115 protein-coding genes, 1 tRNA gene and 1 riboswitch (2 of these 117 cut by a window edge) are annotated in these 113,680 nt (G+C 46.9%); of the genes, 42 read left to right on the top strand and 74 right to left on the bottom strand.

From position 1 onward, the window contains the following. Positions 1–189, top strand: partial view of a FadR/GntR family transcriptional regulator gene (locus tag DYP60_RS03920; RefSeq protein ID WP_117329579.1) — the final stretch only. 540 nt of this gene lie to the left of the window's left edge; 189 of the gene's 729 nt are visible here — the last part of the coding sequence; its start codon lies off the left edge, out of view; it ends in the stop codon at positions 187–189. Between the two features lie 146 nt (positions 190–335). On the opposite strand, the gene DYP60_RS03915 is transcribed toward DYP60_RS03920, so the two are convergent. Next, entirely contained in the window at positions 336–695 is a 360-nt protein-coding gene (locus tag DYP60_RS03915; protein WP_165849489.1) for an iron chaperone, read from the bottom strand. Positions 696–705: 10 nt separating this feature from the next. After that, on the bottom strand, positions 706–1,704 hold the full coding sequence (locus tag DYP60_RS03910) for an aldo/keto reductase (protein ID WP_117329577.1): 999 nt from the start codon (positions 1,702–1,704) through the stop codon (positions 706–708). 66 nt (positions 1,705–1,770) lie between these two features. Between DYP60_RS03910 and DYP60_RS03905 the strand changes: the two genes are divergently transcribed. Beyond that, complete coding sequence (locus tag DYP60_RS03905; RefSeq protein ID WP_117329576.1) at positions 1,771–2,841, top strand: M20/M25/M40 family metallo-hydrolase; 1,071 nt, start codon at positions 1,771–1,773, stop codon at positions 2,839–2,841. After that, positions 2,838–3,761 (top strand): ketopantoate reductase family protein, encoded by a 924-nt coding sequence (locus DYP60_RS03900; RefSeq protein WP_117329575.1) that lies wholly within the window; start codon positions 2,838–2,840, stop codon positions 3,759–3,761. Before DYP60_RS03905 ends, DYP60_RS03900 begins: the two co-directional genes overlap by 4 nt. On the opposite strand, the gene DYP60_RS03895 is transcribed toward DYP60_RS03900, so the two are convergent. Further along, positions 3,739–4,626: a ribonuclease D gene (locus DYP60_RS03895; RefSeq protein WP_117329574.1), complete on the bottom strand. Its 888-nt coding sequence runs from the start codon at positions 4,624–4,626 to the stop codon at positions 3,739–3,741. The genes DYP60_RS03900 and DYP60_RS03895 overlap by 23 nt on opposite strands. A 314-nt stretch (positions 4,627–4,940) precedes the next feature. Between DYP60_RS03895 and DYP60_RS03890 the strand changes: the two genes are divergently transcribed. Beyond that, positions 4,941–6,095 (top strand): iron-containing alcohol dehydrogenase, encoded by a 1,155-nt coding sequence (locus DYP60_RS03890; protein ID WP_117329573.1) that lies wholly within the window; start codon positions 4,941–4,943, stop codon positions 6,093–6,095. Between the two features lie 60 nt (positions 6,096–6,155). On the opposite strand, the gene DYP60_RS03885 is transcribed toward DYP60_RS03890, so the two are convergent. From DYP60_RS03885 to DYP60_RS03865, 5 genes are all read right to left on the bottom strand, one after another. After that, positions 6,156–7,439 (bottom strand): uracil-xanthine permease family protein, encoded by a 1,284-nt coding sequence (locus tag DYP60_RS03885; protein ID WP_117329572.1) that lies wholly within the window; start codon positions 7,437–7,439, stop codon positions 6,156–6,158. Between the two features lie 181 nt (positions 7,440–7,620). Then, positions 7,621–7,776, bottom strand: a complete 156-nt coding sequence (locus DYP60_RS14130) for a hypothetical protein (RefSeq protein ID WP_160525745.1) — start codon at positions 7,774–7,776, stop codon at positions 7,621–7,623. Between the two features lie 59 nt (positions 7,777–7,835). Next, on the bottom strand, positions 7,836–8,789 hold the full coding sequence (locus DYP60_RS03875; protein ID WP_237446251.1) for a helix-turn-helix transcriptional regulator: 954 nt from the start codon (positions 8,787–8,789) through the stop codon (positions 7,836–7,838). Positions 8,790–8,858: 69 nt separating this feature from the next. Continuing rightward, positions 8,859–10,688 carry a phosphoenolpyruvate carboxykinase (GTP) gene (locus DYP60_RS03870; RefSeq protein ID WP_117329569.1) on the bottom strand — a complete coding sequence of 610 codons (1,830 nt, stop codon included), beginning with the start codon at positions 10,686–10,688 and terminating at the stop codon, positions 8,859–8,861. A 127-nt stretch (positions 10,689–10,815) separates the two neighbouring features. Then, the gene (locus DYP60_RS03865; protein WP_117329568.1) at positions 10,816–11,364 is read right to left on the bottom strand and encodes a Crp/Fnr family transcriptional regulator; all 549 of its coding nucleotides are present in this window, start codon (positions 11,362–11,364) and stop codon (positions 10,816–10,818) included. A 95-nt stretch (positions 11,365–11,459) separates the two neighbouring features. Between DYP60_RS03865 and DYP60_RS03860 the strand changes: the two genes are divergently transcribed. Together DYP60_RS03860 and DYP60_RS03855 are read left to right on the top strand one after the other, a co-directional pair. Next, positions 11,460–12,812 (top strand): MFS transporter, encoded by a 1,353-nt coding sequence (locus tag DYP60_RS03860; protein WP_117329567.1) that lies wholly within the window; start codon positions 11,460–11,462, stop codon positions 12,810–12,812. A gap of 32 nt (positions 12,813–12,844) precedes the next feature. Beyond that, positions 12,845–15,064 (top strand): peptidase U32 family protein, encoded by a 2,220-nt coding sequence (locus DYP60_RS03855; protein WP_117329566.1) that lies wholly within the window; start codon positions 12,845–12,847, stop codon positions 15,062–15,064. On the opposite strand, the gene DYP60_RS03850 is transcribed toward DYP60_RS03855, so the two are convergent. From DYP60_RS03850 to DYP60_RS03835, 4 genes are all read right to left on the bottom strand, one after another. Then, a complete protein-coding gene (locus DYP60_RS03850) occupies positions 15,061–15,594 on the bottom strand; it encodes an NUDIX hydrolase (RefSeq protein WP_237446250.1) in 534 nt (177 codons plus the stop codon). The genes DYP60_RS03855 and DYP60_RS03850 overlap by 4 nt on opposite strands. 78 nt (positions 15,595–15,672) lie before the next feature. After that, positions 15,673–16,692, bottom strand: a complete 1,020-nt coding sequence (gene asd, locus DYP60_RS03845; RefSeq protein WP_117329565.1) for an aspartate-semialdehyde dehydrogenase — start codon at positions 16,690–16,692, stop codon at positions 15,673–15,675. Between the two features lie 212 nt (positions 16,693–16,904). Beyond that, positions 16,905–17,501 carry a transcriptional regulator gene (locus DYP60_RS14520; protein ID WP_117329564.1) on the bottom strand — a complete coding sequence of 199 codons (597 nt, stop codon included), beginning with the start codon at positions 17,499–17,501 and terminating at the stop codon, positions 16,905–16,907. After that, positions 17,498–18,958: a DUF1538 domain-containing protein gene (locus DYP60_RS03835; RefSeq protein ID WP_117329563.1), complete on the bottom strand. Its 1,461-nt coding sequence runs from the start codon at positions 18,956–18,958 to the stop codon at positions 17,498–17,500. Before DYP60_RS03835 ends, DYP60_RS14520 begins: the two co-directional genes overlap by 4 nt. 165 nt (positions 18,959–19,123) lie before the next feature. On the opposite strand from DYP60_RS03835, the gene DYP60_RS03830 reads away from it, so the two are divergent. Then, a tRNA-Ala gene (locus DYP60_RS03830) sits at positions 19,124–19,197 on the top strand. Here the strand turns inward: DYP60_RS03830 and DYP60_RS03825 are convergent. The 5 genes from DYP60_RS03825 to DYP60_RS03805 form a co-directional block, all read right to left on the bottom strand. Then, a complete protein-coding gene (locus tag DYP60_RS03825) occupies positions 19,179–19,364 on the bottom strand; it encodes a hypothetical protein (RefSeq protein ID WP_117329562.1) in 186 nt (61 codons plus the stop codon). The genes DYP60_RS03830 and DYP60_RS03825 overlap by 19 nt on opposite strands. Then, positions 19,357–19,950, bottom strand: coding sequence for a type IV toxin-antitoxin system AbiEi family antitoxin domain-containing protein (locus DYP60_RS03820; protein ID WP_117329561.1), 594 nt, complete (start codon positions 19,948–19,950; stop codon positions 19,357–19,359). Before DYP60_RS03820 ends, DYP60_RS03825 begins: the two co-directional genes overlap by 8 nt. A gap of 138 nt (positions 19,951–20,088) precedes the next feature. Further along, positions 20,089–20,274 carry a hypothetical protein gene (locus DYP60_RS03815; protein WP_117329560.1) on the bottom strand — a complete coding sequence of 62 codons (186 nt, stop codon included), beginning with the start codon at positions 20,272–20,274 and terminating at the stop codon, positions 20,089–20,091. 5 nt (positions 20,275–20,279) lie between these two features. Next, on the bottom strand, positions 20,280–21,452 hold the full coding sequence (locus DYP60_RS03810) for a serine hydrolase (RefSeq protein WP_165849488.1): 1,173 nt from the start codon (positions 21,450–21,452) through the stop codon (positions 20,280–20,282). Between the two features lie 83 nt (positions 21,453–21,535). Then, positions 21,536–22,456, bottom strand: coding sequence for a helix-turn-helix domain-containing protein (locus tag DYP60_RS03805; protein WP_165849487.1), 921 nt, complete (start codon positions 22,454–22,456; stop codon positions 21,536–21,538). Positions 22,457–22,591: 135 nt separating this feature from the next. Between DYP60_RS03805 and DYP60_RS03800 the strand changes: the two genes are divergently transcribed. The 5 genes from DYP60_RS03800 to DYP60_RS03780 all read left to right on the top strand — a co-directional run bounded on the left by DYP60_RS03800 (position 22,592) and on the right by DYP60_RS03780 (position 28,884). Next, a complete protein-coding gene (locus tag DYP60_RS03800; RefSeq protein WP_117329557.1) occupies positions 22,592–23,848 on the top strand; it encodes an ABC transporter substrate-binding protein in 1,257 nt (418 codons plus the stop codon). Between the two features lie 66 nt (positions 23,849–23,914). Further along, positions 23,915–24,823, top strand: a complete 909-nt coding sequence (locus tag DYP60_RS03795; protein ID WP_117329556.1) for a carbohydrate ABC transporter permease — start codon at positions 23,915–23,917, stop codon at positions 24,821–24,823. Positions 24,824–24,832: 9 nt separating this feature from the next. Then, complete coding sequence (locus DYP60_RS03790) at positions 24,833–25,693, top strand: carbohydrate ABC transporter permease (protein ID WP_117329555.1); 861 nt, start codon at positions 24,833–24,835, stop codon at positions 25,691–25,693. A gap of 50 nt (positions 25,694–25,743) precedes the next feature. Then, positions 25,744–26,835, top strand: a complete 1,092-nt coding sequence (locus DYP60_RS03785; protein WP_117329554.1) for a phosphotransferase enzyme family protein — start codon at positions 25,744–25,746, stop codon at positions 26,833–26,835. Between the two features lie 3 nt (positions 26,836–26,838). Further along, positions 26,839–28,884: a DUF5107 domain-containing protein gene (locus DYP60_RS03780; RefSeq protein ID WP_117329553.1), complete on the top strand. Its 2,046-nt coding sequence runs from the start codon at positions 26,839–26,841 to the stop codon at positions 28,882–28,884. 50 nt (positions 28,885–28,934) lie between these two features. Here DYP60_RS03780 and DYP60_RS03775 read toward each other — a convergent pair whose 3' ends face one another. The 6 genes from DYP60_RS03775 to DYP60_RS03750 form a co-directional block, all read right to left on the bottom strand. Then, positions 28,935–30,389, bottom strand: a complete 1,455-nt coding sequence (locus DYP60_RS03775; RefSeq protein ID WP_117329552.1) for an EAL domain-containing protein — start codon at positions 30,387–30,389, stop codon at positions 28,935–28,937. Positions 30,390–30,471: 82 nt separating this feature from the next. Next, positions 30,472–31,521, bottom strand: a complete 1,050-nt coding sequence (gene mreB, locus DYP60_RS03770) for a rod shape-determining protein (RefSeq protein WP_117329551.1) — start codon at positions 31,519–31,521, stop codon at positions 30,472–30,474. A 12-nt stretch (positions 31,522–31,533) separates the two neighbouring features. Then, positions 31,534–32,562: a rod shape-determining protein gene (locus DYP60_RS03765; protein ID WP_117329550.1), complete on the bottom strand. Its 1,029-nt coding sequence runs from the start codon at positions 32,560–32,562 to the stop codon at positions 31,534–31,536. 13 nt (positions 32,563–32,575) lie between these two features. Then, entirely contained in the window at positions 32,576–33,601 is a 1,026-nt protein-coding gene (gene mreB / locus DYP60_RS03760) for a rod shape-determining protein (protein WP_117329549.1), read from the bottom strand. 612 nt (positions 33,602–34,213) lie between these two features. Then, complete coding sequence (locus DYP60_RS03755; RefSeq protein WP_117329548.1) at positions 34,214–35,398, bottom strand: permease; 1,185 nt, start codon at positions 35,396–35,398, stop codon at positions 34,214–34,216. 31 nt (positions 35,399–35,429) lie between these two features. Continuing rightward, entirely contained in the window at positions 35,430–35,669 is a 240-nt protein-coding gene (locus tag DYP60_RS03750; RefSeq protein WP_117329547.1) for a thioredoxin family protein, read from the bottom strand. 94 nt (positions 35,670–35,763) lie between these two features. On the opposite strand from DYP60_RS03750, the gene DYP60_RS03745 reads away from it, so the two are divergent. Together DYP60_RS03745 and DYP60_RS03740 are read left to right on the top strand one after the other, a co-directional pair. After that, positions 35,764–36,063: an ArsR/SmtB family transcription factor gene (locus tag DYP60_RS03745; RefSeq protein WP_117329665.1), complete on the top strand. Its 300-nt coding sequence runs from the start codon at positions 35,764–35,766 to the stop codon at positions 36,061–36,063. A 6-nt stretch (positions 36,064–36,069) separates the two neighbouring features. Then, positions 36,070–36,495, top strand: coding sequence for an arsenate reductase ArsC (locus tag DYP60_RS03740; protein ID WP_117329546.1), 426 nt, complete (start codon positions 36,070–36,072; stop codon positions 36,493–36,495). Here the strand turns inward: DYP60_RS03740 and DYP60_RS03735 are convergent. From DYP60_RS03735 to pdxS, 3 genes are read right to left on the bottom strand one after another with little or no spacing between them, the layout of a single operon-like run. Next, complete coding sequence (locus DYP60_RS03735; protein WP_117329545.1) at positions 36,492–38,414, bottom strand: bifunctional diguanylate cyclase/phosphodiesterase; 1,923 nt, start codon at positions 38,412–38,414, stop codon at positions 36,492–36,494. The two genes, DYP60_RS03740 and DYP60_RS03735, sit on opposite strands and share 4 nt — an antisense overlap. A 27-nt stretch (positions 38,415–38,441) precedes the next feature. Beyond that, on the bottom strand, positions 38,442–39,014 hold the full coding sequence (gene pdxT / locus DYP60_RS03730) for a pyridoxal 5'-phosphate synthase glutaminase subunit PdxT (RefSeq protein WP_117329544.1): 573 nt from the start codon (positions 39,012–39,014) through the stop codon (positions 38,442–38,444). After that, positions 39,011–39,883, bottom strand: a complete 873-nt coding sequence (pdxS, locus tag DYP60_RS03725; RefSeq protein ID WP_117329543.1) for a pyridoxal 5'-phosphate synthase lyase subunit PdxS — start codon at positions 39,881–39,883, stop codon at positions 39,011–39,013. The genes pdxT and pdxS overlap by 4 nt, the downstream gene beginning before the upstream one ends. A gap of 113 nt (positions 39,884–39,996) precedes the next feature. On the opposite strand from pdxS, the gene pdxR reads away from it, so the two are divergent. Beyond that, on the top strand, positions 39,997–41,397 hold the full coding sequence (gene pdxR, locus DYP60_RS03720; protein ID WP_117329542.1) for a MocR-like pyridoxine biosynthesis transcription factor PdxR: 1,401 nt from the start codon (positions 39,997–39,999) through the stop codon (positions 41,395–41,397). Between the two features lie 10 nt (positions 41,398–41,407). Here pdxR and DYP60_RS03715 read toward each other — a convergent pair whose 3' ends face one another. The 9 genes from DYP60_RS03715 to DYP60_RS03675 form a co-directional block, all read right to left on the bottom strand. Then, complete coding sequence (locus DYP60_RS03715) at positions 41,408–42,913, bottom strand: beta-N-acetylhexosaminidase (RefSeq protein ID WP_117329541.1); 1,506 nt, start codon at positions 42,911–42,913, stop codon at positions 41,408–41,410. 10 nt (positions 42,914–42,923) lie between these two features. Further along, the gene (locus DYP60_RS03710; protein WP_117329540.1) at positions 42,924–43,754 is read right to left on the bottom strand and encodes a carbohydrate ABC transporter permease; all 831 of its coding nucleotides are present in this window, start codon (positions 43,752–43,754) and stop codon (positions 42,924–42,926) included. Between the two features lie 9 nt (positions 43,755–43,763). Beyond that, positions 43,764–44,651, bottom strand: coding sequence for a carbohydrate ABC transporter permease (locus DYP60_RS03705; protein WP_117329539.1), 888 nt, complete (start codon positions 44,649–44,651; stop codon positions 43,764–43,766). A gap of 61 nt (positions 44,652–44,712) precedes the next feature. Further along, positions 44,713–46,005: an ABC transporter substrate-binding protein gene (locus DYP60_RS03700; RefSeq protein ID WP_117329538.1), complete on the bottom strand. Its 1,293-nt coding sequence runs from the start codon at positions 46,003–46,005 to the stop codon at positions 44,713–44,715. 44 nt (positions 46,006–46,049) lie between these two features. Next, positions 46,050–47,204 (bottom strand): ROK family transcriptional regulator, encoded by a 1,155-nt coding sequence (locus DYP60_RS03695; protein ID WP_117329537.1) that lies wholly within the window; start codon positions 47,202–47,204, stop codon positions 46,050–46,052. A gap of 149 nt (positions 47,205–47,353) precedes the next feature. Beyond that, positions 47,354–49,864, bottom strand: a complete 2,511-nt coding sequence (locus tag DYP60_RS03690; RefSeq protein ID WP_117329536.1) for an EAL domain-containing protein — start codon at positions 49,862–49,864, stop codon at positions 47,354–47,356. A 71-nt stretch (positions 49,865–49,935) separates the two neighbouring features. Next, the gene (locus DYP60_RS03685; protein WP_117329535.1) at positions 49,936–50,277 is read right to left on the bottom strand and encodes a hypothetical protein; all 342 of its coding nucleotides are present in this window, start codon (positions 50,275–50,277) and stop codon (positions 49,936–49,938) included. Positions 50,278–50,286: 9 nt separating this feature from the next. Further along, complete coding sequence (locus DYP60_RS03680; protein ID WP_117329534.1) at positions 50,287–51,498, bottom strand: cation:proton antiporter; 1,212 nt, start codon at positions 51,496–51,498, stop codon at positions 50,287–50,289. Positions 51,499–51,507: 9 nt separating this feature from the next. Further along, positions 51,508–51,954 carry a PTS sugar transporter subunit IIA gene (locus DYP60_RS03675; protein ID WP_117329533.1) on the bottom strand — a complete coding sequence of 149 codons (447 nt, stop codon included), beginning with the start codon at positions 51,952–51,954 and terminating at the stop codon, positions 51,508–51,510. Positions 51,955–52,239: 285 nt separating this feature from the next. On the opposite strand from DYP60_RS03675, the gene DYP60_RS03670 reads away from it, so the two are divergent. Then, complete coding sequence (locus tag DYP60_RS03670) at positions 52,240–53,580, top strand: MATE family efflux transporter (protein ID WP_117329532.1); 1,341 nt, start codon at positions 52,240–52,242, stop codon at positions 53,578–53,580. A 26-nt stretch (positions 53,581–53,606) separates the two neighbouring features. Beyond that, positions 53,607–54,212, top strand: a complete 606-nt coding sequence (locus DYP60_RS03665; protein ID WP_117329531.1) for a beta/alpha barrel domain-containing protein — start codon at positions 53,607–53,609, stop codon at positions 54,210–54,212. On the opposite strand, the gene DYP60_RS03660 is transcribed toward DYP60_RS03665, so the two are convergent. From DYP60_RS03660 to DYP60_RS03650, 4 genes are all read right to left on the bottom strand, one after another. After that, a complete protein-coding gene (locus DYP60_RS03660; RefSeq protein ID WP_117329530.1) occupies positions 54,204–54,431 on the bottom strand; it encodes a hypothetical protein in 228 nt (75 codons plus the stop codon). The two genes, DYP60_RS03665 and DYP60_RS03660, sit on opposite strands and share 9 nt — an antisense overlap. 70 nt (positions 54,432–54,501) lie before the next feature. Next, positions 54,502–54,639 (bottom strand): hypothetical protein, encoded by a 138-nt coding sequence (locus DYP60_RS14125; RefSeq protein ID WP_165849486.1) that lies wholly within the window; start codon positions 54,637–54,639, stop codon positions 54,502–54,504. 7 nt (positions 54,640–54,646) lie between these two features. After that, on the bottom strand, positions 54,647–55,363 hold the full coding sequence (locus DYP60_RS03655) for a creatininase family protein (RefSeq protein ID WP_117329529.1): 717 nt from the start codon (positions 55,361–55,363) through the stop codon (positions 54,647–54,649). A 4-nt stretch (positions 55,364–55,367) separates the two neighbouring features. Continuing rightward, a complete protein-coding gene (locus DYP60_RS03650; RefSeq protein ID WP_117329528.1) occupies positions 55,368–56,465 on the bottom strand; it encodes a GGDEF domain-containing protein in 1,098 nt (365 codons plus the stop codon). Positions 56,466–56,560: 95 nt separating this feature from the next. Here DYP60_RS03650 and DYP60_RS03645 point away from each other — a divergent pair, with 95 nt between their 5' ends. Genes DYP60_RS03645 through DYP60_RS03630 form a run of 4 tightly spaced genes read left to right on the top strand, consistent with a single transcriptional unit; the run spans position 56,561 to position 61,192 of the window. Continuing rightward, positions 56,561–57,865, top strand: coding sequence for an RluA family pseudouridine synthase (locus tag DYP60_RS03645; RefSeq protein WP_117329527.1), 1,305 nt, complete (start codon positions 56,561–56,563; stop codon positions 57,863–57,865). Between the two features lie 48 nt (positions 57,866–57,913). Further along, positions 57,914–58,705, top strand: coding sequence for an NYN domain-containing protein (locus DYP60_RS03640; RefSeq protein ID WP_117329526.1), 792 nt, complete (start codon positions 57,914–57,916; stop codon positions 58,703–58,705). A 22-nt stretch (positions 58,706–58,727) separates the two neighbouring features. Then, on the top strand, positions 58,728–60,401 hold the full coding sequence (locus tag DYP60_RS03635; protein ID WP_117329525.1) for a GGDEF domain-containing protein: 1,674 nt from the start codon (positions 58,728–58,730) through the stop codon (positions 60,399–60,401). A gap of 41 nt (positions 60,402–60,442) precedes the next feature. Next, positions 60,443–61,192: a hypothetical protein gene (locus tag DYP60_RS03630; protein ID WP_117329524.1), complete on the top strand. Its 750-nt coding sequence runs from the start codon at positions 60,443–60,445 to the stop codon at positions 61,190–61,192. Between the two features lie 37 nt (positions 61,193–61,229). On the opposite strand, the gene pyk is transcribed toward DYP60_RS03630, so the two are convergent. After that, positions 61,230–62,663, bottom strand: a complete 1,434-nt coding sequence (gene pyk / locus DYP60_RS03625) for a pyruvate kinase (RefSeq protein WP_117329523.1) — start codon at positions 62,661–62,663, stop codon at positions 61,230–61,232. A 366-nt stretch (positions 62,664–63,029) separates the two neighbouring features. Between pyk and DYP60_RS03620 the strand changes: the two genes are divergently transcribed. After that, entirely contained in the window at positions 63,030–63,248 is a 219-nt protein-coding gene (locus tag DYP60_RS03620) for a hypothetical protein (RefSeq protein WP_133299274.1), read from the top strand. On the opposite strand, the gene DYP60_RS03615 is transcribed toward DYP60_RS03620, so the two are convergent. From DYP60_RS03615 to DYP60_RS03600, 4 genes are read right to left on the bottom strand one after another with little or no spacing between them, the layout of a single operon-like run. Further along, the gene (locus DYP60_RS03615; RefSeq protein WP_117329521.1) at positions 63,234–63,632 is read right to left on the bottom strand and encodes a Fur family transcriptional regulator; all 399 of its coding nucleotides are present in this window, start codon (positions 63,630–63,632) and stop codon (positions 63,234–63,236) included. The two genes, DYP60_RS03620 and DYP60_RS03615, sit on opposite strands and share 15 nt — an antisense overlap. Next, on the bottom strand, positions 63,625–64,491 hold the full coding sequence (locus DYP60_RS03610) for a metal ABC transporter permease (protein WP_117329520.1): 867 nt from the start codon (positions 64,489–64,491) through the stop codon (positions 63,625–63,627). The genes DYP60_RS03615 and DYP60_RS03610 overlap by 8 nt, the downstream gene beginning before the upstream one ends. Beyond that, on the bottom strand, positions 64,488–65,261 hold the full coding sequence (locus DYP60_RS03605) for a metal ABC transporter ATP-binding protein (protein WP_117329519.1): 774 nt from the start codon (positions 65,259–65,261) through the stop codon (positions 64,488–64,490). Before DYP60_RS03605 ends, DYP60_RS03610 begins: the two co-directional genes overlap by 4 nt. Beyond that, positions 65,258–66,148, bottom strand: a complete 891-nt coding sequence (locus DYP60_RS03600; protein ID WP_165849485.1) for a metal ABC transporter solute-binding protein, Zn/Mn family — start codon at positions 66,146–66,148, stop codon at positions 65,258–65,260. The genes DYP60_RS03605 and DYP60_RS03600 overlap by 4 nt, the downstream gene beginning before the upstream one ends. Positions 66,149–66,276: 128 nt before the next feature. Here DYP60_RS03600 and DYP60_RS03595 point away from each other — a divergent pair, with 128 nt between their 5' ends. Next, a complete protein-coding gene (locus tag DYP60_RS03595; RefSeq protein ID WP_117329518.1) occupies positions 66,277–66,798 on the top strand; it encodes a gamma carbonic anhydrase family protein in 522 nt (173 codons plus the stop codon). Here DYP60_RS03595 and DYP60_RS03590 read toward each other — a convergent pair. Then, positions 66,795–67,466 (bottom strand): potassium channel family protein, encoded by a 672-nt coding sequence (locus tag DYP60_RS03590; protein WP_117329517.1) that lies wholly within the window; start codon positions 67,464–67,466, stop codon positions 66,795–66,797. The genes DYP60_RS03595 and DYP60_RS03590 overlap by 4 nt on opposite strands. A gap of 13 nt (positions 67,467–67,479) precedes the next feature. Further along, positions 67,480–68,778, bottom strand: coding sequence for a TrkH family potassium uptake protein (locus DYP60_RS03585; RefSeq protein WP_117329516.1), 1,299 nt, complete (start codon positions 68,776–68,778; stop codon positions 67,480–67,482). Positions 68,779–68,893: 115 nt separating this feature from the next. Here DYP60_RS03585 and DYP60_RS03580 point away from each other — a divergent pair, with 115 nt between their 5' ends. From DYP60_RS03580 to DYP60_RS03535, 10 genes are all read left to right on the top strand, one after another. After that, entirely contained in the window at positions 68,894–69,406 is a 513-nt protein-coding gene (locus DYP60_RS03580; protein WP_117329515.1) for a ferritin, read from the top strand. 72 nt (positions 69,407–69,478) lie between these two features. Continuing rightward, the gene (locus DYP60_RS03575) at positions 69,479–70,315 is read left to right on the top strand and encodes a pirin family protein (RefSeq protein ID WP_117329514.1); all 837 of its coding nucleotides are present in this window, start codon (positions 69,479–69,481) and stop codon (positions 70,313–70,315) included. 64 nt (positions 70,316–70,379) lie between these two features. Then, positions 70,380–70,616: a hypothetical protein gene (locus tag DYP60_RS03570; RefSeq protein WP_117329513.1), complete on the top strand. Its 237-nt coding sequence runs from the start codon at positions 70,380–70,382 to the stop codon at positions 70,614–70,616. Continuing rightward, entirely contained in the window at positions 70,603–71,019 is a 417-nt protein-coding gene (locus DYP60_RS03565) for a GntR family transcriptional regulator (protein ID WP_117329512.1), read from the top strand. Before DYP60_RS03570 ends, DYP60_RS03565 begins: the two co-directional genes overlap by 14 nt. After that, a complete protein-coding gene (locus tag DYP60_RS03560; protein WP_117329511.1) occupies positions 71,016–72,128 on the top strand; it encodes a slipin family protein in 1,113 nt (370 codons plus the stop codon). Before DYP60_RS03565 ends, DYP60_RS03560 begins: the two co-directional genes overlap by 4 nt. Continuing rightward, positions 72,109–72,795, top strand: a complete 687-nt coding sequence (locus DYP60_RS03555; RefSeq protein ID WP_117329510.1) for an ABC transporter ATP-binding protein — start codon at positions 72,109–72,111, stop codon at positions 72,793–72,795. The genes DYP60_RS03560 and DYP60_RS03555 overlap by 20 nt, the downstream gene beginning before the upstream one ends. Next, positions 72,795–74,042, top strand: a complete 1,248-nt coding sequence (locus DYP60_RS03550; RefSeq protein WP_117329509.1) for an ABC transporter permease — start codon at positions 72,795–72,797, stop codon at positions 74,040–74,042. Before DYP60_RS03555 ends, DYP60_RS03550 begins: the two co-directional genes overlap by 1 nt. 9 nt (positions 74,043–74,051) lie before the next feature. Then, positions 74,052–75,287: an ABC transporter permease gene (locus DYP60_RS03545; protein ID WP_117329508.1), complete on the top strand. Its 1,236-nt coding sequence runs from the start codon at positions 74,052–74,054 to the stop codon at positions 75,285–75,287. Next, entirely contained in the window at positions 75,280–76,023 is a 744-nt protein-coding gene (locus DYP60_RS03540) for an outer membrane lipoprotein-sorting protein (RefSeq protein ID WP_117329507.1), read from the top strand. The genes DYP60_RS03545 and DYP60_RS03540 overlap by 8 nt, the downstream gene beginning before the upstream one ends. Further along, the gene (locus tag DYP60_RS03535; RefSeq protein ID WP_117329506.1) at positions 76,017–77,123 is read left to right on the top strand and encodes a hypothetical protein; all 1,107 of its coding nucleotides are present in this window, start codon (positions 76,017–76,019) and stop codon (positions 77,121–77,123) included. Before DYP60_RS03540 ends, DYP60_RS03535 begins: the two co-directional genes overlap by 7 nt. Here the strand turns inward: DYP60_RS03535 and DYP60_RS03530 are convergent. Beyond that, entirely contained in the window at positions 77,120–77,821 is a 702-nt protein-coding gene (locus DYP60_RS03530) for an ATP-binding protein (RefSeq protein WP_117329505.1), read from the bottom strand. The genes DYP60_RS03535 and DYP60_RS03530 overlap by 4 nt on opposite strands. A gap of 89 nt (positions 77,822–77,910) precedes the next feature. On the opposite strand from DYP60_RS03530, the gene DYP60_RS03525 reads away from it, so the two are divergent. Together DYP60_RS03525 and DYP60_RS03520 are read left to right on the top strand one after the other, a co-directional pair. Continuing rightward, positions 77,911–78,576, top strand: coding sequence for a Crp/Fnr family transcriptional regulator (locus DYP60_RS03525; protein WP_117329504.1), 666 nt, complete (start codon positions 77,911–77,913; stop codon positions 78,574–78,576). 2 nt (positions 78,577–78,578) lie between these two features. After that, on the top strand, positions 78,579–78,977 hold the full coding sequence (locus DYP60_RS03520; protein WP_117329503.1) for a hypothetical protein: 399 nt from the start codon (positions 78,579–78,581) through the stop codon (positions 78,975–78,977). A gap of 55 nt (positions 78,978–79,032) precedes the next feature. Here DYP60_RS03520 and ribH read toward each other — a convergent pair whose 3' ends face one another. Genes ribH through ribD form a run of 4 tightly spaced genes read right to left on the bottom strand, consistent with a single transcriptional unit; the run spans position 79,033 to position 82,509 of the window. After that, positions 79,033–79,503 (bottom strand): 6,7-dimethyl-8-ribityllumazine synthase, encoded by a 471-nt coding sequence (gene ribH, locus DYP60_RS03515; RefSeq protein WP_117329502.1) that lies wholly within the window; start codon positions 79,501–79,503, stop codon positions 79,033–79,035. A 34-nt stretch (positions 79,504–79,537) separates the two neighbouring features. Then, a complete protein-coding gene (locus DYP60_RS03510) occupies positions 79,538–80,740 on the bottom strand; it encodes a bifunctional 3,4-dihydroxy-2-butanone-4-phosphate synthase/GTP cyclohydrolase II (protein ID WP_117329501.1) in 1,203 nt (400 codons plus the stop codon). Between the two features lie 22 nt (positions 80,741–80,762). Beyond that, on the bottom strand, positions 80,763–81,404 hold the full coding sequence (locus DYP60_RS03505) for a riboflavin synthase (protein ID WP_117329500.1): 642 nt from the start codon (positions 81,402–81,404) through the stop codon (positions 80,763–80,765). Then, a complete protein-coding gene (ribD, locus tag DYP60_RS03500) occupies positions 81,385–82,509 on the bottom strand; it encodes a bifunctional diaminohydroxyphosphoribosylaminopyrimidine deaminase/5-amino-6-(5-phosphoribosylamino)uracil reductase RibD (protein WP_117329499.1) in 1,125 nt (374 codons plus the stop codon). The genes DYP60_RS03505 and ribD overlap by 20 nt, the downstream gene beginning before the upstream one ends. A gap of 95 nt (positions 82,510–82,604) precedes the next feature. After that, positions 82,605–82,734, bottom strand: a riboswitch (FMN riboswitch). 123 nt (positions 82,735–82,857) lie between these two features. Here ribD and DYP60_RS14120 point away from each other — a divergent pair. Further along, positions 82,858–82,995, top strand: coding sequence for a hypothetical protein (locus tag DYP60_RS14120; protein ID WP_165849484.1), 138 nt, complete (start codon positions 82,858–82,860; stop codon positions 82,993–82,995). Positions 82,996–83,006: 11 nt separating this feature from the next. On the opposite strand, the gene DYP60_RS03495 is transcribed toward DYP60_RS14120, so the two are convergent. Genes DYP60_RS03495 through DYP60_RS03485 form a run of 3 tightly spaced genes read right to left on the bottom strand, consistent with a single transcriptional unit; the run spans position 83,007 to position 85,696 of the window. Then, entirely contained in the window at positions 83,007–83,471 is a 465-nt protein-coding gene (locus DYP60_RS03495) for a hypothetical protein (RefSeq protein WP_117329498.1), read from the bottom strand. 54 nt (positions 83,472–83,525) lie between these two features. Further along, positions 83,526–84,767 carry a YihY/virulence factor BrkB family protein gene (locus tag DYP60_RS03490; protein WP_117329497.1) on the bottom strand — a complete coding sequence of 414 codons (1,242 nt, stop codon included), beginning with the start codon at positions 84,765–84,767 and terminating at the stop codon, positions 83,526–83,528. Positions 84,768–84,769: 2 nt separating this feature from the next. Next, positions 84,770–85,696, bottom strand: coding sequence for an alpha/beta hydrolase (locus tag DYP60_RS03485; RefSeq protein WP_117329496.1), 927 nt, complete (start codon positions 85,694–85,696; stop codon positions 84,770–84,772). A gap of 111 nt (positions 85,697–85,807) precedes the next feature. Between DYP60_RS03485 and DYP60_RS03480 the strand changes: the two genes are divergently transcribed. Then, on the top strand, positions 85,808–86,353 hold the full coding sequence (locus tag DYP60_RS03480; RefSeq protein ID WP_117329495.1) for a YfcE family phosphodiesterase: 546 nt from the start codon (positions 85,808–85,810) through the stop codon (positions 86,351–86,353). On the opposite strand, the gene DYP60_RS03475 is transcribed toward DYP60_RS03480, so the two are convergent. Beyond that, positions 86,326–88,062, bottom strand: coding sequence for an aldehyde ferredoxin oxidoreductase N-terminal domain-containing protein (locus DYP60_RS03475; protein ID WP_165849483.1), 1,737 nt, complete (start codon positions 88,060–88,062; stop codon positions 86,326–86,328). The genes DYP60_RS03480 and DYP60_RS03475 overlap by 28 nt on opposite strands. A gap of 134 nt (positions 88,063–88,196) precedes the next feature. Between DYP60_RS03475 and DYP60_RS03470 the strand changes: the two genes are divergently transcribed. Continuing rightward, complete coding sequence (locus DYP60_RS03470) at positions 88,197–89,882, top strand: nucleoside kinase (RefSeq protein WP_117329493.1); 1,686 nt, start codon at positions 88,197–88,199, stop codon at positions 89,880–89,882. An 18-nt stretch (positions 89,883–89,900) separates the two neighbouring features. Next, complete coding sequence (locus DYP60_RS03465) at positions 89,901–91,394, top strand: tagaturonate epimerase family protein (protein ID WP_117329492.1); 1,494 nt, start codon at positions 89,901–89,903, stop codon at positions 91,392–91,394. A 60-nt stretch (positions 91,395–91,454) separates the two neighbouring features. Here DYP60_RS03465 and DYP60_RS03460 read toward each other — a convergent pair whose 3' ends face one another. From DYP60_RS03460 to DYP60_RS03405, 12 genes are all read right to left on the bottom strand, one after another. Continuing rightward, positions 91,455–92,063 (bottom strand): iron-sulfur cluster assembly scaffold protein, encoded by a 609-nt coding sequence (locus DYP60_RS03460; protein WP_117329491.1) that lies wholly within the window; start codon positions 92,061–92,063, stop codon positions 91,455–91,457. After that, on the bottom strand, positions 92,060–93,220 hold the full coding sequence (locus DYP60_RS03455; RefSeq protein WP_117329490.1) for a cysteine desulfurase family protein: 1,161 nt from the start codon (positions 93,218–93,220) through the stop codon (positions 92,060–92,062). The genes DYP60_RS03460 and DYP60_RS03455 overlap by 4 nt, the downstream gene beginning before the upstream one ends. A 59-nt stretch (positions 93,221–93,279) precedes the next feature. After that, positions 93,280–93,636 carry a CxxCxxCC domain-containing protein gene (locus DYP60_RS03450; RefSeq protein ID WP_117329489.1) on the bottom strand — a complete coding sequence of 119 codons (357 nt, stop codon included), beginning with the start codon at positions 93,634–93,636 and terminating at the stop codon, positions 93,280–93,282. After that, complete coding sequence (gene surE, locus DYP60_RS03445; protein ID WP_117329488.1) at positions 93,629–94,429, bottom strand: 5'/3'-nucleotidase SurE; 801 nt, start codon at positions 94,427–94,429, stop codon at positions 93,629–93,631. Before surE ends, DYP60_RS03450 begins: the two co-directional genes overlap by 8 nt. A 2-nt stretch (positions 94,430–94,431) precedes the next feature. Beyond that, positions 94,432–95,595, bottom strand: a complete 1,164-nt coding sequence (locus DYP60_RS03440) for a galactokinase (RefSeq protein ID WP_117329487.1) — start codon at positions 95,593–95,595, stop codon at positions 94,432–94,434. A 209-nt stretch (positions 95,596–95,804) separates the two neighbouring features. Beyond that, complete coding sequence (gene rpmE / locus DYP60_RS03435; RefSeq protein ID WP_117329486.1) at positions 95,805–96,008, bottom strand: 50S ribosomal protein L31; 204 nt, start codon at positions 96,006–96,008, stop codon at positions 95,805–95,807. 74 nt (positions 96,009–96,082) lie between these two features. Beyond that, a complete protein-coding gene (rho, locus tag DYP60_RS03430; RefSeq protein ID WP_117329485.1) occupies positions 96,083–97,927 on the bottom strand; it encodes a transcription termination factor Rho in 1,845 nt (614 codons plus the stop codon). Positions 97,928–98,079: 152 nt separating this feature from the next. Continuing rightward, entirely contained in the window at positions 98,080–99,345 is a 1,266-nt protein-coding gene (locus DYP60_RS03425) for a nicotinamide-nucleotide amidohydrolase family protein (protein WP_117329484.1), read from the bottom strand. Then, entirely contained in the window at positions 99,345–101,006 is a 1,662-nt protein-coding gene (gene lnt, locus DYP60_RS03420; RefSeq protein ID WP_117329483.1) for an apolipoprotein N-acyltransferase, read from the bottom strand. Before lnt ends, DYP60_RS03425 begins: the two co-directional genes overlap by 1 nt. 34 nt (positions 101,007–101,040) lie before the next feature. Then, positions 101,041–101,361 (bottom strand): HU family DNA-binding protein, encoded by a 321-nt coding sequence (locus DYP60_RS03415; protein ID WP_117329482.1) that lies wholly within the window; start codon positions 101,359–101,361, stop codon positions 101,041–101,043. A 79-nt stretch (positions 101,362–101,440) separates the two neighbouring features. Next, complete coding sequence (gene rpsT / locus DYP60_RS03410) at positions 101,441–101,716, bottom strand: 30S ribosomal protein S20 (protein WP_117329481.1); 276 nt, start codon at positions 101,714–101,716, stop codon at positions 101,441–101,443. Between the two features lie 125 nt (positions 101,717–101,841). After that, positions 101,842–102,936 carry a PSP1 domain-containing protein gene (locus DYP60_RS03405; RefSeq protein ID WP_117329480.1) on the bottom strand — a complete coding sequence of 365 codons (1,095 nt, stop codon included), beginning with the start codon at positions 102,934–102,936 and terminating at the stop codon, positions 101,842–101,844. Positions 102,937–103,123: 187 nt separating this feature from the next. Between DYP60_RS03405 and DYP60_RS03400 the strand changes: the two genes are divergently transcribed. Genes DYP60_RS03400 through purD form a run of 3 tightly spaced genes read left to right on the top strand, consistent with a single transcriptional unit; the run spans position 103,124 to position 106,210 of the window. Next, positions 103,124–103,906 (top strand): TatD family hydrolase, encoded by a 783-nt coding sequence (locus DYP60_RS03400; protein ID WP_117329479.1) that lies wholly within the window; start codon positions 103,124–103,126, stop codon positions 103,904–103,906. Further along, positions 103,903–104,901, top strand: coding sequence for a tRNA dihydrouridine synthase DusB (gene dusB, locus DYP60_RS03395; RefSeq protein WP_117329478.1), 999 nt, complete (start codon positions 103,903–103,905; stop codon positions 104,899–104,901). Before DYP60_RS03400 ends, dusB begins: the two co-directional genes overlap by 4 nt. Positions 104,902–104,953: 52 nt before the next feature. Next, positions 104,954–106,210 carry a phosphoribosylamine--glycine ligase gene (gene purD / locus DYP60_RS03390; protein WP_117329477.1) on the top strand — a complete coding sequence of 419 codons (1,257 nt, stop codon included), beginning with the start codon at positions 104,954–104,956 and terminating at the stop codon, positions 106,208–106,210. Between the two features lie 1,226 nt (positions 106,211–107,436). Here purD and DYP60_RS03375 read toward each other — a convergent pair. The 7 genes from DYP60_RS03375 to rlmB all read right to left on the bottom strand — a co-directional run. Beyond that, entirely contained in the window at positions 107,437–107,670 is a 234-nt protein-coding gene (locus DYP60_RS03375) for a hypothetical protein (protein ID WP_117329474.1), read from the bottom strand. Positions 107,671–107,778: 108 nt separating this feature from the next. Next, a complete protein-coding gene (locus DYP60_RS03370; protein WP_117329473.1) occupies positions 107,779–108,264 on the bottom strand; it encodes a DUF6672 family protein in 486 nt (161 codons plus the stop codon). Further along, complete coding sequence (locus DYP60_RS03365) at positions 108,261–109,376, bottom strand: ABC transporter permease (protein ID WP_202384448.1); 1,116 nt, start codon at positions 109,374–109,376, stop codon at positions 108,261–108,263. The genes DYP60_RS03370 and DYP60_RS03365 overlap by 4 nt, the downstream gene beginning before the upstream one ends. After that, positions 109,373–110,434 (bottom strand): ABC transporter permease subunit, encoded by a 1,062-nt coding sequence (locus tag DYP60_RS03360; RefSeq protein WP_117329472.1) that lies wholly within the window; start codon positions 110,432–110,434, stop codon positions 109,373–109,375. The genes DYP60_RS03365 and DYP60_RS03360 overlap by 4 nt, the downstream gene beginning before the upstream one ends. Continuing rightward, a complete protein-coding gene (locus DYP60_RS03355) occupies positions 110,431–112,065 on the bottom strand; it encodes a sugar ABC transporter ATP-binding protein (protein ID WP_117329662.1) in 1,635 nt (544 codons plus the stop codon). Before DYP60_RS03355 ends, DYP60_RS03360 begins: the two co-directional genes overlap by 4 nt. A 138-nt stretch (positions 112,066–112,203) precedes the next feature. After that, positions 112,204–113,421 carry a DUF3798 domain-containing protein gene (locus tag DYP60_RS03350; protein ID WP_117329471.1) on the bottom strand — a complete coding sequence of 406 codons (1,218 nt, stop codon included), beginning with the start codon at positions 113,419–113,421 and terminating at the stop codon, positions 112,204–112,206. A gap of 174 nt (positions 113,422–113,595) precedes the next feature. Continuing rightward, positions 113,596–113,680, bottom strand: the 3' portion of a protein-coding gene (gene rlmB / locus DYP60_RS03345; protein ID WP_117329470.1) for a 23S rRNA (guanosine(2251)-2'-O)-methyltransferase RlmB. It continues 671 nt past the right edge of the window; the window shows 85 of its 756 coding nt (coding positions 672–756); the start codon falls outside the window, past its right edge; the stop codon is at positions 113,596–113,598.

Raw genomic sequence — 113,680 nt, 5'->3', positions numbered from 1 at the left:
TACATGGGGAAGGGAATCCTTGTAGAAGGAGGTATCGAAGATGCCATTTCCCGTCACCGAGAAATCTACCAAGCCTTCTGCAATAGAGACAGAGAAGCTGTGCACCATGCAATGGCTGAACACCTCAAGGCATCCAGCCTTAATGTGCAGTTCTTTGACAAGAAGGGTGCAACTGCTAAGACGAAGTAGTCAAGAATCCTACAAATATCTCCTGAAGTTATGATATACTTTTTATACTAAGCTTTTTCCCCGCTCACGCGGGGGTGTTTCTCTCGATGGACTAGATATTGCATTATTTGGTCGGTTTTCCCCGCTCACGCGGGGGTGTTTTCGTCCTAAAGCTTCTTCTTGCTGATAAGAGCAAGTCTGAACTGAACAATTCTCTCAATCACTTCAAGGGGCAATGCAGAACCTAAAGGGAACTGGATTGCTCCTTTACTTGTATGATAGGGAGCCAATGCTTCCTGGAAATCATCGATAGCTTCAGGAAGCGGATAGAGCCCAATATGACTCTTGAAAGCTGCCATATGGATGATATCCCCAACTTCAGGCAAGCTGAAGGTAGGCATCCTCCACTTGATGGACTCTACGACCTCAGGAACTACCGCATGGACCAGAGTACGTATCTGGTCCAAGGGTATTCTCTTTTCTTTCTCAAGCTCTGCAATATAGGCGTCTACTTCCTGTGCATACATGCCTTTTCCTCTACTCCCACTGTTGCAAAATAGCATTCAGCTCAGAGAGCTCTTCTGGGGAGAATGCTGCCGGCTTATCCAATGCCCTCAGGTTCTGGAGCAACTGTGCCTTACTGCTGGCACCAATGAGTACACTGGTAACCCGCTTGTCCTTGAGCAACCAACTGACCGCTAGTTCAGAGAGGCTCTGCCCACGGCGCTTGGCTACCTCATTGAGTTCATTGAGTAGGGCGACTCGCTCCTTCGTGATTGAATCAGCTTTCAGGAATCGATTTTCACTTGCTCGTGAGCCCTCTGGAATGTTTCCATCAAGATACCGTGAGGTCAACAACCCTTGGGCAAGGGGAGAAAAGCAGATAGTTCCTGCTTGGTTATCCATGGCATCCAGCAAACCATTCTCTTCCACCCAGCGGTCCAGCATCGAGTACCGTACCTGGTTCAATATACAGGGAGTACCCATCTCTTCCAACAGCTTGATCGCCTTCACAGCATCCTCTGCTCGATAGTTGCTGATTCCCACATACAACGCTTTTCCCTGATGGACCAAATGGGCAAGAGCTCCCATGGTTTCCTCGAGGGGTGTATTGGGGTCAGGGCGGTGGTGGTAGAAAATATCCACGTACTCAAGCCCCATTCTCTTCAGGGATTGGTCACAGCTGCTGATCAAGTACTTGCGACTCCCCCACTCTCCATAAGGACCTGGCCACATATAGTAGCCAGCCTTGCTGGAGATGATCAGCTCATCCCGGTAAGGGGCAAAGTCCCGTTTCAAGATGGAACCAAACCGCTGTTCTGCACTTCCAGCAGGTGGACCGTAATTGTTCGCCAAATCAAAATGGGTAACACCATTGTCAAATGCAGTGGTGAGAATGCTCCTGCATACCTCGTCGTCAGCCTCTGCCCCAAAATTGTGCCAGAGTCCAAGGGAGAGCTCAGGAAGGCGTAGTCCGCTTCTACCTGCATACCGATACCGCATGGAATCATATCGTGTTTCATTCGCTGTATACATCATGGTTCAACTATAACGCACAAGATGGTGTGGTCAAAGCCTTTTTGCCTGTGGTATAGTCAATACATGCAAAATCTTCTTGATACATTTTCTCAACTCGTATCACTCGACTCAGTCTCCTATGAGGAAGACCAGATAGCTCTCTTCTTGGAAACTGCGTTGCTTCAGGCAGGACTCCACACGGAATATGATGATGGAGGAAACCTGTACGGATTCCTGCCAGGGAAAGACAAAACCATATTGCTCAACGCACACATGGATACGGTCGATCTTGCCCGTGGCGCAAGAGTTGTTGAAGATGGTGCCATACTCAGGAGTGACGGAACCACCGCCCTCGGTGCAGATGACAAGGCAGCCCTTGCTGCAATTCTGGTCGCTCTGGATACCATAAAACAGAATGAGGCCGACCATCCGTCCATCGTTGTGCTCTTCACCAGAAGTGAGGAATTGGGATTGGTTGGAGCTAGAAGCATTGATGTGGGTAAGCTTGCTTCTGTTTCCTATGGATTCACGTTCGATGCATCAGGGCCGGTGGGAGGGGCGGTTAGTGCCGCTCCATCACAGGATAAAATTGAAGCAATATTTCACGGAAAGGGAGCACACGCCGGGTTCAAGCCAGAGAATGGCATCAGCGCCATTCAGATGGCAAGCCAAGCTGTGAATGCAATGAAATTGCTTCGTGTTGATGAGGAAACAACAGCAAATGTCGGTTCATTCATTGCCCCAGGGGCAAAGAATATTGTTTGTGATACCGCCACACTGATCTTTGAAGCAAGAAGCCTCGATCCTTCAAAACTGAAAGCACAATCCGCTAGCATGATTGATGCAATGGAGAGCGCGGCCAAGGCTTATGGCGGAAGCGTCGATATTACCCATGAACATCAGTATGAGGCCTACCACCATGGGGAAGATGCAGCAGTATTGAAATACTTTAAACAGGCTTGTGAGAAAGTTGCACTACCCTTTGGATTGGAATCCACCCTTGGGGGCAGTGATGCAAATGTCTTAAACAAGATGGGTATCGAAACCCTCGCCTGCACCTCAGGATATGAGGAACCTCATACGAAGAATGAATACATCCCTAAAAAAGAACTGGAGAACCTGTTCTCCTTGATATTGGAGTTGATAACGTTATGAAGCATATTGCAATTCTTGGCTGTGGAGCTGTTGGAGCTCTCTATGGTTTACGATTACACAATCTGTTAGGAAAGGAACATGTTTGTTTCCTCGTTGATGAAGAAAGGAAGAAACGGTATACACAGGAAGGTATATACCTCAATGACCAGATAGCTCCCTTTCAGTACTGTACAAGCAAAGAAGCTCCAGTAGCCGATCTTATTATCCTTGCCACCAAGAACCATCACCTAACGGATGCTATTTCCATGCTGCAACCGGTGGTCGGCCCTGAAACTGCCATCCTCTCCCTGCTCAATGGAATTGAAAGCGAACGGGAACTCTCCAAGGCTTTTGGAAAAGAGAAAGTACTCTATAGTTTTGCCGTAGGACTGAATTCCACACACATTGGCAATCGCATTACCTATACCAAGGAAGGCAGGATTGTATTCGGTGAAAAGAACAATGAAAAAACAGAACGGGTGAAGGAGATTTCAGCCCTGTTTGACAGAGCAGGTATTTCCTACCTCGTACCGGAGAATATTGAACGTGAGCTGTGGAACAAGTTTATGCTCAACACCGCGTACAACACCTTGAGCGGATTGCTCTCTGCAACCTATGGTGACCTAGACCAAGACCCTGTATGGAATCTCGCACAGAAGGTGTGCAAGGAAGTGCAGTCGGTCGCCAAGGCGGAGGGGGTTCTGCTCCCTGCTTCTCTCATCGAGGAGAATCATCGAATCGTGACCTCTCTTGGATTTGCAGGCAAAACATCCATGTGCCAAGACATGGATGCTGGGAGAAAAACAGAAAACCAGTGGTTCAGCGGGACGGTGATCAAACTGGGAAAGGTTCATGGAATCCCTACCCCCACCTGTGAAGTACTCTCAGCCTTGGTTGAAGCAAGAGAGAATATTAGCCTTAGGCTCGGCCAAGTTCAATAAGCGCATCCTGTTTAGCTTTCTTCAGTGTCTCCACCAACTCATCGAGCTTCCTGGGTGCACACTTTCCACAATAGATATGAAAATCGATGTCTGAGGCAGGTACATTCTTCGCCATCTGTAGCAACAGGGGCTTCTCCAGAATTCGCACTGCAGGAACATTGTACTTTCTTGCAAGACCATCACGAGCAAGAAAGAAGTGCTTAAGAAATACCTTCTCGTCCTTTGACAGGTATTTCCAGGAAGAAAACTTGGCCCAGCCTGGTTTATCAGGACCTTTGCTCTTACCCACTACCTGCATTTGCTCGGCTACTTTTGCTTGCAACCCCTTCTCAGCAATTGCTGCAATGAGAATCTCTTTCAGTGCAAACAGATGTTCCACATCACTCAATGCATATTGGATCTGCTCTGGCCTCAGGGGACGCTTAAGCCAATTGGTCATCTGGTTCTTCTTCTTGTTTGACATCGGCTGTTTTGGAATTTCAGGAAGATAGCGCTCCACCAACCCACTGAGATTCCCTGTATACCCCAGCGCTAATGCTGGAACCCTGATGTCATACACACCTTCCATGATGATCCCATATTGCTTTCTCACCAAGGCGGAATCACTGGCACAGTCAAACATCACTTTTTCGAGTGAAGCATCTTCCAAAAACTCCTTCAAGGATTCCTTGGAAATGGTGAAAGGATCTACCATGTAATATGAATTTCCATCAAAAAGTTGGATAAGACAAAGATGTTCTCCATAGATATGCAGGTTGAACTCCCCTTCAAAATCCATGGCAACCGATACAAGGCCACGGTCTCTCCATGAGGTACGCAGCTCCGCTAAGGCAGAATCAGAATCAACGATGGTATAATTAAGCATAGGGTGAAAGCATACCAAATACTGAGAGAATAGAGAACCTATTCATACCGCTTGCAGCGAAAATGTTTGACAGATGTATAATTACTTTCCTTGTTACTCGTAAAAGTATATTTATATTCTATTAAGTAATATTAATTGTATATATTTTCTTATTTATGCTATTTAATATTCTTTTTGTAATTATATTTTGAACTAATAACGTTATGAAATTGATTTTTTTGAAATTCTTTCACTATTTTTATAAAACCCCTTAACAAGATAAAATAATATCGATATCTTATAGACAAACAGATTCACCTAAGGAGTCAACAATTATGAGCGTTATGAGTTTTTCCATTCCCAGAACCATCTACTATGGAGAAGGTTCCCTTGATAAACTTGCCCAGCTTCAGGGCAAGAAAGCAGCTATCGTGACAGGCGGCAGTTCAATGAAGCGTTTCGGCTTCCTGGACCAGGCTGAATCCCTCCTGAAGAAAGCAGGCATCGATTCCATCCTGATCGACGGTGTTGAACCGAACCCATCCGTGGAAACAGTACAAAAGGGCGCCAAGGCAATGCTTGACTTCTCCCCTGATTGGATTGTCGCGATCGGAGGCGGATCAGCACTTGATGCGGCAAAAGTCATGTGGTGCTTCTATGAACACCCTGAGCTTGCCTTCGAGGATATCATCCAGCCGGGAAGCATGCCCTCCCTTCGAAACAAGGCAAAATTCATTGCAATCCCCTCAACCAGTGGAACTGCAAGTGAGATCACTGCGTTCTCGGTTATCACCGATACAAAGAAGCACATCAAGTATCCGATCGTTGCTGCCGACATGGTCCCAGATATCGCCATCCTCGACCCATCACTGCCCATGACCATGCCGAAGCACATCACAGCCAATACCGGCATGGATGTCATGTGCCATGCAACAGAGGCAGTGGTCTCTACCGCAGCAACCGCATTTACCGATCCTTATGCCATCCAGGCTATCAAGATGGTCCTTGAACATCTTCCAGTCGCTTACCACGAACCGAAGAACCTGAAAGCCAGAGAGGCAATGCACGAGGCATCAGCCTTGGCAGGCATGGCCTTCACCAATGCATCCCTTGGCTTGGTTCACTCCATGGCTCACAAGATTGGCGGGGAATTTGGGGTAACCCACGGATTGGCAAATGCCATTCTTCTCCCCTATGTAATTGCCTACAACAGGAAGTTCACTGACAAGTACGCATATGCTGAGAAGATACTCGGTGTTGCCGACCTTGCACAGGCAATCAAGGAGATGAACCAAAAGATGGATATCCCTTCCTGCTTCAGGGATTGCAGTGAGGTTGACTTCAACGAGGAGAAGTTCAAGGAAGTCTTGCAGAGAATGAGCCAAAATGCGTTTGAAGATCCCTGCACCTTGACCAATCCGGGGACTCCTACTGCAGCTGATGTACAGATGCTGTATGAAGCGGCCTATTATGGAACAGAAGTCAAATAGGACGTTCTTTGTAGGACATACACTGAGAGCCACCGCAAGGTGGCTCTCTCCTTATGCTGCTTATGCAATTTCCTTTGGGAGGAAGATGTTGAGCAGGATGCCGATCAGGGTGGCAAGTGCAACTCCAGCCAGGGTGAACTCCAGGTTCTCTCCCATGGCAAAGGAAAGCATACCGCCACCGATTCCGATTACCAGTATCACACTGCTGATCGTCAGATTGCGCTTGTCTTCATAGTTGACACCAGCATCGACCAGGGTACGCAAACCGCTTGAGGCGATGGTACCGAAGAGCAACATGGAGATACCACCAAGTACTGGGTTGGGGATCGTCTGGATCAATGCGCCAAACTTCGGGAAGAACGAAAGGAAAATTGCCACAACAGCTGCACCACCGGTTACATACACACTGTACACACGAGTGAGCGCAAGCACCCCGATATTCTCACCATAGGTTGTGTTGGGCGGCCCTCCCCACAAGGATGCCCAAAGTGTTGCTATTCCATCACCGGCGATGGTCCTGTGCAAACCTGGATCCTTGTAGAAATCCTTTCCTACCACCTTGCTGATCGTAAGTGTATCGCCAAGGTGTTCACAGATGGTTGCAAGGGAGACCATGATAAAGGTGATGGCTGCAACAATATTGAACTTTGGCAAGGTGAAGGTGGGAAGACCGAACCAAGCAGCTTCCTTGATTGCTGCAAAATCGATCAAGGCATACTGGGGGAAAATCAGGCCGATGGCCAGTGCAAAGAAGTAACCACCAAACAACCCGATCAGAATAGGAATGATACTGAAGAACCCCTTGCCAAATATATTCGCAACAATGGTCAAGGAGAGGGTAACGGTCGCGATCAACAAGAAATAGAGACTGTATTCACCACTTCCGTCATACATTGCCATGCCCATGGCAGTAGGTGCCAAGTTCAAACCAATGACCACGATGACTGATCCGATGACTACAGGAGGGAGAGCCTTGTTCAGCCAGTTGTGTCCACTTCTCTTGATGATGAAAGCCACCAGCATATAAAAGAGGCCGGAGACCACTGCTCCACCCATTGCATAGGGAACCCCATAGGCACTGCTGATTGCAACCAGGGCCGGGATGAATGCAAACGAGGAACCAAGGAACGCTGGGACCTTTGCCCCGGTGATCAGGATGTAGATCAGTGTACCGGTACCTGCGGTAAAGAGGGCAGTACTCGGACTGAGACCGGTAAGGATCGGGACGAGAATGGCCGCACCGAACATTGCGAAGACATGCTGGACACTCAGGGGAATCCATTGTCCCATCGGTGGTTTGTCGGCCGGACCATACTTCATGGCGTTGGATGGTTGATTTGCCATCAGAAAGCTCCTTGGGTCTGCACACAGAAAACGCACTATGGGTGTTGTTTACAGACTGAGGGGATGATGACTTGCAGGAAGTCTCTCCATCCTATCGAGAAAACGGAAAGTTTGGGAAGTGTAAATCTGTATGATTATGCAAAATATCTTGGAAATCAACACCGAAGTACAACATTATGCCTTATCTCCTGAACAAAGGAAGCAATGCACCGTATAGGAACAGCAGTGGGGATGCAAGCAATACAGCAATTATCCCTACCACCAAAAGCAAGGGGTTGGAGAGCATCCGGTCATACCAAACGGGCAATTCAGCACATGTATTTCTTTCTCGTTTCATGGGTCATCCTCTCTTTCTGTGAACAGGATACCCTACACTATGTGACATCTGATGTCACACTACAGTTTTTTTGCGGCTTCCCACATCTGTGCAACAGACTGCTTGTAGCGAAGAACAAACTCCTCGGGAGCGATAGGACGTGCATCAGGTCCATACGAGAGAAGTGTTGAGAGGATCTCCTGAAGGTTGGACACAGGAAGGATGACCTCTAGGGCTTCCTTGTCCTCCTCTTGTACCATTCGTTGCTTCTGCTCTGGATGCCAATTCTGGGTGCTCAGTGTATGGATGGCCCATCCATACACGCGGAAGGTGACATAGGTAACCTCATTACCCATAAATATCCCATACCCAGAGTTAATGAAGTCATCGAGCTCTTCGTCAGAGAACCTACTCTTCATACGGTCTCCCCTTATCTGGGCAAGCTGTTCGATCCTGGAGAGATGAAAAGTCCTGAGTTGTCTGTGCTGCATATCAAAGGCAAGCAAGTACCATCTTCCACTATAGTTGACCAACCGCAGGGGTTCGATATGCCTATGAGAATGCACACCCAAGGCATTCCTGTAGTGCATACTCATCCGCTCTTCACTCTTCATCGCTGAACAGATCTTGTTGAAAACCTCATAGTCAGGCCAGTCCTGTACTGGGGTAATGAAGATGATCTTATCGCTCAGGGAGCGGTAGTGTTTCTCAACTCCGCTATCAATGCCTTCACTGATCATCTCCGTCAGGTCAGACATGATACCTTGGGATTGGGCCAGACTCTTCACGATGGCGTTGAGCACCAACATACGCTCATTCGAGTTGGAGAAAAGGGTATAAGGAGTCTGGTAATGATACCAGTTCCTGGAACGGTCAAATGCAATGGGAGCTCCAAGATGCTCACGCAAGTAGGTGATGTCCCTCAATACTTGCCTCCGTGAGATGGAGAACTCTTGTTCAATGAGGGAGGTCTTCACGCCTCCATTCTCCTCAATACTCCGGTTGATGAATACGATTCGTTCGAGCTGGCTCATGTGGTCAGTATACATCAAAAGGCTCTTCCCGGGGGAAGAGCCAATTTGAAACAATGCTATATCTTCTGCTTACTGGGCAGCTTTCAATTTTGCCTCGAGTTGGTCGAGGAAAGAGGAAAGTTCCTTTGGCAGATGATCACCAAACTTCGGGTAGTGATTGGTACGGACGTCTTCGACTTCCCTGAGCCAACCATCTACATCGACAGAGAGAAGCTCTCTCATATCTTCTTCGCTTACGCCTTCAGGAAGGTCGATTGCATCAGCTGTAGGCATGATACCGATCGGGGTATCAACTGACTTCGCAGTACCGTCACAGGCTTCGAAGACCCACTTCAGGACGCGGCTGTTTTCACCAAAACCGGGCCAGAGCCACTTGCCGTCTTCGGTCTTTCGGAACCAGTTGACGTAGAAGATCTTGGGAAGCTTGCTCTCGTCCGTTGCAGCCTTACCAACGTTGATCCAGTGCTGGAAGTAATCTCCCATGTTGTATCCACAGAAGGGAAGCATTGCAAACGGATCACGGCGGATGGTACCGACCTTGAGGTCGAGGGCCGCTGCAGTGATCTCAGACCCAACGATGGAGCCGAGGAATACGCCGTGGTTCCAGTCGTAGCTCTGGTGAACAAGAGGAACGGTATGGGCTCTTCTTCCACCAAAGAGGATTGCACTGATGGGCACACCCTTCGGGTCTTCCCATTCACTTGCAATACTTGGGCACTGGGCTGCAGGGGCGGTGAAGCGGGCATTGGGATGTGCAGCAGGCTTCTGCTCCTTGTTTCCCTTGTCCTGGACCCACTCATTACCATGCCAGTCGATCAACTTGCCAGGAGCATCATAGCCAATACCTTCCCACCAAACATCATTGTCCTCGGTGAGGGCACAGTTGGTGAAAATGCTGTTCTTGGATGCACTTACCATTGCATTGTAGTTAGAATCATTGGAGGTTCCTGGAGCAACTCCGAAGAATCCAGCTTCTGGATTGATGGCATAAAGCTGTCCGTCAGAACCATACTTCATCCATGCGATGTCATCGCCAACGGTCTCTACCTTCCAACCAGGGATGGTCGGAACAAGCATTGCCAAGTTGGTCTTTCCGCAAGCTGAGGGGAAAGCACCTGCAACAAACTTGCTCTTGCCTTCAGGACTGGTTATCTTGAGGATAAGCATGTGCTCTGCAAGCCAGCCTTCATCATGAGCCAATACTGAGGCGATGCGAAGTGCAAGACACTTTTTACCGAGCAGTGCGTTCCCGCCGTAACCTGAACCATAGGACCAGATTTCGCGGGTCTCTGGGAAGTGGGAGATATACTTCTGCTCGATGGGAGCACAAGGCCACTGACCATTGTCACTCTCACCACCAGCAAGCGGCTTTCCTACAGAGTGGTAGCAAGGGACATATTCACCATCGGTTCCAAGCACCTCTAGGACCTTTGCACCAACACGAGTCATGATCATCATGTTGATGACAACATAGGCACTGTCGGTAAGCTCAACTCCAATCTTAGCGATTGGGGAGCCAACAGGACCCATGGAGAAAGGAATAACATAGAGGGTACGTCCCTTCATGCAACCGCGGTAAAGACCGGTCATGGTCTCTTTCAAGACAACTGGATCAATCCAGTTGTTGGTCGGCCCTGCTGCTTCCTTGTTCTGTGCTGCGATGTAGGTTCTGTTCTCAACGCGTGCGACATCAGAAGGGTCTGAGTTGTAAGCAATACTACCAGGCCTCTTCTCAGGGTTCAGGGGTACGCAATAGCCACCAGCAATCTGCTGTGCGACCAATTCGTCGTACTGGGCGGCACTACCATCGGCAATGACGATTTCTTCAGGGGTTGTGAGTTCTGCAAAATCCAGAATCCACTGCTTGAGCCCAGAATGCGTAAGATCTGCGACGTTCATGGACTACTCCTTAATAATAGGGATACACAATTCACTACAATCAGAGGAAATGTGTTTTTCATATCTTACTGATTTCCCAATCTTTAGCAATATAATGGACTATGTTTTTTGTAAAATTTTCCCTTTTTTAGAACATTGTACCGTGGAAGCGTGAATTGAAGCTTAGATAGAGCTCAGGCGGAACATCCTCAGGGATATCAAGCAAATAATCTGATATTTTTCGAATGCGTTCTTTCAAGCTATCCTTTTTGTTTGCCTGTGCTTCCTTCAGTGCTTCCAGACTCTCCAGGATAATCTGCTGACTGTTTCTCACCTCCTGGATTGCCATCTTGAACCGTTGGCTCAAATCAAGAATGATCTGTTTCGTAGCCTCTGGATGAGAGGCTATGAAGGTAGGAAAATTCTCCTGAGAAATCTCGACTAACTGACAATCACTGAGTGCTACGGCTGTGGCATTGCGTGGCTCCTGCTCGAACAACCCCATCTCACCTAGGCTGGAATTGGGTTTGGATATCTCGAAGAGTTGAAACTGCTGGGGCGTATGGTAGTTCAGATACAACCCAACGGTACCACTTTTCAGCAGGAACATGGAAGAACAGGAAGAACCCTGTTCATAGATGATAGTCCCCTTTTGGACTTCAAATTCCGGATGTTTGTCGTCGTGTGTATCAGTCATAGGCAACCTCCTATCCTAAACAAAGTATACTATCACCTCTGGCAGCAGTACAAGGGAAGCTTGCAACCTTCAACTTCTGTGGTAAACTTCCTGCTATGGAAGCAAGGCGGGTACCAAAAAAGGAAAAGCTTGCCTACGGATTTGGTTGCTTTGGGCAAAACATGCTCTATAATCTCATGGCAAACTTCCTATTGTTCTTCTATACAGATATCTTTGGGCTCCTCCCAGCAACGGCCGGCATGATCTTGCTGTTTGCCCGGATGTGGGATGCAGTCAACGACCCCCTCATGGGGATGGTCGCTGACCGCACGCGTTCTCGCTGGGGAAAATTCCGCCCCTACCTCCTGTTCACTCCGATTCTCTTTGTTCCGTTTGCCGTTGCAGCCTTCAGTGCACCAGATCTCTCCCCCGGAGGAAAAATTGCCTGGGCAGCGTTTACCTATATCAGCTTCGGCATGATCTACACAGCCAGTGATGTCCCCTTCTGGGCTATGAGCAGCACCATAAGCGAGGACACCAAGGAGAGAAGCAGTATTGTGGTGTATCCGCGTTTCATGGCCACCGTTGCCATAGCCTTGGCAACTCTGGCCACCCAGCCGCTTATCCTGCTTTTCTCAGTGGAAGGGAAACCGGATCGTGGATACCAAATGACAAGCCTTATCTATGCACTCCTTACTGTCATCTGCTTCCTTATTGCCTTCTTGTATGTGAAGGAACGGGTACAGACCGACGGGCAGGAAAGGCCCAAGTTCTCCGAGATTCCAAAGGTTTTCTTGGCAAACAAGCCGCTGTTGCTTGTCATCCTCAGCGGACTGTTCACCGGTATTGCCCAGACTGGAAAACTCTCCATGTTGATCTACTATGCAAAATACAACCTACAAAACGAACTACTTTACACCCTGCTCGCAGGAATCAACATCCCCTTCATCCTCATCGGTATCGCAACTGTACCTTATCTGACCAACAAGGTTGGGAAAAAGCGAGCCTGTATTATCTACTATGCAATCTTTGCTGCAGGTAGCCTGGGATTCTTTCTTACCGGATGGAACAACTTCTTTGTATTGTTGTTCTTCAACTGTATCAGCTCAATAGGCATGGCAAGCCCACAGGTCATTCAGACTGCCATGATTGCAGACACCATCGAGTATGGGGAGCTGAAGAGCGGCAAACGCAATGAAGGTACCATTTTCAGCAGCCAGACTTTTCTCGCTAAGCTTACAGCTGCTGTTACCTCGATCATTATCGCCTCCACCCTCTCACTGGTTGGCTATATTCCCAACGTGGCACAAAGCAGTGCAACTCTCTGGGGAATCCACAGCCTCACCACCGGTCTTCCATTCATTGCCAGCATTCTTGGTATCATCCCGATACTCTTCTACCCCCTGAGTGAGGAAAAACATCACCAGATTGTGGAAGAGCTCCACAGACGACGAATGGCTCCAGATTGACAGAGAAGAGGCACACCACTACCCTTAGGACCATGACAGAACTCGCACTTCCTGCAGGATCCCTGCAAGCAGCGTTGACAGCCTTCAAAGAAGGTGCAGATGCTGTATATCTCGGGCTGAAAAGTTTTTCAGCTCGGGCAAATGCTACCAATTTTACCTTCGAGGACTTGGCAAAACTTCGCCAGGTCGCGCTTACTGAAGGAAAAAAAATCTATGTTACCGTAAATACCCTCATTGAAGAATCAGAGTTGGATGAAGCATTCAAGACCCTCAAGCATATTGATTTCATCGGCTGTGATGGTATCATCGTCCAGGACCTTGGCTTGGTGAATCTCATCAAGACATATGCTCCAAAGCTCGCACTGCATGCAAGCACCCAGCTATCTGTCCATACGATAGCCGGGGTACAGGAGCTGGTTCGTCTTGGATTCGAACGAGTCGTGCTTGCCAGAGAACTGACGTTCCAGGAAGTCAAGCGCATCCGTGAGGCATGTAGGGATGTGGAACTTAAGGTATTCATCCATGGAGCACTGTGCTATAGCTTCTCAGGGCTCTGTACTGCCAGCGAACAGCTGTGTGGCAGAAGTGCAAATAGGGGAAGTTGTGCCCAGATTTGTAGGAACTACTTCACTGTGGAGCATGACCCCAACGTATCAAGTACTCTCTCCCCAATCCCACAGGGAGTAAAAGATGGTTGGTTTTTCTCCATGAGCGATATGAAAGCAGGCCCTGTAGCAAAGGAGCTTCAAGAGCTGGGCATAGAAAGCCTCAAGGTGGAAGGGAGGATGAAGAGTCCTGCATATACCGGCTTGGCTGCTCGGTATTACCGGGCAATCCTGGATGGGGATGATAATGTTGAACAACTGGATGAAGCACTCTCGGTTGTCTTTTCACGTCGTCAAACTTCCGGCTGGCTTGCCTCCTATGGTCGAGAGAAGCAAGATTTTACCATCAGGAGGGCGCCTACCCTTGGCAGTACAAGTTACCCAGGCCACCGTGGTATCAAGGCAGCGAAGATTACATTGGTAAAGCGTGATTCCATCATGGTCACCCTGCTCACAGATGTATCGCTCCGTGACGGATTGATGTACTTTATCAGAAGCCAGAAGCAACCAATCGACACGATCAAATTTGGTATTAACTCCCTGATAGACCAACGCGGTAGAAGTATTACTGGAGCCTATGAGGGGGAGTCGGTTGCCATTATGTTACCGGCGAACTCCCCACGTCCCCATACTGGAGAATTTCTCTACTTGATCAGTCGACATGACCAGAATCCTGCTTTGATCAGTGAGGCACTTCCGCTCAGCAAGCATCCGGTAGACATGACCTTCACCCTGCAAGATGAATCTCTGCATATTCAATGTCTGTATGGGGAGGCAACTTATGAGATTCCCACAAGCGAAGCACGAAAACCCCAGGAAACAGAAGCCAATATTGTTTCCATTTTCAGCCAAAGTGATACATCGTTTCTCACGCTTGGTTCCATTCACGTCGTGAACAAGACACAACTCCCTATTGAGCAAATTTTCCTCCCCCTCTCCGCTCTGAAGGCAATCAGACGCGATTGGTATGAGTTGCTTGACCGGACGCTGGCACAGGAATTGACAAAGAATCTTCCAAAGGAACCCATTTCCCAGAAACTGGAAATGAGACAATTGCCCCCTCGCTCCTTGTTGCGGACTGAACAGAACCTCCCTTACATCGACCTCAAGAGCCTAGTGGAGTCAGAGAAGCCACTGTCTTCCTTGCTCTTCACCTATGAAGGGCAGTATTACCTACCCTTGAGTCCGGTTATGTTTGATGAGGATGCATTCTTCTCTGATTTGGACAAGGTCATTGATCGGATGGAAAAAGAGAGTCTTCTGGATTCTGTTTCCTTTGGATTGAACAACTTGGGACAACTTGCATATTTCAGGAATCGCCAACTATCTTGCTTTTTTGACATCTACGTATATCTGGCAAACAGCGAGGCAGCTAACCTTGCACTCACGTTCGGGTTAAAAATGGAGGGAGGCTATCTTTGGATGGAACGAAAACAGACAAATCTAGAGTGCTGGCCATTTATCCCCACCGTGGTTGATGATGCCTTCAGCCCACCACTGTTCATTAGCCGATCATGTTTCCGTCATGACTCCCTGCGTTTAAGCTGCGAGGGATGCCCTCATCGGGGATCGTGGTATGTGAAAGGAGATAATCAACGATTGCGTGTTATGGTGGAGGATTGTATTACCACGGTTGTCCACGCTTAAAATAGTTTCTCTACAGCATCCTGGAAGGGATCGAAAAGAGGGAAGGCAAGCATTCCTTGCCTGTCCAACGTTTTCAGTTCCTCGTAAGAAACCCAACGATAGTCGGTTGTTTCCCCTTCCTGCAAGCGGATGGAATCGGGATCAAGCGTCTTTCTCACCAGAAAGATATCGACAAATGAGGCTACTTTGAGAACGGTCCCCAAGCAGGTAATCTCATCAGGGGAAGCTTCAATGCCTGTCTCTTCACGCAGTTCCCGTATTGCGGCTTCCCTGCTGGTTTCCCCACTCATCACCGATCCTGCAGTATTCTCCCAATGACCAGGGAACAACTCCTTTTCCTCAGAGCGCAAGGTGATGAGGAAATGACCATCCTGGTTCAAAGTCCATACCGACACCACAACATGATACTCACCCTCTTTGAGGGGGAGTCCTCTTTGGTGTGTCTTTCCTAGAAGCTTTCTTTCATGGTCATAGAGATCCCAGAATTCCCTCATGATGACTCCTTCCTCAGCATAGTAGAAATTCTTCATGGTTTCTGCAAGTACAATGAAAACAGGGCTCCCAATCCTCTTCAGAGAATGGGAGCCCTTAGCGTGTATGATGGGCTATTAAATAAGGCCGAACTTCTTTACAAATGCCTCGGCGTTCTGGATGGAACCTCCGGCTGCACCTTTTACGATGTTGTTGACCATCAGAATGAAACCAATCTTTCCATTTTTCTTCTTCAAGCGACCAGTGTACACCACCATTCCACTGGGATCCCCCCAAAAGGCATACTTGGGTTGTGGGAAGGTGGGATCCGCACCATATTCAACCGGCTGTACTGCAGTGGAAGGAAGGTCTGGTACATTCTTGAAATCTGCCCAGTCCTTGATGATGTCCTCAACTTCAACATCCTGCTCGAAATCCAACCAGACTGCTTCAAGATGTCCGAACATGACCGGTACACGAACGGTGAAGCAGTATACCTCAGGGTCGATGGTGAGAATCTTCTTGATCTCTTTCTCAATCTTTTCTTCCTCTCCCCTAATGAAGGGAATGCAGTTGTCGGTGATATCGAAGGAAGAGAGCCCTGGATAGCCAGCTCCACTTACGCTCTGGTAGCTGTGTAACATGATATTCTTGATACCATATTTTCGAAGCGGAGCCAGTGCCATTGCCAACCCTGTGGTGACGCAGTTGGCATTGGTTACCACAAAACCCTTTTCAGGATATCCTTGCGTTTTTACAAGATCAAGCTGTTCAATATTGGTTTCTGGGATAAGAATAGGAACATTCGAGTCATAGCGCATTGACGCAGCGTTTGAGAACACATAGAAACCATTATCCCGAAGCTGTGGTTCAGCTTCACTGGCAACCTCAGCGGGAAGTGCAGAAAAAACAATCTGTACTCCTTCCTCCTGCATTGCTTCCATGTTGAACTCTTTTACTTCCACATCCCTGATTTTCTTGGGCATTTCAAATGGCATGACCCAGTGCACCGTGGAAGCATATTTCAAGCCGACACGAGATGCTGATGCTGTTGCGTACGTGAGCTCAAACCAAGGATGGTCAGCAAGCATCCACATAAAAACCTGTCCAACTGCTCCTGTGGCACCCATTACTGCAACTTTAATTTTCTTCTCCATCGAGGGGTCTCCTAACCGGATTGGTATCCGTTTTCTTCACTAATGTATCAGTACGGTACTGATTTTTCAGAGTTTGCGCAATAGTTTAGTAACAAATAATTGAATTTTTTAACAGAATGTTATTATATTAACACAAAGTTCAAGATAGTGAACCCTTTTTTGTGTTTGCATAGTACTGATACAACCTAGCTATGTATAGCCTCAGACCAACACTATCTGAGTGTAGCAACCTTTTGTACTGGAACACTAAAGGCTATACCGCTTCCCTCTTCCTGCAAGAAAGGAAGCTTGGATACTGCCTCCAGTACCGCATCTCGTTCTGTGTGGGGAAGAAGAATTATGAGCATTTCTTTCTCGGGGACCAAGGATGCTGAGAAAAAGGCGATATCCTCTGAGGTTGCTGTTCCCCTTCCTTCAATAATCGTCCCACCTCCGGCCCCTGCCTTACGGGCTGCGGCCATGATATCATCAGCAAATCCGCTAGCACAGATCATGTATACCAAGTCAAATGCATGCTCTTTCACAACTGGATGATCTTCATTCCTGCTTGCAGGAACAGATGCAAGCAGTCCTCTGGTATGGGGAAATCTTGAAAGCGCATCCCACACCGTTTGTTCAACCCCATCATCAACCAAGGTAAGCAACACTTCCTTGTCTGCATCACCTAGGCCCAGGAGACAGAGCAATGAACTTGAGGCGGTACCACGTCCCCTGAGAATGGTACCCCCACTACTCCCTGACTCTTTTGCAAGTTGCATGAGTGAATCTGCTTTTCCTGCTCCTACAATAGCCAACAACAAGCTACTCATTGTCCTTTTCCTCCTTTTTCCAGCTTGGCTTGTTTTCGTTTGTAGAGCAAGCCTAAGAGTTGGACTATCACCACAGGTGTCATGGAGACAAAAATGATAATCCCGAATGCATCACTGACAGGGTTTCCCCCCACTGAGGTAGAGGCTCCTATGGCAAAACTGAGAATGAACGTAGAAGCCAGAGGGCCTGAGCTTACACTCCCACTATCGAAGGAGAGCCCTACAAAAAGATCCGGAATCCGGAAAGAGAGCAGCACTGCAAGGCCATAGACCGGAACCAGGAAGTACCAGATAGGAAGGCTGTGTATGATACGGAACATGGCCATCAGACCGCTCCCCCCTACTCCGATCGAGAGGGCTGCGAGCATTATTGGCTTTCTCAGATGTCCTTGGGTTATCTCCTGTACCTGATCGATTAAAACGGCTACCGATGGCTCACTGAGCACCGTAACCGCACCGATAACCAGTCCAAATACCAACAAGAGGCTCTCATTAAGCTGTCCAAGCTGATAACCGATCTGGTAGCCGACTGGGATAAACCCTCCATTCACACCTACGAAAAACAGGATAAGGCCAAGACTGGCGTACACCAAACCAAATGCCATACGAATCAACTGCCTGGCTGGCATTCTCACCAGGAATATCTGGTAAAGGATGCATAACACGACCAGTGGAAGCAAGGAGGAAAGCACCTGCTGTGTGCTTGGTGCAAAGAGCGAGAGAAAGGGCTGTATCTGCGGTACTGATGAAGTAGTCTGCACAGCTGTATTGCCATCTCCACTGAATAGGGAAAGCACCAACATGGCCATGGTAGGACCAATAAGGGCCAAGGAGACATAGCCGAAGTTGTCTGCATCCGTTTGGCTTTTCTGTACGTGAGCGATACCAACACCAAGAGCCATAATAAAGGGAACAGCAAGGGGACCTGTTGCAGCTCCACCGCTGTCAAAGGCAATACCCAGGAATTCAGGTTTGCTGAATATTCCCAGTACAAGCAGTAGAAGATAGCTGATTGCATAGACCCACTTCAGCCCTACATGCAGGATCACACGGACCATGGCAATCATCAGGAAAAGGCCAACACCGAGAGCTATGGATAGAAGCATGGAGAGAGGAGAGATGGAGGGAGCTACCAGCGAGACTTGCTCGAGTAAGACACTGATATTCGGCTCAGCAAAGATGATTGCCATACCTACCAATAAAGCGGTAATCAACAACAGGGAGAGCCGCTTCTTTCTCGTTACCGCAGATCCTATTCGCTCTCCGATCGGGATAAGACCAATATCAGTGCCAAGCAAGAATAGGGAAAGGCCGAGAATAATCAGCACCCCACCGATGAGAAATGAAGAGATCATCCCTTCGCTCAATGGAGTTACAAAGAAATGGAGCAATGTTACCAACAAGAGGACAGGGAGGATGGAAAGCCCCACTTCCTTCACCTTTTTAAGCGCCTCCATATGCAAATCCTCTTGTATTCTTCATGTATTTAACTAGTTTTATAATAAGATTTTATACCCTTTTACATAAAAAAGGTCAACGCTTAATCCAGCCTTAGAGAAAATTTGCTGGACATACTTGACTTATTACGGGTCAATTCGTATGATACTTTTTGTTATTGTCTTGGGGGTGTAGCTCAGTTGGCTAGAGCGTTTGAATGGCATTCAAAAGGTCAGGGGTTCAATTCCCCTTACCTCCACTTAAGAAGTCGTTGCGAAAGCAATGGCTTTTTTTAGGCTCAAGGGAAAAATCTGGGCTCAAATCATTTTCTTGGGGCGTGATTGGGATAGCCATTATCGTATTGAAAGGTAATCCCTTTTCTAATTTAATTTTATGGCAAATAGCTGTCAACTTGGTTTTATTCATAGACTAGCTCCATGATTGATTTAACATCCTCCTCAATACCCATCTTCACTGCAATATTATAAAGAGCTTGAATATCCTTTTCTTCATATTTGGCATACGATCTGATAAGAGTGATATAGACCTCAGCATCCATCTTATCTTTGTGTGCAATGAAATCGCAAAGTGTTCGTTCATACGAATAGACCTTAACTTTATTATTAAACATGGTTCGAACTTCCACCATTCCCAAATCATGAAGCCCTTTATGCACATAGTGAATGTTTACTCCTGGAGGAGTTTCATTGAATTTATAACTATAGTGAACGGTAATATCGATGGTCTGAGGAATTTTATCCGTCACTCCTAGCAGGTGCAAGGCTGTCTCATATGAGAATACTACTTTACTAAATCTATGTTGTAGAAAATAATACTCATCATACATTCCATTTTTGGAAATATATAGACCCGCAGAGTCTCTTGTGAGGAGACCCTCTCGAACGAGTCTCGTCAGGTATACGGTGGGAATATCATTAGCTCGGCAGTATGACGCAGTAATTATCCCACCTGTCTTCTCAAGGTGTTGTTCAATTTTTTTTCTGTAATCCATATAAACCTACTACATGTTGCATCTACACGGATATATTAGCATTTTTTCCGTGTTAAAGCAACAATTATAAAAATCTATGGTTGTACACTTTTTCACATTGATATATGAAAAAAGAAGAAAACAACTAGACTCAACACTTCATTTCAAGACAGTGAATTGGAATACTTCATTCCCCAACGGAGCTAGAGGAGAGGAACCATCATGATGGTTCTTCTCCCAAGCGAGTGCCGGGAAAGCAAGGTGAGATACCCCGCCCCTTGGGGCGGAAAAGGAGGCAACGCCTCCTGGATCCAGGGCTTGCCCTGGGGTATTGATACCTTTCATCCCCTCTACAAATAAGTCAGCATTGCCTGGTAGGTCTCCATAATCTTTGCCTCATCCAGAGCTTTCTTTGCGTTATTTACCGTTACCACTACCGTATACTGGTTTCTCTCTTCATCAATAAGGAACGTGGTGAGATTAAGTACTCCTGGCTCACTGCCTCCCTTGTAGGCAACACGCTGCCACTTCTCCTTGGTTGCCAAGCCTGCGTTGATGGTCATCAGATCCAGATGCTGGAGTCGTTCGACCAAATCGGCAAGCTCCGATGCTGTCATGAACCACTCAATATCAAGGGCAACAGGGTCCCCCGAGAAGAGACTTGCTTCAGGAAGATTTCTGTGTGGGAGAACGGTAAGCAATGTTCTTTTGAGTGCTAGGGAAGCTTTCCGATACTGTTTGAGGATGTCCTCGTTCTCTGGGTTCTTAAGCCGAAACATATCCCCGGTAGAAAGAACAGGGATACTATGAGGGAGATACTTCTCTACGCTGGACCTGCCTACAAAAGAAAGCAACATATCAGTGGCTGTGTTGTCACTCTGAGAAATCATGAGTGCAGCAAGCGTCTCAATGGTTACCTGGGTACCCTCCGGCCAATCCTGAAGAATACCGGTAGGGAGACTCTTCAGTGAAGAACGTATTGGTACACTCTGGTCCCACCGTAATTGCCCAGCAGCTATTGCATCCTGGAGGGCTGCCAGGATACCAAGCTTGAAAGAAGAGCCAACTGCAAGAGGAGTATTCCCTTGGTGGTCCACGAGAATCTCTCCATTCTTACGAATCAGTACGGAGCTTTCTCCATCCAATGAGGTTATCTTTTTCACAGCATCAGCGAGGGTGCCACGTGTATCGATGATTTCTGTAAACTGGAGACCGGCAACTTTTCCCTGTCCATCCAAACTGATGTATGCTGTAATTGTTCCATGTTCCAGAACAACAGTATACGGATTCTTAGTTCCATCTACTTCCTTGAAATCACCAAGTTGATCAGTCAGTTGGATGATGAGTTGTTGCATGGAGGAGGGAGGTACTGCTGCCTCGAATTGCCTTGTGTATTTGATACTGGTAGGACCATTTGTAAACAAACGAGTAAGAGCGGCGGGTTCAGTTATAGTACTGGCAATCACTACGGCCTCCAGAAGTACCAACAACACAACAAGAATTGCTAAACGTTTTTTCCACATATCCCTCTCCAACCATATACATAAGGTTTTTATGGAGGCCATTATACAATACAAACCAGCTATAGTCACCTAGAGCAGACCCGTTACAACAACCCAAGGTCCTTGTTCAGAAGGCTGGTGATAGACTTGGCATATTCGGTTGGACTCTTTCCGTCGACCTTGGAAAACTGTTTGGAGAAGTGGTGGATGGAACTATAGCCAAGCTGGTATGCGATAGTGGTCATGTTCCCCTTCCCTTCCCTGATCAGCTGTTTTGCTTTTTCTATCCTTAGGCGGGCATACCACTGCATGACACTATTACCTGTTTCATGCTTGAAAATCTGTTGGGCAAGGGAGTTGCTCATTGAGCAGTGATTGCATATGTCGGATAGACTAAGATTCTCAGCAAGATTATGTTGCATGAAAGAATTTGCCATTTCAAAACGAAAACGCCTGTCCTCCACTTGGGTGGTGTTGAGCAAGGTTCCATCTTTTTCATTCTGGGAGTTCTGGATGATCAACTCCAAAAGGAATGCCTCAAAATAGTTCTTGATCAATTGCTCGCTCCCAAATGGCCGATTGTCACGTAATTCCAGCTTGGTATAGAAAGGGTCTGATAAATTTGTCTGGAAGTTCTTCTTCGCTTCATTGATGATGATGGACATCAGGCTCTTGGTCCGTTGGGTAATACGCAGCACCTTGTTCTCAAAATAATTCATGCTCGGGGAATTGCAGACAAAGGAGATAACCACCAAACAGGGAGAGATGATCCCATTGCACTCCACACTGTGAAACTCATTTGGCTTGTGGAAGATTATCTGCCCTTGCTGCAGCTGATACCTCTCCCTGTCGGTCCCAGCAAATACCACACCCTTATCTACATACAGCAACTCCCAGAAGTTATGCCGCTCACCTTTGAAGATAAACTTGTGGGGGTATTCAAAATAATGAAAGGTCACAAAATGACTCACATTAAGCTCAATCTTCATGGGGGAGAGGGAAAATCCATCGATGTGTTTTGCCATGATTCTAGCATACAAGAGAAAATCATAAACGACAAACATTATGTTTTTTTGGATAAATCAAGTATGAGAAACGGGCTTATACTCGAGTTAGATTGCAATTCAAATATGAATTGTTCACACAAAAAGGAGTCAACTATGAAGAAAAAAGGAATGGTTGTTGCACTGCTGGTATTGGCAGTTATCGCCACCCCGCTGTTTGCCGGGGGATCAGCAGAAGATGCTGCTGGAAAAAAGACTGTCACCTACTGGTCGATGTGGAATGAAGCTGAGCCACAGGGCCTTGTCATGGCTGAAGCTGCTGAAGCATTTGAAGAAGAGACTGGTATCGAGGTTGAAATCGTCTTCAATGGTCGCGAGATCAGAAAGACCCTGCAACCTGCTCTGGACGCTGGAGAGACGATTGATATCTTTGATGAGGATATCTCTCGTGTTAACTCCACGTGGGGTGAATATCTCCTTCCTTTGGAAGAGTATGTATCCAAGAGCTACCCCACCACAGGTGGTGAGAGCTACAGTGATGCAGTAAGTACAGCCTTGATTGACCTTGCTCGTCAGGCCGGTGGTGGCACACTCAAAACAGCTCCTTACCAGCCATTTGCTTTTGTGGTCATGTACAACAAGGATCACTTCAATAAGGCAGGTATCACCGAGACCCCAAAAACATGGACTGAGTTCGAGAATGTATGCGCAAAGCTGGTACAGGCAGGAATTACCCCAATTACGGTTGATGATGCATACATGGCAGCATTCTTCGGGTACAACATGGCTCGTCTTGCTGGTTATGAGAGAACCCTGGAAATGGCCAACAACAATGAATTCAACGACCCAGCGGTTCTTGAGTTTGGCAAAATCTGGTCAGACTTCGCAAAGAAAGGGTACATCAGCAAAAAAGCAGCCTCCAACATCTATCCTGCAGGACAGATTGAGGAAATTGCCGCAGGAAAGGTTGCGATGTACCTCAATGGAACCTGGCTTCCTAATGAGATCAAGGGCAACGCTCCTAACTTCAACTGGGGTGCCTTCGCATGGCCTGAAATGGGACCAAACGGAAATGGCACTGAAGCTAACAACTATGGAGCACAGTGCTTCGGCATCAATGCCAATTCTCAGGTACCAGACGAAGCCTTCCAGTTCATCGTCTACCTTACCACTGGTGAGTGGGACTCCAAACTGGCAAAGGAAAGCCTTGGTGTACCGATGGGCAAGAACAGCACCTGGCCAAAGCAAACAGCTGAAGCCAAGACCATCATCGACAATACCACCACATGGATGACCTGGGCTGCTGGAATGGAAAATCTTGCAGACGTCAATGCAAAGATCAAGGAGAACTTCTCCAAGCTCATCCTTGGTTCCTTGAATGCAGAACAATTCTACGCTGCAATGAATAAATAGGGCTTTAACGCTACGCCCTCTGAAACACCATGTTTTAGGGGGCGTTCATTTCTCAAAGGTACCACTATGAAAAAGAATCGCACGATGATCATCATCTTTCTCACCCCGGCCATGATCTGCTACCTGTTGGTATTCTTGTATCCCTCGATCCGGACAACCATCATGAGCTTTTTTGCCGTCGAGTCTGTATCAGATCCGATTTCAACCTGGAGTTTCAACGGGTTGGAAAACTACCGGACCCTGTTCAACACAGCTATTTTTAGACAATCGATGCGTAATATTGCAAGTATCTGGCTTGTTGGTGGTATAGGGGTAATGGTCACCGCACTGTTCTTCGCTGTTTCCCTTACCAATGGAATGAAATTTTCCAAATTCTTCAGGAGCGTCATATACCTCCCCAATGTAGTATCGGCAATAGCGATGGGAACCATGTGGATCAACTACGTCTACAACTCTTCCTATGGATTACTTCACGATATCTTTGCAACACTGGGGATGACGACACTCTCTGAGACTCTCTGGACAGGGCCGGACAAACTCTTCTGGTCCATGCTGGTCGCCTACTCATTCGGCATGGTTGGGTACCATATGCTGATTTTCATGGCAAGCATTGAACAAATACCCAAGGATTATATGGAAGCTGCACAGATAGAAGGGGCAAATGTCTTCCAGCGGTTCTTCCATATAACCCTGCCGTTCCTACGGGGTTGTTTTAGGACAAACATCGTCATGTGGACCGTTTTTACTGTTGCCTTCTTTGTCTGGGGCCAGTTATTCAGCCCGGTCAACCTCTCCAATGCAACGGTAGCTCCCATGAACTATATGTACGAAATTGTATTCGGGTCCTCGGCCAGCACCACCACCGTCAGGGATAGTGGAGCAGGTGCAGCCGTTGGAGTTATCATGATGATTATTGTCATCATCGCCTTTTCAGCAACCAACCTCATCGTCAAGAACGATGATGTGGAATTATAGGAGGGAGTCATGGCCAAAAAACTTCGTTCACTCGACCATCATACACAAGTTAGACTGATCCCTTCCTACGTCTTGGTAGTTACTTGGGCAATCTTTACCTTTGTACTCATTGGCTGGGTATTTTTCGCTTCTTTTTCGACTAGTCAGGAAATATTCAGTGATTCCATGTTCAAGTTTGAGTCGGGGTTCCATTTCGAGAACTATATTCGTGCCTGGAATACACAAAAAGTATCGGTGTATTTCATGAACTCGTTGATGTACACCGTGGTATCCTGTACCTCAATCATCCTCATTGCTTCCCCTGCAGCCTATGTATTGAGCCGATTCAAGTTCAGGGGAAATCTATCCATCCAGAGCCTTCTTGCCTCTGCATTAGGAATCCCGGCGATCATGATCGTCATGCCACTGTTCAGCCTCGTAAGCCGATTACGCCTGACAAACAACCGTTGGTTGCTCATATTCCTCTATATTGCCATGAATGTTCCTTTCACTACTTTCTTCCTGCTTGCATTCTTCAAGAGCCTGAGTACCACCTATGAAGAAGCAGCCTACATCGATGGCTGTTCCCCTATGGGGACCTTCTGGAGGATTATGTTCCCCTTGGTGCAACCGGGGATTATCACGGTTACTGTGTTCAACTTCATCACCATCTGGAACGAATACTTCATGTCAATGATTTTTGCAAACAAACCAAAGGTGAGACCTGTCTCCGTTGGACTGTTCAATATGATCCAAGCCATGCGATACACAGGAGATTGGGGCGGGATGTTCGCCTCTGTCGTTATCGTTTTCCTCCCGACATTTCTCCTCTATATATTCCTTTCAGAGCGAATCATCCAAGGAGTAACAGCAGGAGCTATCAAAGGATAGAATCACACACTGTTCATTCCATTTTACTCATCCCACCCCAAGAGGCCTGTATGCAGATTTCAGAATATAAGCTCCGCCAAGTTATCAATCATTTCGCTATCGAAGGTTCCCTGGCTTCCATCGAGGTCAACAAGGAAGGACATATCAACTCCACGTTCTTCACCACCTTCACGAATGAAGGAAGTGTCCAGAAATATACCCATCAACGAATAAATACCTTGGTGTTCAAGCAGCCGGTTGCCTTGATGGAGAATGTCAGTCTGGTTACTTCACACATACGATCGAAACTAATCGGTCACTATGACAATGTTGAGCAACGGTGCCTGCGTGTCATACCTACCCGTTCTGGGACCAATGTGTATGTTGATGAGGATGGGGGGTATTGGAGGACCTACCAGTACATCGATCACGTGAAGACCTTCAAGACGATAGCAGATGCAGAACAAGCATATCTCCTGGGTGAGGCCATAGGCAACTTCCAGTTGCAGCTATCGGACTTTGATGGGAACCAGCTACATGAAACCATTCCTCACTTCCATGATATGCGCCTACGCTATGAACAGCTTGAAGAAGCAATACAGGTGAACCATCAGGATCGGATACAGATGGTAGGACCTGAAGTGGAATATCTCATGGATACCAAGGAGCGGGGATTCATTCTCTGGGACAAACTGCAGGAAGGAAGTCTTCCTGTACGGGTGACCCATAATGACACGAAGATCAACAATGTCTTGTTCAGCCTCGATGGAAAAGAAGCGCTCTGTATCATTGACCTTGATACCGTGATGCCTGGAACCATCCTTTTCGATACCGGGGATATGATCAGGACGGCAACCACAACAGCAGAGGAGGATGCCACTGATCTTTCCAAGGTACACTGTGACACCTCACTCCATCATGCTTTACTGGAAGGATACTTCTCAAAAGCTGACTTCCTTACCCCGCTTGAACGATCTCTGGTGGTCGAATCAGGAAGAAACATCACCCAGATCATGGCAGTACGATTCTTGACGGATTTTCTCAATGGGGATCGCTACTATCATATTGATCGGGAGAACCAAAACCTTGATAGAGCGAGGAACCAGATTGCCCTCATGCAGGACATGGACAGCAAGTGGCAGACGCTATCACAAGGAGTGTAGAGTATGACTTCAATTAAGAGTGGCACATTCAAGGCAAACGCGGCCTTACCTATTGGAGCCAATCCACTTCCCTCCTTCAGAGACCCCAAGCACGATGCCCTCGTAAGAGTAAAACCACAAGTTTCTTCTAAGAATACTGCCTTTTTGGGCCTTGATTGCGGCAAGCGTTCCCTACCCTACCAAATCCAAGACCGATACGATAGAAACCGAGAAGAGCAAGATATACCTGCAATCATCATGGAGAACGACTATCTCAAGGCGACCTTTCTCCCAACGCTTGGGGGAAGACTCATCAGTCTTATCGACAAAGAAAATGACAGAGAACTGCTGTATTGCAATGCAAGTCTCCAAGCTTGCAACCTTTCCAATCTTGATGCATGGTTCGCTGGAGGCATTGAGTGGAATATAGGCCAATATGGGCATGCCTTCACCACCTGTAGTGATGTATTTGCCTCGATTCAGAAAGATGAGGAGGGTGTGCAGTTCTTGCGGCTCTCTGAATATGAGCGATGCAAGGGTCTCTGGTGGCATATCGACTTCCACTTGGGAGATACATCCAGGCTATTGTATGCCCATGTCCATATCCACAACCTTTCTAGTGAGCGAAAATCCTTGTACTACTGGACAAATACTGCAGTACCAGTCACAGATAAGACACGCGTTCTTGCAAGTAGCAATGAAGCACTCTATCTGGATCCCTATGCAAAGAACAACACCCGACTCTTCGGACATATGCATATGCCCCGAATGGAAATCTACGAAGACATTGATGCCTCGTACCCGAACCAATTCAAGGCATCAAACGAGTGTTTCTTTCTTTGCGAGAAGAGCCCAATGCCATGGGAGTGCGCCATTGAAGGGGACGGCAGCGGCTTCTTTGAAGTCTCTACACCACCCTTGTCCTACAGAAAAATGTTCTGTTGGGGGAGCCATGCAGGGGGAAAGAGGTGGCAACGCTACCTTTCTCCAGACAGTGAAGATGAATACATCGAGGTTCAAAGTGGATTGGCTCCAAGTCAATTGCACGGCTCGTACCTGGAGGCACAGAGTTCAATCTGCTGGACGCAGGCCTTCGGTTCTTTGGAGATATCCCCACAAGAAGCCCACAGACCACAATACGAAGTTGCCATGCAGGCAGCAGAGGATACTATTCATTTGATCATAGACGAACAGAGACTCAGAGCTATGCATCAAACATGCCTCAAGGCAAGTGAACGCAGCCCTGAAATAATAATGCACCAAGGAAGCGGCTGGGCTTTCCTTGAACAAAAGGCCCAAAATCTCTCACTACCGGTAGCGTTCCGCTTTGAAAGGGACAGCGTCAAGGATCAGGAACTTCCGTATCTTGGGCTGTTAACAGAAGGGAAACTGCCGGTCATGGACCCCGATAGCCGACCTCTCAGTGCCCCTCCCTGTTCCGATACGTGGAAAGCAATATTCATGGCTGCATTGAGAAACCCTTGCTTGACTATCCATGAATCGGCCACTCTCAATCACTACCTTGGAATCATCCACTTGGAACAAGAAGAAGTATCATATGCCCAAACGTGTTGGCTTAAGGCAATGGAGAATCTCCCAAACGCCTGGACCGCAAGAAACCTTGCACAATTGGAAATCAGAAGAGGTGAAGTGGAGGAACCTCTTCGATGGTACTCAATCGCAAGCAGACTCTCTGGTTTTAAGGCTGACCCTGCTATCGCAGAAGAGTATTGTGCACTCTTGGTTGCTGAACAGAAAACCGTCGAAGCCCAGAAGCTCTTCGAGGATATTCCCTCCACTTGGATGGATTCAAGTGAAGCTTTAAGAATTACCCGTGCAAAGCTGGCTGTTCAGGAGAAGAATGCCCCGCTTATCAAGAGCTTGGTCTTTGACCGGGAGATAGGGCATATCCGAGAAGGGGATACTCCCCTAAACAGCCTATGGTTCTCCTACCAATCCATCCTCTACAGTGAAGCACATCCTGAGGTAGGCGAGGACGAAGTGGCCAAGATTGTCAAGGAACGTTATCCTATTCCCCAAAACTTCAACTTCATGATGTTCAGGGAATAGCATGGACAATAGGGTCTTAGCAGTATCGCGAATAGGAAAGAAGATCCCTTCTACCCTAGCGAAGAGCCCAGATCAAGGCCCTGCTGATATTTCTTCATGAACACTTCAAATGTTGATTCAGGAATGGGCTGCGTAAAATAATTACCCTGCACATACTTGCATCCAAGTGCCATGGCAGCATCGAGAACAACCTTGTTTTCAATTCCCTTTGCAAGAATTTCAACATCACCCTTCTCTGCTGCCTCTTTCAATGCCGCATATACCTGTTGCAGCTGAGGCGAGAATGCCCTGAAATCCAGCTTGATGATATCGAAGTCTGCTCTCACCAATGCTTGGAGATCAAACGCCGTCTCAGTAAAGACGTCAAGGGAAACCCTGAATCCAGTTTCTCTTAGTTCCTTGATTACCAACAGGGATTCAGGAAATGCCAAGGCAGAGTCCTTGATATCAAACTCTATCTGGGAGGGATGCAATCCATGCTGCTCCGCTAGAAAGAACATACGTTTTGCAAACCCCTTCTTCAGACTCTCATCACTCACATTGATTACCGTCTTGAAGGTATAAGGGACAATCCTCGCCATCATCATGCGACGAATGATTGAAAACGTCTTTGATATAATGGTCAAATCAATGGTGGTGATGTGGTGCAATTCACAAGCTACATCCTTGAACACCTGTGCCGACAACACTCGAAATCCTCCGAGTTGCCATCTTGCCAAGCTTTCCACACCCACTACAGAAAACGATACAGAATCAATGATCGGCTGGAAAAACGGGTTAAACTCCTCTTCCCATCCATCAGTTAAGAATCCCTGCTTGCACTCATCAATATCAAGCTTTCTCGCCCGTATCATTTCATCAGCCACGAGAAACTTCTTGCGACTCTTCTTCGCTGCCTCTTCTGTAGCATAGGCCAAATCTACAAGTTGTTCGAGCGTATTCATACGATAACGCAAACCGGACGAAGCACACCCAACTGTTACGGCAAACGGGGGCAACCTGCTGGTATCCATGGAGCCAAGCATCCCATTGATTCGGTCTGTGATGGTCTGGCATACGATGGTTTGGTACTCGACCTTCTCTTTTTCATCAACAACAGTTGAAGTCGGAAAATCTCGTAGAACAGCAAATTCATCATACGTCATCCTTTGGACATTCGCTACTCCAAAATACCCCATAAGTTCTTTGGCACACCGATTATACACCTCTTCAAGCTCCTGACGGTCGACACACGATTGGAAGATTCCTCTTGCATGGATGGACACGTAGAGGCAGAATGAAGAGTCCAAATTAGCTTGGTTATTTCTTAGCCATCTTGTAAGCGACCTGCCAGTATATTCCCAAGGCTCAGTTTTACCTGAAACCAAGAATCCAATACTCATGCTAATGAGAAGAAGCAGAGTGAAGAAAATGCTGACCACAAACTTTGCATAGAAGAGGCTGACCAGTAAAGCGAGGAAGAAGCTACTTCCAAAGGCAATACAATGACGTTGCATGATTCTCATAAGGTGTTCCTTTTCTGTAGTGACTGGGAATCAGACCTTTCCTTCCCCTCCAGGAAAGAAAGGTCTGTATATATCACCTCACTTAATCTGTTGGCTTTACGAAATAACTTCCACGGTTTTTCAGAAGTAACTTGGTTCCATCAACCACTGCCGTCATTGGACGCTTGGAAATATAGAAATCCATGCCAACCTTGCGGTGGAGGAATTCATCCACGCCATCAATCATCGCACCGCCTCCACTGATATAGATACCATTCACAATAATATCGGATGAAAGCTCAGGAGGAGTATTTTGCAACACTTTCAACACCATGGTAGCAATCGACTCAAAGGGTTTGACCAGGACGTCACGAATTTCGTTCTCATGTATCGTGATCTTCTTGGGAAGTCCGGTTACTACGTCCCTTCCACTTACCCAGGTTTCCTTTGGATTTTCAATCTTTTGTCGCAAAGAGCCAATTTCTATTTTGATTCGCTCAGCAGTTTTCTTTCCGATAAGCAGGCCGTGCTTATACTGCATGTGGTCCATAATCTCACTATCAAAGTAGTTTCCAGCAATACGATTGGATTCAGAAACCACAATATCACCCAAGGAGAGTACGCCAATATCAGTTGATCCTCCCCCAATATCAATGATCATCGATCCATTGCTACTGAAGATATCAAGACCTGACCCGATTGCTCCGGCTTTTACTTCCTGTTCGATGAACACATCCTTGACCCCGAGCTTATTGCCCAGGTCCATGAATGAATCACGTTCCAACTGAGTTACCTCAGAAGGACAACAGAGCAAAAGCGTTGATTGCGTGATGTCGATATTGATGTTCTCAATCTTATGCAATGAAATCTCAATGAGTTTCTTGGTAGCATCAATATCAGAAATGACACCTTGGTGCAACGGACTCACAATCTTGATACCATGATGACCCTTTCCGATCATATTGGCTGCCATATTGCCTGTGGCAAGCACTTCATTGGTCTCATAGTCAAATGCGATTACCGAAGGCTCATTGGTAATGATCCCTTCTCCCTCGACATAGACAAGGATGTTCGCAGTGCCCAAGTCTATTCCAATATTTTTCCCAACAACGCTTTTTGTCTCTTTCTCTTGTTTTCGGATGGTGATTGCCATGATGAAAATCTCCTACAGTTGAAGCGGATTAACGAGATAGTCTCCGCGGTTTTTCAGTAAATACTTAGTACCTTCTGCAACGCAAGTAAGTGGGTTCTGGACCACTTTTACAGGAACTTGAATCCGTTCCTGAATGTACTCTTCAATCCCTCGAATCAAGGAACATCCACCAGTGAGAAGAATGCCATGCTTGTAGATATCTGCAGATAATTCAGGCGGTGTATCCTTCAGCACTCCAGTGATGAGTTTGACGATTTCATCGAATACAGGTGTCAAAACCGTCTGGACTTCCTGGGTGGAAAGCATGACCCACTTGGGAATTCCTTTCACCATATCTCTTCCTGCATACCGATTCACAACATTTTTCGCCCCAACATGCAGGTCGCCCAGTTCAATCTTCATTTTCTCGGAGGTTAGTTCACCAATTTCTACACTCTGTGTTTTCTTCACATATTTGGAGATTTCATCATCCATGAAACTTCCTGCTTTCCGTATGGTACGGGAAAGTACGATATCACCAAATGAAATAATTCCGACATCCGTAGTACCGCCTCCGATATCAACAACCATCACCCCTTTGGATTTAAAGATGTCAACACCAGCTCCCAGTGCTCCTGATTTGATTTCTTCTTCGATGAACACATCCGTGATCTTCATTTTTGCTGCAAGATCAGTCATGATGTCCCGTTCAATCTTTGTCACTTCTGACGGGCAACAAATAACACAGGTAGTCTTGGATAGATCTTTTTCTGTAAGATTCTCAATTTTCCCAAGTACATACGTCAACAACGCCTTTGCTGCGCGCATATCTGAGATAACACCATTTTTCAATGGTTTTATCACTGCAATTTTGGAGTGGACCTTTCCCAGCATTCGGTGGGCATCCTCTCCAGCCGCCACAATTTTCCCGGATTCTCTATCAAACGCAATTACTGCAGGTTCATTGAATATAATTCCTTTCTTTTCAAGGAACACCAATAAATTTGCGGTTCCGAGATCTATTCCCAACCCCAGTTTGTCATGTACCATTGTTGCACTCATGCTTATACCCTTCCTATAGTTCACTATAAAAATGCCGATTTGTCATTTTGAGCATCTTCTTACATCCATCAATTACCGCAGAGAGAGGTACCTCAGAGAGATACACCGGAATCTGGGCAATATCGATGAAATATTCCTTGATTCCAGGAATCTGCGAGCAACCACCTGTCAATAGAATCCCAGAATCAACTAAATCCCCAGCCAGCTCTGGAGGCGTTTCTTCCAGAGTAGCCAACAAGATGGACTTAATAGGATCAAAGCAATTAAGAAGAACCTCTCTGATTTCCTCAGGATGCAGGAGAATCTGCCGGGGAAGACCCGTGACTAGATCACGGCCCATAGCCTCAGTCACGACAGGGGCTCCGTCTTCATCTACCGGGAAGGGGCCTGTAAGAGAAGCAAGTGCAATCTTGATTCTTTCCGCTGTTTGATTTCCGATTTCCAGCTTATGTGTTGTTTTTACATAGTCGATTATCTGTTTATCGAAATAATCTCCAGCAATCTTGATTGATTTGGAAAGGACCACTTCCCCGAGTGACAGGATTCCGAAATCGGTTGTACCACCACCAATATCAATCACCATGTGCCCTCTTGGTGCAAAGATATCTACACCCGATCCAAGAGCACCTGCCTTTATCTCTTGTTCAATTTCAGTATTCTGGATTCCAAGTCCATGGCCGAGCTCAATAATGGCCTCTTTCTCTGTATTGGTTATTTCTGAAGGAATACAGATCAGGAGTCGACTGATTGAATCCAGGTTAGAAAGAAAAATCTTGTCCAATGTGAATAGGAGAATTTCGCGTATCAACTGAATATCAGAAATCACTCCTCCCTGCAAAGGCCTCGCAACCTCAACTTTGCTATGGGTCTTCCCATCCAGTTTTGCTGCTTCATACCCAACTGAGACTACATTACCAGTTGCCTTGTCAATTGCAATAATCGAAGGCTCATTGAAAAGTGTACCTTGCCCTTCAACATAAATGAGAAGGTTCGAGGTACCTAAATCGACACCCACTGATAAATTTGTTTTTTCCTTCATGTTTTCCCTCCAGCGGAATTACCAAAATATCAAAAGCAGAAATGCTTCTAATTCAAAACTTCAACGTCTCAGATGTTTTTTTTTGTAACCTTATCCAATGCATATCTGTTTTAAAACTCCGCTTCAGTAAATCACACACAAATTTAGCTGTCAACAAAAATATTTTTATTTTTCTTTACTACACAAAGACTTATAACATATGTCAGTGACATATATTGTGCCAAATGATGCACTGTTTGGACACTTGTCAAGACGTATATGTATACGATTTGTATTCAAATTATTATGTATTAATAGATTACCTTAATTTAATACAATGAGACATGTACAGGTAAATACGACAAATGACAAATGTCTGATTATAAAAGGAATTACAATACTTTTTGTACCATTAGCATGAAAAAAAATTCTAGGTTGTCCTTGGAGACCTTGAACACACAGAAAAATTCCGGGCATTTATAATGATGCGCGCACTAGCAGAGATGGATGAGATGTGTATTTTGATTCTTTTTACTAGTAAAGGTTGCCTGATCCATGGAATCCAGGCATTTACAAGGCAACGGGAGTAGTCGTAGATATACAACAACTCCCGTATAGAAAATAGTGGGTATACTACGCTACCATTCCAAAGACATATCCAGCCAAGGTGGAAAAGAACACCACCAAAGCAATATAGACAGCAGTCTTCTTGAATCCCAGTTCCCCGCCTATTACCAGCATGGAGGGAAGAGAGAGACTCGGACCGGCTAGCAATAATGCCAAGGCCGGGCCTTGCCCCATTCCAGCTCCCAACAGTCCTTGTACGATGGGGATTTCAGTGAGCGTCGCAAAGTACATGAATGCCCCCGAGATCGATGCAAAGAAGTTTGCAAAGAGAGAATTTCCTCCTACCAAGGAGGCAACCCATACCGTAGGAATGAGTGCTTCTTGTCCAGGTCTTCCCAGCAGGAATCCTGCAACCAATACTCCAGCGAAGAGCAAGGGAAGAATCTGGAGTGCAAAGTCCCTGGTTGCTCCACCCCACTCTTTCAGCTCATCCTTGGTGAACCATCTGATCAGGGAGTATGCCAACATCAAGGCGAACACCCCGGTAATCCAATACTTGGATTGATAGATGAAATCCCAAACGGTACTTGATCCCTGGCTTGGCGCCCAGTTCAGGAAGACCAGGATACCAATCATCGAAACCATATAGAAAGCCATTTGAGGAAGGGAACGGGCATCAGGCCCCCCCATGTTCTTGAAAAGGCGTTCATCAGCAAGCCGTTTCTCATCCTCTTTTCGGAAGATCATATGCATGAGCAAACCGATTACAAAGGCAAATACGATAGCGACAATCATTCTGGTCAAACCCATCTTCCACCCAAACACCTTGAATGAGAGGATAATTGCCAGAATGTTTATCGAGGGGCCACTGTAGAGAAAGGAAACAGCAGGACCAAGTCCGGCACCCTTCTTGTAAATGCCCTTGAAAAGAGGCAATACAGTGCAGGAACAAACAGCCAGGATAGCACCTGAAACGGAAGCAACTGAGTATGCCACCAGCTTATTCGCTTTCGGACCCAGGTATTTCATCACCGCCTGTTGGTTGAGAAAGACCACCACCGCCCCAGCAATGAACATTGCAGGAACCACACAGAGCAAGACATGCTCATGTGCATAGTCGGCAAGCATGAGGAACGCTTCCTGGATTGCCCCCACCACGCGTGGATGCGTAAAGGGAGTAAAAAAGATTGCCAGGAAAATCCCGGCTATCACCAAAAGTTTCTTGTTGGGAGTAAGTTGTTTCATCGCCATCGGAGTACCTCCTTGCAGGCAAGAAACCGCATTACAGGCTCTCCTTGATCAGTGCGAGTACTTGATTCTTATTCAACACTTTTCCCATGCTCTTCACGTCCCCGTCTATTGCGAGTGCAGGGGTCATCATGACACCCATGTTCATGATTTCGTCGAGGTCAGTCACCTTTTCAATCGTTGCTGCAATGTTTCCTTCTTCAACTGCTTTGAACGCATTTGCTTCCAATGCCTTGCATTTGGGACATCCTGTCCCGAGTATCTGAATAACCATATGTATATCTCCTATGTTTCCATTATTGGAAACTATCTTCGCAATGTCAACTAGATTCATTGACAAAGTTTCCACTTTTTGCAACATTGTAGCTATGAACCAATATGATGCTGAACAGTTTGAGGATACTGCCAAACGTTTTAAGGCACTCGGGCACCCAATGAGGCTTGCCATAGTCGAGGCTCTTTTCGCACGTTCCTATTGTGTCTGTGAACTTGCAGAACTGCTTGGAATGCACAAATCAGTCACCTCAAAACACCTCTCGGCACTAAAACAAGTGGGAATCATCGACATGCAGAGAGAGGGAGCCAGGGTCAATTGCATATTGACCATGCCCTGTGTATTGGAGATGATGCACTGCACAATGAAGACACCAGATACCGTAAAGGAATAATGCAACATGGGGAAAAAACGAATTATGTTTGTCTGTATCCATAACTCAGCAAGAAGCCAGATGTGTGAGGCTTTCGTTAAACACTATGCAAGCGACCGGTTTGAAGCACACAGCAGCGGGATTGAAGCAGGTAAGTTGAACCCTCTGGTCGTACAGGCCATGGAAGAGATCGGCATCTCCATGGAAGGTCACTATGCAAAACCTGCCCAGGAATACATTGAAAGGAACGAAACTTTTGACTATGTGGTGACTGTCTGTGATGAGAGCAATGCAGAGCGTTGTCCCATGTTCCCTGGAAAGAGTGAACGCATGCATTGGGGCTTCCCCGACCCAAGCGCCATCACTGGCAGTGATGAAGAAAAAATGGAAGGGATCAGGCTCATCCGCGATGCAATCCATACCCGAATTGTTGACTGGCTGGGTTCCTACTAGACTTTCATCGTTTCGGGTGATTCTTCCAGCCATGAGAGGAACTCCTCTGGAGGAAGAGGTTTGGAGTAGTAAAACCCTTGTACGAATGAAATCTTGGTGGATTTGACAACTTCCAACTGTTCGCTGGTCTCAATTCCTTCAGCAATAACCTCTTTCCCAAGGCGTTGCAACATCCCTGCAATAAGGGAAAGCAACTCATGGTTGTTCGTTGTGTTTGTTACCACACTTCGGTCAATCTTCACCGTATCGAAGGGAAGGTTGACCAGTGACTCCAAATTGGCATAGCCAGTTCCAAAATCGTCCAAGAAAAAGCGAACCCCCACCTCTCGCAAGGCTTCCCATGACTTTGCTACAATGGGATTGCTTGAGAGGACCATTGATTCTGTCACTTCAAACCCTATTTTTTTGGCATCGACTCCCCTCTGGCTCAAAATGTCCAACAATCTGCATGTGACATCCCAAACGGCAAGATCCTCAGCTACGATATTAATTGAAACATGGCTCAAACGTTCCTGTATTGTTGGGTGTGCCTTTAGGAACGTGCACACTTTTTGCAGCATAATCTCACTGAACATACTGATCAGGCCTGCTTGTTCTGCAAGCGGAATGAACTCCTCAGGTGAGATGATCCCCATCCGCTCATCTTGTAGTCGCATCAAGGCTTCAGCAGCAACTGGTTTGTTGCCATCTACATCCATGATCGGCTGGAAGTAGACCTGTATCATGTCTTGCTCCAACAACGCCTTTCGGAGGATTGAAAGGATATCAAGTCTTCTCTGACGCACCCCGATGAGCTTCTGGTTGAAGATGATGACCGGCTGCCTTCGCTTCTCCTTGATCTCCGTCATGGTAAAGGAGAGAGACTCAACAACCTCATCAACCGTATTTTTCTGCAAGGGAATTTCAACGATGGCAATATTCACATGAAAGGAGACCTGAGTCTCCCCAATGGTACACCCCTTTGCAGTCTTTTCTTTGATTATGTTCACTTCCCTGACCAGCTCATTGTGTGTCAACCAGGGAAACATCAGAATAAAGCGGTTGCCCCCAATACGGAACACCCCGGCTTGCTCATAGGTGGTTTTCAGGAAATCAGCAAAGGAGGACAGGATTGCATCGCCACCATCCTCTCCATATCGTTCATTGAGCAGGCGAAAGTTCTCGATATCTAGAAGCAGGATGGTCCTTCGTTGATGAGAGGCAATACCTTTTTTAAGTACTTCCATAAATGCCTGATTGTTTGGGATCCTGGTCAACCAATCCAACAACAACTCCTTCCTCTGCCAAGAAAGAAAGCTGAGCAGCAGCATGAAGGCACTGCTGAGGGAGAGCATATATGGTTGTCGGAACACCTCAAATAAAACCAAGGAGAACAACAAGAACAATGCAGTGAGTACCATGATGGCCCGTTCATGCCATTCGATATGCTTCCATCGCACCAAGGCGGCATAGAACTCTACCAGAACAAAGAGCGTACTGAGACCAAGCATGAGTGGTATCCCAGAACCTCCGATTATCAGCAGATCTGGGGAGAAAACAAACAATCGATTCAGGAATAGATCAATAAAGGAAGCGATACAGAACAACTCAAGCAAGGATCTCTGTACATGGAAGAGTACTGTATAGCTCGTTTTTGAAAGAATCCGTTTTTCAATACTGTTCATCCAAACGAATATCAACAGTGGAATAGAAACAATATGGAGAATTGTTACCAAACGAGCAATGGCTGGAGAAAATGGGAAAAGACCACGTATATGGACATGGCTGAGCAGGGCAAGGACAAGGTATCCAATATAGGCACCTGCCACCCCTGCGGCATCTACATCATGGTAATTGATCACTGAAGAGGATCCCTTCTGATTTACTACGATGGAAACGACTACTATCAGTAAGAACAACTCCATCACCACAAGTTCCATGCACCCTGCCCCCTAGAAGATCAACCATTAGTGTCTGCAGCCTGTCATCCCCAGAAAATACTGGAGGACCCGAGTATCATTCGTCAATTCCGGATGAAACGCAGTCACCAGCATCGTATCATATCTTGCTGCAACGCTGAAGCCATCATACTCTGCTAACATGTGTACATTTTTGTCCGCTCCATGAATGATTGGAGCACGGATAAACGTCATGGGAATTTCGCCAATGCCCTCGAACATGCCAATGGAGGAAAAACTCCCAAGCTGCCGTCCGAATGCATTCCTTCGGACAGTGATAGGCATGAGCGCAAAATGGGTATTGACCTCTCCCTCCAATTCACTCGCGAGCAGTATCATGCCGGCACAGGTCCCCCATACCGGCATTCCCTGAGCGATCAAATCCATGAGGGGGTAGTAGAGATCAAGCTCCCTGAGAAGCCTACCCATGACGGTACTCTCCCCACCGGGGAGGATCAAGGCATCAAACGGAGTCTGTAGATCTTGCGTGCTACGAATCTCAAGGGAAGAGACCCCCAGCTTGTTCAATGCATGAACATGCTCTACAAACCCTCCTTGCAGTGCTAATACACCAACTCTCATACGCCACGCTCAGCCATAAGAAGGGCGATTTCCTGTTCATTGATACCAATCATGGCTTCTCCCAGATTCTTTGAGAGCTCAGCCAATATCTTGGGATCCTGATAATTCGTAACGGCCTTCACAATGGCATTTGCCCGTTTCTTTGGATCTCCAGACTTGAAGATGCCCGAACCCACAAACACTCCTTCTGCTCCAAGCTGCATCATCAGTGCGGCATCAGCAGGGGTAGCTACCCCACCGGCAGCAAAGTTGACTACTGGAAGCTTTCCGCTCTCAAACACAATACGCAATAGATTGTAGGGAACCTGAAGAAGCTTTGCTTCCTCAAACAGCTCATCCTCGCGCATGGATTGAACCTTCCTCATCTGTTGCTGGATCAAACGCATATGTCGAACAGCTTGGATGATATCCCCTGTCCCGGGTTCTCCCTTGGTCCTGATCATACTCGCACCCTCGCCTATCCTACGAAGAGCTTCACCCAGGTCACGTGCTCCACAAACAAAAGGCACGGAGAATTGTTGTTTGTCGATATGATAGAGGTCATCGGCTGGGGAGAGGACCTCACTCTCATCAATAAAATCAATCTCCAAGGCTTCAAGAATCTGGGCCTCAACGATATGGCCTATGCGCACCTTTGCCATAACCGGGATGGAAACCGCTTCCTGGATCTGTTGGATCAGGATTGGGTCACTCATACGAGAAACTCCCCCGGCTGCACGGATATCGGCAGGGATTCTTTCAAGTGCCATAACAGCACAGGCACCTGCATCCTCTGCTATTCTTGCTTGTTCCGGTGAGGTAACATCCATGATGACCCCTCCCTTGAGCATCTGCGCAAGATTCTTGTTCAATTCAATTCGTTCACTCATATTGCACCTCCCAGCATTGTGCTTTTCGTTGTTCCGCCCTAGTATAGGAGGTATCTGATAGTACAAAAAGTTCCAGTTTGTGAATTTTTTATGGTACCAGATTATGGAGGGATATGTACCAGATTAATCTACAGCTACAAAGCGGTGCTCCCCAGACATTGACAGAGCAACTCTACCAATATCTCAAGGAATCGCTCATCAAGGGAACTTTCAAAACACACGAGAAGCTTCCTTCCAAACGAAACCTTGCCCAGGGGTTGCAGTGCAGCATCAATACCGTACAGGCAGCGTACAACCAACTGGCTGATGAAGGCTATCTCCAGACGAGGGAAAAGAGTGGGTACTATGTTGCCGACCTAGGCGGCATCCTCAAGCTGGAACCAAAACAGAGTAAGGAACCAGATAGGGGACAGTCAGAGGAATCTTATCGCTACAACTTCTCCCCCCAGGGTGTCGACCACCAACGATTTCCTTTCTCGCTCTGGAGAAGATTGAGCCATCAGGTCATTACATCAGAGGATACTGAACTGCTTTCAATCAGTGACCCAAAAGGTATTCCTGAACTACGTTCCAGCATTGCCCGATATCTCAGATCCAGCAGAGGTGTACATTGCACAGATCAACAGATCATCATCAGTAGTGGTACAGAGTTTTTGATGCAACTGCTCATCCAGTTGCTGAGTGAAAATACTGTCTACGCCATCGAGAACCCTGGCTATGAGAAACTCAATCTACTGTTCAAGAGCAATCGGGTACACTATGTTTCACTGCCTTTGGATGAGCACGGGATTGAGGTAGCTTCACTACAAGCCAGTGATGCAGACGTTCTTTCCATCACACCAAGCCACCAGTTTCCAACTGGTCGTATCATGCCGGTCACACGAAGACTCCAGCTCTTGCAATGGGCAAACGAGAAGTCCGGACGATACATCCTGGAAGATGATTATGATAGTGAATTCCGCTATGGGGGAAAACCAATCCCATCCCTGCAAGGTCTCGATGGACAGGGCAAGGTCATCTATCTTGGTGCTTTCAGCAAATCACTCTCCCCTGCATTGAGAATCAGTTACATGGTTCTTCCCGAAGTGCTTATGGAACACTATGAATCGGACCTCAGTTTCTATTTTTGTCCTGTTCCCCTCATTGAACAGAAAATACTGCATACATTCATTGAGAGAGGACACTTCGAACGCCATCTCAACCGAATGCGTAACCTATACAGACAGAAACGGGAAATCCTTGTCACTTGTATCTCATCATTGCTACCCTTCGCCGAAATTACCGGAGATTCAGCAGGATTGCATCTCTTACTTCACATTCACAATGGCATGAAAGAGGAGGAACTCATACGTCGTGCAAACCAAGCTCAGGTGCAGGTATACGGACTTTCCCGGTACTATTCACAGCTTCCCGAGAAAAAAGGCACTGCATCAATTCTGCTTGGATTTGCTACAGTGGAAATGGATGAGATACCCAAAGCAGTATCTCTGCTGCAGAAAGCATGGAGTGACTGAATTTTGAGCTTCACAATGTAATACCAGCTTCCTTGCTGTTTCTATTGACCCGTTTTCTTCTTGCTCTCCGTTCCTTACATTGCACCAGAAGCAAGGGATCCCAAGAAGATGGCTCCGGTAAACCGCTCTGTTTACCTAATACCTGTTTCATAACATGCTCCAGACTTCGTTTAAAACGGCTATACCTAAGCAGGGGATCTTTTGTCCAGAATGATTCTGCCCCTGCCAAGAGCCGCGGGTAGAGATGAGCTTCCCGCTTTTCTCTAGTGTCGAGGTATTCTGTCCAGAGCAACAATTCTGCACCCACTACCTTTTTATTCCGTTTCGTATCTTTTTGAACTGTTTTACCATACCGATATACCCTGGAGAGAGGGACCAAAGCATAGGACATATCGAGATAGGAATGGAAGTAATCACTCTTTATGACCTGACGGTCACTATGGGTCCTCCTGTGTTTTCCAAGAAGAGGATTCCAAACTTGTGTAATGATTGTGGAATCATATGAAGCATCAACATAATCGCTCCAAAGTATTGTGGATTTGCCTTTCTCTCTTGCATAGGAAGCAATCTCATTACAGAACCATCCAAGCAATGCTTTTTCATCCCTACATCCCAACTCTTGCATACGATGTTGGCAATCAGGGCAGGTCTCCCACCGATCTAAAGGAATCTCATCACCTCCAAGATGGATATAGGGCGATGGGAAAAGCAAACATAAGGTGTCGACCACCTTTTTGGCAAAAACAATGGTTTCTGATTTTCCAACACAAAGAATATCCCGAAATATCCCCTCTCCTGTAGGTATCGTAAAAGGTCCGCCTGTGCAACTCAGATTAGGATATGCACTCAAGGCAGCAATCATGTGCCCAGGCATATCTACCTCGGGGACCACCATGATATTTCTGTTTTCTGCATAGGATACCACGTAGCTGATTTCCTCTTTTGAATAGTACCCGTGTTTCTCGCTCAACAAAGCAGGGTATCCATCCACAGGGAATCTCCATCCTTGGTCATCACTGACATGCCAGTGTAAAACATTTAATTTATACAGAGCCATGGTGTCAATGATTCCCAGCAACTCCTCCAGTGGGCAGAAAGAACGGGCGACATCCAACATAAGACCTCTCCAAGAGAGAGCTGGGTAATCAGAAATCTTGCAGCACTGTAGCGTTTTATTGGACTTTGCCAGTTGGATATATGTCTGAAGACCTGTGAAGATTCCCCTCCATGAACCAGAGGCCAATGTACACCCCACTGGAGTTACCTCCAACAGATATCCCTCTTCATCAAGTACATCATTCTTCTCGTTAACAAGCAAAACCGGATTATTCGATTCATCTCCAAGGACCACTTCCATACCCAGAGCTCCCCTTATATACTCCTGAAAAAATGGTGCACGTTCGGGAAAACAGGAGTCCTGAAAGGCAATCGTCAGGACTTCTGGGAAAATAAAGCTTCCTTTCAAGAGTCTTATTCCGTTTGATGGATAGGGGAGAAAAGATTTCTGATGATTCATATGGACAACACTATTCCTTTGTAGACCCAGCAGCAAAACCCTGGGCAATCTTATCTTTGAAAATCATGTAGAAAATGATCATAGGTACGGTACCAATTACCAAAGCGGCAAATTGCAATCCATAGTCCCTGCTCATCCCCCCTGCAAAACTGTTGATTCCAACAGGAAGTGAGCGGATCATCATATCGCTGGTCAGGGTCAAGACCAGAATAAATTCATTCCAATTTCCCAAGAACGTGTAGATGAACATGGTCGATAAGATAGGAGTAGCCACTGGAATAATAATTTTTACAAATACTTCCAGAAAAGTTGCTCCATCAATGATGGCTGACTCCTGCATTGAGTCAGGGATACCCTTCACGTAAGTGGTGGCAAGAAACACCTGAAAAGGAAGGCCAAAGGCAATATAGGGCAGAATTACTCCCAGTCGTGTATTGGAAATCCCTAACTTGGTTTCCATGATGAAGAGAGGAACAATGACCGAATGCACCGTAATGAGTAAGCCAAGGGTGTAGAATCCATAGATAATTCTACCAGAACGATATTGGAACTTTGAGAGTGCATAGCCACTACTCATGGCAAGCCCCACTGTTACAAAGGTTGCACTCAAGGAGTACACAATACTGTTGAGGAAATAAATACCCAAGTGGCCTTGCGTCCAAGAGAGAATAAAGTTCTCTATGTAGAAGGTAAACGGTGGGGCTAAAGGCTGGCGAACGATCAATGCATGAGGCTTGAAAGCGCTAAGAATCATCCACACGAGGGGTACCACCGTCAATAGTGTGAATGTAATCATTAGTACATATGCCAATATTTTCCCAATGGTTACTGATCTTTTCATGTTGCTCCCCTATTCGAATCGTCGTTCGAGTCTTCGGCTGAAGTATTGCAACAGCATAATCAAACCAACAGCAAGCAAGACGATGATGATTGAAGCAGCGCTACCGAACCCGTACTTGTAATACTTGAATGTATTCACATACATGTAGATTGCTATCACTTCTGTAAAATGTGCAGGACCTCCACCAGTCATGGCATAGATTAGATCAAAGGCCTTCAAGCTACCTGAAATAGCAAATATTGCAGTGGTGGCAATGGTCCCGATCATCGAGGGGAGAATAATACGCATCAACATTTGGTTTTCACTTGCCCCGTCAATCTGGGCTGCCTCCAACACTGAAGGTGTCATTTTTTGTAGGTTTGCATAATAAATGATCATATATGTTCCTGTATGCATCCAGAGTAACACGAAAAGAATTGGTACGATGGCAAGTTGCTGATCCTCGAAGATTCGGATCACATACTGAGGATTGTCGGTAAACGATCGAACCAGGGCTACAACCATTCCCGATGATGAAAATATTTGGTTCCAGAGTAGCGCAACCACAACCGGGGAAATGGTGATAGGCAGGAAAATCATCGTCTGGAAAAAATTACCATGACGAACCATACTTCTGTGAAGCAGGTATGCCAAAAGAAACCCTAACGGTATCTGTCCAAAGACTGAAATAACAACAATGAGAAGATTGTTTCTTAGTGAATGAAGAAACACAGGGTCAGAAATGATTGTTCGATAATTCTCCAACCCCGCAAAGGTCGGCATTCCATACCCATTCCAGGTGGTGAAACTCAAAGAGAAACTGAAGAGCACGGGGAATATGATGATTGAAGCAAACACCAAAATTCCTGGTAGCACCAGAATCCAGTAACTCATATGTTTTTGTTGTGCATACGTCATGGGATTTCACCTTCCTATCAGAACAGCGCTTCCCCCTGAGGGGAAGCGTTGCAATCACTTATTAACGACCTACAGAAGAGACCATTCTCTCCAGGTCCTGCGCAACTTCCATTGGGCTCATCGTATCAAACATCATATTCTGAAGATTGATATTGAACGTTCCAATTGGTTCGGCTGCAATGACTGAGTCCATGACATATCCCATCGGGACCTTTCCAGCAAATGCAATCAGTTTCTTGATCATGGGATCTGCATCCTCAGGTTCATCAAGATTGTAGGCTGGAAGACGACCATACTGTTGGCGAATGGCAGACCCTTCAGGTCCAGAGTAGAACCAGATCCACTTCCATGCTGCCTCAGCTTCCTTCTCATTAAGCTTTGCATTCATGCCAAAGCCTTGTCCTGCTGTCGCAGAAACAGAAAGGCTCTGTCCCTTCTGGTTGGGAATATCGGGGAATGATTCAAGACTCATATACGTCTTTTGCTCATCAGTGAGCTCACCCACCATACTATTCACTGTCCATCCACCATCAAGGAGATACACAGCACGCTCATTGACAAAATCATCCAATCCCTGTCCATAGGCTAGTTGGTTGGTTCCAGGAGAGAACATCTGCTTGTCGTTCAGCTCCTTGATGATTTCCATGGCATATACGAACTCAGGATCATCATAGCTTGCTTCACCGCTGAGAGCCTTGTCCCACCACTCCATGCCACAGGCTCGTTCAACCAGCATACCGGCAACACAGGACTGCATTGGCCAAGCATCTTTGTTGGCAATAGAGATGGGTATTAAACCGGCTTTGCGGATAACCGGTCCTTGCGTGAGCAACTCTTCATATGACTTGGGATATTCCAATCCAAGTTCTGCAAGCAACCGGTTATTTGTGTACATAATCGAGGTGATGGAGATATCCTCAGGCAGTTCCCAGATTTCTCCGTTCTCCCCCTGTGCTTGCATTGCCATATCAGCAAATTCATCTTCATGACCAGAGAGATATGGACGAAGGTCCTTCACCAATCCAGCTGATGTCACCTGGCTGGTTCTTTCCCCAGGATACAGCAAGACTATATCCGGCAGCTGCCCACTCATAGCCATGGTCTGTAACTTGTCGTGAAAAGATTCTCCGTACCCATACTCAAAACTGAGCTTGATATCGGGGTTAGCTGCTTCAAAGACATCCACCAGATGTTGGAAATTTGGTGCAGTAGTCTTATCCGTTTGATCTAGGTAGTGATATACAGAGAGTTCAATCACTCCATCCGCTGCCGATTCCTTTGTTCCTGCCGCTATAAGCAGCGAGGGAATCAAGAAAGACACGAAAGCCAAAATCAACAATCGTTTCATTTTCATACAGGACCTCCATTTTTTTCACCCCCATAGCGAGGATGTTTCCGTTAAGACAACAAGTGAAAGAGGGGAACAGCTTGTTTGGCGCTGTTCTCATTGAGTGGCTCCAAATTCATCAATACCTTATCGAGAACCAGGGCTGCAGCACCGAAGGAGACTGCATCATACCCCAATGACGAAAACTGAATTTGGCAATTCCCATCACTCTGGATTAGTGAGTTTGCTTTCAATTCTTTTCTAAGCATGTCAGGCATGAACGAAGCAAACGGTTCTATAGTTCCCCCGATGAACACATGCCCGATATCCAATGTATTGATGAGAAATGCCAAATTTTGGCATATTTCCTGGATATAGTTGTGTAGAGCCTCTCCATCTTCGCTCACAGAAACACCATCTGGAATCTGTACCTGCTGCAAGGAGGTTGCTTCCCTATTGCATACACTTTTAAATTCTCCCGCTTGGCTACTACTCCCACGATAGATTTTACCATCAAAACCAAAACCCAAGCCGATAGTAGGTTGGGGAGATGCTGTCTGTACTTCATAGCGTTTCCAGAACTCTATAAGCACGAACAAAAAATTCTTGAGCTTCTGCTTTCTCTGGAATACCACCTCTCCCCATGCACCACAGTTAGCATCATTTTCCAGAATGACAGGAAAGGGGAAATGTGAAGCAATCTCTTTCTGGAAATCAAAAGGTTGCTGGAAATCGAGAGAGACAGAGCGGTAGATTATTTGATTCTCTGCATCAATCACCCCAGAGAATCCGATGCCTATCCCCAAAAGATGTCTCTGCATTCCTTCAAGGCTTTTGCAAAGGGATTCGATCAAGTCACATACTTCCAATCTAAAGGTCTTGGCAGTAAATCCCTTCGGCTTAGTTTGTGAAAAGAGCACCTTACCTTCCAAATCTATGGAGAGAGCTGTATAGGAATCAGAGCGAATCTCTATCCCGATGACATGAAAGTATGCTTTATTGAGGGTGAGACCTATTGCTCTCCTCCCCCCTTTCGGACTCGCTTCAAGAACTTCATTTTCTATCACAATCCCGAGTGATATCAAATCATTTACGATATTTGAAATGGAAGATTTGGTAAGTCCAAGCCGTATGGCAAGATCGGCACGACTAAGTTGATCTTCAATCCAGAGACGATGAATTATCCGTGAGGAGTTTATAAGTCGTGATCTTCTTGGTTCAGACAAGGGGATTCTCCTAGTTTGTTCGCTTTTGTACTAACCTAGATACAGTATACCCTCCTTACATTTCACGTCAAGAAGAATAACAACTCTATTAATTACAAAGTTTTATATGTAACTTGGACTAACATAGGCATATTATTTCTCTGTCTGTATTACTCGAACAGATTTTCAAATAGCCGGTGGGCATCGTTTCTCGCAACCAACGCAATAGCATCAGTCGCATCCAGCGGCTTACTAAAGAGAAACCCTTGAGCCTTGTCACAGTTGTTGCGCTTCAGATAGTCAAACTGTCTCTGATGTTCGATACCCTCTGCTACCACATTGTGACCCAATTTGTGGGCCATAGAAATAATGTCCCCGGTGATTGCTTGATCATCAGAGAGAAAAAGCAGTTTATCTATGAATGATTTGTCAATCTTCAATTCATCGACATAGAGCTCCCGCTCCCTTGAAAGGGAGGAATATCCACTGCCGAAATCATCAACCGATATCTTGACTCCTTTGGATCGCAAGGTCTTCAGAACCCGGTTAATTTCTTGAAAGTTCGAGGCAAAGATGGATTCAGTAAGCTCCAAGCAGATACAGGAAGGGTTCACATCCATTGAATGCATCAAGCGAATGACATGCTCAGCAAAACCTTCTTTAATCACCTGAAGGGCAGAGATATTAATGGAGACCGTACAGTCCATCACATGCTGATCTTCCAGTTGCTTCAAAAACTGGAATGCCTGTCGAATAATGAGATTACCCAAGGGAATGATGAGTTTTGTTTTCTCGGCAATTGGAATGAACTGCAATGGTGGAATCATCTCCATATCTTTGCACTTCAATCGCGCCAACGCCTCGAAACCACAGATACGCCTTGTGCGCATGTCAACAATCGGTTGGTATTGCAGGAACAACGATTCCTGATTCCTCCCTGACACAATACTTGCCAAGATTTCAGTAAGTTTTGCTTCCCAAAGAATCTCAGTTTCCATACTCTCATCAAAGAAACAAAGCTTTGCCTCCCCGTCATAGAGCGCAACGGAACGCTGGGAAGCTACCAAGAGATTTCTGAGTAATTGGTCAATGGCATCCTGATTGGAATCATTGATTTCCAGAACTCCCAGCCCATAGGGAATCCTTTCCAAAACCAATAGGTGCTCCAAGGTACTTTCAATCTTCTTGCAAAGCATGAGAAGATTCTGCCTTTCATGGTAAGACCTAAGATAGAACACAAGTTGATACTCATGCGTAATACTTAGCACGACAAGTTTGTTGCAGAGGATAAGCAATCCCTCTGCAACCTTCTTCATGATGTCTTGGCTATATTGGTAGCCATAGGCCATACTTTTCGCATTCAAGGCCCCTAAGTTAATTGAGACAAGCGCTCGTTTTGTACTTTTTTTTGCTTTGATATCCTGAAGCAACAACTGCTCAAGGTACCGTCGGTTATAGAGTCCGGTCCATAGATCATGGGCATCACGAAAGGCAAGGTTCTGCTCCATCTGTTTTCTGTTAGTAATATCGAGAATGATTCCTTCCAAGGCTTCAACATCACCACCATCCGTATATACAGCTTGTCCCATCTCCCATACCCACTTGCGAGTTCCTTGAGCAGTGAGAATTTCATATTCAAGCACAAAGGGCTTGTTTTCTTGAACTGCCCATGACCACTCGCTAAAGATCTTTTGTCGATAGGAAATTACAATGATATCGTTGTATGATATATCTCGGTTGTGTATCAGCTGGTCAGGAGTATAGCCCGTTAAGGATTCACATCCTGCAGAGACGAAAAGCATCGTCCAATGGGTATCATAGAGGCATCGATACGCCATTCCAGGCAAGTGTGAGAGCAGCGCAGACTTACTGCGTTCACTCTCGGCAAGCAATCTTTCAGCTTCTTTTCTTTTGGTGATATCTTGAAAGAGGCTGATATGAGCAAAGAGCCGGCTGTCCCTTGCTTGCAGCGGAGCAACCGTCATTTCAACCCAGACAATGGAACCATCGGGACGGATGAATCGCTTTTCCAGAGTATAGCTTTCCAATTCCCCACGCTTCAACCGCTTGAAATATTCCAACTCTCGAGGAAGATCGTCAGGATGGGTAATCGCCGTCCACCCAATTCTGAGTATTTCCTCCATGCTCCTGCCTGTAATTTTCTCATACATGGGATTACCAACGAACCGTTCCTTACCAGGCTCCACCCCGAGATCAACGCGGTAAGAAATGGAAATTCCAATGGGAGCTTGGTAGAAGATTGCATTAAACAGATGAGCCTTTTCCAATACGTTCTGCTGCTCTGAATATGAATCCTGTTTCACAACCTCCAGTTCGAGAAGGCCTCTTAATTGTTTTTCTTGTATTGGCTTATTTAGGACTGTAATGAGGTCTAGGTCAAAGACTCTCTTTTTCTGTTGGAGTAGCTGTTTTTCACCGAGTACGATAATTCTGAGAGGTTCTTGCTGGTACCTGTAGACCAATGTGTGGAGCAATTGAAGGCTCTGCAGATATGAGCGTTCAATATCGATCAACACCATATCGATCGAAGCGTGCATTTCCATCAAGTGAAGCGCCTCACTGCTATTTCCAGCTGTGAGCACCTGCATGTTTCCCGCTACATTCCTTACCACGGAAAGATCTTTTTGGTTTAATTGGACGGCGAGCAGTTGTGCCAACAAATAATATCTCCCTTTTCTCAATTCCTTATCGTCATCCTAGAGGGCAAAGAACCAATCTACAACAAAAAGATTCAACAAAGAATGGTTGACTGGTCAAAACAATAGGAGACGGGAAGAACCATGAGCGAAAGGATGTCCTCACGCTTCAAAGGAATTCCGCCCGCTTCAAGGTTGGTGAGCAACTCTTTTGCAAGGTCAGCTGAAGCTAATGGGGCAAAGATCACCAACTGCTCCCCTTCCATCTCGCTTCTACTGTGCAAGAATCCGGTAAAAAGGCTGAATTCGCTCTCAAGACTTCGATCCATGCTTTTGGCATCGAACACGGAGGCTTTTGTGATTCCGACACTCTGCATTGCCAGAAACACATCCTCCTTATAATCCAGTTGGGAGAGCACCATAAGCAATAGATTCATTATTTCCTCCTAGATACGCTCATTTGTTTCGCCCGCCTTGCGCAGTGCCAACCGTGTCAGTAGGGGGCCTACGACCTCAGTTATGATTGTGGTAAACAATAGTACATTGATGATTAGGCTCGCCAAATGCTGCCCTGTTTCTCCAAAAGCTGGGGAAGAGAATGTCTTGTTGATTGCCAAGGCAAGAGCCAAGGCAACTCCAACCTGTGGCAGGAGTGAAAAACCAATTAAAAACCGGACTTTCTTCGGCGCACGCCCAATCAAAGCCCCGAGGGTTGCCCCCCCAATCTTTCCGATGCTTCTTGCTACAAAGTAGAAGAGCCCAAGCAATCCAATCTGGGTAATCAAGGAGACATCCAAGTGAGCGCCACCAAGGATAAAGAAGGCAACCAGAAACACAGGGCTGAACGAGGAGACTACCGTTTCGCTTTTCTTGCTTAACACTGCTGAACTATTTACAATAGTCATTCCGAAAGCCATAATTGCCAGCAATTCAGACACCCCAAGTAGCTCACATACTCCAAGCAGCAGAAACAGGAATGTAGCAAGCAGCAACATCACCCAATCGTTATTTCTCTTTCCACGCAGTAATAGGATGTAGAGGACCGCAGATACCGCACCGAGTCCAAGAGCAATTACAACCGAGAGCAAGGCCGACGCAACCATAGGGCCGATAGCAAGGGAACTGCCAAGCAAGTTGGAACTGACAAAACTCTCTACAAAAACATAGATGATGAGAGCAAAGGCATCGTCAATGCCCACCACTGCCAAGATGGTCGAAGTCAACACGCCTTTTGCCTTGTACTGTTTTATGACAGCAACTGTTGCAGCAGGAGCCGTGGCCGATGCCACAGATCCGAGTAAAAGCGCAGTATTGAGATCGGTCTTGAACACATAAAACAAGCCAAAGAAAACGACAAGGAAAGCCCCAATGCTTTCGAATGTCACGATGGTTAAGATGCTCCTTCCCAGCCGTTTGATTACATCAAGCTTCAGCTCAATTCCAATCGTGAATGCTATCAAGGCCAGAGCAATGGAGGAGAGGGGGGCCAACATATCCAATACTTCAGGGGAAAGGAGATTAACCAAGGAGCCACCTAGCACGACACCCAAAAGGACATAGCCGGTAACTTCAGGAATTTTCAGGGCTGTAGTGAGTACTTTACTTCCATATCCAGCTGCAAAAATTGCCGCAAGATAGAGAAACAGATGGAACTCCATAATGCAATCCTACAAATCGGCAAATGCATCGAGCACAGCCTGGGGAGTCTTGGCAGCCATGAGTGCTTTCCTGCGTTCTGGGTTTTTGATTACCAAGGTAATCTTGGAAAGAATCATCAGATAATCTGACTGTCGGTCAGATGGACCTCCGATCATGAAAACCAGACGTACCGGTTTCTTATCCAAGGAATCCCATGGGACATCCTTCTCAAGGACTGCAGCGAGCACAAAGAACTCTTTGATGCCATCCATCTTTGCATGAGGAATGGCAACCTGGAGACCAATACCTGTGCTCATTATGGTCTCTCGCTCAAGAATTGCATCAACGAAGGCCTTTTCACTGGATACATATCCGCTTTCAGCAGCTTTTTTCGCCATGGTGGTAAGTATCTGGTCTTTATGTGTTTCTTTGAGGAACAAAATAGAAGTTTCATTAAGATAATCGAGTATACGCATAGACATCTCTCCTACGTCTAGCAAAGCATAGAAGCTTCCAGAAGGTTTGTAAAGTGAAGGGTAAACCTCCTCGGGGCAAGCCCCGATGTATCGCACTAGGTCATTCGCGTTCAAGCGTGAGATACAATTGCTTATATTCATCTTTCTTCTTGCCTTAATGCTTCACATACTCCGCTATTACGTTCTCGCTTGTTACCATAGCTCTCAATAGCCTTGCATGTATGGCAAGATGAAGCCCCGTTCTGCTTGCAAGAACTACAGCGATGGAATAGAGTACTAGGCCATATGGCAACGCATACCAAGCTGATGACAAGCGGGTCAATCCAAAGAAACCTTATCGCTTTTGCCCTCCCTATTTTCCTTGGGAACTTGTTTCAGCAGCTTTATCACACAACTGATACCTTGGTGGTGGGAAACCTTGTGGGCAAGGAGGCTTTGGCAGCCATTACCTCCATCACCAGCCTTATTATGCTCCTGGTAGGGCTTTTTCAAGGTATTTTCGTAGGTGCAGGGGTGGTCATCTCCACAGCGTTCGGGAAAGGAGACCTGGAAGGAGTCAGGAAAGCTGTCCATACCACTGTCGCGCTCAGTGTATTTACCAGTGCCCTGCTTACCGCCTTGGGATACTTCTTTGCTCCGGTAGTCCTTCACTGGATGCAGACCCCAGAAAGTGTGTTCATCGACGCACAAACCTACCTCCGCATCTTCTTCTTAGGCATCTCCACATTGATCTTCTACAACACTGCTAGCGGAATTCTCCAGGCAGTGGGAGACAGTAGGCATCCACTCTATTTCCTTATCATCGCTGCAATAATCAACATTGCCCTCGACCTATTTTTTGTCGGTGTATTAGGAATGGGAATAGAGGGAACCGCTTTTGCTACCATCATTGCGCAAGGAGTGAGTGCTACACTCAGTTTCCGTTTGTTGCTGACTACTCCCTCGGTAGTCCGTGTACATATTCCCTCCATACGAATTCACAAAGGCTTCCTCAAGCAGATTCTTACCTTCGGTATCCCTTCCGGTATCCAGAATTCGGTGACCAGCTTTGCAAATGTCATTCTTCAATCCTCAATCAATCTCTTCGGAGCTTCAGCCATGGCAGGAAATGGTGCATTCATGCGTATTCAAGGCTTTGCATTCATCCCCATAACGGCTTTTGCCCTGGCTCTCACCACCTTCACCGGGCAAAATCTGGGAGCACAAGAATATGAGCGAGTGAAAAGAGGGGCACGCTTTGGGGCGCTTTTCTCCATGATTCTTGCTGAGACCATAGGACTTGGCATGTTTCTGGGAGCGGAACCCTTGATGAGGCTGTTCAGCCAAGACCCTGAAGTCATTGCAGTGGGAGTCTCGAAGGCCAACATCTCGAGTCTCTTCCTCTGGGCTCTTGCACTCAGCCATGCAATGAGCGGTATTTATCGCGGTGCAGGAAAGGCAATCGTCCCCATGGCAGTCATGCTTGCAATCTGGTGCATCTTCCGAATCATTTTTATTTCAATCGGACTTCAGCTCTTCATGGATATCAGGGTTATCTTCTGGGCATATCCAGTTACCTGGTCGCTCAGCTCCATTATCTTTGTCATCTATTACTTTAGGGTCGACTGGATGCACCAAACAGCGTAGACTTACAGCTGAAAGGAGAAACTGACATGGATACAATCACCAAGCGATTGGCACAAATTCGGTGTATTCCGATGGTCAAACAGGGAGGAGAGGACCAAGCAGATGCCTTGATCAAGGCACTGCGTGCAAGTGATCTACGCGTGGCAAACATCTCTCAACAGATGGCAGGGGGGCTTGCTTTGCTACGTCGTCTGGCCCAAGAGGAGGATCTTATCATCGGAGGAGGCAATGTCCAGACGCTTCAAGAAGCAAAAGCAGCTTTGGAAGCAGGGGCTGCCTTCATATTCTCTCCTCTTTTCAACGAGCAGATGGTGGAGTATTGCCAGCAAGTTGGGAAACCCATCTATGCGGTTACCACCCAAGCAGCAGTAGCGAAGGCTTGGAATCTCAAAACACTGGGTTGTTTTCCTGTGGAAGAGTTGGGTGGGTTACCATTCATCAATGCAATGGGAGAACAAGAAGGTCTCAATTTTATCGTTGCAGGCCATATCAATGAGGAGATGACCGCTACCTACCTTGAAAATCCACACGTGCTTGCAATGACGGGAAGCTGGATGCTCAAGGAGACAGACTGGGAAGCAACCACAGCTGCTCTTAAACGCGCAAAGAAATTCTCACTCCCCTCAGCGTAATAACGCCTCTTGCTGAGAGTGTGTGTTGATTACTAATCCTTTGGAGTCTAAAAACAACACACCCATGCCCTTGCGGAGAACACGTGGTAGTTTTTCAGTGACCGTCAGAACGTGAGTGGTATATTTGTCTCCATAGATATGACAACGGTCGCTGAGCTCTCCAAGTACCGTAGTTGTCGCACACACCACCTCTCCAATGACAGCATTTGCTCTCTCCATAACAATTCCTCCTGCTCAAGTATTGCAAAGAAGAACTGTCCGAGCCATTGCGAAAGAGGAATGAAAGGTATCAATACCCCAGGGCAAGCCCTGGACTCATGAGGCGTTGCCTCCTTTTCCGCCCCAAGGGACGGGGTATCTCACCTTGCTTTCCCGGCACTCGCTCAAGAGAGGAACCATCAGGCTTATTCCTTTCCTCTCGCTCCATTGGGGAATCAGAGTCCCAACTCTTGCAGTTTTTGGCCTATCGCATTCACAGTTGTTTCAAGAATATATTCCCCATAGGCTGCACTTGAAAGCCTTGGGTCCTCTCCTTTTACCCCAAGTGGCCACGTATCCTGTTCCAATTTTGAGAGGTCCACCAACCCAGGGTGGAGAGCCATCATGGTAGAAGTTTCACACCGACCCGCATGATCACTCAGGGCTGGATACGATTCTGGTGAAAAATCATTGATGGAAGAGAGAAGAATGATGTCGTACTGCTTTTCCCATTGACTGGCCAACTCTGCCCATGCCTTCCTTGAAGGACCATGACCATCGGCGATCAGGCAGATGAAACCTGCCCGCTTGGCTTGGGCGACAAGTGCTTCAAGCATCTGGAGAAACAATCCCTTGGAGACCCAATAGCAACTGCCTGGCAGCCTCTGATGGGGTTTTGTAGCCTCACTTGCATCCATCCCGATCAGACTCCTTCCCTCGCCAGCGTCTGCAATTCTGTCTGGACCCAGATAGAATGGAGGGAACACGATACCTCCAAAACGCTGAGCGGCCCTGATAAACAATCCTTCTGCTTGGAGTGCATCAGCACCCAGAACATTCTGCAGCCCATGCCATTCAAGGGTTCCGAGGGGAATATATCCTACAGGGTGCTCAGTCAACCTCTGTACAAACTGGGAAACACTGAGATAAGCATATTGTACATGCGGATCCATCAGATTACCTCCGTCCTTGTTTCATCTTTCTCTTGGTATCATACATGCTGTTGTCTGCTGCCACATAAGTGTTGAAAAGATTCCCAGAACAAGACTCGCACCATGACCATCCAATTGCCAGGGAGAGAGGAATAGTTCTGTTCTTGTTGGAAAGCTTTATCTGGCTCTCAAGGGGGGAGAGAGCCCGCTCTACTTCCAGAGAATCCTCTTTAGTGATGATAACACCAAACTCATCACCACCGATGCGATATACCCTCCCTACGCCTCGAAAACAACGTTCCAACAGCCTGCTGGTATGCACCAATAGTTCATCCCCACTTATATGACCATACGTGTCATTGGCCATCTTCAATGCATTGACGTCACAGACTACGATGGTTGCCGGCCCCTTACTCGATCGTTGCAGATCTGAGAGGTCCCGCATAAACGTAGCTCGGTTCCTGAGTCCTGTGAGCACATCAAATGCATAATATTGCTCTTGGGAGAAGAGGTAGAACAACAACAAAGAAAGCGCAATACCAGGCCAGAGTGTAAGAATCGGGGGAAACGCTATCTGAATACCTGCTCCCACAATCGGGGTTACCAAGATTAAGAGCAAGAGGGGACGGTCTGAAGCTTCGTAGCCATGCAATGTCTTGGTAAGATACACGATACACAACCCATAGTAAAACAACATAGTGAGCGTTGCCAGTGGGAAGAGCGGCCCCCTGCTGTAGATATTCATGGAGTCTACAAAGAAATACCAACCAGTGAAATAGCTGAGAATACTTACAATTGCATGGAAGGAGAACGGCAAGTAGAACCACACGCTTCTCTGCTGGTATTCTGTGTTGGAGATGTACTTAAACAGGAAATAACAAATCATGGGGGAAAGCCCAAATCCGAGTACATTGGCAATACGATGGGGAGCTATCTGGGAGGAAATTCCGACATCATCTACCTGATAGGCAAACAACTCTGTACCAATGACAATCAGGAGGATGACAGCAGAGAGAATATACCAACGGTTAATCGGCTTGCTCCGCAGACTATGGGAAGCCAAAGCTATGGTAAAAATCAGAAGCACCACCGATAGTACATCCAACTCAAGTGTCGCATTCATAGGCCCTCTCTTGCATCTATGATGCCATAGCACCTCCTATTTGCCTAGGGTGGACCTTGCATCAAAAGCAGTACTTTCGTACCATCAAAGATACGATGAACCCACCACTGCCAGAATACCCAGCCCTAACTCATGCCCTGCTCCTTCAGCAGCTACTCCTTACAAACAGAGTAGTAGATTTTGAAGGGGAGGGGAAAGTACCCATTGATGGGTTCTTCTTCCCAGGGGGCGGGGCTATGTTCGGGGTTCTCGTCGCCCTCGGCCAACATGGCAATGAGGTACTACTCAAAGCATTCTCAGGCAGCTGCATGGGTCACCTGAATCTACCCGGGTGGGTCACCCACTTGGTCGATGAAGAAGCCTACACACGATATCTTGGTCTGTTTGACGTACCGATAAAGGAGCTGGGAATACGTGCTGAGGCAGCACATACTGAAGAGGAACGCCGTGGGCTGCTTGCGAGACGCTCTGAACTCTCCCGAAAGGCTTTGTCCCACTATCGGGAACTCTACAACATAGCCACGATTGATGGACGAAACATCCGTTTGGAATCGATTTTCCCCGGGGGAAAAGTACCTACAGGAAGTGGCGATTGTTGTGCCATCAAGCTACTTCAGTATGCTCTTACCCATCATCTGCATCCCATAAGCATGGCAGAGTTCTTCTTTGGAGCTCCCACAAAGGACAGCAGGAGAAGCCATCTTAGTTTCTATGGCCCTTGTGATGAAAAATGCAAGCCCATACTCCACGCAATGCTTACCTTGGATATCGTCTACCAAGATTCACATATCATCATCGTAAACAAGGATGCAGGGTTGCTTTCAGTGCCAGGAAGAGGCCCTCAGAAGCGTGACAGTGTAGAAACTCGTCTCAGATTGCTTATGCCAGACCTTCCCCTGCAGTGTGCAGTGCATAGACTGGACATGGATACCTCCGGGTTGCTCATCCTTGCAAAAACCAAGGAAGCACATAAAAGGATGAACAAGCAGTTTAGTGAAAAACAGGTAAGCAAGAGCTATGTAGCACTACTGGAGGGTGTCGTTACACAAGAAAAAGGCAAGATTGAGCTTCCTTTCCGTCTTGATGTCAATCATCGCCCTCATCAGATGTATGATGCGCAGCAGGGGAAATGGGGAACGACGCTCTTCCAGAGAATCCGGGTGGAACGAAGGGCTGATGGGTCGCTGGTGACCAGGATGTACTTTTTCCCATTAACTGGACGAACCCACCAGCTTAGGCTGCATAGCGCACATGAAAAAGGCCTTGGGCATCCCATCAAAGGGGACCGGTTGTACGGACACGGGATGCAAGACCGCCTCTACCTACATGCAAAGGCACTTTCCTTTCATCATCCAATAACCGGAGAATGGATGGAGTTCAGTACAGATGACCCTTTTTAATACTTCCGTGTACTCTTAAGGTGTTGTATAGTAATGCATGGAGGGTCTATGCGGAGAAAAAACAATGCAATTTACATCGACTTGGAGAATATTCCTTCAGGGTTGGATCTTAAACCGCTCTTTGAGGAACTGACGCTCCAACACAATGACTCTCCCGAGGAAGAGAATGTTTTTGTCATCAAGATGGCTTGTGGAAATTCCTCTTCCATTAAAAAACTGGAAAAACAGTTGGCAGAATACAACTTCACCATCAGAGATACCCCTTCCATCACCACAAACTACAAGAATCGTGCTGACTTGATCATCAGCCTCGAGGCATTGGAAACCATCATCGTCAACACACCGGTCATAGACCGCTATGTCTTCATTACCAGTGACAGTGACTTCACTGTCATTATGGAGGCGTTGCGTAAATACGGCAAGGAAGTCTATCTGGTAACCAAAGAAATGGTAAGCGACAAACCCATTTTCAACAACTGTTGTGATGAAATCCTGATTATTGAATCATTCATGAATAAACCGAAAGCAGATGAACCGAAAAGCAGCAGCCATTCAAAAGCAAAAATAGAAGAAAAACCTGCTGAGATTATTCATACCAAGAAGATGGACAAACAGGTGGAGACGCTCATGAAACGGGTAGTAGATTCCTTTGACCCAGACAGCTGGCAGCTGGTAAGCTATGTGGGTGTGAAATTCCACCAGATGGATAAGAGTCGGATGATTGAACGAAGTAGTTATCACAGTCTTGGAAACCTGCTCTCAAAACTGGAGAAAGAAAACTATATCGAGCGTAAAATCAATGAGAAGGGACATCCTGAAATTCGGAGGCTCCCTAATTAGAAACTAACAAAAAGGAATCCGAATGGCTGCATTCTCACGTGAAAACCATGTTCAGAGAATTGTACTTGCCCTGGTCTTGATTGTATTCATCATGGCCCTCTACTACGATTCATTCCTGGAAACTGAACCGCTCTTTGATGGAAAGGTGACCTCATGGGATACGGCATGGACTATCGAAATCGATGGCCAGACGTTTGCTGAAGAAATCACCCTTCCCTACTCGCTGCCAAAACCTGTTAAGGACAAGGTGATTACGCTGCACTACACCATTCCCTCACAACTTCCTGCTGAGGGGAGAACCATCGCGTTCAATTCCAGCATGGCGAGCGTCTCGGTGAAGGTAAATGATGAAGCACTCTATAGCTTTGAAGGGCCACAAAAAGGGTGGGCAGTCCCTGTTTTTGGAGGTACTTACACCCATTTCATACGTCTCGAGGAAGCGCATCTTGGAGGCGAGTTGACCATTACATTCGGCTATACATCCAACAATTCATTTGCAGGACATTTCAAACCGGTCTACAACGGGACCAAGACTGATCTGCTTTTTCATGAACTACGAGAGTGGCCGTCTCTCTTCTATGGGTTCTCGCTTCTCTTGATTGGTTTTTTGGTTCTCCTCTTCTCTCTCTCAATCCAGACAGATGAGGAAAGAAAGAGCTTCTTCTACTTTGGCTTGGTTCTCCTTGCCCTTGGCGGTTGGGTTTTCAGCCAGACTCCCAGCAAATTCTTACTCTTCAGGAATCCCGCTCTCCCGATGAATCTCAGTTTTGCTGCTCTTTTCCTGCTTCCCCTATTCTTGGTCAATTATATCATCCACTCCTACCCAGTAGGAAAATGGGTAACGCCATTCTTGTACATCTCGTATTTTTTCGCTTCCATCTATGTTTTGGGAGGTGCTCTGCAACTCTTTGGTATCACGCAATACACCGACCTGCTCTTACCTTGCGGGGTTTTCTTGGCGCTCTTCCTCCTTTCGCTTTTCACGCTTTTGTTCGTTGAATATTACAGGGGCAACCAAGACCTAAGGTCCTTCTTGGTTGCGATGGGGTTGCTGCTCTCATCCATCCTCGCTGAAGTAATCCTGCTCATCCTTGGCATCTCGTTGGATAGTGCTGTCATTCTCCATTTTGGCATGGCAGCCTCCGCAGTAGTGCTGTTCTGGCGTAGTGCCACCTTGATGAGAATCAAGACAAAGTCGATTTGCAAGGAGCAGCTTCTTCTTAGCCTTGCCTACAGCGATGCACTGACCGAGGTAGGAAATCGAGCAGCTTACGACAGAGAAGTCTCACGAATCCAGACATCAAAGGACAAGCAAGTGCTGGGAATCCTTATGATGGACGTCAATGACCTGAAGAAAATCAATGACACACAAGGACATACTCAGGGAGACTTGGTCTTGAGGGATTTTGCACGACGGTTACAAAAGCTTCTCCCTTTTCGAGCAAAGATCTACCGCTACGGAGGAGACGAGTTCATTGCCCTTATCAGCGATGTATCAGAAGAGGAAATGCAGAAACTGGCAGACAGGATTCTCTCCCCCTTTCCCTTTGGGAACAAGCTTCACTACTTTGTGGCAGTGGGATTTGACCGATACATTCCAAAGAGAAAAGACCGGTTCCATCAATGTGTGGGACGTGCAGATGAAGCAATGTATGCATGCAAGCATTCCATGAAACAACCTGCTTCAGTTACTTGACCCAGAGACAATCTCTAGGCATCCTGTGCTAGGAGGCTTCTATGAAACGAACAGTGCTTTTTACCCTACTATGCATCTTTCTTGTGCCAATATTCGGCAGCACAACCTTGGGTGGAAGTTCGGGCTACATCGTAGTTCCGAGTGCTGAAGTTGCTCCCAGTGAGGTACACAGCTCAGTTACTACTGCATATTCAGCTACCATCACAAGTGGCAAGGTCATCCATATACCTTCAATCCTTTTGTCGTTCTCCGACACCGTTGAATCCAGTTTTGCAGTCGATATTGGGAATGATATTGATCTTCTGCTCAATGGAAAGTGGAGGTTTACAAAGCGAGAGACCACCAGTTTTGCTGCAGGGGTGCTTGCTCAAGTCAGTGGGGTATCAAACACGAACAAACTATCTGCCCAACTCTATGTGGCTTCCACCTTCGCAAGTTCCATCATGGACCTCCCTTCCAAGACAACGCTTCGCCTCGGATACACTTTCAAAAAGCCCATGACCAGCAATATTGATTTTGCCCTTGGTTTCCAAACACCTTTTTTCCCTGAAGTATTCAAGGAAAAGGTAGATTTCCTCTTGGACTTCGGCAATGTCAGTTATAGCACCACCCCGTCTGCTGGAAACGCCGGAGACAGGGGGTTGGTCAACGTTGCCCTACGCCTGCTTCCCGTTGAATTCCTTACCGCTACCTACTTCGGCCTTGATATCAGGGCACTTGATCTGTTTGACCATGAAGGAAGAGCATTGAGCATCGGTGCCACCATCTCGTTCAGGCCACAATTGCAGTGAAGGAAGGCCAGTGCTTTTTGCACCAGCCTTTTACAATCTATTCAATCTCTACGACCTTGATCATATTGGTCTTCCCACTACTGCCTACAGGAACTCCGGCAGTAATTACTACGGTATCTCCTTGTTGTACCAATCCCTGTTTCTGGAGATATGTCGGAGCATAGGCAAGCAGCTCATCCACACTTGCAAGTTGATCGATAAGAATCGGGGTGACTCCCCAGCTCATGGCAAGGTAGGTAACCACCTCGGGCAAGGGAGAAAATGCAATGATTGGAACTGAGGGTCGGAATTTGGCAATCAACCGTGCAGTAGAACCCGTTTGGGTGAAACATGCAATGAACGTTGCCCCTACCGAGAGAGAAAGTTCACGGGTTGCAAGCCCCACAGCTTCAGTGGTTGTAATCTTTCGCTCTGGGTCCAGCATGCTGATCTGGTTGAAAACCTGCTTTTGAAATACATCACTACGCTCAGCCAAACTGGCAATTCGACTCATGATGGTCACTGCCTGCAAGGGGTACTCCCCTGCAGCAGTTTCCCCACTGAGCATCACTGCGCTCGTCCCATCCAACACTGCATTTGCCACATCATTGGTCTCAGCCCTGGTGGGCTTGGGGTTGTGCATCATCGATTCCAGCATCTGTGTTGCGGTAATGACCGGAAGCCCCCGATCGATGCACGATCTGATGATAGCTTTTTGCATCAGGGGGACTTCCTCAGCAGGAGCTTCCACCCCCAAGTCTCCACGGGCAACCATGATTACACTTGACTCATCCATGATTTCCTGCAGGTTCGTTACAGCCTCCGGTTTCTCAATCTTACTGATAACCGGAATGATTCTGCCGTAAGATGCCATCATATGCTCTTTCAAGGCTTTGACATCTTTCCCGCTACGAACGAAGGAGAGTGCAACATAGTCAAGGTTGTTCTTGAAGGCAAAATCCAAGTCTCTCTTGTCTTTTTCTGTGAACGAACTCAGATGGCTCAAGGGGACTTCTGGCAGGTTTACGCCTTTTCTTGGGAGGATAACGCCCTCTTCTAGCAAGGAGCAATGAATATCGTTCCCTTCTATGTTTTCCACGACAAGAGAGACCAATCCATCGTTGATCAAGATGCGTTGCCCTACCTGTATTTCTTCATGGAGGTACGGATAGTCGATACTGATACGCTCTCTGGTTCCCACACAAGGTTCAGTGGTTAGGGTAAGTTTCTCTCCCTTTTGCAACACATACATCTCTTCCTGCAGCTGTCCAAGACGGATCTTTGGTCCTTGCAGGTCCATGAACGCTGTTACGGGAAACCCTAATTCCTTGCTTGCCTGTCTGACATAGTCGAACCGCTTTTGCTGTTCTTCATGCGACCCATGGCTGAAATTCAACCTAATCACACGGCATCCTGCTTCCAAAATGGCTTTGATCATCTCATATGTTTCACTTGCTGGGCCCAATGTGGCAACAATCTTGGTATAGGTCATATCCCTGCCTCCTATGAGTATCATGAGGTGATTCACCCTGATTTGTAAAGCATTATTCCCACACGTGGTGTGAAGAGAATACTCTCTCCAGGCGATTGTTTTCCTACAGCCAAGTACTAGCATGAAAGCATGAACAGACACATTATTCATTGCCGTCTCACTGGTTTTCAGCCTCATCTGTATCAGCAGTATCGGGAGGCTGCACATTGCAATATGACATAAACACAAGCAACTTCTCAGCGAAACAACCCTCACTCAGCCTTTTTTGGGCAACCGAATGCTTAATAATCCACCCTTGGGTACGTGTTTCTCTCTCCCATCCCGTGGATGTAGTCAATACACAAGATCCCAGCCATGGCATCATTAATGAAAGGTATCAATACCCCAGGGCAAGCCCTGGACTCAGGAGGCGTTGCCTCCTTTTCCGCCCCAAGGGACGGGGCATCTCACCTTGCTTTCCCGGCACTCTCTCGGGAGAGGAACCTTCCTGCTGATTCCTTTCCTCTCGCTCCGTTGGGGAATCAAGAGATTGCCAAGATGGGTGTAAGCAACCGGCTCCAACTCTTCTCATTACTCAAGCAGTGATTGTGATTTACAGGAGGCACAGATACCGGTAAGAAAGAAGGTATGGTCGTTGATGGTAAATCCATACTGCTGTTCCCAATCCTTCATCTGCTCTTGGTAGACACACCCCCCAAGGTCGATGAACGCATGGCATTTCTCACAGTGAAACCAGTGGTGATGAACTCCTTCACTGCGACTGCGATAGCTATAGTAGCGTTCGGTGCCGTGCTCGGTGCAGTGGAGGATGAATGATTCAGCGAAGCCTTGTTCTTCCAGGTAGTGAAGGTTGCGATAGATGGTTGCTTGGTCAAACGGGAGAGAGGGATCTCCTCCCAGCATCGATGCACTAATCGGCTCTTTGCTCTCTCTCAACAGCTCCAGCAGAGCTTTTCGCGCCTTAGTCATGGTGTTTCCTCCATTTCCTCAATATGCCACCTGCTGATCTTCCCAGGTAAAACGAACCTGCGATAACAACAACGGTTGCTCCAACAGGGATATCAAATTCCCAACCCACCACAAGTCCTGCAAAGGAAAATAAAAAGGAAAACAGGGTGGCAAAGACCATCATAGAGGCGAGGTTCTTCGCATTGTATCCTGCGGTCCCCGCTGGGAGGGTAAGCATGGCAATTACCATTACGATACCCACAAACGTCTGAAGCAGTACCACAGCCACTGCTGTAATGGAGAGAATTGCCAGGAACACCAATTGGGTGGGAATTCCCCTCACCTGAGCAAATTCCTCGTCAAAGGCAGAGGCCTCAATCTGTGGATAAAATCTCCAAGCCAGGACAATGACCACTACATCAAGAATTGCAAGGAGAATCAAATCAGAGGAAGCAATGAGCAGGATATTGCCAAAGAGATAGCTTGATGGATCGGTATACCCAGGGGTCTTTGCCATGAACAGCACACCAATGCTCATCCCGATTGCCCAGATTGCTTGGATTACCGTGTCCTCACGTTGCTTGGAATGGAGGGAAACCGTCCCAATTATCGCGGCAGAGAGGAGTGCAAAGATAATGGCACCTACCATCGGACTCAGGTTTGGTACCAAACCAGTGGCAGAGAGATACAAAGCGATTCCGATTCCACCAAGCACCGCATGACTGATGGCTCCGGCGAGACCAGCTATCCGTTTTACGGTAACTACAGACCCCAATACCCCAAACAGGACGGAAGAGAGCAATCCAGCAAAGAACGCATTTCTCACAAAGGGGAAATCAGGGTTGAACAGCGCTGAAAAGAATCCGAGAAGATCACTCATACATTCTCCTCCCTTGGGTAATGGCAGAAGTCTCCAGGTATCTCTACATCATGACGCACTCGTTTTCTTGTACCCTCCGCTTCATCTTCAAGTGCATGCTGAACCACCGTCCGGCCGATCTTCCCATCCTTGTGGGCATCGATGCAAAACACCCGGTCAATCAAAGGTGAGACCTCTCTCATATCATGGGTAACAATCAAGATGGTAGTTGAGCCCTTGAGCTTGCTCAGGGTTGCATAGAGTCTCTGCTCACTCTCCTTATCCAGATTGGCAGCAGGCTCATCGAGGATCAGCATGATGGGCTCTGCGGAAAGGGCTCGGGCAACCAACACGCGTCGCCTTTGCCCCCCGCTCAGGGCATTGTAAGGGCGCTCGGCAAGGTGCTCGAGCTCAACCTGCCTAAGTGCCTTAAGCGCTTTCTCCGTCTGCTTGGCTTTCCCTCCCCTTTTTGTGGCATCAACACAACCCATTCTCACCACTTCTAGGACCGAAATTGGGAAATTGGAATCATAACTGGTGTGTTGGGGTACGTACCCCACAAGAGCCCTGCTCTTTTTTGGATTCTCTCCGAGCAGGCTGATAGTCCCCGCCTGTGGGGCTTCCAGGCCAAGGACCAATTTCAGCAAAGTACTCTTTCCCGAACCGTTCGGACCTACCAATGCAATGAACTCTCCAACATGAAAATGAAAGGAGACATCCTCAAGCACTTTCAAGTTGGGATAGGAGAACGCAACATCATGGAATGAGAGGGCAATAGGTACACTACTCATAGACTTTCCAAGAGGGCATTACCCATCAAGCGGATATTACCCAACCAATCATAGGCGAGTGGATCGAGCGCTACTACATGCGCCCCTACCACTTGAGCGACTTTCTCTGCACTGGCAGCAGGGAATTGCTTCTGGACGAAGATTACGTTAGCCTTAGCGGCTTGTGCTCTCTCTATCAGTAAGGCTAGGTCCTTTGCTGTGGGTTCCTTTCCCCCTGTTTCAACAGCCTCCTGATGCAAGGCGAACGAATCAAGGAAATATCCAAAGGATGGATGATAGACAAAGACGGTACTGCCAGATAAATCTGTGAGCCCTGTTTTCAACGAAGTGAACTCCTTATCAATCTGCGCAATAAACTGCTCAGCACGCTGGTTCACTACCGCTTCAGGCAACCCCAAGTAGGTAGTCAATGCATCTGCAATGTTGTGCACCAATACCTTCGACTGTTCCCATCCAAGCCAAGTATGTCGATCAATGTTCAGATCATGGATAAGATCTTCTTCTCCCTCTTCCTCATGGTCATGTTCTTCCAAAGAACGAAAAACCATCCCTTCTGTCCCATCTACAATGGTAAGATTAGGATAAAGATTGGAAACCTTGTCTTTAAGGGCATGTTCAAAATCTGTTCCACTGAGAATCCAGATACTGGCCTTCGCCAACTGAGCCATCTGTGATGGAGAGGGTTCATAGGAGTGAGGATTCTGCCCCTCCCCAACCAACACAGCCGTATCCACGAGATCACCAGCAATTTGGTCAACAAAATAAGCATGGGGAAGAATGCTCACCATGACAATCGGCTTGGAATTCTGTTCAGCATTCCCCCCTCCAAACAAGACGAAAGGAGTGATTATGAGAGCGAGTAGTATTACTGATGCACGTATACGCATAGGACCTCCATTGGGTACCTACAACATAGTAAACCTAGAGAATTTTTGCAAGTCATTTGCAAATTTATTTCAGTCTGTACAGAATCCTTTCATTCCGGCTATAGTCGAAACAAAAGAGGAACGCGACTATGATCTACACATACAATGGTAAATCGCCGAATATGGCAACTGGTTGTTACATCGCCCCGACTGCTGATGTAATCGGGAACGTCACGTTGGAAGAAGGGGTCTCCATCTGGTTCCATGCTACGCTCCGTGCAGATGTGAATACCATCCATATCGGGGAAAGAACGAACCTTCAGGACAATGTGGTTGCACACGTGGACAACGATTTTCCGCTTATTGTGGGAAAAAGATGCACTGTTGGGCATGGAGCCATCATTCATGCTTGCACCATTGGTGATGACTGTCTCATCGGCATGGGAGCTATTGTGCTCAACGGGGCAGTAATTGGGGAACAGTCCATCGTTGCTGCAGGGGCTTTGGTTTCCCAGAACAAGGCCTATCCTCCCCGCTCGCTACTGGTGGGTACCCCTGCAAAACTCATAAGGACCCTCAGCGATGAAGAGTTCAAGAAGATGCGCGAGAACACCCAGGAGTACTGGGAGTTCGCCCAGGATCTCACCAGTGGGAAGCAAACAATCAGTTAAACCTCATTTGCCTTTTCAAACTTTCTGATGGCATCATTGGTACCGCCGACAACAAGCACATCATTCTCTTCCACCACAAAATTCGGAAGTATTTCACTGATAGCTCTCTTTTGACGGATTATCACAATGATATTTAAATGAAATCGCTTACGGAGATTGATCTCTTCCACGCTCCGGTTGGCAAATGCCCTTGTGAGAGAAATATTGGCAATGGAGAAGTCCTCGCAGAGCTCCAAGAAGTCCAATGTTCCCGTGGAAACCAAGGATCGGGCTAACCGCTCTCCCATCTCAACTTCAGGAAAAACTGCCTCTGCTCCGATATGCTCAAGCACTTTCCCATGATTCACGCTTGTTGCCTTGGCAATAACACGAGGGATACCCAGTTCGATCAAGCTCATCGTTACCAAGATGTTCGATTCTATATCCTTCCCTATACAGACAATTGCAGTTCGACAATGGGAGATTCCAGACTCATGCAACACTTCTTCAGTGACTGCTTTTACTGGATAAATATTTTCCAATTGGTCTTTGACCGCGTTCAGCTTCTCTTCTTCAATTTCCAAGACTATGACTTGTTTCCCTGCCTTTGTAAGTTCCAGGGCCAAGGAAAGACCAAACCTTCCCAGTCCTATAATCCCATAGGCATCGGGATCATATTCTTTCTTCATGATGAATTACCTCCTAACCAATAAACACCTGCTCTTCAACATAGCCCAGTTGTGATGTCTTTCTGGCAAAACTGGTGGCTATAGTGATAGGGCCGACTCTTCCAGCAAACATAACTACTACCAATACAAGTTTCGAGAGCGTTGCAATTTCGGTTGTGATCCCCATTGATAGGCCCACGGTCGCAAATGCAGAAACAATCTCGAATAGAACTTCGAGAAACGTGAATTTTGAGCCCTCAATAAGCAATAATAGAAAGCTTCCTCCACTCACCAACAAGACGGAAAGCAACAGGACCTGGAAAGCTTTGAGAATACTCTCGCTTCCAATCTTTCGCTTGAATGCAGCAGTCTGACGGCCAAACATCAAGGAACCGAGGCTGAGGAACAACGTGAAGGTAGTGGAGGTCTTGATACCACCACCGGTCGATCCCGGACTTGCTCCCATGAACATCAATAGAATGGTAACCAAGAGCCCAGCTTGACTCAAGCCTGCAATATCCACTGTATTGAACCCTGCAGTCCTGGTGGTGACACTCTGGAAAAATGCTGCAAGAGGCTCCAAATGTTCCACTAAAAGATAGAACAGGAATCCTACAATGATGAGAATACTGTTCATGGTTACCACAATCCTGGAATGCATGCTCAGTTTTTTCCAAGCACGGTTCCTCACAATATCTGCAATTACAAAGAAGCCGGTGCCTCCGATGATGATCAAGAAAGCTGTCGTAAGGTTCATTGCAACACTTTGACGATATAAGGTAAGGCTCTGAAACTTTCCCATGAGGTCAAAACCAGCGTTGTTGAAGGCAGAGATGGTATTGAATAACGCATGTCCCAATGCATCAAGGGGAGCATAGGACGAACGGAATATGAAGTATTCAATGAAGACACCTACTCCTTGCACCACCAAAGCGGTAAGGGCAACAGTGCGTACCACCATCAATGTTCCTTGGACAGATGAGAGGTTGTAGGCTTCCTTGATGAAAGATCGTTGGCTGAGTCCAATATTCATGCCCAAGAGGAGACTGAAGGAGATAACCATTGATGCAAAGCCCAAGCCTCCAAGCAGAATCAGGATGGCAATAACTGTACGGCCAAAGAGAGAAAAAGTAAGTGCAACATCAACCGTTACAAGTCCAGTAACACAAACAGCACTGGTGGATATAAACAGGGAATCCCAATAAGAAATTTTTATGCCTTCATTATGGGCTATGGGAAGTTTTAACAAGAGGGAGCCCATCAGGATGATAGCCAGAAAGCCTAACAACAAATATTGATTTGCTTTCAGCGGCTTTTTCATACGCTTTTTCATGTTGACAGAGTCTATCGTGTCTTTTCCTGAAGTGCAAGGTGATGAGACGGATACCGTATTGTCGATATTTGATATTAGTAGTATCCTTATATTAATAATAACAAAGGAGTTCCATATGCTTTCAAAAAAAATCGCCGATTTATTGAATGAACAAATCAACAAGGAATTTTATTCTGCCTATCTCTATCTTGATATAGCAAACTTCTACGCTGAAAAAGGGCTTTTGGGCTACGAGAACTGGTTCAAGGTCCAGGCAGAAGAAGAGAGAACCCATGCAATGCTCTTCCGCCAGTATTTGTTGAACAATGGTCATACGGTTACCTTGTCTGCTCTAGCAGATCCCAGCAAATCCTATGAGAACAACAAGGCTCCTCTAGAGGAAGCCCTAGCGCATGAGGAATATATCACGGCGTCGATCAACACCATCTACGAGGAAGCCACCAAGCAGAAAGATTACCGTACCCAGCAATTCCTGGACTGGTTCATCAAGGAGCAAGGGGAAGAAGAGACCAATGCCCAAGAGAACATCCAGAAGTTCGAGGTCTTTGGCACTGACAACCGTGGCCTGTACTTGCTCGACAAGGAGCTGGAAGCAAGAGTTTTCTCACCTCCTTCCTTGCAGCTGTAAAAACGTAACAACCTTCTATGCACCCACATCCAGCGTGGGTGTTATACTCTATACAGAACATAAGGAGTGATTATGCAGAAACGACCCATCAAGCGCATCACTGGCGGAGCAGTACAGTATGACGGAGCCGGAGTCAAGTTGGTCCGGGTCATTGGATACAATGATACCAAGGAATTCGACCCCTTTCTCATGCTTGACGCATTCGATTCGAAGGATAGTGAAGACTACATCAAAGGATTCCCCTGGCATCCACACAGGGGGATTGAGACGGTTACCTACCTTATTGAAGGCGAGATTGAACACGGGGACAGTCTGGGAAACAGCGGTACAATAAACGAGGGATGTTGCCAATGGATGACCGGGGGGAGTGGCATCATTCACCAGGAAATGCCCCAGCCCCGTGATCGCATGCTCGGTTGCCAACTTTGGATCAACCTTCCCAAGAAGGACAAGATGACTGAGCCCGCATATAGAGACATCAGGAAAGAACAAATCCCTGTGGTCAAGGAAGCTGGGGGTGAGGTCAGGGTCATCAGTGGTTCCTACAGCGGGACAAAAGGACCCAAGGAAGGGGATTTTGTAAAGGCCACCTACCTGGATGTCAAACTGGAGGCTAACCAATCTTGGTCAGTGGAGATTCCCACTGAGAACACGCTGTTCGTGTATATTGTAGAGGGAACTTTGCATACTGATGGCATGGAGGTACCCTACCATAAAGCGGTACTCTTTGGAGAAGGGGACACCCTCTCCCTCACCTCTGGAGAGGAAGGTGTTCGTTTTTTCCTCTATGCTGCAAAACCGCTGCAGGAGCCTATTGCCTGGGCCGGTCCCATTGTCATGAATACCCCTGAGGAGTTGCGTCTTGCGCGACAGGAATTGCAGGATGGGACGTTTATCAAACATACGTGATACAATAATTCATTACGTATTCAAGCTGTCTCCTACAGGAGGCAGCTTTCTCTTTCTAAACAGAATGAAAGGTATCAATACCCCAGGGCAAGCCCTGGACTTAGGAGGCGTTGCCTCCTTTTCCGCCCCAAGGGACGGGGTATCTTACCTTGCTTTCCCGGCACTCTCTCGGGAGAGGAACCTTCCTGCTGATTCCTTTCCTCTCGCTCTGGTGGGGAATGAAGATTTTGTTGACATTGTACTAATACACCAGTACAATAGTACAAGTAGTGAGGAGATGGGTGGAAATGGCCAAGATTGAACCTAAATTGGAATTCAGCCTGGATGTGAAGAGCGGTGTACCATTCTATAAACAGATCATCTTCCAGGTCGAAATGGCCATTGCAGATGGAAGATTGGAAAAAGGAACCCAACTACCCACTGTGAGAGCCCTGGCGGTGGACTTAAGCGTCAACCCGAACACGGTTGCCAGAGCCTATGCAGAGATGGAAATCAGGAATATTGTGGTCACCCAACAAGGTTCAGGAACGTTCATCAGTGATAAAAAGATCAGTATTGATGGTATCGAGCGAGAGCGTATTCTTTCCCAGATCACCAAGGAATATATTACAAAAGCTTTCTCCTATGGATTCCAGCCAAGCGAGTTGATTGAGGCCATCAGGGATCTGGGAAGTGAAACACATACACAAGGGGAATCAACATGAACCTGTACAAGAAGAAAATTGAACGCATCAAGAACATGAAAGGGTTTGTCCTGAAGAAGGACTTCAACTACGGAGCTCTCTCATTCCTGGTCTTGGCACTCTTCCTCGCCGGAGGCGCTATCTTGCAACTCCTGCTCTACCCCAACATGCCCCATGATGCAATTGTCATGGTAAGCACTATTGCTTTCACCGCTGCAATTATCATCGCCATCTTCCCACTGTGGACATTGGTGATGGCCATCATCCTGATCCTTTGGGTTTGGATAATAGGGGAACTCTCACCCTATCTCTATCCGATTACCGCTTTTTCCTCACTTGGGCTTCTCATCTCATCCTCCTTCCAGTTGGTCTACCACTGGGACAAGGTCATCGTCCTAAGACTGGGAAAGTTCCAAAAGGTAAGGGGGCCAGGGCTGTTCTTCCTACTTCCCCTGATTGATCGGGCAGCAGAGTTCATCGATACCCGAATTAGAGCGACGGACTTCAGCGCAGAGAAAACACTCACCAAGGATACCGTCCCGGTGCATGTAGATGCCCTTGCATTCTGGATGATCTGGGATGCAAAGAAAGCAATTCTGGAAGTGGAGGATTACACTGAGGCGGTCATTCTCTCCGCTCAGACAGCACTCCGTGATTCCATCGGCAAACACTACTTGAGAAGCCTGCTCAGTGAACGAGAGGAGCTTGGCAGGGAGATTCAGCAGGCCCTCGACACCAAGACAAATCCTTGGGGCGTTACCATCCTCTCAATCGAGATTACCGACATCATCATCCCCAAGGAGCTGGAAGACGCGCTGAGCAAGCAGGCTCAAGCTGAACGCGAGAAGGAGTCGAGAATCATTTTGGGGGCTGCAGAGGTAGAGATTGCAAAGAAATTCACCGAAGCTTCAGCAGAATATGCCAATGACCCAATTGCACTCCAACTTCGATCGATGAACATGGTATATGAGGGAATTAGGCAAAACAATTCAATGATGTTGATGCCTGCATCAATACTGGATCATATGGATTTTGGTGCAGTCATGGGTACAGCAGCAATGCAGAAAGGGGAACAAGCCAAACGAGACAGCGAGAAGGAAGTAGCACAAGATGAGCATAATCAGAATTGAGAAGGTATCGAGAAACTACAAGACTGGAGCAACACTAGTCAAAGCTTTGAAAAAGGTCTCGCTCACTATTGAGGCGGGAGAGTTCCTTTCTATTGCAGGACCATCTGGCTCCGGAAAGACCACACTGCTCAATCTTATTGGTTGTATCGACGAATTGGATGAGGGAGAGATTTTCATCAATGATACCGCAATCAGTTCCATGGACAAGATAGAGAAAACTGCATTCAGGAGAAACAACCTTGGCTTCATCTTTCAGACCTACAACTTGATCCCGGTCCTCTCTGCCTACGAGAATGTTAGCTTCGTGCTCTCATTGCTTGACATAAGTGAGCGCGAGATCAAGCGACGCACCTATGAAGTACTCATGGAAGTTGGATTGGAAGGGATGGAGGACCGACGTCCTTCCAAGCTCAGTGGTGGACAGCAGCAGAGGGTTGCCATCGCTCGTGCACTGGTAAAAAATCCGCAGATTATTCTTGCTGACGAACCAACAGCCAATTTGGATTCCAAAACAGGGGCTGAGATACTCAAGCTGATGAAGCGCATGAATGAAAAATATCATACCACCTTTCTCTTCTCCACCCATGACCAGATGATCATGGATTATGCCTCCCGTCTTGTACAACTGCATGACGGGGCCATCGTCAGTGACGAGAGGAGACGGTAATGAAATTTATCCTGCAGCTGGCAGTGAAAAATCTCAGCCGCTACAAGCGACGTACAATCATCACTGCAGTAGCCATTGCAGTAGGATTGATGATGTACATCATCGTTGATTCCATTCTGCGGGGTGCTTCACTGGAATCGATGCGCAACCTACGTTGGTATGAGACTGCTTCCCTCCGTGTCTACGCAGAAGGGTATTGGGAAGACCGTGCGTTCCTCCCCCTTGAGAATAGCATCGAGGACCCAGCATCAATCATGTCACTGGTAGAGGGAGAACAGGGGGTAGCGACGGTTCGTACCACCTTTGCCGCTGAGATGATTCTCTATAGTGATGACTTTGGTGAAAACGGGAACATGAATGTCAAAGTGACTGCTATTGACCCAACACAGGATTTCGAAGTCTATCGATTTGAAGACACCTTGGTTGAAGGCCGATTCCTTGAACCAGGGGAGATGGATGGACTGCTACTAGGAAGCTGGTTTGCTGAAGATATTGGAGCTGAGGTCGGTTACTGGGTTACCTTGCTCACCAGGGGCAAGGGAGGCTTCTATGAGGCCTTCGATATGCAAATTGTTGGAATCGTGAACTGCCCTAACCCCAATGTAAACCGAACGCTCATTATGATGGATATTGCAGCTGCAGACACGTACCTTGGGATGGAAAACTCGGTCACCAGTATCGATATTCTTCTTCCTGAAAAAACCGATCTCGAACTAGCAAAAGTAGCTATACAAGCAAAACTTCCCGAAGGTCTTGAGGTCTTTACTTGGAAGGACCTTGCTCAAGATTACCTTGCAATCGTGGGAGCTAAACAAGGAGGAACCGGTATGATTCTCTTCCTTGTTTTCATCATCGCAGCAGTCGGAGTTTCCAACACAATGTTGATGGCAATGTATGAACGAATGAGAGAGCTTGGGATGATGCGCGCACTCGGCATGCGGGACCGTGATATCCTACTCTCGTTCCTCTTTGAAGCTGGAGGTATCGGCCTCATCGGGTCAGTCGTGGGTATAGCACTGGGAAGCCTCGTGAATATCTACCTGGTGAACACGGGTTTCGATTTCGGATTCATGTTCAGGAACATGGATATCGGCTTTAGAATTTCAAGTGTTATGCGGGGGGCATGGAGCCTTTCCACCATACTCAAGGCATTCTCTGCCGGTATCTTCCTCTCCATGCTTGTGGCAGTTCTTCCCATCAGAAGGGCTCTGAAACTCGACATTCCCACGTGCTTGCACCATCAATAGGAGAAGGCGATGACGATTAAATTACCAGCTGTAGCATTTCGAAATATCTTCAGGAATCTCCGCCGCTCCATTCTCTGCGCTGTTGCCATTGCAGTTTCCGCAATGGCAATCATGGCACTTCTATCCCTGCTTGAAACCATGGAAACAGATATGGCGACAAACCTCACCAGCTACTACACTGGAGAGGTAAGGATAAGACATGCAGAATACGAAAAGTACGAACGATACAATCCTCTGCATCTGAGCTTGGATACCGAAGCGGTGATCTCTGTTGCATCGGATGTCGGGGGAGTAAAAGCAGCTACTGCGCGGATTAACTTTCCTGCCAATCTCTACATTGATGGGCAGAATAATGGAGCCATGGGTGTTGGTGTTGACTTTGCCACAGAACAGGCTTTCATTGACTTCTCTGCAATTGTGGATGAAGGGAGAATCCCGAAACCTGGAGCCAATGAGCTCTTGATGGGCAAATTCCTAGCACATGACCTTGGACTCTCACTGGGGGATAAAGTAACCATGCTAACCTCCACTGCACTCAGGGGATCGAACGCCATGACATTCACGATTGTCGGTATCGCATCCTTCCCTGTCGGGGGATTGAGTGCAAAAACAGTATATATCCCCATCGATCGGGCTCAGTATCTACTCAGGATGGAAGGCAAAACCCAAGAGGTTCTGCTGCTCACCGAAGACGGATACAGGGAACGGGATGTAGCACAGGCGGTGGAAACAGCGTTAGAGGAATACCTCTCCCTTGAAACAGAAACTCGTGCATGGAAGGATCTGAATATGATGTATTCATTTCTGTCCATTGCCAAGTTCATCTACTATGTAATGGGAGCAATCTTCTTTGTCCTAGGAAGCACCGTCATCATCAATACCACGATGATGGTCATCTATGAGAGAATTCGAGAGATTGGAACCCTGGGAGCACTGGGAATGCAGGGAAAGGAACTCACGAGGCTTTTCCTTCTGGAAGGAACATTTATCAGCATCGCCGGTTCCACACTTGGAACGCTCGTAGGGGTCTTGATCGTTTTCATACTCAGTAAGACGGGAATCAATTTCACTGAAGCGATGAGTGGCGTCGATATGGAGATTTCCTCCATCCTTTTCCCGCGGGTCAACTGGTTCACCGCACTGTATGTGTGGATCTACGCAATCATCATCTCATCACTCTCTACACTCATCCCGTCCAGAAAAGCTTCAAAAATCCAGATTGTGGAGGCGCTACGCTATGTCTAAACGTATCATAATAGTCCTGCTTGGACTCACCATACTCTTCCTCCCAGTCTCACTGTTTGCTATCACCGCTCAGGAAATTGTCAGGGAGATGGATGCCCAGGCCACCTTTGAAACCTCTTACGCCACCGGTTCAATCAAGACGGTTGACCGGTTTGGGACCAAAGAGAGCACTTTCAAGGCATGGTCCCGTGGAACAACTGATTCCCTCATTGAGTTCACCAGTATCGCAGAGCGAGGACAAAAAATCCTCAGAACCAAGGGAAGTCTCTATCTTTTCTACCCTGATGCTGAGGAATTGATCAGGATGCAAGGGGCAGCACTCAGACAGTCAGTACTTGGCAGTGACCTCTCCTATGAGGATATGACTGAAGAAAAAACAACCCTTGACGACTATGACGTAACGTTGGATGGCAGTGAAACCGTCAGAGGAAGGGATTGCCACATCCTCATCCTCACGGCAAAAACTAGGCAGGTAGCCTATCCAGTTCAGAAAATCTGGGTGGACAAAGAGACCTTCCTGACATGGAAAGGGGAATATGCAACCAACCATGGTCGCCTACTCAAGAAGATGGAGGTACTCGATACCTTGGTGATAGACGGGAGGACATTGCCGAAAGAGACCCGCATTGAGGATGCGATGAAGAGCAACAGCGCCACCTGGATGATGCTCGATACCTTGGAAGTAAACATTCCACTTGAGAGCAATCTCTTCACCTTGGAGAACCTGACATGGTAAAAAAGTCTCTGTTTCTATCACTCTTGCTGTCTATCGCACTCACCCTGAGCGCTGCTGAAAACCCGGTGGTGGAGATGCAATTGCTCAATACCATCAACTATACACCAGCCACTGAGCAGTGGAGCCAAACGATGGCTCCGGCCATGAGCCTTTCGATCAGCTCAGGCAGGAGTGGTAATGTACAGGGGGAAGTGGTCCTAAAAACTCCTAATGTGAACCTTCTCACTACTGCTCCTGCACCAGCCATCTATGATGACATTCTCCACAAGGCTTACTTCAAGGCACGCTTCCCTTCCTTCCGCCTGACAGCAGGAAAGACCCGCCTCTCCTGGGGTGATGGGATGCTTTTCAATGCCGGGGATGTGCTCTATGGAAGTAATGACACCTCTGTTACATTGACCCAAGCAGAGTTGCGGAGTGAAACAGGACTCCTGGTGAGTTTGAATTATCCTTTGGGATTCTTCAGCTTCGCTGAGGTAACAGTACTCCCATCCCCGGATAATCAGATTGAGCATATGGGGGGAGGGGCTCGCATCTACACCACCGTACAGGATACCAAGGTAGAAGCTGGCTACCTTACAAGCTACGAGAGTGAACGACTGCATAAGCCCTACATAAGCTTACAGGGAAATATTGGACCAGATTGGTATCTTTCTTCCTCAGTGGCTATTCCACAGAGGGGAGATATCGGCGAAGAAACCTTGGATTCCTTGGTAATTACCGGTGGGTTGTACCACATACAGTATCTCAAGAATCTGTCTCTTCGCCTGGAGTTCCTTACCCGTCCTGCAGGAAACTGGAAAGCTGAGAGCCAAAGTGATGATGACTGCCCGCTGCTTCTCTATCAGGAGCTGGTCTACACCCCTTCTTCCAGCCTCTCTTGGTCCCTGAGGACAATCATTTCTGTGATGGATCTCTCCCTCAATGCAACACTCGGCGTCAACTGGGCAGTCCTTGAAGGCTTCAGCCTCCTAGGCTTCCTCAGCTCCCCTTTTGGGGAAGAAAACGACCTTTTCAGTTGGAAAGGCAAGGTTCCTTCTCCTTATGGGCCAACTGATGCACGAATTGCTCTCACCCTCGGGGCTTCCTGGATCTTCTAACGGAGAATCTCCCCTTCTGTGGAGAGGGTCACCACAGCAAGGGGAATGATCTTCCCACTGGCAGCGATGGCACGCTTCACGGCTCCATCCAAGCCACCACAGCAAGGCACTTCCATTCTAGCAACGGTAACGCTTCTAATCTCATGATTCTGGAATATTTCGGTAAGCTTCTCTGCATAATCCCCTGCATCGAGCTTGGGGCATCCGATGAGGGTGACTCTGTTCTTGATGAAGGTGTTGTGAAAATCACCATAGGCGTAGGCTGCACAGTCTGCAGCAATAAGCAGGTCACAATCGTTGAAGAACCCAGCATTCGGCGCTGCCAGTTTGATCTGCACCGGCCACTGGCGGAGCTGGCTTCGCACAGGTGTGGAACTCGTTTTTTGATCAGCAGGTTCTGTCTTCTCTTCCTGTTTCATCACCTTGATCTGGCTTCCCGGACAACTGAAGACAGGCTTGTCCGCTTCCAAAAACACTGCAACCGCCTGATGATCGAAAGCTGGAGCATCTCGCTCTTCAAAGGTAATCGCACCGGTAGGACATGCAGGAAGACAATTACCCAATCCATCACAATAATCTTCTCTCAGGAGCACCGCTTTTCCGTTCACCAAACCGATTGCGCCTTCTTGGCAGGCACCAACGCACAATCCACATCCATTACACAGTTTTTCATCTATCGTTATCATCTGTCTGATCATGTTGCTTCTCCATTGTCTTGTTATGCAGGCTATGGTACCATGTGCGCATAGTATGATATGTTGGATTTACAACAAATATAGGGTAAGCAATGAACATTTACGAGATAGTACATCATTCATACCTCTTTGAGCAGATAGCAGCGAATGAGTTGCCTCAATTGCTTGATTGCTTGAAGAGTAGGACCAGCAATTTCCCCAAGGACTACACCATCATTGCTGAAGGAGATTTCACCGATGAAATGGGAATTGTACTCCAAGGATCAGTGCATATCGTCCGTCACGATTTCTGGGGAAACAGAACAGTTGTGACCTATATTGGGGAAGGAGGCACCTTTGCCGAGACTGTTGCCTTCTCTCAGAGCCCCAGTGAAGTCAGCGCCATCACCTCCCAGCCCACCACCATCTTATTTCTGAACATCAACAAAGTCGTAACTACTTGCAGTACAAACTGTGTGTACCATCATATGCTCATCGAAAACCTAGTGAGGTTGCTCAGTCACAAGAACCTGGAGTTGATGCAAAAAATCAACCATATCACAAAACATAATACACGGGAGAAACTACGCTCCTACCTTTCTGCTGAATCGAAGCGGCAGGGAAACAAGAAGACATTCACCATTCCTTTTGACCGACAACACCTTGCAGACTACCTCTGTGTGGAGAGAAGTGCCATGTCCACGGAACTCTCCAAGATGCGTAGTGAAGGACTGGTGGATTACCACAAGAGCACATTTACCCTGCTCGAGGAGAACTGATTATGAAACGATTATTGTACATACTGCTTGTCATGGCCTTGCTACTACTCCCTTCCTGCGCCACATCAAAGAAAGTGGAGGCAATTCCCCTTTCCATAACCGAATCCCCAGCTGATCATTTGTTCAGACTCTCTGTGAATCAGGCGATGCTCCAAGAAGCTGGATATACCTTGGGCGATATCGTTACTATTGAGCTTGAAGGTATGCTGATCCATGCACGTTACAGTCTTGAGGCCAAAGAGGGATACACCACATTGGTTGCAACTGAAGCATACTCGCTGTTGCATCTCCCAAAAGAACTCAAGGAAGGGAGCACAGGAATGCTCTTCCCCTACCGGGATGAACGCTCAAAGATCAATACCAAGCTGAACGTAACAGGAAACTTCGTGTTTACCCTGTAGGGATTGATCATACCTGCTCCTAGAAGCAGAGCAGGTATGAAAACCTTTTATAACGCTACAGTGTATCCAAGAGGTTTACCATCTCAATTGCTGAGGTAGCAGCATCAAAGCCCTTGTTTCCTGCCTTGGTACCTGCACGCTCTATAGCTTGCTCGATGGTATCTGTGGTCAGTACTCCAAAGATTACGGGCTTTGCAAAATCCAAAGCAATTTTTCCAATCCCCTTGGATACCTCATTTGCAATATAATCAAAATGAGGCGTACTTCCCCGAATTACACATCCAAGACAGATGATTGCATCATATCTTTCTGTCATAAGCATTCTCTTCGCCACCAGAGGAATTTCAAAAGCCCCAGGGCACCATGCAATATCAACATCGTTCTCTTTTACTCCATGGCGGGAAAGCGCATCAAATGCACCATCTACCAATCTGGAGGTAATAAATTCATTGAACCTCGCTGCCACGATTCCAATTCTTTTCCCTTCTGCAATCAGATTTCCAGAAAATACTGTTCTTTCGTTCATTCGTAATCTCTCCTACTCATTATTGAATGCCTTCTCAAGAGAAAACATGTCCCATCCGCTGTGCTTTTGTATCTAAATAGTTCTTGTTCAATGCATTGGGTGGAATTATTACAGGTATTCGTTCAGCAACATGAATTCCCCATGATTCCAATTCAGCCATCTTATGGGGATTGTTGGTGAGCAACCGAATAGTATTCACCCCAAGGTCTCTCAATATATCTGCACCTACAGAATATTCACGTTCATCGGCTGCAAAGCCCAGTGCCAGATTGGCATCCACAGTATCATGCCCCTGCTCCTGAAGATGGTAAGCACGCATCTTATTGGGCAACCCGATACCTCTTCCTTCCTGACGAAGATACATGAGGACACCAACTCCTTCCTCTGCAATCATCTTCAAGGATGTATCCAATTGTTTTCCACAATCACAGCGCAACGAGTGAAATACATCACCGGTCAAGCATTCGGAGTGCATCCTGACCAAAACGGAAGACGTATTTGCAAGAAGCTTTTGATCCTCCATAACCAACGCTATGTGATGCTGCCCTGAAGGGAATTGATAGTAGGTATAGGCAGTGAATGTGCCATACTCTGTAGGTAACGCTACCACTGAGTCTCTCACTACATACTCCTTGCCGATACTTCTCCATGCAATCAACTGAGCAACAGTTATGATAGGTAACCCATGCATTTTGGCAAACAGCTTCAAATCCTCTGTTCTTGCCATCGATCCATCATCCTTGAGAATCTCACAGATAACCGCTGCAGGTTGCAGTCCGGCAAAACGTGCCAAATCTACAGCGGCTTCTGTATGACCAGGTCTCGTCAAGACTCCCCCATCAGCTGCGATGAGCGGAAACACATGCCCTGGTACACGAAAATCTGCTACCGTTGACTTTGGGTCTGCCAATTGTTTGATGCTCAATGCCCTCTCGGCTGCACTGATACCTGTGGTAGCAGTGGCATGATCTACAGAAAGTGTAAAAGCAGTACCCATCGGATCCCTGTTCCGCGCTGTCATTGGTATCAAATTAAGACGGTTGGTGATGGATGTGTCCAAAGGGGCACATACCAACCCTTTTCCATGTGTCACCATGAAGTTGATGATATCGGGGGTTGCAAACTCAGCAGCAGCGATGAGATCACCCTCATGCTCTCTGTTCTGGTCATCCACCACCACTACGATTTCACCTCTTCGAATAGCCGCCAAGGCCGATTCAATTGTTGAAAATTCCATATAGTGTATCCTCCATTCCCTGTTACAGGGAAAATCCTTGCTTTTGCAAAAACGCAAGATCCAATGACCCTTTTGTTTTGTTTGTAGATTGGTTGACCAACAACTGGTTTACATATTTTCCAATCTGGTCACATTCAATATTGACGATGGCTCCTACCCGCTTACCCTCTAATGTGGTATGTTTTCTCGTATGTCCCACAAGCGAGACGGTCACCTGGTTGCCTGAAAGCTCGGCAACGGTAAGACTGATGCCATCCACTGCAATGGATCCCTTCAAAATAACGAAGGGAACGAACTTTTGTGGAATTTCCATTGTCACCAGATGAGCATCTTGCTTCTGTTGCAATCTCAGAATGGTTGCTGTTCCATCGACATGACCGGAAACGAGATGACCACCTAATCGGCCCCCAAGGCGTATTGCACGTTCAAGGTTGACCATGAACCCTGGCTTGAGAGAGCCCAGATTGGTTGTCTCCAGAGTAATAGGCATGACCTCTGCTTCAATATGTTGCGATGAATAGTTGATGATGGTCAGACATACTCCATTAACGGCAATACTATCTCCAATCATTAGATCCTCTTGTACAAGATGACAATGTATGCTCAAAGCTTTTCCATGCAAAGCGACTACAGATCCAAGTTCTTCAATAATTCCCGTAAACATCATTCCTCCTATTCGGGTACGCCTCAATTAAGATATCAGGGCCAATACGCTCAGCCTTTGTAATCGAAAATTGGGCAGCATCCGCCAAGCTAGATATACCGTTACCCTCAACAGGGGTTAGAGCATCTTTTCCTCCTATGACAATAGGAGCGATACATACCAAATATTTCTGCACAGCCCGTGTTCGAATAAAGGAATCAGCCAAGGTTCCTCCCCCCTCAACGAGCAAACTATCAATGCCTCTTTTTCCTAGAATGGTCAGCAATTCCCTGATTCGCTTTCCCTGATCATCTCCAGGGATTTTCAGTACCTCTGCACCAACGCTACGGAGAGTTTCCTCCTGCGTAAAAGAAGCCTGCTCTGAAGTAACAATAATCACAGGAGCATCTCCAATTGTCTTGAACAAACGGGAATTGATTGGGGTTCGGGCTTTGCTGTCCATCACAATCCGTATAGGATTGTGTCCATCCACTCCTTCTATTCGTGTAGTCAGTACAGGGTCGTCCGCCAAGACAGTACCAATACCAACCATGATGGCTGAATACTTGTTTCGAATCTGATGCATATAGGAACGGGATTCCACTGAAGAGATCCAACGGCTCTCACCTGTTGAAGTGGCAATTTTTCCATCCAGACTCATCGCCGTTTTCAGCAAAACAAAGGGGGTCCCGGTGGTGATGAAATGGAGAAATATCTCATTTTGCTTTCTAGCCTGCTCAGATAACAGGCCGCACGAAGTCTCGATGCCCCGTTCCCGCAGATAAGCGAGACCTCTTCCTTGCACCAAGGGATTAGGATCAGAAATAGCACATACAACTCTTTGGACTTTGGCTTCAGCAATGGCTTCACAACACGGGGGAGTTTTCCCATAATGGGAACAAGGTTCCAGTGACACATAGAGGGTACTGCCTTCAGCCTCTTTCCCTGCTGCATGGAGTGCATGTATCTCAGCATGAGGACCACCATACTTCTGGTGATACCCTTCTGCAATGATCTTTCCATTCTTGACAAGAACAGCACCCACCAGAGGATTTGGACTGGTAGCGCCTCTTCCCAATTCAGCAAGCTCAAGAGCCCGGGTCATGTATTGTAATTCGTTTTCCATGCACACCCCCTTGAAATCATTCCTCCAAGGTACTTGCTTTGCATGGATAAAAAGAGAAATAGGCCACTAAAGGAACAATCCTGTAGTAATGCACTTCAATTCTTCTTCCATCCAGACTTTAACTGTCGGCTTCGGACTTTGACCGAATCAACCCAAGGGGCTCGCGGGCTTGCAGCTTAGCTGCCTACCGCCGGTAAGGAATTACACCTAACCCTGAAGAACGTATTATGCACAACCATATATATATGGCTGTGTTTTTATACCTTATAGATTTCACTATTGGATGTCAACAGCTCCAAACGGAGATGCGGATTCCCGCGATTTCACTGGAGCATGTAACCTAACCAAATGCAAGGTATCAATACCCCAGGGCAAGCCTTGGACTCAGGAGGCGTTGCCTCCTTTTCCGCCCCAAGGGATGGGTTTCTCGCCTTGCCTTCTCGGCACTCGCTCGGGAATGAATCTTCAATTCCTCTCTTTTCATGAACCTGATGCCATTACATTGTAACCTGCACCGGTTCAGAGAGGATGTCGAAGGTATCACAGACTGTCTCCAAGAAGAAAATCCTGATGCTTTGGAGATCCATATCCCCATCATACACCCCAAGGTCTTCTCGAGTCACATCAGAATACACAAATCCTCTGAGCTCCGAAAAATTCCCTTTGGTTTGGTAGTCTTCCTGCAACTCCCTCAGGGATATTCCCATTGTATAAGAGAGTGCCCTGAGGTCCTCTTGTTCAAGAGAGACAGCCAGTATTGCAGCACCATCCCGTTTCACCACCATCGCATAGGGAATTGCAACGAGTTGTTCGCCATTTCTACATGCGGGGTTCTTGAGCAGGGTACAGACCAAAGGACCGCACTTCCATATTTCATCAGACATGATGCCATCTTTTTCATCTGGAAAGGTGTGCCAGATAAGTGGGTCGATCACGGGCTGGGTGGTAACGTCTAGGTTCATGGGAGCCTCCTCATGGTAGAGTATCCTGTGTTGCTCTCAAGAGGCAAGCACTCCCTAGATTCTTTGCAACAGTTGTTCAATCGTAAGATTCCCCAGTGCGGAAACACCCCTGTCCTGAACCTGCTCCGCAACCGCTTCCCCGGCGGTATCGTGCTCAACCTCATCTATCGTATTCATTCCATAGAGTCCCTTTACCAAGTCTTGGATGCGAAGGGTATCGAGTGGTTGCTTGGGGATATAACTGGTTTGGCTGCTGTTGGTGGGGGTTATGAATTGAAGCTCGGATAGGAGTCCAAGAAAGCCCTGCAAGCGATTATAGGGAATTGCGAGGCGGTCGAGCAGTTCCTTGGTGGAAGTAGCTCCCCTGCCTTCGCGGAAGTTGCTTCCGATGAGCATCATGATGTTGGTTCCTTCCGACAGCTGGAGCGCTGGGCTTTGGGGAAGTCCACGAAAACTGGAAATATTCGGCTTAAACTGATGCACATAGGCAAGTTCCACACTGAAGAACACGGTTGCCCAGAAGACATAGCAGAAGAACAAGAACAGGAAGATTGCTGCAAAGGAACCATAAATTATGGAGAACCTACTCGCCATCGTAGTCAACAGTATAGTTAACCTATTGAAGATAGTGATTATCAACAACCCGGCAAAGCTTCCAAGGATTGCTGAGTCGAAACGGACCTTTGTATTGGGAACAAAATAGATGAGCAGGAAAACGACCAAACCAACAATGAAACTCGGGGCGATGGCTTCAACTGCAACAGACCACCTTCCCAGCGTCACTCCAATCAAATCGAGATACCAGGACGTGAGGATAGATTGTACACTTACATACGCTGCAAGCAACAAAGTCGCTACAATCAAGAATGAGATGTAGCCGGCAAACCGTTTCAGTGCGTTCCGACTCCTGCTTGAACGATAGATCCGGTTGATTACAATCCACACCTTGTTGACCAAGAGTACCATGGTAATCAGGAAGGATATGAGTCCAACAATTCCTAGGCTGGTTGCATTACGGGTGTATTGGGTAAGGAGAATCATCAACTGCTCACCTGCATCCTCTCCTGCCAGTTCCGTGAACCACTGTGTGAGAAAATCAACCAACGGTTCCATGACTCCAAATGCATTGAAAAATGTAAAGAGAAATGTTGCTGCAGGGACAATGGCCAATAGCGTAGAGTAAACCAACCCTGAAGCTGAGTTGAGAAAGTTGTCTTTCATCGCCTGCCTGAACACGGATGAGAGAAAGGCTCTCAGTTGCTTAAGGTTTTGCTGTACGATGGTCTTATAGGACATGCCTACAGCCTCTGCTTGATCCAGGAATAGAGATATTGTGCCGTCTGTTCCCTATTGGTTTCCTGTAGTAGTTCATGCCGTGCTCCGTCAACCAAATTGAGGGTGATGTCCGAGATATTGCAATTCCGATAGAGCTCGTACACCTTACGCACTCCTTTTGAAAACCCTCCTACAGGGTCCTCACTACCACTGATCAGCAACAGAGAAAGGTCAGAGGGGAGCTTTTTCACCCTCTCCACATCATTGGCCATCTCCACCCCATCCAGCAGGTCTGCAAAGAATCCAGAGGTGCAGACAAACCCACACAAGGGGTCTTCTATATACTTGGCTACTTGTTCAGCATCCCTACTCAACCAATCAAAGGGCGTCTTTGCATTGGGTATCTTCTTGTTGTATGCACCAAAACTCATTTTATCCAGTTTTGCATCAGGATGCTTGGAACCATATTTGCTTACATGCCTGTGGGCGATCAGCTTGCCAATCTTCCCAAGCATACCTTGGGAGGCCCCGGTACCCATCAGTATGACTCCATCAAACAAATCAGAGTGTTGCACCATAAGACTTCTGGCAAGGAAAGAACCCATGCTATGGCCTAACAGGAAGAGACTGTGCCGTGGATATTCTGCAAGGATGACATTCGTCAATTCATAGGTATCTTCCACCACTCGTTGCCAGCCTTCCCGCTCAGCAAACCAACCAAGGGTCTCACCAGAGCGTTTTGCAGTCTCCCCATGACCTCGATGATCAGGAGCATAGACAACAATTCCTTTTGAATTCAGAAAGGTGGCGAATGTATCATATCGGAGACTATGCTCAGCCATACCATGCAAGATGAGAAGCACCGCCTCAACCTGTGTTCCCTCTGGAATCCAAACACGATAAGCCACACGTTTCCCATCGCTGCAAGACAGCTCTCGGATGGTAACCATATGAGCACCCTCCCCTATATATTTTTATATAATTCTCGTATTATAATAGCAACAAAAGGTACACATCACAAGAAGCATTTATCTGTAGCAAGGAAATTTTAGGAGTTTTTCATGTCCACCACTCTCTTACTTGCCAGCGATTTACACGGCTCGCTCCCTGCCCTCTCTCTTTTGGAACAACGTGCACATGAATATAATGCAGGATGCATCTTGATTGCAGGAGACCTCTGTCCCTCAGGACACATACAGTTCCAAATACTGCTCCAGAATACTCCGCAATTGATCTTGGTACGGGGAAACTGTGACAGCAGTTATGACTTCAGCAATGCAGGAATCACCTTACCTCCCTTAAACAGAACCATCGATTGGCAAGGACGAACCCTATTCATGACACATGGGGACAGGATTCACTCTCCCGTTGGTCAAAATCTGAAAGCAGGAGACATCTTCATCAGTGGTCATACCCATGTCCCCAAGCTGCATAAAAGCGAAAATGGGGTTATTTGGGTCAACCCTGGGTCGACAACCTATCCAAGGACTGCCTTGGGCCCAACCTACGCACTACTGGATGATAAGGGGATCAGCATACGCAAACTCAGGGAAGACCAACCAATTGCTGGCCTCCAATACTACTTTCTCCCAAAAGCAGACCAGTAAGCGTCGAGCAACCGTGCCAAGGGAACCACTTGGGCTGACCGGTAGTTACTCTTCCCGTTGACCAGTAATTGGTCCGGCAGAGATCCAAAGCGACCATTGCGTTTCAAAAGTTTGTCATCAAGGGATACTTGTAAATACAGAGCCTCTTCCCCATAGGAACGCATCGCATGCACACCGATCTCATACCCTTCTGCCAATGAGGCCAATAATGCCAACCTTGAAAAGTTTTTTCTTGCAAATGAGAAATAAGGAAAGTGGAATAACCGGTGATTGAAACTGGGAAGCGTCACCCATGGGCACAATCCTACACTCTCGCAGGCATACGTAAGCTTCTGGATATACAGAGCCCAAGAAACCAGACGACGCTCCCGGCCCCTATGATAATGATTACCCCACAAAAGCTCTCCCAGTACCACGATTCTTTTTCCCATTGATGCAAGCAATGCCTGCACCGGCAGTGCACGGTAATCATAGGGAGGCAGTGGCAATCCATCAACCATGAAGGCATGCTCCGCTCCTCCATATTGTTCCACCAATGCAGAGAGTCCAATTCCTAGCTGGTTGCCGGCCCCTCTTCTGTAGGCTATGGCATCAAGAAGACGAAGATAGAGCATTGCTGTCGAACGTTGCAAATCAGGCAAAAAACTCAACTTACCCTCTTTTCGACAGGCCCTTGCCCAGGCAAGCACCGCCCCTGTACTTACCACTTCCAGTCCATTTTCCAAACAACGAAGCACAACCTGCTGTACGCTCCTACTGTCAAAAAGTTCCAAATTCGACCCCAATGCCATCGCACTCTCCAAATCCAATAGAGTATGATCTTGGCACACAGGGAACGATGGATCATCGAAGGGAATTCCTTCAGGAACACTGCGGGTGCAAAGCCCCCAAAGTCTTCCATCGACACGCATGGAATAGGTATCTATTGCAGCCCACCCATGATGATTCGCCTTGGAAAGGAGAGCAATCGATCCTTCCCGGGCTATTGTCTTCCCCATTCGTGATTTTTCTAAATCCTTCAGGTAGGCTTGATTCAACAAACCAAGCCTGTGGGAATCATAGGCATCCCTGCCATAGCTATGGGGAGACAGAGTGAAAAATTTGATATTCTTCATTCCACATACACAGCCTACCCCACCTTGGCCTACATTCTGATCGTTCACATACAGTGAGGCATATGGCACAAAGTGTTCACCAGCAGGGCCAATGACAACTATATGGTCTTTCCCTACCCTCTTTGCAACGTCTGTTGTCGTGAGATCATGGTACTGCTCAGCATCACTGAAGCTCACCACACCGTCTGCTATAGAGAAACTACACAACTTTCTACTGCGTCCGGTAATGACCACTGCTGCATACCCGCAGCCAACAATGGCTCCTGCAAATGAAGAAGAGGCACTGGAGACGGATAGAGATCCTGTAATAGGACTCTTGGTCACTACGGTGAAGGAGTTGCAGTACCCAAGAGGTATATCGACTGCAGCCCCAGAAGCGAAGACAACCGGATTCCCACGCTCATAGGATTCCTCTCCAAGCTGGTCATATTTGGCAAAGCGGTCCCAGAGCATCAAAGCAAGGAACCTTCCTCCGAGGTAGCGCTTGGCTTCTTCCTCTTCCAACGGAATGCTTGTGTATGTTTCTGATTCCAAATCTATCTGTAGTATGAAGCGTTGTCGATAGGGAAACGCCAGATGAAGCTTTTTCCTCATGTGCAAAAGGTACCTACCTCCCATTTGGCTGTCAATCCAGAATCATATCTCTGGCTTAAAACACCAGTATAACACATACTTGAGAATAACGCTTTACTCTTGTTTACGGGCAAACCTCCTTGTATGATAGCTACATGAAGAGTATTACCGTAACCATCAAAGAACAGCATCTTGTACTTCCTACCGGATCCACCGTGGAAGAGGCCTTGATCGAGGCAAAGGTGATCGAATCAGGCAAGAAACAGACCTATACAGAGAACCCGTATATCGGGGCCTTGGTGAACCATGAATTGCATTCCTGTTCACGAGCCTTGGTTGCCGATTGCATCTTGGAACCGGTACGGCTATTTGGGGATATGGGCAAAAGAATGTATCGTCACTCCATCTGCTATCTCCTCTGTGCCGCCGTTTCCATGATCTATCCCAATCGGAGGCTGGTCATCGGGCACTCCCTTGGTGATGGGTATTACTTTAGTTTTGATGACGACCTTACCCTGAACAATACAGATATAAAAGCAATCGAGAAGGCCATGCACTCCTTGGTTGAACAAGACCTCCCCATCGAGGAGGTCTTGCTGCCCTACGAAAAAGCACTCTCCTACTTTGAGAACAACCATCACGAGCAGACAGCTGCACTGCTTTCCACTCGAAATGACCCGAAGGTGAATCTCTACCAGTTGCAGGGCTATATGGATATCTCCTACGAGCCCTTGCTCAGCAGGACAGGCTTAATGAAGATCTGGGAGCTTAAGCCCTACCAAGAGCGGGGTATGCTGCTTCGCTATCCCCGTTCTCACAATGTCATTGGGCTCGATCCATTTGTTGACAATCCCCTGCTTTTCTCCATTTACCGTGAGTACAAGACTTGGGGCTCCATTCTCAACGTGCAGTCTTTGGGCCAGCTGAATCAGATGGGTAACCAGAACACTGTTGAATCATTTATTCGGCTTGCTGAAGCATTGCAACAGAAGAAAATCGCAAGTATTGCAGACCAAATATATCTTCACAGCAGTGTAAAAGCTGTTCTCATTGCCGGGCCATCCTCATCAGGGAAGACCACTTTCGCCCATAAACTCTCAATCCAATTACAGGTATTGGGGAAGAAAACCATCAAGATATCCTTGGATAATTATTATCTATCTCCTGATCAAGCTCCCAAGGATGAAGAGGGAAGGCCTGACCTTGAGGCACTTGAGGCGCTTGATGTTGCTCAATTCCAGAAAGACTTGGCGGACTTGTTTGCAAAGAAGGAAGTCCACCTTCCTATCTATGATTTCAAGACGCTCACTCGTACCTATGAGGAGACCCCCGTACACTTGGACAAACGCACCATCTTGATCATAGAGGGTATTCATGGAATGAATCCAATGCTGACTGCTTCCTTGGACAAAGAGCTGCTTTTCAGGGTCTATATCTCAGCGCTCACCCAACTGAATCTTGATGATCACAATCGAATCAGTACCACGGATAACCGGATTATACGTCGCATGATTCGTGACAATAGGACCCGTGGGACAGATGCGACAGCCACCCTGAACATGTGGCCTTCAGTGGAGCGGGGAGAAAACAAGTATATTTTCCCGTACCAGAACAACGCCAATGTCATGATCAATAGTGCCTTGGACTATGAATTAGGAGTTCTCACCACCTATGCACAACCCTTGCTGAAGATGGTGAAACCCTCTGCAGGAGCTGCGTATGAGACTGCTCGCAGGTTGCTCAGATTCCTAGAGCATGTCAATCCAATCCCCGACACCTTGGTTCCCGACGATTCCCTTCTCAGGGAATTTATTGGGGGAAGTGAGTTCGGGGTTATCTGAATCAAGAGGAGAATCCATATGGAAATCTATGAAGAACGTACCGTGGATATTCAACAATTGGAGCGTAGGCTGAAGTGCAAGGTCTCCCTCTATGAACAATCACTCACCAACCTGGGCAGTTGCACGATTGCCATGATCAAGGCAGGTGAACAACGGTATCTGGTGGCTGTAGGTTCAGGCCCCATATTCGATGAACTGGACGGAGAGGCTGAGGACGAGTGTAAAGTCTGTCCACTGAGCCATGAAAATCGTCTGGTCTTGAATACCTATCTGCCTTATACACACCCCGTTGCAAACACCACCAAGCGCCCTTCCATTGGGTTGGGGGACCGCCTCGGGGAAGCCACTCCAGGACATATATGGGCTTTGGAAGGTACCTCGGTTTTCCCAATCTTCGCCCAACAGAGCATCAGGGAATTGAACTTTACCGATAGAACCTTCAAAGATGTGATTGATGCTGCCTCATACGCAGTATTCCAGGAAGGATATACCTATGGGTTTGGTGCTGATGGAGACCACTTGAAAAAAAGCGAGGAGATTAAGCAGGCTTTGGAAGATGGGGCCACCATGATCACCCTGGACTCCTCAGAGCAAATTGACCCCACCATACAGAACCTGGATGAAGGACAACTCCAAGCACGCTATGAAGCATTGGACCGTGAGATACGTGAGTTATACGAAGGATTGTATGCTGAACAGGAATTTCCTGTTGGAACCTCAACGCTGAAACTTGACCTCCCCACGCTGAAACGCGATATACTGACCTACCATAAGGCACTTGATTTCATCCAGATTATCTATGAACAGCATATCCTGCCTTCCGAGCATCCAATAGACTTTGAAATCTCCATTGATGAGACGGACACCCCGACCGACCCTAAGAGTCATCTTTTTATTGCCAAGGAACTCAAACGACGGCATGTACTCATCTCCACTCTTGCGCCTCGTTTTGTAGGAGAATTCCAGAAGGGCATCGATTACATCGGTGATACCGCTGAGTTCGAAAGACAGCTGGTATTGCATGCTGCTATCGCAAAGCAGTATCGCTACCGACTCAGTATCCATTCAGGCAGCGACAAATTCTCCATCTTTCCTATTCTTGCAAAGACAATCAAGGGAAGTTTTCACGTCAAGACGGCTGGCACCAATTGGCTTGAAGCTGTCCGATTGGTTGCAGAGAAGGAACCCTCTCTCTATAGGAAGATGCACAGCCATGCTCTCAAACGTTTTGGCGATGCGAAAGCCTTCTATCATGTAACCACTGACATTGAGAAGATCAAGAATTTGGATACGATGAAAGATGAAGACCTGCCTTCCTACCTCAACGATGACAATGCCCGGCAACTTCTCCACATTACCTACGGCTATCTACTCGAAGATACCGATGAGACTGGAAAGAAATTGTTCAAGGATGCCTTTTTCAGTTTGCTTTCCCGGGAGGAAGAGCATTACAAGCAATTGCTTGATGCACATATCAGCAGACATCTTTCCTTGCTTGGATTCAAAAAGTGAACAGGCGAAAAAGGGCGGCTTCAATCAGCCGCCCTTTCTTGATTATATGATAATGCGTACTTATACGTTATAGATGTGCTTGAACTCATCAAACAGGTCACTAACCTGTTGCTTACACTTGCCGCAGACCGTACCAAACTTGGTAATCTCCTGCAACTGTTCCAGAGTCTTTGCTTCACCCCGTTTCACGAGATCCTCAATCTGCATATCAGTGACTCCGTTGCACTCACAGATGGTCTTTGCCACGCTGTTCTTGAAAGGATTTTCACGTCCCGCTTTCTCAAGATAGTCATCAATGGCAGCCCTGAGTGCCTTATCCCCTAGTACAGAACAGTGGAATTTATGCTCGGGCAGTCCACCCAATGCTTCTGTAATCTTGTCTGGAGTTAGGTGGTATGCGTCATGCAAGCTCATGCCAATTGCCATTTCACTCATCATAGAGGTGCTAGCAATGGCTGATGCACACCCATAGGTAAGCCACCTCAGATCACTAATTGTATCATTATCGACCTTGATCATTACCTGCATCTGGTCGCCACAGGAGAGGGAACCGACTTCTCCGATTCCATCAGCCTGAAAATTTTCTTCTTCCTGCCAGGTATTCCTGGGATTCATAAAATGGTCCTTCACCACTGGGGTGTAGACCCATTGACTCATAAAGTTGGTCATCGTGTGGACATCTCCCTTAATCGCTTGATAATCGGCGGCAATTTCTCCAGTACATAAGCAACATCATCTTCTGTGTTGTACCTTCCAAAACTGAACCGTATTGAGCCGTGGGCCAGCTCTATATCCACCCCGGATGCCAGTAACACGTAACTGGGTTCAAGCGACCCACTTGCGCAGGCACTCCCGGTGGAAACCATAATTCCTTCCATGTCGAGATAGAGCAGAATCGATTCCCCTTCTGCATGAGGGAACGACACATCCAAGGTTCCGGGAAGACAGTATTCTTGGTTCCCGTTTACCACCACATTGGGGATACGCTCCTCGATTCCCTTTCTCAACATCTCCCTGAGGGTCCAGAGCTTTTTGCTCTCTTCCTCAAGATCACGTTCCGCAAGCGCAGCGGCAACCCCAATACCAACGATTGATGCAGTATTGTAGGTCCCTGCTCGCCTGCCTCCTTCTTGATGGCCACCATGGATCAATGGAGTATGTGGTGCTTTTGCCTTGACTGCCAATACTCCTATGCCTTTTGGGCCATAGAACTTGTGTCCAGAAAGACTGAGATAATCGACATCCCAATTTCTCATGGAGACGGGAATCTTCCCGATTGCCTGTGTCGCATCACTGTGCATGTAGGCCCCAACCTCGTGGGCAAGCCTGGCAATTTCCTTTACTGGTTGGATGGTACCTATCTCATTATTACCAGCCATGACAGAGACCAAGGCTACATCCTCGCCCAGATACGTCTTCATCACTTCCAGATCTACCCGGCCACTATGATCAACTGGACACTCATCAACATGATACCCCAGATTTTTGAGATACTTCACCAATTCGTTGATTGAAGGGTGTTCAATGGTAGTGGTAACAATTCGGTTGCGTTTCGACCCTAAGTCTATGCGCTCGCGAAAAATATTAAACACAGTATTGTTCGATTCACTGGCTCCACTGGTGAAAACGATCGAGGAGGGATCGCAATCAATCAAGGAGGCAAGTGCTTTTCTACTTTCTTCTATTGCCATGGCGGCTTCACGACCATAGCTATGCATGCTCGAGGCATTCCCAAAGAGGGTATTGGCTTCGTTCACAGCCTCAATAACATCCTCATGCATGGGAGTGGTCGCATTGTTATCCAAATAAATGGTCTTCTGTTCCATAATTAACCTCATAGAAAACGATAGTAACAGGTACCCCTTAGGGTCAAGTCACATAACTGTTACGCATTGAATACTTCGTAAAGATCGTCTTCGTCTGAGTCCTCATCAGGACAGGTTTTACTATGGATGAATCGAAGAATTCTCTTCTTCGCAAAACGAATATGAAATCTTCGTGCCCATTGTACATAGGCACAGTTTTCATGGAGGTACGATGCAAACATGGCCCGTATCGTAGTCATCTTTTTGCATCGGGTCGATTGACTGAATCGCTCAGCGTAAATGTTGCACTGTTTGGTTTTAGGATCAAAATGCTCACACCAACTGTCCAGGTCGATAACCAATTCACGACCATAGACTGCTTTCTCATGGCAACAAAGACCACACTTATGGCATTTATTCTCCCATTTATTACCCACAGTTGCCCCCCTTGCTCAACGATTCAAGCATGGTTTGGGATGCCGTATGCACCGGAGGAAGGATTGAGATTGCAGTTACACTGATATACCCGTCTCTCACGGCTTGAAAATCGCTTCCCTGGGTATTACAGCGTTGAACAGGTTGCACCCCTCCCTTCATAGAAAGCACTACTGAAGTACCAAAACGTACTGTTGAAGTGTCATAGTAACGGGTTTTTTCTTGTTGTTTAGTCTGCACTGCATCATGGTAGTCAAGATAACTCAATACCCCGCTCTTCCACTTTCCATTCCCTTCACCAGGGACATTGATATTAATGATGCACTCGCTATTGGTAAGAGGATAGAAATCCTCAAGATGTTGTACCACAAAGTCTGCAGTCCGCTGGAAAGGGAAAGACCCATCCTTGTTTCTTGCACAACTGACAGCCATCGACCTCAATCCAGTCAATGCGGCCTCTCTGGCCGCTCCAACAGTCCCCGAGTAGAGGATGTCTGTGGAAATGTTATACCCATGATTGATCCCACTGATGACCAAATCAGGATCTTCAGGAAAAATTTTCCCTTTTAAGGCATACAGAATGCAATCTGCAGGAGTACCGCTACAATGATACCGGTTCTTGGCATATTCAGTGATAGTAATATCGTCACGAAGGGTCATTGAATGACTACTCGCACTTCGCTCTGAATCGGGGGCACATACCCACACCTCATGGCCGGCACGCAACAACGTCTCAGAAAGAGTGTTCAGTCCTTCACTTTTATAGCCATCATCATTTGTCAGCAGTATCTTCATTACTATGCTTGAAACACTACCTTTGCCGCATCGCTCCCCTCAAATACATACCAACGAGGGTGGAATCCAAAGATGTGTTCATAGTCCTCCAGACGACCAATATAACTTGGAAGTGCTTGTTTACTCAAGAGGACCATGATATTGCCGCTGAACCCGTTGGAAACCTGGACCGATCCAAGGCACCCATTGAGTTCACCTGCTCTCTTGGTGAGCCAGTCTACCTCGGGGCAGGTTACCTCCAACAGATCCCGAAGCCCAGCCTGAACCCGATTCATCACTTTCCCATACATTCCTGCATCTTTCTCAGTGAGCAAGGAAGCAGCATCATTGGTGAGTCGAGACTCCATCAGGATATATTCACAAATATGGCGATCTTCCTCCTCCAAGGGCACCACACGGCCGGTAAGGTCACTCTCAGGGAAGTCCCGCATGAAACCACCGCTTTTATACTCATCCAGTTTCTCAAAAGCACGTTTGATAGCCTTTCGCTTGCTTCTAATCTCTTCACGCATTGCATTAGGGGAAATCTTACTGTCCACTATGATAGCAACATATTCATCATTCTTGTTGGTGAAGGGGAAATGCAACTCTTTGTAGGTTACATGCTGCAGATCATAATAAAGAACAGTTTCTTTCTTTCCATTGAGCATGGTAAGAAGATCGCTGATAGAACAGACTTCGCTGTTGAACGTCGTACATGCCTGATATGCAATTCTGATCTGGGAGGAGAAACTAAGCTTAAGGGCGAGCAAAGCATCAAGTGCGAGGCAAGTTCCAAGCGAACATGCGGTACTCACCATTTGAGTATCAGCATGCAAGAGACTCCCTTCTACAGTTATGTTCATTCCCGTAAATTCAGTCCCTTCACTTGCAAGAACCGAAAAAACCGCTTTGAGAAAATTCCCCCATCGGTCCTCTTTTCTATACTTGATATTGTTCAAGGAGAAGCGCTTTCGATCATTGAGCGTTGGGTTGTACAGCCTCACCATTTGATCATTGCGGTAAGAGACCGCTACGTACAATGAAGAGGAATCGGTTCCCACCAAGGACCATCCAAGACACGCATCCGCATAACTACCAAGCAAGGTACATGTTCCAGGTACCTGCGTAATCACCAGCGGAGAATCGCCGTATTCCTTGATGTGTTGTTTTCTGATGTTGTCCATGCCCCAACCTAATTTTTATGGCTCAATTTTAGGATACTTGTCGGCATAATGCAACAAAAAACCTACTTTTGTATAATTCGGGACTCGTGCATTTCCCCATATGACCAACAAATGCGTGAATCGGAATCCTAAACTTGCAAAAAACCCCCTTTCCTGGGTACTCCAAAAAAGAGGGTCTCTCGTATCACTATACAGGATACAGAATCTGATTAGTCGTTCAAACCATAGCGCTTCTTGAAACGTTCAATACGACCGGCAGTATCAACCATCTTCTGGGTTCCAGTGAAGAAAGGGTGACAAGCGGAGCAAATTTCAACTTCAAGATTCTTTGCAGTGGTCTTGGTTGTGATTACATTGCCACATGAGCAACGAATTTCTTTCAGTTCATAACGGGGATGAATTCCATCTTTCATTTAGGGTCCTCCAAGGATATGTGTTCTGCTGGCTGTAGGCAGCAGACAAGTTTCTCTACATCTGTTCCTGGTCTCTAGTACGCTGCCGAATTCGCGGGAATACCGGTGTTGATAGAACGCAAGAATGACTCATTATCCTTTGTCTTCCGGATTTTGTCAATGAGGAACGGAGTCATCTCCTGATCGTCCATATCATTGACAGCATTACGCATGAGCCAGATTCTGGCAGCCTCGTCAGAAGGTAACAACAGGTCTTCACGACGGGTTCCACTCTTCTTGATGTTGATTGCCGGGAAGAGTCGCTTGTCGGCAAGACGGCGATCCAGAATAATTTCGTTGTTACCGGTACCCTTGAACTCTTCAAAGATGACCTCATCCATTCTGGAACCTGTCTCAATCAAACCAGTGGCAACTATAGTAAGGCTCCCCCCGAATTCAATATTTCTGGCAGCACCAAAGAATCGTTTGGGTTTGTGCAACGCATTAGAGTCCACACCTCCACTGAGAATCTTGCCACTCGCAGGAACTGTCTGGTTGTAAGCTCGTGCAAGACGAGTGATGGAATCAAGAAGTATGACAACATCCTTCTTGTGTTCAACCAAGCGTTTTGCCTTTTCGATAACCATTTCTGCAACCTGCACGTGTCTGCTTGCCTGCTCATCAAACGTGGAGGCAATAACCTCTCCTTTGACATGGCGGCGCATATCGGTCACTTCCTCAGGTCGTTCATCAACCAGAAGGACCATCAGAACTACTTCAGGATGATTCGTACTGATAGAGTTTGCAATTTTCTGCAGGAGCACCGTCTTACCGGTACGGGGAGGAGCTACGATCAAGGAACGTTGGCCCTTTCCAATCGGGCAGAACATATCAATAATCCTTGTCGACATATCCTCTTCAGCGGTTTCCAACTTAAGACGTTGATCAGGGAACAGAGGGGTCAAGCTGTCAAATGGTACACGCATTTTTGCCGTAATCGGCTCATCACCATTGACCTTCAATATCTTCAAGATGGCAAAGAACCGTTCATTTTCACGAGGTGTCCGCACTTGACCGAAAACAACATCTCCAGTCTTCAGATACAGACTCTTGATCTGTGCGGGGGAGATATAAACATCTTCCAAGCCTGAAAGATAACTGTTTGAGGGGGAACGCAGGAACCCAAATCCATCTGGGAGGATTTCCAAGGTACCAGTTCCTACAATCACTCCACCACTGGAGGTGTGCAATCGAAGAATTTCTGCAACGATTTCCTGCTTGCGTAAATCAAGAATGGTATCTGCATCCAATCCTCGTTCCAGACCTACCTTGCGAAGTTCATCAATGGACATGGTGGTGAAATCTTCGAGAACCAAGACCGGAGCTTCTGGATGTTCTTCAATATTCAGGTCATTGGAAGGTTCATCCTGATGGCTCGGCCTTCCTCCCCTGTTCGAACCAAAGCTTTGGCTCTTTGGATAGGACCCTTTTGGATGATTTCTGTTCTGGGTGTTTCGGTTGTTTCTATTGTTGTAGGGTTTACGATGGGTTTGGTTTTGGTTTTGGTTTTGGTTTTGACCCTTCTGCTCTTGTTTGTACTGGGCAGGAGGTTGGGAAGTATCTGCAGATTGTTCTTGTTTAGGAGCAGGACTTTTCTGTTTCTCCTCAAACTCAAGCTGGGGTTGCTCGGAATCAGAAGAATCTTTTCCCTTTGCAGTGTTCTCAGATTCACTCTTTTTAGGCCTGCCCCTACGTTTTTTAGGCTCAGGAGTTCCCTGTGCTTCCTCTCTCTGGTCAGCCACTTCACTTGTGTTTCCAGGTGCTTCTGCGTTTGCAGGGTTCTTTTTTCGGGTCACTCGCCGCATCGGCTTCTTTACAGATTCCTGTTCAGATGCTACAGCCACGTTGGCTTCATTAAACTCTAATTCTTCGGAAGACATAGGATTAACTCCAACGGAAAAGGGGAAATGTATTGCACCTCATCATATATAAAGGTGCACCAAGTGCCCAGTTCCTTAATTTGTAATACAGAATGTAAGAATATGCGGAATTGGAACGTATTTTTCTATAATTCTTTCCGCTGTTTGGTTCTTTAAATATATTGCCACTTCTTGACAGTGTCAAGCAAGCAGGCTCCTTTGATGTATTGGGTTGCAAGAATTAATGCCATTACAGAGGCTCTCCTTCTTACCGAATCTCTCCCGTAGGATGCAATATGTACCTTTACTGCTGTACTCTCTCGAGTTTTTGAGGCAAACCCAAACCATACGGTTCCTACTGGTTTCTCAGGAGTACCACCATCAGGTCCGGCAATTCCACTTACCGAAAGCGACCAGTCACTGCCAGAGGTCCGTCTCATACCCTCCGCCATCTCCAGTACACAAGCTTCACTGACAGCACCTTCCTGTTCCAAGGTTTCGCTTCTAACTCCAAGCAGTTGCTTCTTCGCTTCATTGGCATAACTTGCAACACCACCCCAGAACCATGCAGAACTGCCAGGTTGATCTGTGAGTAATTTGGCAATGTATCCGGAGGTACAGCTTTCAGCTGTGCTGATTGTCTCTCCTCTCTCTTCAAGTAACGTGGTAAGCAACGTTGTGGGTTGGACGTCACCATCAACCACCAGGCACGCTCCCACCAATGACCGAAGGCGATTGGCCATCTCTGTTCTATCAGCTTCACTTCCATCTACAAGATACAAACTTATCTTCAGATCCTGGAACCGGGTGCCCCACTGCATCCCGTTGAAAGAAATAGATTTGCAAAGCTCTTCCAGTTTTGATTCAGGGATGAGAAATGTAGAATACTCGCTTCGGGAAAAATCATCATGCCCAATCAACTGGGCAAGCCAGGGAATCACCTGGTCGAAGAACATGGGATTCATCTCCCTAGGGGGACCCGGCATTGCCACACAAGCAATCTGGCGTTCTCCATTGGGTATGAAACCCTTGAATCCAGGAGCTGTCCCTAACGGGTTTGGAATGAGTTCAAAGCCTTGGGGAATCATGGTCTGTTGCTCATTCGCCCCCCAGATTCGCTCCCCTATTCGTGCATGCAAGGTATCGAACGCCTCCCGGTCACGGACCAAGGGGACTTTTGCCAAATTGGCAACAATGGTTCGGGTCATATCGTCACTGGTGGGTCCGAGCCCTCCGGTCATCACCACCAGATCGCAATTATCAATGCAGTCCCTAAGGACATCCCCGATGGTTCCGTCATCAGGTACAAGAACCATTCGATCAACTCGATAACCCAGCTGGGTCAGCTGACTTGAGATGACTTGGGTGTGACGGTCTGCAATAACCCCGCGAGTCAATTCGGTCCCGATGATAAAGAGAGCAGCACTGGTATAGGTCATTATGGTTTCTGCCTGTTGTTGGTAACATATCGATACAGACGATACAGCGCACCTCCGACAAGAAGTATGGCTGAAAGATAGACGGTCAGATATGCGAACCAATCTACATACCGGGTATAGAAGGTAGTCCCATGAACTTCCCCACTGTATACCGGTACATCATACATATGATAGCCAACCGTAAACGGTGCCATCGGGTCAACAATCTTACCCGTAACATCAATAACACAGGTCATCCCACTATTGGTGCCTCGAACCGTGGTTCTTCGATTCTCAATGGATCGGAATACAGCTAATCCGAGGTGTTGCATTTCCGCAGGAACAGCTTTTGACCATCCATCATTGGTCATGTTGACGATGACATCAGCCCCATTGGAAACAAAGTCGGCGTTCAAATACCCAAAGACATCCTCAAAACAGATTGGAGTAGAGAACTTCACCCCTTCCTCAGTTTCAAAAACCACTGGGTCATAGCCGGTTTCCCACCAGTTGTAATCATTTGCAAGCAGGAGATTATAGAGCCATGGCAACTGTTTCTCATAGGGGAAGTGCTCGGTGAAGGGCACCAAGTGCTGCTTTCTATAGGTATTTTTGATTCTTCCATCCTCAAAGAAGATTACGGTATTGTAATCGGTTCGGTTCCAAGAGCCATCTTCACCAAGAGCTGGCTTGCTGGGATCTTTAATGACTCCTTCAGGATTACCGGTTACCAAAGGAATGGGAAGCGACTTGCCGAATTCGACAAACTCCTCCACCAAGGCTGAAGTTGCTGGGTCAGAAGGATAGTTCTCATGCCAGGCAACTGATGGAACAAAGGCTGTTTCGGACCAGAGAATGATATCAGGGTCTTCTTTCAAGGCTTCCAGACTCATCTTGCGCAATGTGTTGAAGTTTCGCTTGTAGGTGGTGTACCCACCCTCCCAAGTATCTGCACTATGCTGGATGGTAGCTACACGCCACGTTTTATCAGGTTCCTGAGCCTTCCAGTATGCCATGGAAGCAAACCCAAAGATCAAGGTTGCCAGCAGGGCTGCCCCATATGCAATGATGAAAGCAATGTGTTCCTTCAGGTATCCCTTCAGGGAATACTCCCTGTCATGGTACCAACGGTACAAATATACCCCAAGAAAAGTCTGCGGCATCACCAATATGAAGGTGACTCCCCAGATACCAAAGATTTCGGAAATCTGAATGAGGGGAAGATAGCGATACACTGCTGAGCCAAGGGTCCCATAGGGATATCCCGCAAACCAGTCCTGGCTCAAATAGGAGTAAGCAACCCATATCAACGCCTCAACCAAGTATCCATATTTCTTGAACAGCTTCTGGGCTGCCTTGAGTACGGGGAAGAGCAGGAGCATCTCCCCGCCCTTGATAATGGGAACAATCAGAATGGCAAGCGGGTGAAAGGTCTTGAGCCAGTAATTAAAGAAAAGATAGAACATGAACCCATAGAAGAATCCATAGATTGGAGTCAACTTCCAGGTTGTGTTCCTGATTACCGCAAATACAGGTATCAGAGCAAACATTGCGACAAACCCGATGCCGTTGGCCGACAAGAGACCAGGGAAGGCAATTGAGTAGATAAATGCCGAAACTAATAACACGAGAACCTCAGAACAAACCGTTCTGAGGTTCCGTCTTGCATGCAAGTCAACCAAGAGATCTTCTCCTAATTATCAAAAGCGTAGAAGGTTATTCCTTCTCCGGCTTGTTATCACGCAAATCCCACACATAGTCCTTGAGTTCTTTGCCTGGACGGAAAATGGCAACTCCATGTGTTTCGACGGCAACAATGGCGCCAGTCTTTGGATTCCGCGCTCTCTCACGGCCCTTACGAGTGCGAACCTCAAATGTTCCAAATCCACGAAGCTCAATGACCTGATCATTCCGAAGACCTTCTTTCACTTCTTCAAAGAACTCGTCGATGATTGTGTGGATGTCGGCCCTATTCAGTCCATGCTTCTCATGGAGACTCTCGATTATGGCTGCTTTTGTCAACTTTGGTCCTGCCATGGTTACTCCTTAAACACGTTCTATACGCATGTATACACACCGATTAACAATCGATATGCTCATCATTCTGACTGGCTGATTATACAGCAGCCTGGTTGGTCATCTTATTGAAACGGCTCTGCAATCTGGATTTCTTGCGGTTGGCTGTATTGTGGTGGATGACACCCTTTCCTGCAGTTGAATCAAGCAGTTTGAGACTCAAAGCCAAAGCTTTAGCGGCAGTTTCTTTGTCCCCAGCGACTACAGCGGCATCAAATTTCTTGATTGCAGTGCGCATTGTGCTCTTTGTTGCGCGGTTTCTCATTTTCCGGACTTGGTTCTGTCGCTCTCTTTTTTCAGCAGACCTGTTAATCACGTAATACCTCCAAACATATTACCTTGAATACGTATTTCATTTATTAAAATTGAGGCCGGCAACAAAGTACCGACGGTCTAAAAACATATCACAGTCTATAAAACGGGTCAATACAATGCTTTACTTCAATTTGACAAAAATTCGTTTGCAAACTCCTTCTCGAGCTCCCATCGCTTGGTGTCAATATTAAAAAATACCGCATTTTGCGGGATGGTAAACATTCTCCCCTCACTTCCACTGAGTGTGATACGTTTCGACAGTATGTTGACTTCATGAACTTTCATCAAGTCATAACCAACCTTTAATTTGCTTCCTTCTGGTGGATAATTGCGTTTTTCCTCGACATAGAAATCATACTCATAGGAAAGACAACAAAGCAATCGACCACAAGGACCTGAAATTTTCATGGAATTCAGCGAAAGATTTTGCTCTTTGGCCATCTTGATGGAAACAGGATCGAGTTTGTCAGTCACACCATGACAACAAAAATCGCGCCCACAAACAGCTAGTCCCCCAAGCACACGGCTTTCATCACGAACCCCGATTTGTCTCAGTTCGATTCTGATACGGAACACTGAAACCAAATCTTTGACCAATTCACGGAAATCCACCCGTACATCTGCAGTGAAAAAGAAAATGATCTTCGGCTCTCCAAGCAGAAAATGGGCCGTCACCAGCTTCATATCAAGCTTGTGGTGAGCAATTTTCTCTCGGCAGATACGCATCGCCTCATCTTCTTTGGCTGATTGCTCTTGATACCGACTCAAATCCGAGGGGGTTGCCAAACGGTCAATCCACACCACATCCCCTGAAATTTCAACTTCTCCGGGTTCTCGCTGTGGATTGCACCCTGCACAGGATTCACATGGATCCTCATCTTTCTCAAGTGAGTAGGAAGGAAGTGCTTCCTCTGGATCTCCAGCATGGAATGCTTCCCGTTCATCCTTGGGAAGACAGTCCTCTGCGTGAAAACATGCTGCTCTCGGCTGGTCACATCCAGACTCGTAGGACTTACCAAGCTGGTCTGCAGCAGAGATAATGATCCCAAGATCAAGTCCATAGCGAGTGGGCGCAACTACTGAGGTCCCTGGATACAACACAGAGTCCCAAGCACAGATGCTCATCTCATTTGAAGAAGGGTTTTTAACCAAATATATATAGCCTTGTGATGGCCGGTTCTTCTGGACTCGGCTATCGGCACTCGTTCGTTCTCGTTTCATCTATATCCTTTGCCATTTGATCATAGCACTGCAGTAAAGCTACCACGTCAATAATAAATTGTCAAACTCTCGACATATGTATATAACTATTTTACTGCATATGAGTTACAACGTTGACGGTTCATATTGCCCATGCTATAGTGGACCCATCCTTCACACAGGCTTGTCAGCTTCTCAAGGAGTCGGTATGCAACTGTTTGACACGCACGCCCACATAGGGTTGATACAGGATGACAAAATGGAGCAACTGCTTGCTGTCCAACTTGCAAAAGTCAAGTCGGTCAAGCATGTTGTGAGCATTTGCAACAGCCTAAGCGATTTTGAGAAAACCTACACCAATTTGGAAAGTGCAAAGGATGTATTCCATGCAGTAGGGGTCTCCCCTACTGAAGTCGCCCACCCAGGTCATGACTGGGAAGAGCGCGTCATCGCCCATGCAAAAAAGAAACGTATCATCGCCATCGGTGAGACGGGACTCGATTATTACCATATGTTCGGAGGTGACAAGACCGCGCAGATAGAGTTGATGCTCAAACATCTCGAAATTGCCAAACATCTCGATCTCCCGGTGATCATACACAACCGAAATGCGGGAGAAGACCTATTGCCCATTCTCAAGGAAAAGCTTCCCCCAAAGGGTGGTATTCTGCACTGTTTTGGAGAAGACTGGACCTTCGCTCGACGAGCATTGGATATGAATCTCACGTTCTCTTTTGCAGGTAATCTAACCTTCAAGAACAGTAGGATGTTGCAAGAGGTGGCTATACGCCTTCCTGAAGACCGAATAGTCATCGAGAGCGAAGCCCCTTTTATGACTCCTTACTCCCACAAGGGAGAGCGAAACAAAATTCACTATATCCAGGAAACGGCAACCGTTCTTGCAGCACTGAGGCAAACATCTCTTGAAGCTCTCTCCCAAACACTTTATGATAACAGCCTCAGGGCTTTTGCCCTTCCGAAGGATATATGAACGAAGAGAACCTCTATCACCCTGTAACGATTGGATCGACAACGCTCGGTGGAAACCTGTTCCTTGCCCCACTTGCCGGGTATACGGATATTCCATTCAGAACGCTCTGCATTGAGGAAGGAGCCGATTTCACCTACACAGAGATGGTCAGTGCGGAAGGCCTTGCACGAAAAGGCCAAAAAACGCTGGCACTCATGGGACGTGCCCAAAATGAAACAAAGTACGCAGTTCAACTCTTCATGGGGAACGCTGACTCGCTCAAGGAAGCCTTGGAGCAGCTTCAACCCTACCAGCCTGAGGTTATTGACATCAATTGCGGGTGTCCCGTTCCCAAGGTCACCAAGACTGGAGCTGGTTCGGCTATGATGAAACAGCCCAAGCTTATCACTGAAATAGTTCACATCATCACAGAAGAGACGGATATACCTGTATCGGTTAAGTTAAGAACAGGCTGGGATGCACAGAGCGAGAACTTTCTTGAGTTTGCACAAGCTGCCCTTGATGGAGGGGCAAGTGCATTGACGCTCCATGCACGAACCCGCAGCCAGGGCTATGCACCGTTTGCTGATTGGAGCAAGCTCACGGAACTCAAGCAATACACGGTTCAGCATGGCTATGGGATTCCAGTCTTTGGTTCCGGGGATCTCTTCAAGGCGGAAGATGCCAAGAGGATGCTTGAAGAAACCGGTATTGATGGGGTGATGTTTGCCCGTGGGGCCATTGGCAACCCGTTCATCTTCTCCCAGGCAAAAGCTATCTTGCAGGGAAAGGAACCTGAGCCTATCTCTATAGAAATGCGGAAAGCAGCCATTCTACGACATCTGGACCTCATGATCGACGCCTTTGGGGAAAGGACAGCCTGTACACTGATGAGAAAACATACTTGCAGTTATCTGAAAGGAATTCCCAATACATCAACAATAAAGCAAGCTGTAGTACAAGCCTCCAGACGAGAACAGTATCTTGAAGCTCTCAGTCCACTTGTTGACCTGTAATGCGGTAAAATGGTACGTTTATTTGAGCAATCACATCGAATAAGGAAATGCAATGAGAGTATTAGTGTTAGGGTCCGGAGCGAAAGACCATGCCATTGCATGGTGGTTCTCTCAAAGTAGGTTGATTGATGGCTTATATGTAGCACCTGGCAATGTGGGAACAAAGACGATAGCTGTAAATCTGGCCATTGATCCTTCAGACCCTGAACAGGTTTATGAAGCGTGTCAAACGTATGGGATCGACTTTGTATTTGTCGGTACTGAGGCACCACTTTTTACTGGTGTCATTGATTTTCTCAATGAACGGGGGATTGACACGTTCGGAGCACCCAACCGGGCTTTGAAACTTGAAGGTGACCGTAATTTTGCCCGCATGTTCTCCGACCGGCACAACATTCCTACTTCTTCCCACGTTCTGTTTGATGATGAAGAAAAGCTCTCAGAGTATTTGAAACGTCACGAAGGGGAACGATTTGTAGTCAAGAGCAATGCAATTGCACCAAGCAGGATTATGGTAGATTCTTCCGACTATTCCACCTTGATGGATTTCTCCAGAGGGTTGCTTGCCACTGGACCAATCATCCTTGAAGAGCATCTCAACGGGCTTCCTATTACCATTACCCTCTTCTTGGATAACAAAGGATATCTCATGCTTCCCACCTCAAGTGACTATATGAAGGTTGAGGAAGGAGGATTGCCAACCGGTGGGATGGGTTCCATCTGTCCGGTTCCACTCCAAAAAGATCTTAGCCAGGCTCTCGTCGATTCAATCATCGAACCGGTGTTGTTCGGTTTGAAGGCTGAGAAGATGGCATATAAAGGTGTTCTGACTATCAGTGTCATCATCACCAAAAATGGACCAATATTGGTTGATTATCACGTTCGATTCAACGATCCTGCCGCACAGGCATTCGTCCCGCTTATAAACACGGATATTGTCGATATTCTTGATGCAATGAAGCATGATACACTTTCTTCCCTCAATCTTGAGGTTTCCAACCAATCGGCAGTTGCCTTGGTAGTTGCTTCTGAGGGCTATCCCGAGAAACCCATCATTGGAAAGAAACTCGAATCAATGCCCGCTCCCCTGCTTTACAATAGCTTCGAAGGCGCTCCACGTTACTTCTTTGGAGGGGTGCAAGAGTATGAAGGCAAATTGGTTACCACTGGTGGGCGCTGTGTCACTGTAGTAGGAGTCGGTTACAATATCATGAATGCAAACAAGAATGCATACAAAGGTGTCAAACTAGTGAATTTTGAAGGTGCTTGGTATCGACAAGATATTGGAAATCGGTTTTTCGAGAACTAAACAATAAAGCTTTGGGAAAGAAAAAAGCAATGAGACCTCACACCCCACAGTGAAGTCTCATGCCCAACCGTTCCAAAGTCCATCAAGACTGACGGCCACCTCCCCAGGCAGCCGCCAACTTTTCGATTCCCCCCACGCAAAGGGAACGGTTAGAAGAAATCGTCTCAGAACTCCCAGAGAAAGACCGTTGTTAGAAGGAAACACATAAACAAGATCCATCTCTACTTTTATCCTACTCTCAGTTTACCCATGCCGTCAATGAATACCGACATAACCTGTGACATAATTTTTTCAATGTACATTTGCCATTAGAAAGTAAATGTGGTTCCCATGACAACCTGAATATCCCACGACCGTTTAGTAATCGTATTACTGGACTGCAGATACTCTCCAAAAGAAATGTAAGAAATGCTGGAATAGACCTCCCAGCTCTCAATTACTGATGACCTCAATTCTAGAGCTTTCTCTCCTCCAATGGTTGCACAAAAAGATGTGGAAATCAAATCCTGAGAAAACAAGATAGCTCCGTAATCTGTTGTACCTCCGCTACTTGGTGTGTACATATCTATCTCGCCTTTCAAGGCAACTGTAATGGATAGATGTATCGTACCAAAGCGGGGAACATGATAATTTGTATCTGAGAGGAGTATCCAAGCCTTCCTCGGCCAGTGTTAAGCCTAGAGCATCGTTGGACAAATGTCCTTTTCAGAACATCTGACTGACCATCTCCTTCATTGGGGGTACTCGCTCCTTTGCAGCCCCTGGATCATATATATTGGCTAGGATGAGGGAAGAACGATGTCACAAAGGTATATTTAAACCAATCGCTGAAGGTCGTCACACGGGCCATGGTATGGTACTTGAACGAATCACTAACCATCAGGTTGCCAGTCTGGCCTGCCCCCCAACTCAACCTATCTCGACCTATCTGAAAACTCCAATGCTCCCCCCCAGTTGCAACAAAGGCTCTGTAAGGCATATTGAAGTCTAGGTCAGGTATAAGAGATGGAGGAATCATCGGGACATTAGTACCAAATGGTGTAGTACCAAACCCATTTTCCAAAGTATAGGTGTTCCCCACACTCAACTCAGAGTATCCATAGAAAGCACCCCCCGGCCAGGTTTCCAAGCTCACTGCCAGAAGTGGCTTATGATGGATTGCGTCATAGTTCCATGACTCTCTTCCAGTGCCAGTGAAGTAAGGGTGTAGGTCTCCAAAGGTGGTATCAAAGCCCCAGCTGAGGCCCTAATCTTCTATCCACCATCAGGGAAAGTTCAGCTTGGCTGTATGGACCAGTGGTTGAGGGAAGAGACAATCCTTGGTGAATATAGAGTGCTTCAATAGCATCATAGACATCACTATCCAAGCTGTAGACCTCTTGTTGATTGACTGCCCCAAAAATTGAGGCTGACATGAGACACCCTACAAGACAACACACCAGTGCACGAGTTATTCGCATTACAGAGGCTCCTGTTTTATTTGTATTTTCGAAACACCTTCAAGTATACCAAAGAGGTGCCAGAATGGCACCCCTCCTAATTGTACTCCTTACTGCACTTGTAGTTAGCTAAATATCTGTCAGCAACACCGAGAGATCATCGATAATAACCTCCTCCTCTCGATCAGCTGCTGTGACTGCATATGTTGGGGGTTCATAGTTCTCCAACCACAGTGATTGGTCTGCTTCAGGATTGGCTACCAGCGTAGGGATGGAGAGCAGAACCATCTCCTGCATCAAGGGAACTTCGAAAGTCCTCTCAATCGTATACTCTTCCCAATTGGAGTCTGTATAGATAACGGTTACAGAATGCTTCTGCCCAGTCACATCTTCCTTATCACGGTCACGAGCAGCAAGCTCCATGGAATCCTTGTTGTCTATCTGGATCTCCACCAACTGCAATGCCCTGATTTCTTGGCCTCCAACCGTGACGGTTTTGTTGTCGATCAAAACAGTATGCTGTTTACCGATGAAGAACAAAACTACGGCGAATACAAGAATGATGAGAATAGCTACGAAACGAAACCAAAAGGTTCTTGTGAGGGCTAGTTTCATTGCAGGGCCTCCTGATCAGCTGCAAGCTGCAAGCCAACGTAGTGTTGGTCTCGTTTCTTGCGTACCTCGTAGAGCACCAAGGAGATAGTAATAACACCGTAGGAAACGAATACACGGAAGTACTCTCCAAGCTGTGCCTGTCCAATCAAGTTTTTCCCAGCCATGGGGCTGATAATAAACATCAAGTGGAACAGAATAACTCCCAAGAATACATTACGGATATTTGCCTTGCTGACCGATGCACCACCAACAAGCAGTGCGGCAACACTGAACATACCTATCTGCATATGACTGTTGTAGGTATTCAAGGTCCCAATATTCTGGAGGTAGAGAATCATACCATAACCGGCAAAGACCGTGGAGATGACAATAGAAATGATACGGGTGTGCTCCACCTTGATACCTGCAGCTCTCGCCACTTCCATATCCTGACCAACGGCACGCATGTCCTGGCCAAGCTTGGTCTTCTTGAACCAGAGGATGAACAAGCAGAGAACAGTGATAACCAGCAAGGTCGCCAAAGGAATGGGAATTCCAAAGAGACGGATCAGAAGAAGATCATCAAGCGCCCTTCTGATACCAATCAGGTTGACGGTATTGCGGATGCCATACCCACGTGGCAGCAACAGTGCATTGCTTCTCACCGGTATGACTGCACCCATCCCATAGAGTACAACCAACTGATAGATACCATTCATGAAGAAGCCGATGATATAACTTGTCACCATCTCTCGACCTCTAGCCATGTTCAAGATTTTTCCACACCACCATCCTAGTAAAACGGAAATCGGGGTGGAGATAATCATCGCCAGAATGATACCGGGAATCCCTACAATGCCCCAGTCACTGATCAGAATAAGCCCAATCTGGCCTGCCATAGCACCAAGGGTCATTCCAAAATTCAATCCCATGCCAGCGAGGATAGGAATTAGGAGACTGACAATCAAGAACGAGTTTCTTGAGATTCTGATCACAATCTCACTTGCAAGAAAGTTTGCAGAATACCCACTGAGCGGAATACCGAATGCACATATCACCAAAAACAGTATAGGAACCATATTGTTTCCCATAATACGGAGGAGTTTCTGTGTTTTTGTCATATGGAGTGTCATCGTGTCACCTCCGCTTTTCTTGTCAGAGCGTACAGAATCATACCATTGGAAACAACAATTCTGATAACCTCACTCATGTCTGTATGAATCATGGAATTCATGACAGAAGGCGTCATGGTAACGATGCCTTGGAAGAGGAATGTACCGATTACCACGTTCAGAATGGAAGCCTTATTTACCGAAGCACCTCCAATCAAGATTGCAGATACAGCCGGCAACGCCATGTAGAACGGTCCCATATAGAGCTGGATGAACCCAAAACTCTGTTGGTATACAAGAATGCCGATAGCACCCAGCCATGTGGACATGATAACACTTAACGTCCTGATTTTATCCACATTGATGCCACTTGCACGAGCAAATACTGAGTTGGAGCCAACTGCTGTCATAGCAGTACCTGTCTTGGTATGTAAGAATGCCCAGATGATACATGCTAGAAGCGCGAAGAACAACAACATTCCGGTAGGAATCGTTAGGTGATCGGTCAGCTGAATCGATAGGAAATCGTTGAGTACATGCCGGTAATACCCTTCGGTGGATATGGTAGTACGAAGACCTGTTCCGCTATACCCCCAAACCATGGTGGGATTACTGAAAGGAAGCAGCAGCCACATGATGCACATGAATGCAACACTGGAAAATCCAACATAGGTTGCAATCATCATCTCCCCACCCTTCACTCTATTGAGCAGTTGCCCATACCCCCAGCCAAGAATAACGGCAAAGGGCGTTGCGAACAGAATAGCCAACAGAAATGAGGTTGGTCCTGGGATATTTACTTGCAGTGAGATGGTTGCTCCCAACAGCCCTGCAATGATTCCCAAGGGAAGTCCAAAGTTCAATCCACAGCCACTGTGAATCATGGGAACCATCGCAAGTACCATTACCGCATTCATTCCAAAACGGTTGAAGGTATCCGAGAGACTGGTTCCAATATTTACTCCTACAAAGGGAGCTGTGATAAAAAGCGACAAGAGGAATAACCCGATAATGATACGGGGTAATCCAAATGATTTAACAAGCCCCTTGGCCGAAGAAGTCAGTTGCTGCAGATTCATACGCTCCCTCCTTCCAGTACCTGGCTCTTCTGCCCTATCATCAAGAGACCAAATTCCGCGCTATCGGTGGTGGCGGGCAAGATACCAAAGACTTTCCCATCACTAATGATGGCAACACGGTCGCAGATTGCTCTCAATTCTTCCAATTCACTGGATATCATCACAATAGTTGTCCCATTTTCCTCATTATATTTTCTAAGCGCCTTCAATACCAAGGATTTAGCCCCGATATCGATACCTCTTGTAGGTTCAGATACAAAGAGCAGTTTTGGACCTACTGCAAAAGCTTTGGCAAGACAGACTTTCTGCTGGTTTCCCCCAGAAAGTTCCTTTGCCTTTTGCTTGGTGCTGGTACAACGGATTTCAAGTTGCTTGACATAGGACTCTGTCTCTTCCTCGATTGCAGCTTGATCACGCCATTTAAGCAACCCTCCAAGATATCGCTTCAGGTACTTTTCCTGAATCTGCATTGCAGTGAAGGAGATGTTCCACTCCAAGCTCTCATCGAGTAGCAAGCCTACCCCACGTCTGTCTTCACTGACAAAGGCCATCCCGGCATCCAAGAAGTGTCTGGGATTGTTCAAGGCAATCTCCTTCCCTTCAAAGATGACTTTCCCTCCAGCAGGAAAGAGGCCCATGGCTCCGTTGGGAATTCCAAGTTTTCCTTGCCCAGCCATTCCTCCAATCCCCAGGATCTCTCCCTTATGGACATCCAAGGAGACATCGCGGACAACCTCGCCGGGCATATCCACCCAGAGATTCTGCAGAGAAAGCAGCACTGGGGTATTTTCATAGTCAAATCCCCGTGCTTCTCTTTTTGAGCTCCCGACATCGCGACCAACCATCCAACGAGCAATGTCAGCAATCACAACACCTTGAGAAGGGACTGTCTTGATAATCTGACCATCGCGCATAACCATGATGGTATTACACACGTCAATAATTTCCTGCAAACGGTGGCTGATAAATATGATAGAAATGCCACTTTCGCTCAACAAACGCATAGCCTTGAGCAAGCTGTCAGCTTCCTGTTCTGAAAGTACTGCCGTCGGTTCATCTAGCACCAACAATTTTATGCCTTCAACAACATCGGTTGCTTCCTTGCTCAACTCACGTGCAATCTCAGTGAATTGTTTATGCCCAACCGGCATCTGGGAAACCATCATGTCTTTGTCCAGGGGAACCTTGAGCCTGCCTATGGCCCGCTCAGCAATCTGGTCCATCTTTTCGCGGTCGAGAATATTCAAGCGTTCTCCAAACAGTTCGGAGAAAACAGTATATTTCAGTGGTTCTCGATTCAATAGAATGTTTTCGGTAGCGGTAAAATCAGGCAAGAGTGAAAACTCTTGGTGTACCATCCCAATTCCTTTCGCAAGGGCGTCGATGGGAGAAGAAAATTGCACTTTTTCCCCATTGATTATGATATCCCCACCATAGCCACCAGTCTGATGAATCTCATCCATTCCAAAGAGAATCTTCATCAACGTGGATTTTCCAGCACCATTTTCTCCTACCAACCCCAAAATCTCTCCCTTGTTGAGAGAGAAATTGATGTCAGTGAGTACTTTGTTTCCGAAAAAATCCTTGCTGATGTGCTTCATCTCCAGCAAAGGTACTTCGTTCTCATGCATCTCTTTTATATCCTTCAAAACTTGGTTATGACTCTTGTCTGCCCAAACAACAGTCATACCCACGTTGCTGTTGAGTTAAAATATATCGCTATAAAGGGGGAGAGTGTCACTCTCCCCCTATGTTACGATTACCGTACCTTATTTAATGGCAAAATACTTCTCGGGAACGATCAAATCTGCGTTACCCATGTAGCCCTTACCCATCATGTAGGTATCTTGGTAGATGAGGACATGGTTTCTTGCACGAACGCCAGTGTTGACGTCGGTATAGAAAGAACCATTCCACTTAGCACCAGGAGTGTACTTACCATAGGCCTTCATCAGGTCGGAAAGCTTAAGCAGTTCGCTTTCACCATTGAGAACGTTGATCGCATGCTGTCCAAGACCAGCGGTAGTGGTATAACCATAGGAGTATGCCCAGGTACCAAAACGTCCTGCACCGCCCTTTGCAACAACAGAAGCTTCAACCTTTGCAAGAATGGCTTTGAAATCACCAGCTTCGGAGGAAAGGTCAATGCCCAATGCTCCAGGATATCCCATGAGAGGACTTGGCAGGTCAGCTTCAATGAAGTAACCACCATAGGTCATCAGTTGCTTGAGCAACGGCTCGGTATGGGCATCGTTAGTGCAGAAGAACGCTGCATTCTGGCCATAGGTTTCAATCCAGGCGGGAACTTTCTCAAGAATGTACTGCTGAGCACCAGCAACACCTACGTCGGAAGTCGGGTCGGGAGCGGTCTCCATGACAAACTTCATACCAAATTCTTCACAAGTAGCACGCATGATTGCAACACGGCGGCTCATGGTCTCATAACTGAGATGTCTTGGGAAAGAGATGTGCACGAAGGTGTCACAACCAAGTTCGTGAGCAGTGCGGATGATCAAGTAGCCACGAGCAACAAAGTCGTTGTTGACTGCAAGATCTGCTGCACTCTGGATGACACCTGGATCCTCATGTGCTTCACCAGCAATGGTGAGGATGTCAGGTCTTCTTTCCTTGATTCGGCGGAAAGCCTCAGTGGTTCCAGGAATTGCCTGGTTTACGATGATGGCTTTCATCTTCGGGTCATCAGCAAGACCACTGATAACACTGATAGTGGTCTCAGCTTCATCCATGAAGTTGTCAGGATAGGTCACGTGCTGGATTTTTCCACCGTCATTCACTGAACCATATTCTTCCATAAGACGTTCTGCACCACGCAGATCATCTTCTGACTGGGATACGGTTCCGGTTACGATTCCAATGTGGAAGTCGCCGGCAGCAGGAGCTGCTGCAGGAGCTTCCTGTGCACCCTGAGCAAACAGGACCCCTGAAACCAACAGAACACAGAGAACAAGCGCTAAAGACTTTTTCATTTCTACTTCTCTCCTTAATCGGGATTTTTCCTAATCCTTATAATACGGAGAAGATGGGCCTAGCGCAAGAAAAGATTGTTTATTTATACAAGTTTCTGTAAATTTACTGCATAGATATGAAAAAATACACTTTTTAGGGGGTATCTTAGGTCGATATATCCAATGTGTCTACACCTATTTTGTTGCTTGCTGCCTTCTCACTTCATAGAGGAGTATGCCTGTAGCAACGGAAACGTTCAAAGAATCGATATGACCAGTC

This window comes from Sphaerochaeta halotolerans, assembly GCF_003429665.1.
Lineage (GTDB): Bacteria > Spirochaetota > Spirochaetia > Sphaerochaetales > Sphaerochaetaceae > Sphaerochaeta > Sphaerochaeta halotolerans.
The sequence above is the reverse complement of the archived record's forward strand: the minus strand, read 5'-3'. Positions and strand labels throughout refer to the sequence as shown.

What these genes read in the sequence shown, in the direction of transcription:
- DYP60_RS03795 (WP_117329556.1), top strand. Translation starts at nt 23,915, where the DNA reads ATGAAAAAGAATCGCACGATGATCATCATCTTTCTCACCCCGGCCATG.
- DYP60_RS03455 (WP_117329490.1), bottom strand. Translation starts at nt 93,220, where the DNA reads ATGGAACAGAAGACCATTTATTTGGATAACAATGCGACCACTCCCATG.
- DYP60_RS03860 (WP_117329567.1), top strand. Translation starts at nt 11,460, where the DNA reads ATGGAAGCAAGGCGGGTACCAAAAAAGGAAAAGCTTGCCTACGGATTT.
- DYP60_RS03525 (WP_117329504.1), top strand. Translation starts at nt 77,911, where the DNA reads ATGAACATTTACGAGATAGTACATCATTCATACCTCTTTGAGCAGATA.
- DYP60_RS03650 (WP_117329528.1), bottom strand. Translation starts at nt 56,465, where the DNA reads ATGAATGCGACACTTGAGTTGGATGTACTATCGGTGGTGCTTCTGATT.
- DYP60_RS03620 (WP_133299274.1), top strand. Translation starts at nt 63,030, where the DNA reads ATGAAAGGTATCAATACCCCAGGGCAAGCCCTGGACTCAGGAGGCGTT.
- DYP60_RS03485 (WP_117329496.1), bottom strand. Translation starts at nt 85,696, where the DNA reads ATGGTTACCATCCGAGAGCTGTCTTGCAGCGATGGGAAACGTGTGGCT.
- DYP60_RS03570 (WP_117329513.1), top strand. Translation starts at nt 70,380, where the DNA reads ATGAAAGGTATCAATACCCCAGGGCAAGCCCTGGACTTAGGAGGCGTT.
- DYP60_RS14120 (WP_165849484.1), top strand. Translation starts at nt 82,858, where the DNA reads ATGCAAGGTATCAATACCCCAGGGCAAGCCTTGGACTCAGGAGGCGTT.
- DYP60_RS03810 (WP_165849488.1), bottom strand. Translation starts at nt 21,452, where the DNA reads ATGTGGAAAAAACGTTTAGCAATTCTTGTTGTGTTGTTGGTACTTCTG.
- DYP60_RS14520 (WP_117329564.1), bottom strand. Translation starts at nt 17,501, where the DNA reads ATGAGTAGCTTGTTGTTGGCTATTGTAGGAGCAGGAAAAGCAGATTCA.
- DYP60_RS03640 (WP_117329526.1), top strand. Translation starts at nt 57,914, where the DNA reads ATGCGGAGAAAAAACAATGCAATTTACATCGACTTGGAGAATATTCCT.
- pdxR (WP_117329542.1), top strand. Translation starts at nt 39,997, where the DNA reads ATGTACCAGATTAATCTACAGCTACAAAGCGGTGCTCCCCAGACATTG.
- mreB (WP_117329549.1), bottom strand. Translation starts at nt 33,601, where the DNA reads ATGAAGGAAAAAACAAATTTATCAGTGGGTGTCGATTTAGGTACCTCG.
- DYP60_RS03400 (WP_117329479.1), top strand. Translation starts at nt 103,124, where the DNA reads ATGCAACTGTTTGACACGCACGCCCACATAGGGTTGATACAGGATGAC.
- DYP60_RS03790 (WP_117329555.1), top strand. Translation starts at nt 24,833, where the DNA reads ATGGCCAAAAAACTTCGTTCACTCGACCATCATACACAAGTTAGACTG.
- DYP60_RS03835 (WP_117329563.1), bottom strand. Translation starts at nt 18,958, where the DNA reads ATGGAGGCGCTTAAAAAGGTGAAGGAAGTGGGGCTTTCCATCCTCCCT.
- DYP60_RS03700 (WP_117329538.1), bottom strand. Translation starts at nt 46,005, where the DNA reads ATGAAAATGAAACGATTGTTGATTTTGGCTTTCGTGTCTTTCTTGATT.
- DYP60_RS03670 (WP_117329532.1), top strand. Translation starts at nt 52,240, where the DNA reads ATGGCAACGCATACCAAGCTGATGACAAGCGGGTCAATCCAAAGAAAC.
- DYP60_RS03900 (WP_117329575.1), top strand. Translation starts at nt 2,838, where the DNA reads ATGAAGCATATTGCAATTCTTGGCTGTGGAGCTGTTGGAGCTCTCTAT.
- DYP60_RS03560 (WP_117329511.1), top strand. Translation starts at nt 71,016, where the DNA reads ATGAACCTGTACAAGAAGAAAATTGAACGCATCAAGAACATGAAAGGG.
- DYP60_RS03775 (WP_117329552.1), bottom strand. Translation starts at nt 30,389, where the DNA reads ATGAGAATCATGCAACGTCATTGTATTGCCTTTGGAAGTAGCTTCTTC.
- DYP60_RS03475 (WP_165849483.1), bottom strand. Translation starts at nt 88,062, where the DNA reads ATGAGGAAAAAGCTTCATCTGGCGTTTCCCTATCGACAACGCTTCATA.
- dusB (WP_117329478.1), top strand. Translation starts at nt 103,903, where the DNA reads ATGAACGAAGAGAACCTCTATCACCCTGTAACGATTGGATCGACAACG.
- DYP60_RS03405 (WP_117329480.1), bottom strand. Translation starts at nt 102,936, where the DNA reads ATGAAACGAGAACGAACGAGTGCCGATAGCCGAGTCCAGAAGAACCGG.
- DYP60_RS03660 (WP_117329530.1), bottom strand. Translation starts at nt 54,431, where the DNA reads ATGGAGAGAGCAAATGCTGTCATTGGAGAGGTGGTGTGTGCGACAACT.
- DYP60_RS03535 (WP_117329506.1), top strand. Translation starts at nt 76,017, where the DNA reads ATGGTAAAAAAGTCTCTGTTTCTATCACTCTTGCTGTCTATCGCACTC.
- DYP60_RS03365 (WP_202384448.1), bottom strand. Translation starts at nt 109,376, where the DNA reads ATGACACTCCATATGACAAAAACACAGAAACTCCTCCGTATTATGGGA.
- DYP60_RS03550 (WP_117329509.1), top strand. Translation starts at nt 72,795, where the DNA reads ATGAAATTTATCCTGCAGCTGGCAGTGAAAAATCTCAGCCGCTACAAG.
- DYP60_RS03350 (WP_117329471.1), bottom strand. Translation starts at nt 113,421, where the DNA reads ATGAAAAAGTCTTTAGCGCTTGTTCTCTGTGTTCTGTTGGTTTCAGGG.
- DYP60_RS03425 (WP_117329484.1), bottom strand. Translation starts at nt 99,345, where the DNA reads ATGACCTATACCAGTGCTGCTCTCTTTATCATCGGGACCGAATTGACT.
- DYP60_RS03825 (WP_117329562.1), bottom strand. Translation starts at nt 19,364, where the DNA reads ATGAATAAAACCAAGTTGACAGCTATTTGCCATAAAATTAAATTAGAA.
- DYP60_RS03545 (WP_117329508.1), top strand. Translation starts at nt 74,052, where the DNA reads ATGACGATTAAATTACCAGCTGTAGCATTTCGAAATATCTTCAGGAAT.
- DYP60_RS03910 (WP_117329577.1), bottom strand. Translation starts at nt 1,704, where the DNA reads ATGTATACAGCGAATGAAACACGATATGATTCCATGCGGTATCGGTAT.
- DYP60_RS03635 (WP_117329525.1), top strand. Translation starts at nt 58,728, where the DNA reads ATGGCTGCATTCTCACGTGAAAACCATGTTCAGAGAATTGTACTTGCC.
- DYP60_RS03440 (WP_117329487.1), bottom strand. Translation starts at nt 95,595, where the DNA reads ATGGACAACATCAGAAAACAACACATCAAGGAATACGGCGATTCTCCG.
- DYP60_RS14130 (WP_160525745.1), bottom strand. Translation starts at nt 7,776, where the DNA reads ATGAAACGAGAAAGAAATACATGTGCTGAATTGCCCGTTTGGTATGAC.
- DYP60_RS03575 (WP_117329514.1), top strand. Translation starts at nt 69,479, where the DNA reads ATGCAGAAACGACCCATCAAGCGCATCACTGGCGGAGCAGTACAGTAT.
- DYP60_RS03615 (WP_117329521.1), bottom strand. Translation starts at nt 63,632, where the DNA reads ATGACTAAGGCGCGAAAAGCTCTGCTGGAGCTGTTGAGAGAGAGCAAA.
- DYP60_RS03490 (WP_117329497.1), bottom strand. Translation starts at nt 84,767, where the DNA reads ATGTCCTATAAGACCATCGTACAGCAAAACCTTAAGCAACTGAGAGCC.
- DYP60_RS03740 (WP_117329546.1), top strand. Translation starts at nt 36,070, where the DNA reads ATGGGGAAAAAACGAATTATGTTTGTCTGTATCCATAACTCAGCAAGA.
- DYP60_RS03605 (WP_117329519.1), bottom strand. Translation starts at nt 65,261, where the DNA reads ATGAGTAGTGTACCTATTGCCCTCTCATTCCATGATGTTGCGTTCTCC.
- DYP60_RS03355 (WP_117329662.1), bottom strand. Translation starts at nt 112,065, where the DNA reads ATGCATGAGAACGAAGTACCTTTGCTGGAGATGAAGCACATCAGCAAG.
- DYP60_RS03520 (WP_117329503.1), top strand. Translation starts at nt 78,579, where the DNA reads ATGAAACGATTATTGTACATACTGCTTGTCATGGCCTTGCTACTACTC.
- DYP60_RS03595 (WP_117329518.1), top strand. Translation starts at nt 66,277, where the DNA reads ATGATCTACACATACAATGGTAAATCGCCGAATATGGCAACTGGTTGT.
- DYP60_RS03665 (WP_117329531.1), top strand. Translation starts at nt 53,607, where the DNA reads ATGGATACAATCACCAAGCGATTGGCACAAATTCGGTGTATTCCGATG.
- DYP60_RS03905 (WP_117329576.1), top strand. Translation starts at nt 1,771, where the DNA reads ATGCAAAATCTTCTTGATACATTTTCTCAACTCGTATCACTCGACTCA.
- DYP60_RS03785 (WP_117329554.1), top strand. Translation starts at nt 25,744, where the DNA reads ATGCAGATTTCAGAATATAAGCTCCGCCAAGTTATCAATCATTTCGCT.
- DYP60_RS03870 (WP_117329569.1), bottom strand. Translation starts at nt 10,688, where the DNA reads ATGAACGTCGCAGATCTTACGCATTCTGGGCTCAAGCAGTGGATTCTG.
- DYP60_RS03610 (WP_117329520.1), bottom strand. Translation starts at nt 64,491, where the DNA reads ATGAGTGATCTTCTCGGATTCTTTTCAGCGCTGTTCAACCCTGATTTC.
- DYP60_RS03655 (WP_117329529.1), bottom strand. Translation starts at nt 55,363, where the DNA reads ATGGATCCGCATGTACAATATGCTTATCTCAGTGTTTCCCAGTTTGTA.
- DYP60_RS03805 (WP_165849487.1), bottom strand. Translation starts at nt 22,456, where the DNA reads ATGGCAAAACACATCGATGGATTTTCCCTCTCCCCCATGAAGATTGAG.
- DYP60_RS03850 (WP_237446250.1), bottom strand. Translation starts at nt 15,594, where the DNA reads ATGAAGAATTTCTACTATGCTGAGGAAGGAGTCATCATGAGGGAATTC.
- purD (WP_117329477.1), top strand. Translation starts at nt 104,954, where the DNA reads ATGAGAGTATTAGTGTTAGGGTCCGGAGCGAAAGACCATGCCATTGCA.
- DYP60_RS03680 (WP_117329534.1), bottom strand. Translation starts at nt 51,498, where the DNA reads ATGGAGTTCCATCTGTTTCTCTATCTTGCGGCAATTTTTGCAGCTGGA.
- DYP60_RS03495 (WP_117329498.1), bottom strand. Translation starts at nt 83,471, where the DNA reads ATGAACCTAGACGTTACCACCCAGCCCGTGATCGACCCACTTATCTGG.
- DYP60_RS03540 (WP_117329507.1), top strand. Translation starts at nt 75,280, where the DNA reads ATGTCTAAACGTATCATAATAGTCCTGCTTGGACTCACCATACTCTTC.
- DYP60_RS03685 (WP_117329535.1), bottom strand. Translation starts at nt 50,277, where the DNA reads ATGAATCTATTGCTTATGGTGCTCTCCCAACTGGATTATAAGGAGGAT.
- ribH (WP_117329502.1), bottom strand. Translation starts at nt 79,503, where the DNA reads ATGAACGAAAGAACAGTATTTTCTGGAAATCTGATTGCAGAAGGGAAA.
- DYP60_RS03865 (WP_117329568.1), bottom strand. Translation starts at nt 11,364, where the DNA reads ATGACTGATACACACGACGACAAACATCCGGAATTTGAAGTCCAAAAG.
- DYP60_RS03705 (WP_117329539.1), bottom strand. Translation starts at nt 44,651, where the DNA reads ATGACGTATGCACAACAAAAACATATGAGTTACTGGATTCTGGTGCTA.
- surE (WP_117329488.1), bottom strand. Translation starts at nt 94,429, where the DNA reads ATGAAGATACTGCTGACAAATGATGATGGCTATAAAAGTGAAGGACTG.
- DYP60_RS03780 (WP_117329553.1), top strand. Translation starts at nt 26,839, where the DNA reads ATGACTTCAATTAAGAGTGGCACATTCAAGGCAAACGCGGCCTTACCT.
- DYP60_RS03820 (WP_117329561.1), bottom strand. Translation starts at nt 19,950, where the DNA reads ATGGATTACAGAAAAAAAATTGAACAACACCTTGAGAAGACAGGTGGG.
- DYP60_RS03360 (WP_117329472.1), bottom strand. Translation starts at nt 110,434, where the DNA reads ATGAATCTGCAGCAACTGACTTCTTCGGCCAAGGGGCTTGTTAAATCA.
- DYP60_RS03715 (WP_117329541.1), bottom strand. Translation starts at nt 42,913, where the DNA reads ATGAATCATCAGAAATCTTTTCTCCCCTATCCATCAAACGGAATAAGA.
- DYP60_RS03815 (WP_117329560.1), bottom strand. Translation starts at nt 20,274, where the DNA reads ATGAAAGGTATCAATACCCCAGGGCAAGCCCTGGATCCAGGAGGCGTT.
- DYP60_RS03800 (WP_117329557.1), top strand. Translation starts at nt 22,592, where the DNA reads ATGAAGAAAAAAGGAATGGTTGTTGCACTGCTGGTATTGGCAGTTATC.
- DYP60_RS03710 (WP_117329540.1), bottom strand. Translation starts at nt 43,754, where the DNA reads ATGAAAAGATCAGTAACCATTGGGAAAATATTGGCATATGTACTAATG.
- DYP60_RS03750 (WP_117329547.1), bottom strand. Translation starts at nt 35,669, where the DNA reads ATGGTTATTCAGATACTCGGGACAGGATGTCCCAAATGCAAGGCATTG.
- DYP60_RS03375 (WP_117329474.1), bottom strand. Translation starts at nt 107,670, where the DNA reads ATGCGAATAACTCGTGCACTGGTGTGTTGTCTTGTAGGGTGTCTCATG.
- DYP60_RS03895 (WP_117329574.1), bottom strand. Translation starts at nt 4,626, where the DNA reads ATGCTTAATTATACCATCGTTGATTCTGATTCTGCCTTAGCGGAGCTG.
- DYP60_RS03470 (WP_117329493.1), top strand. Translation starts at nt 88,197, where the DNA reads ATGAAGAGTATTACCGTAACCATCAAAGAACAGCATCTTGTACTTCCT.
- DYP60_RS03885 (WP_117329572.1), bottom strand. Translation starts at nt 7,439, where the DNA reads ATGGCAAATCAACCATCCAACGCCATGAAGTATGGTCCGGCCGACAAA.
- DYP60_RS03530 (WP_117329505.1), bottom strand. Translation starts at nt 77,821, where the DNA reads ATGATCAGACAGATGATAACGATAGATGAAAAACTGTGTAATGGATGT.
- DYP60_RS03855 (WP_117329566.1), top strand. Translation starts at nt 12,845, where the DNA reads ATGACAGAACTCGCACTTCCTGCAGGATCCCTGCAAGCAGCGTTGACA.
- DYP60_RS03555 (WP_117329510.1), top strand. Translation starts at nt 72,109, where the DNA reads ATGAGCATAATCAGAATTGAGAAGGTATCGAGAAACTACAAGACTGGA.
- pdxS (WP_117329543.1), bottom strand. Translation starts at nt 39,883, where the DNA reads ATGAGTGAACGAATTGAATTGAACAAGAATCTTGCGCAGATGCTCAAG.
- DYP60_RS03585 (WP_117329516.1), bottom strand. Translation starts at nt 68,778, where the DNA reads ATGAAAAAGCGTATGAAAAAGCCGCTGAAAGCAAATCAATATTTGTTG.
- DYP60_RS03735 (WP_117329545.1), bottom strand. Translation starts at nt 38,414, where the DNA reads ATGGAACTTGTGGTGATGGAGTTGTTCTTACTGATAGTAGTCGTTTCC.
- DYP60_RS03580 (WP_117329515.1), top strand. Translation starts at nt 68,894, where the DNA reads ATGCTTTCAAAAAAAATCGCCGATTTATTGAATGAACAAATCAACAAG.
- DYP60_RS03890 (WP_117329573.1), top strand. Translation starts at nt 4,941, where the DNA reads ATGAGCGTTATGAGTTTTTCCATTCCCAGAACCATCTACTATGGAGAA.
- DYP60_RS03415 (WP_117329482.1), bottom strand. Translation starts at nt 101,361, where the DNA reads ATGGCAGGACCAAAGTTGACAAAAGCAGCCATAATCGAGAGTCTCCAT.
- DYP60_RS03675 (WP_117329533.1), bottom strand. Translation starts at nt 51,954, where the DNA reads ATGCGTATACTCGATTATCTTAATGAAACTTCTATTTTGTTCCTCAAA.
- DYP60_RS03745 (WP_117329665.1), top strand. Translation starts at nt 35,764, where the DNA reads ATGAACCAATATGATGCTGAACAGTTTGAGGATACTGCCAAACGTTTT.
- rho (WP_117329485.1), bottom strand. Translation starts at nt 97,927, where the DNA reads ATGTCTTCCGAAGAATTAGAGTTTAATGAAGCCAACGTGGCTGTAGCA.
- DYP60_RS03645 (WP_117329527.1), top strand. Translation starts at nt 56,561, where the DNA reads ATGAACCCACCACTGCCAGAATACCCAGCCCTAACTCATGCCCTGCTC.
- DYP60_RS03370 (WP_117329473.1), bottom strand. Translation starts at nt 108,264, where the DNA reads ATGAAACTAGCCCTCACAAGAACCTTTTGGTTTCGTTTCGTAGCTATT.
- ribD (WP_117329499.1), bottom strand. Translation starts at nt 82,509, where the DNA reads ATGGAAAACGAATTACAATACATGACCCGGGCTCTTGAGCTTGCTGAA.
- DYP60_RS03915 (WP_165849489.1), bottom strand. Translation starts at nt 695, where the DNA reads ATGTATGCACAGGAAGTAGACGCCTATATTGCAGAGCTTGAGAAAGAA.
- DYP60_RS03480 (WP_117329495.1), top strand. Translation starts at nt 85,808, where the DNA reads ATGTCCACCACTCTCTTACTTGCCAGCGATTTACACGGCTCGCTCCCT.
- DYP60_RS03875 (WP_237446251.1), bottom strand. Translation starts at nt 8,789, where the DNA reads ATGAGCCAGCTCGAACGAATCGTATTCATCAACCGGAGTATTGAGGAG.
- DYP60_RS14125 (WP_165849486.1), bottom strand. Translation starts at nt 54,639, where the DNA reads ATGGAGCGAGAGGAAAGGAATAAGCCTGATGGTTCCTCTCTTGAGCGA.
- DYP60_RS03630 (WP_117329524.1), top strand. Translation starts at nt 60,443, where the DNA reads ATGAAACGAACAGTGCTTTTTACCCTACTATGCATCTTTCTTGTGCCA.
- DYP60_RS03765 (WP_117329550.1), bottom strand. Translation starts at nt 32,562, where the DNA reads ATGAGTGCAACAATGGTACATGACAAACTGGGGTTGGGAATAGATCTC.
- DYP60_RS03565 (WP_117329512.1), top strand. Translation starts at nt 70,603, where the DNA reads ATGGCCAAGATTGAACCTAAATTGGAATTCAGCCTGGATGTGAAGAGC.
- DYP60_RS03505 (WP_117329500.1), bottom strand. Translation starts at nt 81,404, where the DNA reads ATGTTTACGGGAATTATTGAAGAACTTGGATCTGTAGTCGCTTTGCAT.
- pyk (WP_117329523.1), bottom strand. Translation starts at nt 62,663, where the DNA reads ATGACCTATACCAAGATTGTTGCCACATTGGGCCCAGCAAGTGAAACA.
- mreB (WP_117329551.1), bottom strand. Translation starts at nt 31,521, where the DNA reads ATGGCAATCACCATCCGAAAACAAGAGAAAGAGACAAAAAGCGTTGTT.
- DYP60_RS03590 (WP_117329517.1), bottom strand. Translation starts at nt 67,466, where the DNA reads ATGAAGAAAGAATATGATCCCGATGCCTATGGGATTATAGGACTGGGA.
- rpmE (WP_117329486.1), bottom strand. Translation starts at nt 96,008, where the DNA reads ATGAAAGATGGAATTCATCCCCGTTATGAACTGAAAGAAATTCGTTGC.
- DYP60_RS03755 (WP_117329548.1), bottom strand. Translation starts at nt 35,398, where the DNA reads ATGGCGATGAAACAACTTACTCCCAACAAGAAACTTTTGGTGATAGCC.
- DYP60_RS03460 (WP_117329491.1), bottom strand. Translation starts at nt 92,063, where the DNA reads ATGACCAACTTTATGAGTCAATGGGTCTACACCCCAGTGGTGAAGGAC.
- asd (WP_117329565.1), bottom strand. Translation starts at nt 16,692, where the DNA reads ATGGAGAAGAAAATTAAAGTTGCAGTAATGGGTGCCACAGGAGCAGTT.
- pdxT (WP_117329544.1), bottom strand. Translation starts at nt 39,014, where the DNA reads ATGAGAGTTGGTGTATTAGCACTGCAAGGAGGGTTTGTAGAGCATGTT.
- DYP60_RS03600 (WP_165849485.1), bottom strand. Translation starts at nt 66,148, where the DNA reads ATGCGTATACGTGCATCAGTAATACTACTCGCTCTCATAATCACTCCT.
- DYP60_RS03510 (WP_117329501.1), bottom strand. Translation starts at nt 80,740, where the DNA reads ATGGAATTTTCAACAATTGAATCGGCCTTGGCGGCTATTCGAAGAGGT.
- DYP60_RS03465 (WP_117329492.1), top strand. Translation starts at nt 89,901, where the DNA reads ATGGAAATCTATGAAGAACGTACCGTGGATATTCAACAATTGGAGCGT.